This window comes from Planococcus alkaliphilus (assembly GCF_057031095.1).
The window spans coordinates 228,152-341,241 of sequence record NZ_CM168060.1 but is presented as its reverse complement, the minus strand read 5'-3'; the positions used below and the strand labels follow the sequence as shown (position 1 = coordinate 341,241).

Here is a 113,090-nt window from a genome sequence, read left to right as displayed (position 1 = left end):
CATAGTCAGTTCGTTTACGGCAAACTGGTAGAAACTCGCGGACCTTATTTCCGCTATTATATGAGTGAATATTATTAGAATGGTCTTATTATAGCACGCTAAACCGCTATTTCAAGCCACAGGAAAATAAAAGAGAATTCGAATAATTCGGCAGACTGGATCTTTTACAGCCGCTTACGGCGCCTCAAGGATCTGCCTAAACGTATAAATGCTTTTCAAGTTCAGCACGGATTTCTTCCGGAATTTTCTCGGATTTCTGCTCAGCAAGATTGTAGTTTACATAGGTTACGCTGTTTTTTGCGCAAACTTGACCGTCCTGATAAAGCTCTTCATACAGCTCTAAACTGGAGTTGCCGATTTTCTTCACCCAGACACGCACTTCCACATCCGTACCAAAATAAATCTGTTTAACGAATTCCAAGGTCGTTTTGACAATCACCATTTTCCATTTCGCAAAATCGTGGTCCGGTGTAAACAGGCTGAATAATGGATTTCTGGCTGCTTCGAACCAGACAGGCAGGGTCGTATTGTTGATATGGCCGACGCCGTCCGTCTCCGAAACTCTTGGCGATAATGTGGTTTGATACATAAACTCCAACTCCCTTTCGCAGCTACTAACTAAATCCCATCTTATCACCTTCCCGCTCTTTCTCCATATAAAAACCGAAAGGGAGATGAGTCCCTTCCGGTTTCCGATTATTCTTCGATGTTGATGTACAGTTTGCCGGCAGCCGCTTTTCTCGTTTCGTTTTTAAAGCTGTCGACCACTTTCGCTTCAATCATCGCGCCGTTGGCCGTGGTGCCATAAGGAACGGTCCAATAGCCCACATAATGCCCATCGCCTTGCTCCATCATCGGCAGTTCCGTTGCATTTGACACGTTGGTCAATGGCATATGGATGCTGAAGCTCGCTTTTAAGCCTGGGGCGGAATCGAATTCGATTTTCACGCTTCTGCCAGTCGTCAAGTGAACGTCTTCTGAGGGCGTCAAGTTCTCAATGGCAGGGGCCGTAAATTGAGCCGTAATCGTCACCGTCTCTGAGACCTCATTTCCAGCCGCATCGACCGCTTTGACTTCAATGACATTTTTGCCGTTATCCAGCAAAATGCGTTTGGAGAATGTGCCATCGCCAATGGATGCCGCTTGTCCGTTGACGGTTACCGATTCCAAGTGTTCATCGGCAATCGTCCCTTCCACAGTCACCGTTTCACGGTTTGTTTTTTCACCGTCTACCGGATTCGTAATGGCAAGATCCGGTGCTTCGGTATCCAGCACAACCGTCACGGAAGAAGATTTGCCCGTTTCTTGTCCATTTAATGTGGAGACAGCGACCAGTTCGTTGCTGCCTTCTTCCAGTTCAATCGGCAATTCGAATGTCCCGTCAGCGGCAGTTTCTACAGTCCCAGCCTCTTCTCCATTGTTTTCTAATTCAATGACTGTTGTCGGCGATGCTTTCCCTTCGACCGTCGCGTTCGCTTCATTTGTAACCTGCCCATCTTTAGGGGACGTGATGACCGGTGCATTCACTTCATAGCTGACGCGTGCCCGGATCATATAATTCCCTTCTTCTGCTGGAACCGGTGACCAAGCTCCAGAGACATGCTGATAACTTCTCTTCGCATTTTCACCAGTTTCATCTGTCGCAAGTCCAGGAGAGTTCGGGTTTGCAACTGTCTGGCGGTAAACCATGTAGAAGTCGCCTTCAACCACGATATTGTATTCCGCCAAGTCAACAACTGTCCACTCCCCGTTGCGCAAGGCTTCTCCATCAATCGGGCCTGCCAGCATTTTGCCTGGTGTGCCCTCTGCACCCGAAGCATCCCATACTTCTACAGCAAATTCTGTACCGCCTGGGCTTGGCCATTCCGTATCCCAGAAGCGGAATACGCCGTCCGTGACAATACCGGATTCCTTGCCTTCAGGAAGCGACATTTTCACAGCCCATGCGTTTCCTGCTGCGTTATACGCACGTGCGTTTTCTGCGCTGCCATCATCGTAGCCGATTTCTCCGCCTGGATACGTATAGATTGGCTCAAGTGCCAAGCTGACTTCCACTGCCTCAGCACCGATTGTTACAGGAATTTCTTTGCTGTAATAGCCTCTTGCCACCACTTTCAACGTATATTCACCTTCATAAGCGCTCAATGAATAACTGCCATCTTCCGCAGTTTCAACAGGGGAGATATTGGCGTCTTCCACCAGAAGAACCGTCGCCCCTTCGATTCCTTCACCTGTCGCTTCATCGGTGATTGTCCCGCTTACTGTATTTTGCGAAACTTCTTCCAGCGTAAAGTTTGCTTGCGTTGTTGCATCCGCTTCAATCGTTACTGCTTTCTCTTCCGATTGATAACCGTATGCTTCCGCTTTTACGGTGTAATCACCTGGTGTATGCGTTAAGGTATATGTTCCATCCGCAGGATTCGAGTAAACCGAGCGTCCCGATTCCAATACTCTCACTTGTGCACCAAGCGGCAATAAAGTCGGATTGGCCGGAACTTCTACCGTCGGCATTTCTTCTTTAGCCGGAATGGTTGGATGGATCTTCGCTGGATCAATCGGGTTCTTCACCGATTCTTTATCCTTATCTTTCACAAGCCCCAATCCGATTCCTCTATTCACTGCACCTTTTGCATTTGCTTTGCCATTTCCTTTATTCGCTGAATTCCCTTTTGCATTTTTTCCTTTCGAAACTTTTCCAGTTTCTGAAACATCAGCTAATGCCACGTCATCGATATACCAGCCGTCTTTGACGACACTGCCATCTGAATAGGCATTGAATGCCAAATAAATGCGCTGTCCGCTATAGTCGCCCAAATCGATTTCTGCATCCGTCCACTCGCCGGTCTCACCTTGGAATGTCTGCAATTGCGTCCATTCCTGCTGATCGACAGAGACGAATACATGGCCATAATCCCATGCCGTTCCTGAAGACGATTGTTCGAAACTGTGCCAATGCTTAAATTGCAAGTATGCTTGCCCTTCCGGCAGATCGACCGGCGGCAATACAAGTGTTGCGTTCATATTGGAATCGTAAGCACCGTCCAAGTTCGTTGCATAAACTTTCTCGCCGGATGCTGCATTTCCAGGACCTGAAGTCGGAACTCCCCGCTCCCAGCTATTCATTTCACCAAATGAAGTCCAGCCTGCTGCCGCGCCCTCAAAATCTTCAAAATACCCAATCGTGATTCCTGGTTTTACTTCAACCGTGTATTCTTCAGAAGAAACTTCGTTATTGCCAAAATCGTTGATGGTCCATTTGTAAACGAACGATTCGCCTGAAACCGCTGCTCCTGGAACCACTGCTTTAAACACACCGGATTTGAAATCTCCGGATGTGCGGGCGGCATCAAGTTGTTGCCAGTCCCCATTTTCATCCAAGTAATTCAATTTCACAGAAGAAATGCTGATATTGTCTTGTACCGAAACCGTTAATGGCAATTCCATTCCTTCATAAGTTTCTGCCGGAGCTGCGTGCTCGAAAGTTGGAGCTTCAACATCATCGCCTTGCTTCGAAACTTGGCCTTCCAATTTGCCGATGCCGTCCAAGATGGAGCTGACTGCTTCATAGGCATCGACCAACCCGTAGCCGTAACCGTGGTTCGGCGATTCAGGATAGGTGCTGTCCGTAAGTGGTGTCGCAGTATCGAGAAGAATCTGCTCCATTTCATCCACTGTCAGACCCGCGTCAACTTGGCGAAGTAACGCAGCCGTCGCTGCCACTGCTGGTCCTGCCATTGATGTGCCGTTCCAACCGCCTTCATAACCGCTGCCTGGAACAGAAGAACGAATATTAACGCCCGGCGCAGAAACATCCGGTTTGATTTCGTCATATGGAGATGGCCCTCTTAATGAAAAATCAGCTACTTTATTGTTAATATCTGTTGCGCCTGTCGCAAATGATTCCGGGTAATTGGCTGGAGCTGCAACAGATGCTGGGCCGCCGGGGTTAAACAATGTCGTATTTCCTGCAGAGAATTCCGGGAAGATTTCAGCTGCGCGCCAGTTGATGACGACATCGCGGTACCATTCATCCAAGCCAGGCCCGCCACCCCATGAGTTATTCACAACATCCGGTGCTAGATCTACACGGGTATTTCCTTCTGAATCGGTTGGAGCTAAAATCCATTCAGCTGCTTCCAGCAAGTCGGCATCTGTGCCTCCAGAAGCCGTAAATGCCCGGACCGCAATCCATTTAGCTCCCGGTGCGACACCAATTTGGTTGGAGCCATCTGGTTCGCTTCCGACCATCGTTCCAGTTACATGCGTTCCGTGCCCTTGATCGTCATAAGGGGCTGTTTGGCCAGCCGTTGCATCAAACCAGTTAAAGTCATGGTTGGCTTCGCCTGTTGCCGCATTGTATCCACGGTACTTTTCTTTTAATGCTGGATGGTCCCATTGCACGCCTGTATCAATGCTTGCAACGACCGTCCCGGCGCCGTCAATTCCAAGGTCCCAAGTTTCTGGAGCTTTCACACGCTCAACACTCCACTCAACATTTGCGACATTTGATTTAGGCGGTTCGGCATTCGGCGTTTTTGTTGTAAACAATTGGCGCGTTTCATTCGGCAATACTTTTTCGACTTCAGCAAAAGCCGCTACTTTTTCAGCTACTTCTTTGGTCGCTGTCACTGCCATGCCGTTGACTACATAATACGAATTGAGATTTTCCGCATTTCCTTTTGCCACTTCTTTTTCAAGATACTCTTTGACATTTTGCTGCTCTTCAAGAGCCGTCGCTTTCAACTCAGAAACTACTGCAGAGCGCTGGGCGAGCTTTGACTTGGCAGAAGACAAAGCGGCTTTTTCTGCACTTTTTTTAATCGAATCAGCCACTTCTTCTGTTTCTGCCTTTTCTTTAAATTTAATCAGAAACGTAACTTTTTCTTCGCCTTTGAAATTAGTCAAAAGCCTGCTGCTCAACTTTTCTTTGGCAATTATGTTGGAGTCATTTACCGATCGGTGCAATTTGCTTGCCGTTTCCGCGCTTGCAGCACCCGGTGCCACAAGTGAAAACGCCATAAGTAAGGAAGCTGCTAAACTAAAAGCTTTGATAGGACCTTTTTTCTTACTCAATATTGTTCCTCCCTCCAAATTTACAACATCTTTTTCCTCTTACTTGCCTTTTAAGAAGACAATAAAATACACCTGTCCCCCTTCCCCAAATATTTTTGGTGCCCAGCGTCTTGGTGTCATTTCTTTTATCTAAGTTGTTGTTAACACTATACAAGAAAAAAATATGTAATATTATTGAATTTTTTGAATTGATAAACTATACCTAATTTCTTAAAGTATGCCTAAAGAACTAAAATATTGATTTAAAAATATAGAAATTAGTCTTATTCCTCTAGAATAGAGGATTCAAGGCAATTATTGATTTTATTTCCAGACCCCTTTCTAATCCCCTAATTCTCTAAAATGAACCGATGCACCCACTTGAAAATTATTCCAGACTGTCACTTTTTAAGAATCGCAAATAACTGACATGAATCTCGATTTTCATAAGTACATTCTACCTATTTTAATCTGTTTGTCATTTTTGTAATTCTATTGTAAAGAAATAGCTCTATAATTTCATTTCCTTAAAATTTGCAGTTTCTTATTTTCTTTTCTTCGTTATAACCAGCCGTGCTTTTCTCCGGACTTATTTTAAGTGTTTGGGTCTCCTCTTCTATCGTTATCATGACTATGAGTTTTAGTACCTATTCGACCAGAAAGGGCTTATTGATTATAAAAGCGGTAGATTCAAAATTTACTGTTTGCTTTCGCTCTTTGAAAACTTTATATTTAGAGAGGCGAAATATTAAAAAGACGAAATGAGTGGACGGCTATGAAGGCTTGGATCGACAATTGGAAGTTGAATTTCTCCTCCTATAACCGCAATATCAAATTCTTTATGCTGGCAAATGTTCTAATCCAAATCGGGTTAGGCGTTTTTATGGTGATGTATAACCTCTATATCAAAGAACTCGGCATGCCCGAAACCGTCAATGGCAAAGTGATTTCCATGACCGCTACAGCCTCAGCTCTCATGCTGATTCCGGCTGGCTTCTTGAGCGACCGGTTCGGAAGGAAATGGATCATCATTGCCGGGGCCGTTTTTGGAGCCATGACCCTTTTTTACCGCAGCTTTACAATTACAGAAACGCCCCTTGTCACAGCGGCTTTCCTCACTGGGCTTTTCATGGCCTTTGTGCAAGTTTCAGGCGTCCCTTTTCTAGCGGAGAATTCCAAACCTTCGGAGCGTGTACAGATGTTCAGCATCTATTTTGCTTTGATGACTGTAGCAAATGTCGTCGGCAGTCTGCTTGGCGGCGTAATTTCAGATGTATTTCAAACCATCCTGGATATGGAAGCGGTATATGCTATCCGCTGGTCATTGCTTGCAGGGGCTTTCATTTACAGCTGCGGCTTGATTCCTTTGCTTTCTTTAAAAAGCCGGTCCACTGAAATTGAAGAAAAAGTTAGCCATGACCCGCTTGTACCTGCAAACGACATCAACCTTAAAAAGAATTTGATTGTCATTTTTCATTTTTCGTTTGCCAGCCTATTGATCGGACTCGGCTCGGGGCTTGTCGTCCCCTACTTGAACCTCTACTTTTCCAATCGATTTGATGCTTCGAATACGTATATCGGCCTTATTTTATCGTTAGGCTCTGCGATGACGGCTGTAGCGATGTTGATCGGCCCTATGCTCGTCCGGAAAGTCGGCAAAGTGAAAGCTTTGATCATCTTCCAAGTACTGTCCATCCCGTTTCTGATTTTGACCGCTTATACGACTTCGCTGTTTCTTGCTGCCATCGGTTTTCTTTTGAGGCAAGCCTTGATGAATGCCGGCAACCCGATTCAAAGCGCGATTGCCATGGAGGTCGTCCATGATAAATACAAAGGTTTGGCGAACTCGCTAAACCAAGTGGTTTTCAATGTCGGCTGGGCCACCATGGGCCCACTTACTGCCGGACTTGTTGTCGCTTTCGGCTCCTACTGGGGCTACGCTTATGCGTTCACCATCACTGCAGGACTTTATGTCGTCTCATCCATCTACTATTACTTTATCTTTGGAAAACGAAAACTTGCAGACGAATAAAAAAGGAGTCGCCCCAAAAAGTATTTGGGGCGACTCCTTTTACTTTATTTTTTCTTTTTTGAAGTGAGCCGTCCGAGCAAGAATGCACCAGCTGCAAGCCCAATTGCCGTATTCGTCCGCTTATTGAATACTTGTTTTGCAACTAGATTCAAATTCTGCGGGCGTTCAGCCAGTCTGCGCATGAAATAGCCGTACCAGTCATCGCCAAAAGGCACATACGTACAGAAATTATAGCCTTTATTCGCCAAATCCAATTGCATGTCTTTCCGGAAGCCATAAAGCATCTGGAATTCGAATTTCTCCAACGGAATGCCGTTTTCTTCTACAAACTGGATGACGTGGTTGATAATATGGTGATCGTGCGTCGCGATCGAAGTGAACTTGCCATGCAATAGATGGTATTCGATCAAAGCGATGAAATTCGCATCGATTTCTTCGCGCGTCTGGTAAGCATATTCTTCCGGTTCTTTATAAGCGCCTTTAACAATTCTCAGACGAAGATCTTTCCGTTCTTTTATGTCATCTTCTGCTCTATAGAAATAAGATTGGATAACGGTTCCCACGTTATCGTATTCTTTTAATAATTCATCGATTAAGTCGTAGGAAGGCTGGACATGTCCATAATCTTCCATGTCGATATTAATATGCATATCGTATTTGCTTGCCGCATCCACGATTTCCTTCAAATTCTCGTAGCAGAAATCATAGTCGATATCTAAACCGATCTGAGTAGGCTTTAAAGAAATATGTGCGTCTACCCCGTTCGCATGAATGCTTTCAATGACTTCCAAAATACTGTTCTTCGCTTTTAATGCTTCTTCTTTTTCAAAAACGAATTCTCCAAGATTATCAACTGTACAGCTGATTCCTTGAGCATTCAATTCACGGATACTTGCGATTGTCTCTTCAATATTTGTCCCGGCTACCACTGTTTGAGCGCCTAATTTAAGGCCGTATTTCTTTGCAGCAGCTGTCAAAAATTGATTTTGCGACAATCCGATAAACACATCTTTTAACATTTTCTTCCCTCCTGATACAATTCACCAAAAGCCTGTTTATCCAAATGGAAAATGGCTTTTCCTCTCAGATACAAGCATTTATATTGTAATCCTTTTTTTCTGAACCCGCACCATTATTTTAACTGGAATTAAAGATGATTGCTAAAAATCTCAAAATTCTACGAGCTTACTTTTCAAAAAAACTCCCCGAAGCCGAAAGCTTCCGAGGAGTTTGAATCAGTTATTGATATATTTTTCGAAAACGTCGCCAAAATCCTTGATATGGTACTGATTTCGCACAGAAGTCATCCACGTGAATCCAAAGTCTGTCAGTTTAGAGTATTGGACATCCATTGCCACGTCATTTGGACGAGAATTTTGAAGCACCGTCACCGCTTTGTTCAAACTTTCGTTTGCCATCGCCGTAACGATTTCATTTTCATGCGTAATTTCAGCAATGCGCAATAGGGATTTATACAAATCTTTCAAACGCTCGATTTGATCTTTTTGAACATCGATGCTGTAAGCGATCTGCCCTAATTTAAATTTAATTTCAATATCCAAATCGATTTTTCCGGCTGTTTCCATTACCACATCCGAAATGGAGTTTTGTGAATACGGGAATCTTTTCAACGTACGTTTTGAAGACATTGCACTTTCGCCATCCACGTGAATAAGCGCTAAGTTAGTAAAGCAATATTCGTCCGCTTTCGTCTTGATCAAGAAATAGATTTTTTCCTGGTCTTCGTGCATGACATAATCGTCTGCATCCGTTTTATCGTAGTCTTGTGGGTCAATGATTTTGCCGATATCAGATAAACCTAGAGCTTCTGAAGCCATTTTTTTGAACATTCGCCAGTTCCCCTTTTCAAGATGAATATCGTTCCCCTTTATTCTATCAAATAAGATCCGTTGCTACACCAAAATTTTGTCAGTTAAAAAAGCAGGTAGCCAATCTTTAGCAGACTGGCTACCTCTCTCCATTATTTATTTAAATTCCAGACTGAATAGTTCAGTCCCAAAGCAAAGGCTACCCAAGCAATATATGGAATCATGAGAGATCCGGCCAGTTTATCCACGCCGAAAAATTCGTAAGTGGTCAATGTCAGAACGCCAAGTAAAGCTGTCATTTCGATTAAAGCCGTGCCGCGCATTCCCCATTTAAAAAACAGGAACGACCAGAGGAAATTGAGCCCTAATTGAAGATCATAAGGAGCCAAAGTGTTTTTGCGTTCTTCTTGATTGTCCGATTTTTCATCCACGCGATACTTCGCTAGCCCCATAGCTGCATACAATGTGGTCCAAACTGTCGGAAATACCCATGGCGGCGGTGAAAATGATGGTTTCTTCAAGCGTTTGTACTTCTCCTGCGTATTGCGATTGGCAATAGCTCCGATTATCGATCCGCCAACTACCGGAACCAGCACGTTAAACGCTAGTTTTTTGCCGTTGAATTGACCGTCCGCTTTTAAAACTTCCATTATTTCTCCTCCTTTTGAATTCTTTCTTCCCTACTCTTTCCTTTAAGAAAAGTTCATAAACAAAAAAACCATCCCCATATCCGCTTATACAGCAGATACGAAGATGATTTTGATTAATTTGAAGCAGCCAATTTCGCCAATTTATGGTTTCTTACACTTAAAACCGCCCAAAGCAGAAGATTGAAAGCCAGAACGAAACCACCAAGAATGGATACGCTTAAAATGAACGTTTCGCTTCCGTAAGCTGATGACATCGATTCCCGGAAACCGAGAAGCGCATAGCTCATTGGAACGAAATCATGCACTTTTTGGAAAAACGAATTGGTTAATTCGATTGGGAATGTACCGCCGCTTGCTCCAAGCTGAAGAACAAGAATAATCATGGCGACAAAACGCCCCGGATTTCCAAGCGCAATGCTCAAGAACATGATTAAGAACATGTAAGCCAATGAGGTAATAATTGAAATGGCGATAAATTCGCCTACATGATCCACTTGCAAATGGAAGCCGAAAATCATGATGGCATCCACAATCAAGGCTGCGGCAGTTGCTTGGACAAAACCAAGCAAAAATTTACTGAGCCACCAAGCAGCTCCGGAAGTGGGCTGGCTTGGACGTCCGTTGATCGGAAAGACTAAGTTGAAAGACAAAGCACCTACATAGAGTCCTAATGACAAAATATACGGGGCCATTGCGTGGCCGTAGTTAGGCACTTCACTTATTTTGCTCTCGGTAGCTGATGCCGGTGCCGCAATCATTTCGTAGTTGGCATCCGACAAATCAGTGCCGTTGATTTCTTGTGCTCCTTCCGCCAAACGATCAGCAAGTTCCGTTGAACCTGTTTCCAGCTTGGCAGCTCCGTCGCCCAATTCTCCTGCACCGCTTTCCAATGCTTGCGCTCCGTCGCCAATGTCCCCTGCTCCGCCGGCCAGTTCATTGACCCCATTAATGAGTGTCGGCACGCCGTTGTTCAGCGAAGAAATTCCAGAGGCTAAATCATCTGCTCCCGATTGAAGAGCAGCCGAATTTCCTGCAAGTTCATCGGCCCCTTGTTTTAGTTCGTTTGTTCCATCTGCCACTTTAGCGACGCCTTCCGTATAGGCAGCCGTTCCTTGCTGAAGCTGCGCTGAACCTTCTTTTAATGCTCCTGCACCTTCCACCAATCCGTTAGACCCGGCAGATAATGCGGAAACCCCTTGATTCAACGATTCGCTGCCTTTGGCCAAACTATCCACTGCTCCCGCCAGCTGCGGTAAACTGCTCGCCGCTTCATTGACTCCTGAAAGCAATTGTCCGCTTCCTGCGGCAGCTTCATTGATGCCTGTTGTGAGCGATCCGGCTCCTGGGATCAATTTGCCATTTAGCGCTTGTTGAATGGTTTCATATCCGCCTAAAGCTTCGCTTGCAGCCGGGTTCACTTGAGCGATGGCACCAGACAAGCCAGCTGCTTGTTCCGGCAATGATCCAAGCGACTGGAACGCCGGTAAAATACTATTGTTCAAATCTGAATTGATCGCTGCCAAGTTTCCAGCTAATTTTTCGATAGACGCTTGCTGATTGGCTGACTGCGTTGCAGCACTTTGTTCGATGGCAGCAATCAATTCACTTTGCTGCTCCGGCGCCAATGCATTATAGGTGGATGTGTTTTTCACTGCTTCTGCTGCATTCGATGAGGATATCTGCAATTCATCCAATGCCTGCTTCGCTGCCGACAAGTTGGCTTGCAGCGAAGCTGCCCCATTGGCATCTCCTGCAGAAGCAACCGCTGCTAATTTCGCTGCATTTTCCCGGATGCTCGCAAGCCCTTGTTGAAGGCTATTGACTTGGTCTTGGCTCGGCAATCCTTGTTGAAGGGCTTTAAGACCTTCTTCTAAAGAAGAACTTCCCGCTGCCAATTCATCAAGGCCATCATTCAACGCTCGCTGCCCATTTGCTAATTGCTGGATTCCTGAATCCGGCCCTGCCAGTTCAGCCGTTTTAGTTTGCAGTTCTTGAAGCCCTGCATTTAGTTGGCCGCTGCCGTTTTCAGCATCTGCCAATCCACTATTCAATTGCTGTGCACCCGGAAGCAAGGTTCCAAGGCCGTCTGCTAAGGCCGCCGACCCTTCGACAAGTTCTGCCCCGCCTGCTGTAAGCTGGGAAGTCCCGTCAGCTAAACCGGCGATGCCGCTTTGCAATTGGCCGACTCCATCGGTATACGCAAATACTCCAGTTCGAAGCTGGCCGGCACCTTCATCCAATTGCGCAGCTCCCGCTGCAAACTGGCCAGCACCCACTTCCAATTTTTCAGCGCCTTGCTTGAAGGTTAACGTACCCGTTGCCAGTTCCCCTAGTTTTTCACTGAGCGTTGCATTTCCTTTATGGATTTCTGCAGCGCCGTCCGTAAGTTGCACTGCCCCATCTGCTGCTTCGTCCATGCCATCTCCAATGGTCCGGATCTGGTCAAAGACAGCTTTTACATATTCTTTCGTGACACTTTCTGAAATTTGTTCCCGAATATCCGCTGTCGCTTGCTTGCTAACCGCTTCAATGAAAAATCCGCGTCCGGGGTTGGTCTCGTATTGAAGGTTCATGGTTTTCGGCTGAACGCCCATCACTGTGGAAGCATTAAATGAAAAATCTTCCGGGATCGTCAAAACCATGAAGTATTTTCCTTCCTCCATCCCTTTTTCCGCTTCTTTCGCATCGGTAAAATGCCATTCCAGATCCTCATTTTCTTTTAAATTGTCGACGAGTTCATCTCCGACTGCCAGCTGTGTTCCTTCGTATTCTGCCGGCTGATCCTGATTGACCACAGCTACCGGCAAACGGTCTGTTTTGCCGTAAGGATCCCATGAAGCCCCAAGGAAAAATCCTCCATATATGATGGGGATGAACATCAAGACAAACATCGTGCCGATCAATAATGGTTTAGAAAGAAGTTTCTTCCACTCCATTTTCACTGTATTCACTTGTCATCACCTGATTCCCATGGCAGTACATCACTGAGAGATTCTCTATTCCAGTTTAAAGTCGGTAAATTTTCCACTCCAAATCCTTCTTTCAATAAATCTCCTGCTGACACTTTCGAAAAATACTCGATCAGCAGATTGTCGCCTTGTGCAAATACATTTCGCAAAATATTTTGGCCGCGTTCCGCATATTTCCCGTCATGAAATGCCAGCCCGATCAAGCCGGTGTCCGGGTACATCCGGATCGGGCCTTCCATTGCTTCAATGACATCCAGCATACTGATGTCGTCAACTGACTTAGCGAGGGAAACGCCGCCGTTGTTCCCTGAAACGGATATGGCAATTCCTTGCACAACCAGCTTTCTCGTGATTTTTTTCATATATGAAGGCGATACGCCCAATCGTTTGCTGATTTCATCCGAAGCTAATGGCGCGTTACTTTCTTGTGTGGCGAGCAGCACGATGATGCAAATCGCCTGTTCCACTTTTTTGGTTAGCTGCATGATTCCACTCCTCTACTTCTACTTCTATTATCCATTATGGATATATTATGTCTATAAATTAGTAAACCACTTTTTCATTCGGATTGCAAGGCCTAGATTCTCCCTTTAGCCAATAAAAAAATGACCCTTGCTTCAATGGCAGTCGAAGCAAGGGGCATCTCTAATTTCAGCGGTTAAAATATTTTTTTAAATAGCCGATCACTTCAAGCCGGCAGCTTTCCGTCAGCGGCGAAGCCTTTGGATGGACAAGCTCCCCGTACAACAGCTCATCCAAAAAACGCACTTCATTTTGGAACCTTTGTTGAAGATTCCTGTCGAAAACCGTTAATTGAATATAAATCGAATTCCCTTGTTCTACATAATCAATGAGTGAAATTTCATGTTTCATCCTTAAAACAACCCAACAGCTTTTCCGTCTGCCCCGACATCCATTTTCAATGCTGCAGGTTGTTTAGGCAATCCAGGCATCGTCATAATGTCGCCAGTCAAACAAACCAAGAAGCCTGCCCCAAGTTTCGGGATGATTTCCCGGATCGTGACAGTGAATCCTTCAGGACGGCCAAGCAATTTCGGCTGGTCTGATAAGGAATACTGTGTTTTCGCCATACAGATCGGCAACTCGTCCCAACCGTATTTTTTAAATTCGGCCAGTTGTTTTTGAGCTTGGTCCGTCAATTGAATTGCTGCACCGCCGTAGACTTTTTGCACAATGGTTTGAAGCTTTTCTTCCACAGAGTCGGTTTCATCATATAATGGAGTAAAGTTTGTCGGGCGGTCCAATTCCTGTTTGACCAACTTTGCCAGCTCTAAACCGCCTGCTCCGCCTTGCTCCCATACATTCGTTAAAGCCACTTGAACGCCTGCAGCCGCTGTCCATCCCATAATCTCGCTAATTTCAGCATCGCTGTCTGTAACAAAGCGGTTTAACGCCACAACCGGTTCAATACCGAATTGACGGATCGTATCTACATGCTTTGCCAAATTGACCATGCCGCGTCTTACCGCTTCCGGATTTTCTTCACCCAGTGAACCTTTGGCAATTCCGCCATGCATCTTCAACGCCCGAACGGTCGCCACAATCACTACGGCATCCGGATGGAATCCGCCTTTGCGCGATTTGATGTGCATGAATTTTTCTGCGCCGAGATCCGCACCAAAGCCGGCTTCCGTCACCACAATATCGGCAAGCTGCCTTGCTGTATTTGTCGCCATTAAAGAATTGCAGCCATGGGCGATGTTTGCAAACGGGCCGCCATGGATAATTGCGGGCGTCCCTTCGATTGTCTGTACGAGGTTCGGTTTAAAAGCTTCTTTTAAAAGCAGCGCAAGGGCACCTTCAACTTCAAGGTCCCGTACGGTGATCGGTTCTTTTCCGTAAGTGTAGCCGATGACCATTCGGGCAAGGCGCTCTTTCAAGTCTTCAATAGAAGTGGCCAAACATAAGACTGCCATGATTTCAGAAGCTACCGTAATATCAAACCCGTCTTGGCGCGGTACTCCTTGTGCAGGTCCGCCAAGTCCGATCGTCACTTGACGGAGCGCCCGGTCATTCATATCGAGAGCCCGTTTCCATGTGATTCTCCTTGGGTCGATTTGCAGCTCATTGCCTTGGTGCAGGTGATTATCAATAAAAGCAGCAAGCGCATTATTAGCAGAAGTGATGGCGTGAATGTCTCCTGTGAAATGCAGGTTGATATCTTCCATCGGTAAGACTTGGGCAAACCCGCCTCCTGTGGCACCGCCTTTTACGCCCATGACCGGGCCAAGAGATGGTTCACGAAGAGCCACAACGACCGATTCCTTCAATTGGCTGAATGCATCTGCAAGCCCTACAGTAACTGTAGACTTGCCCTCTCCTGCAGGTGTCGGACTGATTGCCGTCACCAATACCACTTTTCCGAGTCTTGCAGCTTTCGGCAACGCTTGGACGTCTATTTTCGCTTTGTATTTTCCGTATAGCTCAAGCGCATCAGCTGGAATGCCGGCTCTCTCTGCGAGTTCCTGTATGGGCAAAATCTTGGCATTTGAAGCAATGGACAAATCCGTATTCGTCATTCATTTCCCCACTTTCAATTTTTCTTTTATTATAACCCGCCCTCTGCAGAAAAGAAAAAGCCGCCTCTTAGAAAAACGAGACGGCTGCCCATAATTGGCGAGTTCAGTTAAAACTTGAAAAAGCCGCTTAAAATCAATTCCGGAAAATCCCCTTCAATCACGGCATCTAAACCGTTCTCTTCTAAATGTTCATAGAGTTCCCCGTCTTCAGCAATGCGAATCGCACCGGATTCCGAATAACCTTCTTCATGGAATTTGATAATGTATTTTTTTAAGCCATTCTTTTCGATAACGTAAATGGTGAACGGTTCGTATTTCTTTACATTGCGCAAATTTTGATGGGCGACTACGGAAGCCGCGTCCATTTTTTCTAAATGGTTATAGAGGAACCCTTCCGAACGCTCTTTTTCAGCAGAGATATAATTCATCTTTGAATGATGGCGGTTGATAAATCGCTCGGAAAGATTTTGATGAAAAGAAATCGTCTCCCACTCCACTAAATGCCGATACTTCTCGATAAAACGCTCAGACAGTTTTTGGCTGCGGGTAATGCTGTTCCAATCGACCTTCTCCGGATGGCGGTCAATCAATGACATGGGCAAATCCTGAAACAGCGAGAGCGCTTTCCATGATAAATGGTCTTGGTGCTTTTCGATAAAAGCCGGAGACAAGCCTTTGCCATTATTGACATTCCTCTTCATCGAAATAAGCGCCCAATAATGTTTTTCGCTAAACTCTTCTCCTTCTCTCTCCAAGGTCTTCAATTGGCGATTCGATAAGCCTTCTTGCTCCGCTTGCCACTTGCCTGCTTCGCTGAACTCTTCGATGAACTGCTCAGAAAGTTCCTGTGTTGCCGCAACTTCCTGCCAGTACAAGCGATGGCTGAACTCCCGGATAAAAGCTTCCGAAAGCACTTGCTTAGCCGATACCAAATACCAGTTGACTTGTCCGCTGTTGGCACGGATAAATTCTTCAGACAACGCCTCTTCTTCACAAATGCGGTTCCAGGAAATGGCTCGTTTATCTTGATAAGCTTTCGCTTCCATCAACTCTGTTATGGAGTTAAACATCTTTTCCACTCACTTTCTCAATCTGTTTATGTATATATTTTATCACGCAGACAGAAGCCCTTTAAACAAAAAACCCGCAGACCGGGAAGTCCGGGATGCGGGGAGAGTTTCAATCAACCATCATTTTTCCTTATCATCCGAATCTGCAGTGTTTCTGCGTTCTTCCGGAAAATCCATGTCATCGCGAGATTCTTGAGCCTGCTCTCTGAATTCCTGCTCCAATTGCTTGTTTTGCAACTCATCTTTATTCTTATCTCTAGCCATGCAATCCCTCCCTAAATTTATGTTATACCCCTTATTCCCTGATAAGAAATTGATAAACGGATAATCATCAAAATAAAAGAATCGAAGTTTAAGCCCTATTTTCATCTCTAACGACAAAGCCCTATCCCCTAGTAGACCAGGAAGATAGGGCTTTTTTTTATTTTTTCTTCACAATCGCAACGGTGCAGCGCGAAACACAAATAAGCCGGTCTTGCTCATCGACAATTTTAATATCCCACACCATGGTCGTCCGCCCCTTGTGAAGCGGTGTACCAATTGCTGTTACAAGACCATCTTGCTTGCCTCTAATATGATTGGCATTGATCTCCAAACCGACCGCATACTCAGTTTCCTGGTCGATCAGGTTCCAAGTGCCGACACTTGCTACTGATTCGGCAAGCACGACAGAAGCGCCTCCATGCAGCTGGCCAAAAGGCTGATGGGTAGCTGCGTGGACCGGCATTGTGGCCACTACCCGATTCTCCTCCATTTCGGTAAATTCGATGCCGAGCACTCCTGCAATGGTCTGTTCTACTGGCTTCATCTTCATCTACTACAACTTCCCTTCTCTTCAATCAAACTCATTTCCTAGAAACGCAAAAGCTTGCATGCTGTCGCTAGGAATTGGAACCGCTCTCTATTTTTTGTTCGCGCAAAAGGAATTTTTGAATTTTCCCGCTGGCATTCCGCGGCAGTTCGTCCACAAAACGATAATGTCTCGGACGCTTAAAGCGTGCCAAGTTTTCATTTTTTATACAGAATTCTTCTAACGCTTCCGCTGTCAAAGAAGGGTCTTTTGAAACGATGAACGCTAGCACCGATTCTCCCCATTTTTCATCCGGCATGCCAAGAACCGCTACATCCATCACCGCTTCGTGTTCATGGAGGACATCTTCAACTTCCCGCGGATAGATATTTTCACCGCCGCTGATAATCATATCATCGACACGGTCAGCCACATACAAATAGCCGTCTTCATCCATGAATCCAAGATCGCTTGAGTGATACCAGCCTTTATACAGCGCTTTTTCTGTTGCATCCGGCCGGTTAAAATACCCGACCATCATGGAAGGGCCTTTAACGATGATTTCTCCAACTTCGCCAGGCTTTAAAATGTCATCGGGTTCTGATGGGCCGTTTTCATTGGGCTGGACAATCCGGATTTCATGGTTGTAGGCAGCCCGCCCGGCAGAACCGGCTTTCGTCAGCTGCTCATCTTCTGCAAGAAAGGTAATGGCAGGCCCCATTTCAGTTTGGCCATAAGCTTGGATCAAATCGATGCCGAGCACTTCTTTTACTTGTTTGACAAGGACCGGCGCCATCGGAGCTGCGCCGTATAATCCGCATCTCAATGTGTCGACTTTAGAAGCTGCCCCTTCCAATTGCGCCATCATGCTCCACATGGTCGGCACCGCAAACATCACGGTGATGCCTTCTTTTTTAATGATATCCAATGCAACGGCTGGATGGAATTGATGCATGATGATGCTGGATGTACCTGACTGGACACGCGGAATGATGTTGCAATGCAATTCCGCACAATGGAACATCGGCGCAGCGACCAAACCGATGTCTTTCGGTGTATATTTCAATAATGCGATGCACACCAAGCTCTGTTCGGCCATGTCGCGGTGGCGGTGGATCACGCCTTTTGGCCGTCCCGTCGTACCGCTCGTATACATAATGGCGTAAGTGTCCGTTTCCTCAACTTCCACAACCGGTTTTTCCACTGGAGAAGCCTGAGTGACTTCGTTATAATTCTTCGCATAATCAGGCGTTTCCGCATCGATGAACCAGAAGCCGATATTCGGGAAATCCGCTTGGATGGCAGCTACCGGTTCTTTTAAGGCTTCTTCGAATAAAACAATCTTAGGGCTGGCGTCAGTTAAAATGTAAGCAAGTTCCTCAGACTTCAAACGGAAATTAATCGGATTGAATATCGCACCAATTTTCGCGCAAGCAAACATGGCAGTCGGCAGTTCAATATTATTAAAAAGATAGGTTGAAACACGGTCGCCTTTTTCGACACCCGCTGCTGTTAAGGCATGGGCTAAGCGGTTTACTTCTTCATCCCACTGAAAGTACGTCCATCGATAGCCTCTTCGCAAATCCACAATCGCTTCTTTGTCCGGTAATTTACTCACTGTCTGATCAAAAATTCTGCCGAGCGTTGCGTACATTTCCCCAACCCCTTCGCCTTTTTATGAACAGCTATTCATTTTGTTTCTACCTATAATGATGTCAGATTTATGGAAACAACGCAATAACTTTTCAGAAAATTTAAGCGATTTGTCTTAACTTTTTAAGAATCGGTATAATGGGTAAAGATAAAACAGATTGGAGGCTATAAAAATGAATCCCTTAGAAATTCAATACAACGGCATCGTTTTGCTTTATGGGTATCTTCAGCGTTTATTCGTCTACGGAAAAGTGAAAAGCATGCTCGGGACTGTACCTGAAACGCTTGAAATCGATAGCCTGCCATCATTGCTGGATAAAGCCAGCGAGATTTTCCAACACTTCGACACAAAAAACGGCTTGTCCAAAGAACAGCAGCAAGAATTGCTGGCCATTCTTGCGACCGTAAAAAAGTTGGTCCCACATACTGTAGAGAAATTAGAAAGTCCTGAGCTCACCGACCAATTGGCAACTGCAGGAGCAGCTTTGTATGCGGAAGAATACATCAATAACGGGATTATTCATCTCGGCATGCTGTTCAATCCGACAATCGCCGATCGTTTTCGCCAGCACATCCCGCATTTCCAAAACCGGGTGAACGGCATCAATAGCTTTGTCGATAAGGCGGCGAACGAGAAAAGCCTAAGCACCGATGAACTGGCTCAATTGGACACCTGGTATGCCGATGTTATGAAGAATGCTGCGAACATCCCCGCTGATTTCCAAAGCATCTATAAATACATCAACACGAAAGTGTAATAAAAGAAAAAGGAGTGATCCCAAGCTAATTCGGGGCCACTCCTTTTCTTCATTTAAAAAACTCGGGCAGCTGGCTTGATTTCATTGGAAACTCAGCTGGACGTTTTTCAACGAACGACTGGATGCCTTCGTTGGCATCTGCATTTTGCCCTGCCCAGTGCAGAAATTTCGATTCAATTAAATGGGAAGCTTCCGGATGGTCTTGCCCCAGCATCTTCCATAATAGCTGCCGTGTAAAACTATTCGAAGTGGCCGCTGTGTTCTCGACAATCTCGCGTGCAATTTCATAAGCTTTTGCAAGCGGCTCATCCGACTCATATTGAACCAGTCCGCTGCTGACGGCTTCGCCCGTTGGAATGTACCTGCCAGTCAACGTCCATTCCAACGCTTTCCCGATGCCGACAAGCCGCGTCAAGAACCAACCTGAGCTTGCTTCCGGGCCAATCCCGCGCCGTCCGAACACAAAACCAATTTTCGCATCTTTTTTCACAATCCGGATATCCATCGGCAAAGTCATCGTCAGCCCGATGCCGACAGCTGGTCCGTTGATGGCAGCGATGATCGGCTTGTTCACTTCATAGACCTGCAAGCTCACCTGTCCGCCCAGATCCCGGTAATCTTCAGCAGACTGCTCGGATGAAAACGTAGAGCCTCCTTCGGATAAATCCATGCCTGCACAAAATGCCCGGCCGCTTCCGGTCACCACAATGACACGGACTGCGTCATCACTGTTTACATTTTTATAAAAATCCAGAAGCTCTTCATTCATTTTTTCCGTATATGCGTTCATTTGATCCGGACGGTTTAACGTGAGTGTTAAAATGCCTTCCTTCAGTTCCGTTTTAATCGTTTCGTACAAGTTTAGCCACTCCTTCCTCATACTCGGCAATCAAGGTTTCAACAATCTCTTTAGTCGTCTCCCGTTTCGTAATGGTAGTTACGCCGTGGCCAGCAGACCAGATATCACGCCACGCTTTTGCATTGACTAAATGCGACAGATCAATCTCCTCTTTCGGCTTCAAGGTTTTCGGATCGATTCCTTGTTTGATCAAGCTCGGGATGAGTACATTCACAGGCACCCCGCTAAACGAATCGGTATACAGGATATCTTCAATCGAAGAGTCAATGACCATCTGCTTGTAATCTTCCGGGGCATTGCTTTCTTCGGCTGCTAAAAAGCGGGTGCCCATGTACGCATAGTCAGCCCCCATCATTTTAGCAGCCGCGACATCCGCTCCGGTCGAAAGAGATCCGGATAAGAGAATGGTCCCTTTATAAAAGGCTTTTACTGCAGCAATGAAAGCAAAAGGATTTAACGTTCCCCCGTGGCCGCCAGCCCCTGCACTCACTAGAACCAAGCCATCGACTCCGCTTGCTGCCGCTTTTTTCGCATGCCGGACATTCGCTACATCCGAATAGATTAGTCCCCCATAAGCGTGGACGATTTCAATCACATCAGATGGCGAACCGAGCGACGTAATGACGATGGGCGGCTCATAGCGCCGGATCATTTCCAAATCTTCCTCATAGCGTTTATTCGAACCCCTATGGCAGATGAAATTGACAGCCCATGGCTTATCACCGAGTGCAGTCTTTACTTCTTCCAGCCAAGCGGCGCATTGCTCAATCGGCCGGGCATTCAATAAAGGAAATGACCCGATGACACCTGCATTGCTGGATTCGATGACCATTTTAGGCGTAGAGACGAGAAACATCGGAGAGACGATAACGGGCAATTTAAGCACGTTCAATCACCACCGCAATCCCTTGACCGCCACCAATGCATAGGCTCGCGACCGCATATTTCCCTCCGCGGCGCTTCAGTTCATAGGCTGCTGAGAGCAAGACCCGGGTGCCGCTAGCTCCTACCGGGTGCCCAAGTGCAATAGCACCGCCGTGGACGTTCACTTTAGCACGGTCGAGCTCTAATTCTTTTTCTACAGCTAGATACTGCGCAGCGAATGCTTCGTTCACTTCAATGAGGTCAATATCTTCCAACGATAAATTTGCACGTGATAAGGCTTGTTTAATCGCTGGCACCGGTCCGATTCCCATAACCGTCGGATCGACACCTGCAACTCCCCAAGAAACGATACGGGCAATCGGCTTTAAGCCATGCTTGTCGACGGCCGCTTGGCCCGCTACTACGACTGAAGCCGCGCCGTCATTGATGCCGGATGCATTTCCGGCTGTCACCGTTCCATCTTTTTTAAATGAAGGGCGCAGTGTCGAGAGTTTTTCGACGTTGGCGTCCGGTTTAATATGTTCATCTTTATCAATGAGTGCGGTGCCTTTTCTTGTTTTTACTTCAACACCGATAATCTCTTCGCCAAATACGCCATTCGTGGAGGCTTCTGCGGCTTTCCGGTTCGACTCTACGGCATACGCATCTTGCTCTTCGCGTGAAATCGAATACTGTTCGGCCAGTTTCTCTGCTGTCATTCCCATGCCATTGCCGGTATATTGATCGGTCAACGTGGCGGTCAACATATCTTCGAATTGCATATTGCCCATCTTAGATCCATTAAAACGCTGCTTGAAATTCGAGTAAGGCGACATCGACATATTTTCTGCACCGCCCGCTAGCACTAGATCCGCTTCCCCAAGCAAAATATGCTGCGCCGCTGAAACAACAGCCTGCGCCCCCGAACCACAAAGGCGGTTTAATGTAAGAGCCGGCACTTCTTTCGGCACTCCTGCTTTCAACCCAATATGTCTTGCTAAATAGGCCGCGTTCAAACTGGAATGAATGACGTTTCCATAAATGACATGGTCGATATCTTCCGCTTTGACGTTCGAACGTTTTAACGCTTCAATCGCAGTTGCTGTTCCAAGTTCCGTTGCTTCCACATTGGCAAAAGATCCGCCAAATGCTGTAAATGCCGTTCTCGCTCCATCCACTAAATACACATTCTCCATTTCATTATTCCCCTTTCGAATTTCCTGTTTTTACAAAATGATTTTGTTCCTGTTCCATCCGATTCTTCCATAAAATCTGCCTCTAACTGCACTTTTTCTTTCTCTAATTAGGCAACTCACTAGCGGTTCATTTCTTCTTTTGAACAAACAGGTTTTTCCTTATTAAAAAAGGCTCTTTGTAAGGGCTTTCATTTTAATGCAATTAATCGGGGCTTCAACACTATAAACCAACTCTATTGTCAGAAAATTCTTACCTTAAAATAAATCTTATCTTCTTTCATTTTGAAATGCAATGAAATTTTATCTTTTCGTTTAATTTTCAAACGATTGTTCAAATAAATATATGGATTCGTTCACTGAGTTTTTTGTAATTGAGAAACTACGGAGATTTTTTCAATTCCGTTCAATTGAAATAGTATTAATTCCTTTTTATTTATAATCATTATTATTAAGGTTTGATTTTAATTTAAAAAATGTTATTATTGGTTTTGTAGTGTTTTACATAATAATGAGAATGAGGTGTTCGAAACATGAGTACAGATAAAAGAACTCTAACGACTAGCTGGGGAGCTCCAGTTGGCGACAACCAGAACTCACAGACAGCTGGCCAACGCGGACCAGTATTGCTTCAAGATGTTCATCTTCTTGAAAAATTAGCGCATTTTAACCGGGAACGTGTACCTGAGCGTGTAGTTCATGCTAAAGGCGCTGGCGCTCACGGATACTTTGAAGTAACTCAAGATGTTACAAAATATACGAAAGCTGCTTTCCTTTCTGAAGTCGGCAAACGTACAGATATGTTCGCACGTTTCTCTACAGTAGCTGGAGAACTTGGATCTGCTGATACCGTTCGCGACCCACGCGGCTTCGCTTTGAAATTCTATACAGAAGAAGGAAACTACGATCTAGTCGGAAACAACACGCCGATCTTCTTTATCCAAGATGCGATCAAATTCCCTGACTTCATCCATACACAAAAACGCGATCCACGCACACACTTGAAAAACCCTAACGCTGTGTGGGACTTCTGGTCGTTATCTCCAGAATCGTTGCACCAAGTAACTTACTTGATGGGTGACCGCGGGATCCCTGCAACACTTCGCCATATGCACGGTTTCGGAAGCCATACATTCAAATGGACAAACGCTGAAGGCGTATCCCACTGGGTGAAATACCACTTCCTGACTGAACAAGGCATCAAAAACATCACACAAGAAGTAGCAGATAAAATTGCCGGTGAAAACCCAGACTTCCACACAGAAGATCTGTTCAACGCAATCGAAGAAGGCGACTTCCCGGCTTGGAAAATGTACGTTCAAATCATGCCATTGGAAGATGCGAACACGTACCGCTTCGACCCATTCGATGTAACGAAAACTTGGTCCCATAAAGACTACCCGTTAATCGAAGTTGGACGCATGGTGCTTAACCGCAACCCGGAAAACTATTTTGCTGAAGTTGAGCAAGCAACATTCTCACCTGGCACATTGGTTCCTGGTATCGACGTATCACCGGACAAAATGCTGCAAGGCCGTTTGTTCGCATACCACGATGCACACCGTTACCGCGTAGGCGCTAACCATCAAATGCTTCCGATCAATGCTGCGAAAAACCAAGTAAACAACTACCAGCGCGACGGCCAAATGAACTTTGGCAACAACGGCGGCGGTTCAGTTTATTACGAGCCAAACAGCTACGGCGGTCCAACTGAAACAGCAGCTGCGAAACCAGCTCCGCTTGAAGTTAACGGCATGACTGATTCCGTTCCTTACTTCCAGGAAGACCATTACACACAGCCGGGCGACTTATACCGCTTGCAAACTCCGGAAGAGCAAGAACGCCTTGTGGCTACTTTCGTTGGCGGCTTGAGCGCAGTCGACAAAGAAGATATCAAACTTCGCCAAATCGGCCACTTGTACAAAGCGGATCCTGAATTTGGAACACGTGTTGCAGAAGGTCTTGGACTTCCAGTTCCAGGTCTTACTGAAACAAACTAAAACCTATTTTACGGCCATCCTTTTTAAAGGGTGGCTACTTTTTTGGACTTTTTGCAACTTGCTCGTATTTCTCAGAGAGTCGCTCGTATCCGTTCGAAAGTCGCTCGTAAATCAAAAAGCAGGAAAGCTGCCTGATCGGCTGCTCTCCTGCTTTCCTTATTTTTCCCCTAGTATACTTTCTGCAATTTCTTCGGCTAAATCTTTGCCATTCTGAATGCATGCGCCAATGCCGACACCGTAAAAAGAAGCACCAGCAAGCTTTACATTCGGCACAAGTTTTGCCATTTTATCTTCTAAAGCAGAGACAGCTGTTTTATGCTGCATCGTGTAATTCGGCATTAAGTTCTTCCAGCCAGTCACTTCGACTGACACAGGCTTTGCATCAATCCCTAAACTTTTTTGAATATCCGACAAAGCCACTTCAGTCAATTCTGTTTCTGTTAAGTCCTTCAACTGGGCATAGGAAGGGTTCGAACTTTTATAAAACAGGCGAACAAGTAAATTGCCTTTTCGTGAAGTATGCGCCCATTTCCGGCTCGTCCATGTGCAAGCATTGCACAGAAGATCACTTTTCTGGGAGACGATAAATCCGGTGCCGTCCGCCGGAAGATCCGCATCAGGCAAATCAAATCCAAGATAAATACTAACGAGTGAAGAAGTTAGAAGTTGATCAAACTCCTCGTCTAATTCCGGAAGGTTCAACATTGTTTGGGCTGCCCGGTGAGGCGTTGCAAGCACAACATAATCAGCGTTTATCGTTTCGCCATTGCTGGTTTTGATTTCATAGCCGGCTTGTGTTTTTTCCACTTTTTCCGTCTGAACACCTTTCACGATTGCTGCATCTTCAAGCGTTTCCTCTAAACGGTCGGTCAATGCAGACATCCCTTCGTCAAACGAGATGAATTTCTTATTCGCCGTGCCTTTAAAATGGGCAGCATTCGCTTCGAATCCTTTGATGATGCTGCCATATTTATTCTTGTAATCGACTAGATACGGCAAAGTTGTCGCCAATGTCAGTTCGTACAGATTCCCGGAGTAAACGCCCGATAAAACCGGTGCGATTTGATTTTCGACCAATTCTTTTCCAAGAAAAGCTTCCAAAAATTCACCGATTGAACTGTCTTTCGTAAAAGTTTCATTGACCGTTTCAAAATCTTTGAGGGCTTCTTGCTTCCCTTCTTCTGAAACGAGCGTAGAACTGAATAACGCTTCTTTGTTCATCGGAATCCCAAAGACAGAATCTGCTGGAATGGCATGTAATCTATTATTCGCATACAAATAAGAAATGCCGGTTCCATTATAGACAACGTGTTCTTGCAGGCCCAAGTCTTCAATAAGCGGCATGACGCTTGCATGGCGTGCTACGATTGAATCCGCTCCAGTTTCCATGATGAATTCCTCATCCTTGGCCGTTTTGATTTTACCGCCAAGCAACTCATCTTTTTCAATCAATACAAGATTCAAATCCAGGTTTTGCTGCTGTTTTACCTTTTGCAAATAATGCATAGCGGAGAGCCCGGTAATGCCTCCACCGATGATTGCAGCCGTTTTCATGGTTCATCCACTCCTTGTGACTCCATTTTATCAATAAATATCCTTTTCGGCAGAAGAGAGTTTGACAGTTTTACTACGCTTTGATTTTCTTTTTAGATTGCGTTTCATCAAAAGTTTTGGTTTGATAAAGAAAGAAACTTTACCACATGAAGAGGAGAATGAAGATGATGAATGCTATTGACCAGAATATCATAGAACGGCGCACCATTAAAAAATTCAAATCCGATCCAATCGATATAGAGGAAATCATCGAGCTGCTCAACGTAGCCAAATGGGCTCCAAACCATACAGTGAACGAACCGTGGCGCTTCCAGCTTTACGCTGGCGAAGGCAAAGAAAAATTCGTTCAAGCTTTCATCGATGCTATGCCAAAAGAAGATGGGGTCACACCGCAAAAAGTTTTGAATAAAGCGAAGTACTTTCGCGAAATCCCGTTGCATCTGGTAGTGATCATGCCGGAAGATCCTCGCCAAAGACGCTGGGATGAAGATTACGGCGCTATTTCTTCCTTATTGCAAAACTTCCAATTAGCGGCCTGGGCGCGCGGCATTGGAATGATTTGGCGCTCAAATGACTGGATTTACAATCCGATTTTCCGCCATTCCATTGGTGTTCAGCCAGGAGAGAAAATCGTCGCTACGATGATGATCGGCTATCCGCAGCATGTTCCTGAAAAACGCGAACGCACTGATATCCGTGAAAAACTAACCATTATTTCCGAATAAAAAACTCGTCTCTTCGGCCGGAATCCGGCGTCTGAGACGAGTTTTTTATTTTACTCCCAAGTTTTGTTGAAATACTCGCGACTGTCCTTTGAATACTTCCAACTTTCATGGAAATACTCCCGACTTTACCTGAAATACTCCCAACTCTCCCCAAAGTCGGAATTTCTTCTTTTATTCCAAACTGGTCATCGCTCCGACTGCTCCTGAAAACTCACCGTTTTCCAAAAATAACGGTGTAGAGCCGCGAAGAATCGTATAGCTTTTTACCACTTCTTTTAATAAGGGGTTGTGGATGAATGAAGACCCAATATAGATGACTAACGAACTGTCACATTGACGGGCCGCTTGCACACTGACCGTACTGACGGTCTCGCCGACAAGCCCGATCACTGTAGCCAATAATTCTTCTTTCGTCAATTCATCCGAGACGGAAAAAAGATCGTTTCCGAAGTTGCTGGCTGTCAATTCACCGGAAATCGGCGGTTCTTTTCCTTCATATATATGTTTTACTTTTAAATCGATCCGCTCACGGGAACCGTTGCTTGCAAGTCTGACGATTTCTTCGTAGTCAGTGACCCCTGTCAATAAATGGCTCAAGCCGAGTAAAGTGCCGCCGCCAACTCCCGTGCCCCCTAGACGTTCTTGAGTATCATTTTGAATGCAATGAATGGAAGTCCCTGTCCCTACATTTGTGACAAGATACGTCGTTTCACTGCGCCCCATTCTGCGCAACAGAAATTGGACACCACGATGAGTGGCTTCGAATTCAACAATTTCCTTTGCTTCTTTCGTCAAAAGTGAACGCAGCACGCCTGATTTCCCGCCAGTCAGGCAAATTTCACAATCGCCTAGCCCGTTCACCCAAGCTGCCACTCCTTCTATATCTGCTATCGGGGATTTCTTGAATTGAAGTTGACCATTCTCGGTGTACACGATTTTAATCAGCGTACCTCCCGCATCTATTCCGATAATCATTTCGCACCTGCTCTTTCTGAATACCAGCTCTCATTAATTGCATACGATGAAATTCTACCATAATCTTTTAAGATTTGGTGCAGTTTTCCACCAGAGGAAAGTCATGCGCAATAACAACCAGCAGGGAAAGAAGGATAACTTCTCCCCTTCCACCATTTTTCTCCGCAAAAAAGCCGCCTTCTCATAGAAAGAGAGGGCGGCTCGCCTAACGAACTTCTTATCTTATAACTGTCTGAATCCGCCTGTATTGGCACGGACTTTAACTTCAGCATATTTCTTGATATCGCTTTCCTTCGAAAGCAATGTTCCCACCAGTCCGCCGATAAAGCCGAGCGGGATAGAAACGATGGCCGGGTTAGTCAGCGGGAAAATCGGCGTTCCTGTGATGATCGCTGCACCAGCTTCCGGATTCATCACGCTTGGACTGATTGAAACTAGAACTAACGCTGAGATCAAACCGGTCAAAATAGCAGAAATGGCTCCTGTCGTGTTGAATTTCTTCCAGAAAATCGTGTAGATGATAACCGGTAAGTTTGCACTCGCGGCGATACAGAACGCCAATGATACCAAGAACGCAACGTTCAAGTTTTGGGCGAAAATCGCCAAAAGGATGGAGAATACAGATACGCCGACAGAGGCATAGCGTGCAGCCAGCATCTGTTCTCTTTCGGAAGCCTTCCCTTTTTTGATGATTTGGCCATAAATATCATGGGCAAAAGCAGAAGCACCCGTTAGTACAAGACCTGCCACTACGGCTAAGATTGTCGCAAATGCCACCGCGGAAATGAAGGACATCAAGATGTCTCCACCAAGCGCCTGAGCAAGGAGCGGTGCTGCCATATTTCCGGCAGCATTGGTGCTGATAATCTTTTCGGAACCTACGAATGCAGCAGCCCCGAACCCAAGGAAAATTGTCATTACATAGAAGATGCCGACGATCCAAGTTGCCCACATTACCGAGCTTCTTGCCGTTTTCGCATCACGAACTGTAAAGAAACGCATTAAGATATGCGGCAATCCGGCTGTTCCAAGAACAAGTGCCAGCATAAGGGAAATCGTATCCAACGGAATCGTGTATTTCACACCTGGATTTAAGAATGCTTCACCATGTGGTGTAGCAGTTTTCACTTGGGCAAACATTTCCAGGATGCTGAAATCGAAGCGCTGCAGCACCAGGAAAGAAAGAATGACAGTACCAACCATCAAAAGAACAGCTTTAATGATTTGAACCCAGCTTGTCGCTGTCATACCGCCAAAAAGAACGTAAATGGTCATCATGACACCCACCAAAAGCACAGCCCATAAATAATCAATGCCGAAAAGCAATTGGATCAATGCCCCGGCCCCTACCAATTGGGCAATCATATAGAAGACGACGATTGTTATAGAGCTCAGTGCTGCCGCTCCTCGAACTTTTTTCGCATTAAAGCGGGCATTGATCATATCAGCTAATGTATACTTCCCTAAATTCCGGAGAGGTTCTGCGACAATGAACAGTACCACGAGATAAGCTACCAAATAGCCGATTGAGAATAGGAATCCATCAAATCCGAATAATGCGATGGAGCCCGCTATCCCTAAGAATGATGCTGCTGATAAATAATCCCCTGCAATGGCCATTCCGTTTTGCCAACCGGTCAACCCTCCGCCTGCCGTGTAAAAATCACTTGTCGAATTGGTCCGTTTTGCAGCGTAATATGTAATGACAAGGGTCATCGCAACGATGACTAAGAAAATAATAATTACTGTAGCATTCATCGATTTTCCTCCTTGTCATAATTAAACTCTTTCAATGTATCTTGAGCCATCTTATCAAACTTCTCTGCCCGCTTCATGTATACGGTTACAAGAATCCACGTCATAGCGAATAAGCTGAAAGCGAATACCCAAACCCAGGAAATATCACCAATAAAAGTAGCTTCGAGAATATTCGAGTACGAAATAATAAAATTAAATAATAGATAAAGTCCTAAAAAAAGGATGGTTGTTGGTACTAGAAAAGCTTTTTTTTTCTTCATTAACTCTTTGAATCCTGCTGAAGATTCTATTGCTAAAAAGTCCGGGACATGTCCTGCTGCTCTTGAATCAGAAACGGTATTGCCATCTTTTACTTTGCTGCTTCCCTTTGAACGAACAAGTTCTGCATTGGTTTCTGCAATCGGCTTTGACAACTATAACACCCCTTTTAAATTTTAATTTTTCTGAATATAAAAATAATTAAAACATCCATAAAGTCTCACGTCAATAAAAATCATACAAAATGTGGTAATAGTGGATAGGATTTTATGCAAAAAACCTCAGAAGCAGTCAGCTGACTCTTCTGAGGTTCTTATTCTTTGCAATTAATTATTCTGGATCAGTATTCTCCGTGGAGGAATTGAAAAGCTCTAATAACCGCTCGTATTTCTGCAGGATATCGAGGGCAAGCAAACCGTTTCCTTCCGCTGTTTTCGGGTAGCCAAGAGGCACTGTTCTTCTGACCAATTGAGCGTAGAGTTCCGCTTCCGTCAAATCCCGCTGGAATTCTTTTTCAGCAATATTCCTGATCAGCGCCAAGGCTCCAGACACGTGGGGCGTCGCCATTGAAGTTCCTGACAAGCTTGCATATTTGCCGCCTGGATAAGACGAATAGATGTTCATGCCCGGCGCCACCAAATCAATTTCGTTATTGGTGTTGCTAAACGGCGCAATTTTGCGGCTGAAATCTACCGCACCTATTTGAATGACTTCGCCATAAGCGCCTGGATAAGCGAATTCGTCTGTTTGAGGGCTGTCGTCCCCTTCATTTCCGGCAGCACAAACCACTGGAATCCCTGCATCAACTGCCCGTTTTACCGCTACATACAATTCAGGAATATCTTCCGGACCGCCGAGAGACATCGAAATCACACTTGTCTGTTCGCCGTTTGGCCCTCTCCAATCGATTGCATAGTGGATGCCGGCAATAATACCGGCATACTCTCCACTGCCGCTTCCATTCAACACTTTAATAATCAGCAAATCGGCGCCCGGTGCAACACCTGCAATGCCTCCGCCTTCCCGCAATGAAGCAGCGGCAGTTCCCGCTACATGTGTGCCGTGTCCATTATTGTCATCAAAATTTTCAGGATCTCCATCAAAATCGCTTGTAAAGTTTCTGCCAGCAATGATCCGCTCGATTAAATCCGGGTGATCTGCCTGGCAGCCTGTATCCAAAGTAGCAATGACATTTCCTTTCCCGTGTGCTGCCATTTCCCAAATAGCGGGCGCCTGTATCATCCGAACACCTTCAGGTATTTGCGGTGCCGCTGAAGTAATTTCTTCAATTCGGTATGGTATGAGATGAATTTTTTCCATCAATTTCTCCTCCTAATGAATTGAATTGATTAAAATAACTTTTTTTCCAAGATGATCTTAGCATCCTTATCAGCAGTTGCGTAAATCCCTACAATGTCAAAGCCATTTTTGATATTCAGCAAAAGCATGTTTCTCCATTTGTTTTTTGTCCGGGTCTCGATTATTTTATAGGAATTGGTTCGGGCGTAGTGATGCTGCCGGTCCATCAATTCAGAAGCAATGCCTTTTCCTCTCCATCTGCTATCCACTCCCCCAAGCCAACTATAGAAAGTCCCCTCCTTCAATTCATACCCCATCTTGTAGCCGAGTATCTCATTTTCCTGGAGAGCGATTTCTATCCGCAGCTTCTTTTTTTCCTTCATCTGCTCCTCCAAAAAGGCTGATTCACCGAAAATGGATTGATGCAAACGAAGAATTCCTTCCAATAAAACCGGGTCATTTAATTCACCATCTATGCTTTTGTAAATGACTGTCATCTTGTCCTCCTTTAACGATTTAATCGAATGGTTACTGCTCAGATTTAGTACGTATAATAGAACGAATGTTCTTAATTGTCAAACGAATAATATGTGGCTATAAAAGGAAATATTAGTTCATTTTTAAAATTTTCCTTTTAAATGTATATAATGGTACTAGGACAATCGAATCTATTATTGGAGTGTGAACTGTATGGAATCAATTTTAAATGTGGCCAAGCATTTGACTGAAAATGCGCAATCTTTATCTAACACAATCGTTGATGACATAGTGCCTACTTTCCCCCACTCTGTTTCCCAACAGGAAGTTGACCAAGCTAAAATCGTCTATACCGAGTTTCTGGAATTCCTTGGCGCTTCATTATTGAACGCAGAAGAACATGTACATACCGAATTAGTAAAATGGAGCAAAAAAAATGGCGAGCTTCAGGCAGCTCTTGGCCAGCCAATTTCAACGGTGATTGTCCGCTATCCATCAACCCGCTCTATTTTCATTGACCATTTAACAGCTGTGTCTATGGCTTATCGATTGCCAGCACTCGAAATGATAAATTTAATCAAACGGTTTAATTATTTATTGGATATCAGTTTGAATGAAGCCATCTTTGCATTCGAACGGTTGACTGAGGAGAAACTCACCGCCAACCGCCGCCAAATCAATGAACTTTCCGCTCCGATCGTATCCATTCAAGAAGGCATTGGCGTTCTTCCATTAATCGGTTTGATTGACCGGGAACGTGCTCAGTACCTGATGGAACATATCGTACCGAAAATTCCTTCTTTGAATATTGATACATTAATTGTCGATTTTTCTGGCATCCTCATGATCGACAACCAAGTGGCTGACCAGTTGCTCAAAATCTCAAGTATGCTGAAGCTGCTCGGTATCGCTATCGCTTCTACGGGCATCCGCCCCCAAATTGCACAGACGATGATCCATGAAGGCGTCAACCTTTCGACCATCCGAAGTTATGCAAATGTCAGACAAGCTCTAGAAGATATGAATAAATCAAAGACCGGAAAATAACAAAATGCGTCGAGAGAGGGTTCACTGGATTTTCCAACAGGTTGCCGTCAGAATGGTTGTAAGTTTCAAACCATAAAGGAGTTGGACAGAAATGGAGAAATGGCTTTTATACGGAGCTTATGGCTTTACAGGTGAATTGATTGCACGCGAAGCAGTTAAGCGAGGGCTGTCACCGATTTTGGCTGGCCGAAATGCGCAGAAACTTCAGCCGCTCGCAGATGAATTAGGCCTCGACATGCGTGCTTTTTCTTTGGATGCACATGCGGCGGACCATTTGGCCGATGTTTCGCTGGTCCTCCATTGTGCCGGCCCTTTCAGCAAAACTAGCCAACCCATGATGAAGGCCTGCCTTTCTGCAGGGGCGCATTATTTGGATATCACCGGTGAAATCGATGTCTTTGAACAAGCCCATGCCTTAAAAGAACAAGCGAAACAAAAAGGCATCATTATTTGTTCCGGTGTCGGTTTTGATATTATTCCAACTGACTGCACAGCTTTAAAATTAAAAGAATTAATGCCCGATGCCGTTTCGTTGTCTCTTGGCTTTGATTCGGACTCCGGAATTTCGAGAGGCACTTATAAAACGATGATTGAAGGATTGGGTTCCGGCAGTACGGTCCGACAAGACGGGGAGCTAATGCCTGTGCCTCTTGGAAGCCAGCGCCGCGTCATCGATTACGGGCGAGGGCCGCGTTCTTCCATGGGCATCCCTTGGGGAGACGTTTCAACCGCTTACTACACAACCGGTATTCAAAACATTTCTGCTTGGACGCCCGTCCCCCTCCCAGCAGCAGTCGGCGCTCGCTTTATCGGCGGCCTGCGCCCTGTTTTATCATCCGCCGCGGTTCAAAAGACATTGAATAATTGGGTGGATAAGCGCATATCCGGACCGGACGAGGAACTTCGCTCCAACTCTCCTGCTTTTATATGGGGAGAAGCTGAGAATGTAGCAGGCTTAAGAAAAGTCGCTCGCCTTCAGACAGCCAATGTATACGACTTAACGATTTACGGCGCATTGGAATGTGTCACTCGAGTGCTGGCTGAACGATTTACGGGAGGCAGCTACACGCCATCCATGCTATTCGGCTCAAGCCTTGTCGAAGAACTGCCAGGCTCAGGAAATTTCGAAGTCGATACCTTTTACCCTTAATTAATAGAAAAAAGGGTTGTCCCAAATTACTTTTGGGACAACCCTTTTTTCAATTTTTCAGTAATTGCATCCGTTGGTTGAACAAAGTCGGATAAGATAGGAATCCCAGCAAAACGCTTGTGACGGCTGCAGTCGTTAGCAATAGGAACATGATCAGCAATTGGAATTGCACGGCTTGAATCGGGTCCGCACCGGCAATGATTTGACCGCTCATCATACCAGGCAATTGCACAAGCCCGACGGTTTTCTGGCTCTCGATGGTCGGGATCATACTGGCTTTGATCGATTGGATCAATTGTCTGTGAATCGCTTGTTTCGGGGTGCCTCCGAGCGATAGGATCAGTTCCGTTTGATCTTGATGCGATTCCACTTCCGAAGTGAAGCGATTCAAGAATAGGATGGAAAGCACCATGGAGTTCCCGATCACCATCCCGCTGATGGAAATGATGTATTGGGCAGTTGGCGGCGTGATATGGAATCCTAAAAGAATGCTTTGGGTGAGGATTTCCACAAATACGAGCGTCACCGCTATTTTCCAGGTAATCCCTTTAATCGCAGCACCTTTCTTCTGTGCATTATGCGTGGCCGCTACAATCATTAATGTCACCATCAGGAAAATATAGAGCAAGCTCTCCGAATCAAAGACGAATTTCAGGATAAATCCGACTGCCAGCAATTGAACAATCGAACGGATCGTTGCAATAATTGTGTCTTTTTCTAATCCGAGATTCAAGGCCTTCGATAGGATCAAGGGAATGACAACGAAAATAAGGGTAATCGATAAGGTCAAATAAGTCATTTAACTTCCCCCTTCACGAAGACTTTGACTTTTTCATTGTGCGGGTCTTCCAATAATTCACTTTCTCCAGTTTCGACAACTTCCCCGTCCATCATAACCCAGGTAAAATCGCCGATCTCCAAGGCTTGCTGCAAATTATGGGTAATCCAAATGATTGCTGCTTTGTATTTCCGATTGATTTTTACGATTAATTCTTCGATCTCTTTCAGTGAAGTCCGGTCTAAAGATGAAGTGATTTCGTCCAACAATAAAATTTGGGGGCGATTCACCAAAGTCCTGGCAATCGACACCTTCTGCCGCTGCCCTCCTGATAAATCTTTGACGTTCCTCTTTAATAGTCCTTTTTCTAAACCGACATCTTCCAACAAGCTAAGGGCCCGGCTTTCCTCCAATTGTTCATTTTTCAATGTCAGCGGCAAGTTTAAATTGTCATAAACAGATCCATCAATCATCGGCGCACTTTGCAAAGCAATGCCGACTGTACGGCGAAGTTCCACCGGCTCATATTGCTGGATCGACACACCGTTAATATAGATTTCACCCGATTTTGGTGACAATAAGCCATTGCATAATTTAAGCAAGGTCGTTTTCCCTGCTCCAGACGGTCCCACCAATGTGGTGATTTTTCCGGCTGGAAAAGAACCAGTGATGTCTTTTAAGATGTTCAGGTCTCCAATGGAATAATCCACATGCTTAAAATGGATCGCCGGTTTATAGTCGATCGCCATAGTCTCACTCCTTTTCTCAAAAAATAAAACAGCACACAGTCAGCAGTGTGCTGTTTTAAAATCGCTTTACTCTTCTAACTTGCGTTCGGCGAATTCGTCATCCATCTTAAGGAAGTATTCTCCGCCTTCTTCAATATGTTTCATCCGGGTAATCATATCCCGAAATGTTTTTTCTTCTTCCATCTGCTCTTCAATGAACCAGTCAAGGAAAGAAAGAGTTGCATGTTCCTGCAATTCATCAGCCAGTGTAACGAGTGCGTAAATATTGCTCGTCACTTCTTTTTCCTGGACTAATGAACTTTCCAAAACATCCAGTGCACTTTCATAATGGTTTTTTGGTTCGCTCAAGGATTGCAGCATTGGCTTTTCATCCATCGTCACCAAATACTCGTAAAATTTCATCGCGTGATAATGCTCTTCTTTGGCCTGCACTAAATAGAAGTTAGCAAATCCATGATATCCTTTTTTCGAGAAATAAGCGGCCATGGCTGTATAGGAATGGGATGCCTGCAACTCGTTATTGAATTGATCATTTAATGCTAATACTAATTTTGACGGTAACATGTAATCATCCTCCTGTTTCTTATTTAGAATCATTCTAATGTAGATAATATAACACATCCTTTAAATCATTGCAAAATAAATGAGAATAGAATAATATAATTGAGAATAATAATCATTTAAATAAAGATATTAAACTTTCTAAACGATAATAATTATTATTTAAAAATATTATTAATATATTCTATTCGATTTCGAAGCTTTTAACTTACTTTTAGTAACCGATTGTTGTATGATAACGGTACAAGTTTGATTAAGCTATTCAAGAGGGGGAAGCAAAATGACTTCTACAAAATTAGAACCTGAAGTTTTTTCAGTATTAAAAGATAAGATAAAAATGGTTGAATCCGATGAAGGTGCGATTTATCTTGTAGGCCCGATCCGCCTGCCGGTTAACTTATATGATGAAACCGTCATTTTCCAATGGTATTGCTGGTTGAAACACGATGAAACAACAGATGATATCGAAAGCATCATCGAAAAACTTTCTTCGTCGAACCTGGCTGAATACCAGCAATCAAGTGTACTGGTATATGGAGATTTTGAAAACAGCGAAGACGCTTTGATTCGCATGCATTCGATTTGCCATACCGGAGACATCTTCGGCAGCAAACGCTGCGACTGCGGCTTCCAATTGAAACAATCCATGAAGCAAATCACAGAACACGGTTCTGGCGCTTTGTTCTATTTAGCAAACCACGAAGGACGCGGTATCGGACTTTTCAGCAAAGCGATGGCTTATGTCCTGCAGGAAAACGGCTACGACACGGTCGAAGCCAATGAAAGCTTGGGATTTGTCGATGATTCGCGGAACTACGAAGACGCGATTGCCGTCTTAAAAACCCTTCGGACAAAACCGGTCACTTTGCTGACCAATAACCCGAAAAAAATTCATGCGCTTGAAAATGCTGGGCTGCCGCTCGCTGGACGCACAGCACTTTGGGGCGATAAGTCGGAATACAATTCCAAATACCTGCAGACAAAAATCAATCGTTCCGGCCACTTACAAGACGAGGAGGGCCCTGTTCATGCCAAACCATGAGTTTTATATGGATTTAGCCTTGAATAATGCCCAGTCTATGAAAGGACAGACCTTCCCGAATCCCTTGGTAGGTTCGGTCATCGTCAATGAAAGCCGGATTGTCGGCGTAGGTGCCCATCTTAAAGCCGGGGAACCGCACGCAGAGATCCATGCACTGCGGATGGCGGGCGATGCTGCAAGAGGAGGAACCATTTATGTCACCTTGGAACCCTGTTCCCACCACGGCCGGACAGGTCCTTGCGCTGAAGCGATCATCAAAGCTGGATTGAAAAAAGCTGTGGTGGCCACATTAGACCCAAACCCTGTCGTTTCCGGAAATGGCGTGAAGATGCTGGAAGATGCCGGCATTGAAGTAATCGTTGGCATACGCGAGGAAGAATCCCGCAAAATGAATGAAGTTTTCAATAAATTCATTGTTAAACAGCGCCCTTTCGTTACGTTGAAAGCCGCTTCTACTTTAGATGGCAAAATTGCGACCCATGCCCTCGACAGCAAATGGATCACTTCCGAAGAAGCACGCTACGATGTACATAAATTGCGAAGCGAAAACCAAGCGATTCTTGTAGGAGTCGGAACTGTCATCGAAGATGATCCCGAATTGACTGCACGCATCCCTAATGGCCGCAACCCTTTGCGCATTGTCTTGGATTCCAGCCTGCGCATTCCGCTGGATGCGAAGCTCGTGACAGACTCTTTAGCAGAGACTTGGATTTTCACGGCAAAGCAAGTGGATGGAAACAAAAAAGCGGTATTGGAAGAACGCGGCATACGCATTTTCGAGACTAGCGGAGAAACCCGGGTCGACCTTCCGGATGTTTTGCGCACGCTCGGCGAGCAGTCGGTTTCTTCTTTATTCATCGAAGGCGGCGGAACAGTCAACGCGTCGTTCTTAGAAAATGGGTTTATTGACAAAGTAGTGCTCTACTTCGCTCCGAAATTGATCGGCGGCAAAAATGCCCCGACGTTTTTAGAAGGAACTGGTTTTGATTTGATGAAAGATGCCATCGACCTCGAAGAAGGCGAATTTACGAAAGTCGGCAAAGACTTTAAATTTACAGCTTATCCAGTTAGGAGATAAAAAAATGAAATTTGGATTCGATATTGATGATACCTTAATCGATTTGCGGGGCTATGCGTTCCAGCTTTATCAACAAAAGCTAGGGCGCGAAGTTGCCCGTGAATTGTTCGACCAGCTCAACCGAGTAGAAATTCATGAATTATTCGATTTGACGGACGAAGAAGGAAGCAATATGTGGAATAGTTCCCTCGCTGAACTATATTATGCGGAATGCCCCGTTTATCCAGGCGCCGTGGAAATTCTGCAGCAGCTCGATAAGGAAGGCCATGAAATTTTCTATATTACAGCTCGCGGCGCCGCACATGGTGAGGAAACGAAAAACTGGATGAAGAGCCAGGGCTTCCCTGTAAAAGACAGCCAGTTTTATTGCGGCATGAAAGACCATGAGAAGTTTGAAATCATCAAAAATCTCGAACTGGACTATTATTTTGATGACAAGCCTGCAGTGATCGACACTTTGTCCGGCGATTCTTTGAACGTCATTATCCGAGACCAATCGTACAATCGGCATGTCGAAGGAGTCCGCTTAACTGACTGGTCCGAGTTCCATCAACTTGTAAAAAGCAAAATCAACTAAAAAAGCTGGCCATCTTCCATGGCCAGCTTTTTTCTTTATCCATTAAACCAAGTCTTCTTCGCTCAGCCCACTCGAACCAAACGCATCTTCCAATAAATCAAAACGTGCTATTTGCATAACTTTACCCTCTTTCACTAAGAAAAATGAATAAAGGATGACTTCTCCGTTCTCATTTTCCCAAGAAGCTTTTTGTTCATAGATCATTTTGCTGCCTTTCAGGTAACGGGCGAGCGTCTCCAATTGAATTCCGGAGTTTTCCACCCATTGCGCAAGCATGTCTTGCCCTGCAGCTGTGCCTCTCGGACCGCTGATTTCGACATTTGTCGCTGATAGGCTTAGCACACCACCAATATCTTTGGCATTTACACAATCCGTCCATTGATCGGCAATTTCAATCACTGATTTCATCTGGCATGGCTCCCTTCATCAGGCAATTTTTCAAAAATCACTAAGGCAAGCGTCGCTGCCGGCCCGGCAATCAGCGATAATAGAAACCAATTCAATCCGCTCCTGTTCTTCCCTTGGGCAATCCCGGCATTGATCAACGCTAATGTCCCCCAACCTACGAAATAATCGCCTTCCACTCGCCCACCCCCTTTTTTCTAAATTTTAGCATAAAGCCCGCTTTCCATCAGCGGCAAATGCTGTTTTATTTAGGTTTTGGCAACAAAAAAAGAAGCCGCTTCGCCGCTGCTTCTCAGTAATTTTCATTTTTTATTTTCTTGAAAGTCCGGACAAACTTCATCGGATTTTCAAAGACTTTATAAGTGACCACTCCCCTATGCGTGTGCAGATAAAGGAGATTGGCTTCTTCCGAAAACGATTTATAGGAAATATCCCAGACATTGTCCAAGCTGAATTTTGTCGTGGAAGCGATGAGGTGGTCTTCAAAAAGATGGATGCTGTATTCCGATTGCGTAATCTTCATTTCACCGGCTTCAATGGACCGTTCGGTGTCGATATACGTAATGGTTGATAAAACATTCGATTGATCCATTTCGGCTCGCCTCCTAGCATTCTGTATGGAAAGTTTAACCCATAAAGCCAGGTATACGCAAAAGATTCGTTTAAAAAAGCAGACAAGCCAGTAGCTGTCCGCTTTGAAAAATTACTTATTCTTCATTCGCTGTCAAAATACTCATTGGTCAAATCCCCATTGACGCCGATGGCTGCAGCACTTCCTTCGCCTGCGGCAATTACGAGTTGGGAAGGGACGATAAGCGACGCATCTCCAGCAGCATAGACATTCCAGACATTTGTGCGCCCATAGCCGTCCGTTAAAATACCGCCGTATTCATTTTGGTTGCAGCCTAATTCTTTCGCGAAACTTGTCGGATGGCTCCAGAGCGGTGTGACAAACCCTCCTGTACGGTCAATCAAGGTTCCGTCTTCAAGTCTGACGCTGCGTAATTGTCCATTTTCGCCTTCCAGGCCATCGATAATTTCTTCCCTGACTTTAATGCCTTTGGCAATCAGCTTTTCCTTTTCTTCCAAATCAAGCCGGCCTTCCCCATTGGTAAAGACGACCAAATCTTTGCTCCAGGTATATACTTTTTTCGCCAATTCAAAAACACTCTTATCTGCAATAACTGCGAGCGGCTGGTCCTTCAATTCCCATCCATCGCAATACGGGCAGCTGAAAAGGCTCGTTCCATAGAATTTCTCTATGTCCGGAATATTCGGAAGCTGTTCTTTCAACCCGGTAGCCAGGATAATCTTGATGCTATGGAAAGTCTCGCCTTGCTCCGTCGTCAATTCATAATGGGTTTCCGTCACACGCTTTATTTCTTTCACACGGCTGTTTTTCAATTTTACCGAATCGTATTTGGCAATATCTTGGCGCCCCAGTTTCTTAAATTCTTCAGGGCAGATGCCATCGCGTGTAATAAACCCGTGTGATTCGCGAGTGACTAAATTCCGGCCGTGGTCGTCATCGAACAATAGGGTGTTTCTGCGGGATCTTCCAAGAACCAAAGCGGCGTTCAATCCAGCTGGTCCGCCTCCAATAATTGCGCAATCGTATATCATGCCATCCATCCTTTATAAATCAGTTTAATCATAGAGTTTCCCGCTTAACTAGCAGGATAAACGGAGGAAAAGCCCTGTTTTTCGAATTTCAGCCAATGTAAAAGCCGCCTCCTGATTGGAAGCGGCAATTTTTCACACTTGTTTAGCCAATAAACCCGTCAAAACTTCAATGAAGAATTCATTTTCTTCTTTAGTTCCGACCGAAACGCGGATATACTCCGGCAAGCCCCACGTTTTTCCGTAGCGTACAATAACACCTTTAGCCATCAATTCCTTATAAAGCGATTCTCCGTTTGGCCCTACATTCACCAAAATAAAGTTCGCCATACTTGATGTATACGCCAAACCTAATTCATCAAAAGCTTTGTAAAGCTGCTCACGCCCTGCTTTATTGGCCGTTTGAGAAGCTTCAACATGTTCCTTGTCTGAAATGGCTGCCGTAGCTGCTATTTGGGCAAGCGTGTTGACGTTGAATGGCTCTTTCACTTTTAGAATGGATTGCACAATCGATTCCGGTGCAATGCCGAATCCGACCCGTACCCCTGCAATGCCATAGATTTTCGAAAATGTCTGAAGTGCGACAACAGGATACCCCGCATTGATATACTCGATGCCGTCCGTATAATCTGCTGCCTCAGCGAAATGGCTGTATGCAGCATCGATGACGACCAGTACATCTTTGACAGCATTCAGCAATTTTTCGATGTCCGCTTTTTGCATGTACGTGCCTGTCGGGTTATTTGGCGAACAAATATAGATGATTTTCGTTTTTTCTGTTACCGCGGCGATCAACGCGTCCACATCGTATTCGAAACCGGCAGCAAATGGCACCGGTACGACATCTGCTCCCATAATATGTGCGCCGAAATCGTATTCACTGAATGAAGGCGATGGCACAATAATTTCATCCCCTTGTTCAAGGAACGCTTCCGAAATTAACGTGATCAATTCGTCCGCGCCATTCGTCGTAATGACTTGGGAAGGAGTGACTTCATAGCGGTCCGCAATGGCTTGCTTCAAAACGGTCGCGTCCGCATCCGGATAGCGGTTCAATTCAGCTAACCCCGTTTGGATGGCTTCTACAGCTTTCGGAGAAGGACCGAGCGGATTTTCATTTGAAGCTAATTTTATGACGCGATCCAATCCTGATTCTTTTTGGACTTCCCAGATCGGTTTCCCTGGAGAATAAGGCTGAATCGTTTCTAAAGTTTTGCGTGCTTTAATTGTAATGGGGTTTGTCATATTGATTCCTCCAACAGTAGTATGTATTTTTATTTTAATGTATTTATAATCATACCATTTAAGACATACAATTCAACGCTGCTTGGCTATTCGATTCTTCTTAATCCGAAGAAATCAGCCGTTTAATCGGCGGTTTTTGGCGATTCACCAAATAGATGCTTAAAACAATCAATAGTAAGCCGATGACTAAAGTTGCGGTTACCGGTTCATGCATAAAGACAGTCCCGGTCAAAACCGCAATCAACGGGACTAAAAAAGTGAACGCCGCCACTTTGCTTGCTTCTCCATTATTCATCAAATGAAAATAAATAACGAAGGCGACCGGGATGCCGAATGTGGAACCGAATCCAAGGCCAAAAAGGTAAGTGGCATTCCATGTAATCTCCGTCCAGTTTTCTGTGAAGCTTCCAGCCGTGATTAAAATGATTCCGCCGATGATGAATTGCAAAGCGACCATCCACATCGAATCAATGCGTAAACTGACTTTTTTTACATAAATGACACCTAATGCCCAACTAAGCGCAGCAAGCAGACCTAAGACAATTCCAGTCACCGATAAAGTTCCAGATAAACTATCTGCACTGATAACCAAAATGCCAAGGAAACCTAAAAACAGTCCGGTTATTTTAAAAACCGTCATTTTCTCGCCCAGCCAGAGCCAGGCAAAGATGCCAATTAACACCGGTTGAAAATAGACAAGGACCGAAAACAATCCACCTGGCAAATAATTGAGGCCAGCTGTTTGCAGCCCGTAGAAAAGAACAGCATTCAATAAAGCCGAAATACTGTAGGCCGGCCAATTTTCCCGCCACTTGATGCGCTTCCAAACCGGCAGCAGGACCAGTGCCAACAACAGTCCGCCAATCAGCGAACGGGCCCCCGCAAAAAGGATCGGCGGCGTAAAATCGAGAGCTGCCTTATAAATGGACCAGCTGATTCCCCAGATAAAAACCAGCAGAACGAGAAGCCCAGTTGCCCGATTCAAATATTTTGCCATCATACAGCCCCCGATAGTAAGATTGTCTATAATAGTTTATTGTACAGAATAATGGCATTATTGACACGAGGCAAGGGTACTATTTGTGTCCAGCGTACAAATGTGCTTTACTGTAACGAGACAAACATAGAGGAGATTTTCAGATGATCAAAAAGATGAAATTTGCATTAGCCCCTTTTCTTTTATTGTTAACTTTAGGAGCTTGCTCAGATAATGAAGAGGCACAGCCAAAAGAGGACGAAACTGCAAAATCAGCGGAAGAGACAACGGAAGAACAGCCAACAGAACTGGATTTGCCCGCTGAAGAAGACGTTGTAGTCGTTGTGAATGAAGAAGAGATTTTAGGAAATGTCTATAATAGTGTGGCACGCCAGTTGGAAAGCACTTTAGCAGCAGACGGCAAAAAAGCGTCAGAACCGGAAAATGCAGAATTGGTGAAAGAACAGGCGATCACTGTAATCGTCGGCAACAAACTGATTTTGCAGGATGCGGAAGAAAAAGGCTATAAAGCGGAAGATGCCGCTGTTGAAGAGCGGCTTGAATCATTGAAAGGCCAATTCGAAGATGAAAAAGCGATGAACGAAGCTTTGGAAAGAACCGGATTCACTTTGGATGATATGGAAGGCCAGCTTCGTGACCAAATCGTCTACGAACAATATGTAGCCGAAGAAGTAAAAGCAAAAGAAGTGACTGACGAAGAAGTGAAAGAAGCATACGATGGCTTTGCTTCGTCATCTGAACAAGAAGCTCCAGCTTACGAAGAGATGGAGCCGACCATCCGCCAATCGCTGGAACAGCAAAACACACAGCAAGCTGTCTATGACCGCATTGAAGAATTGAAAGCAGCAGCTAAAATTGACGTGAAGATTTAATTCAAAAATCCCCAGCTAGCATTTATCTGCTAGCTGGGGATTTTCATTTTTATAGTTTTCCTTGGCAGTAAGCAAGAACTTCCGCTTCTTCGTCTTCTTCAAGAGCGAATTCCAACACATTCCGGCTCAATTTGTCTATAAAATTGTAAAAGGCAACGCGTGTTTCTTCCCCTTCTACTGCAAGAATGACGCGAAGTTCCAAACCGCCTTCTGTATATAACTCGTCGTCTTCATCGACTTCCACATCAAGCAAGAACTCATAGCGTTCGCCTGCAATAATGCCTGTCGGGTCTTTTAGCTGAGAAATGCTGTAATTCGTAATTTCCATGTCATAACACCTCCGTCCCTTTATTCTAGCCTTTATACAGGCATTTGGGTAGCCTTTCGTGCATCTGTTTAAATCGAACGGCAACGGGAATACAGATAAAACCGAAACAAATAAAGGAGTGGAATAGTAGATGAAAGTATTAGTAATTGGTGCAAATGGACAAGTTGGACGAAATATCGTAAAAGAACTTTCAGCATCCGAACACGAAGCTGTGGCAATGGTGCGCAAAGAAGATCAAGTGGATCACCTGAAAGAATTGGGTGCACAAAAAGTGGTTCTTGCTGATTTGGAAAAAGATTTCAGTGATGCTTTCAGCGAAGTGGACGCAGTCATTTTCGCTGCAGGATCTGGTGGTTCGACCGGTCCGGACAAAACTTTGACGATCGACTTATGGGGCTCCGCAAAAGCAGCTAAATACGCAGAAGAAAATGGCGTGAAACGTTTTGTTCAGTTGAGTTCGATGGGTACGAACGATCCGGATGCAGGCGGCGAAGAAATGAAGCCATACCTTGTTGCTAAACGAGCAGCAGATGAAATCCTAAAATCGACGAATCTGGATTATACTATCGTCCGCCCTGGTGCTTTATCGGATGAAGATAAAACCGGCAGTATCGAAGTGTCGAGTTCCGGCTTTACTTCCATGGAAGGCCGTTCCATTCCGCGCGCTGATGTAGCGAGTGTTCTGGTGACCGTATTAGACCGTCCAAACACGTACCATAAAACTTTTGAAGTGCTGCAAGGCGGCAATTCGACGGCTTCTGAATTGGATTCCTTGTAATCGTCTGCCTTCGTGCGTGAATTAAGGGCGGATAGATTTCCGCTCCTATTTATGGTACGATAAGCCATACGATAATAGAGGACGTGATAATTATGATTAATATTCAACCCCCAAAAGCGGATGTGACAATTACACAGCGCAAACAAGAAGCAACTGGAGACGAAGCCATCATAAAGCCATTGTACGGTTTTATTGATTTGCATGAAATCCCGCGCGATAAAGGCGGCATTATTCAGTTCTTCAACCATAGCGGCGAATTGCTGTTTGTCGGCAAAGCCCGCAAACTTCGCCAGCGTGTGAAAAAGCATTTCGAAGACAATGTATCGCCTTTGAAAAATCACCGCGATGAAGTCCACCGCATCACTGTTTCCATCGTGGAAGATCCGATGGAACGCGAGATTTACGAAACGTATTTGATCAATGCGCTTCAAGCAAAATACAACGTTGATAAAGTCTTCTACAAAGACTGATTCGAAAAAGCCCGCAGAATAAATTCATTCTGCGGGCTTTTCTTTTTCCGTATTTACGCGACGATTATACATTTTTAAAAATAAATTTCACAGGATTCATAAATGAATTTATATGCACCCTGAAAAATTTCCATGCGTTACGCGCTTCTTTTGTTATTCCCTAAAGCCGCTTTTCAAAATAATGGTGGCTATGGCCAGGTGGATGATTTTCAAGCACGCCAAATTCAACGAATCCCTGTTTTTTGTAAAAGCCCGGTGCCTGAAAACTAAATGTATCTACAACCATTAAATGGCAGCCTGCCTGGCGCGCGTATTGTTCCATCTGTCCCATCAATTGTTCCGCAATTCCCCGTCCTCGCGCATTTTCATCAACCCATAGAAAATCGATATGCATATGGCGCCAAAAGCCGGTACCAGTAATTCCCCCAATGATTTCATCGCTTTCATCGCGTGCGATGAAGCTCACTTCGTCTAACGGCGATTTGACTTCGTCCGGCACATTGGCCATATTGTGTTCAATGACTTTGCTGCGTATAAAATCACGGTCTTCTTTTATTTCCTGCTGCACAATCTTCATCCCGTATCTCCTCCCACTTATTTTTATGCACTTTCCTCCTTATTTTCGCATCCAGCTTCATTGCTTGCACGCTTTTTCAGGTTTTAACCACATTTGATAAAGGGAATAGTAAACTACTAACTACGTTTTTTGGAGGAACTTTTATGTCATCTTACGCAAAAGAAATTCCGTCGGCTTGGTGCAGAAGTGAATACGACCCGTTGCGTTTTGTCTTGCTTTGCCCGCCCAACTATATGGAAATAAAAGAAGTCATCAATGATGTCCAAAAGCGATATCAAGAAGAAAATATTGATGTAGCGATTGCGATGGATCAGCATCGAAAATTTGTCGAAGCTTTAAAAGCTCAAGGAGTGGAAACCGTATTGCTCGATCCTTCCGAGGAATACCCAGAACAAGTCTTCACCCGCGATATCGGCTTTACAGTGGGTGATACGGTGTTTATCGGCGAAATGGCTTCTTCCATCCGCCAAGGAGAAGAATGCGTCTTGCAAGATTGGCTTAACGCTGAACAGATTCGTTCGAAAACCCTCGGCAGCAACCGGGTAGAAGGCGGCGACGTCATCATCGACGGCGATACACTCTACATCGGCATCAGCAGCCGGACTTCAAAAAATGCAGTTCGCGAATTGCAAGAGAAGCTTCCGAATTTCAACGTCATTCCGATTTCTTTTAATGATAAATACCTGCATCTGGACTGCGTATTCAACATCCTTTCCCCGACCGAAGCCTTGATTTTTGAGGAAGCATTGGATCCAGAAACTGTAGAAATGTTAGCAAAACGCTATACGCTCCTTCCGGTCAATGCCAAAGAACAATTTGCGCTTGGTACGAATGTATTATCCATCGGCAACAGACGCGTATTCAGCCAACCGCAAAACGAAGACGTTAATCGACAGCTAAAAGCCCATGGCTTTGAAGTCATTGAAATCGATTTTTCTGAAATCATCAAATCCGGCGGCGCTTTCCGCTGCTGTACAATGCCGATTACAAGAAAATAAAATTTTACAATCGTTTGATCAAAAAAGGAAATCCCCAGTAAAACCGGGGATTTCCTTTTTCATTTTAAAGCCGCCTGCTTTTCGGCAGCCGTTAAAAACCCTTCTATTAATTGATTTCCTTCAGGCGTCCCGATCGATTCCGGATGGAACTGAAAGCCGAAGACCGGATAATCCCGATGCTTTACTGCCATGATGGTGCCGTCATCTTCTGCCACTGCCTGGATTTCAAAACAATCCGGCAACGAACTTTCTTCAATCGCAAGCGAATGATAGCGCATGACCGGCAAAGGCGTAGAGAGTCCGGCAAAGGCACCTTGCTGTTTGTGGCTGACCATGGAGACTTTGCCATGCCGAATCTCTGGTGCTTGAACGACCTTTCCGCCAAATGCAGTGCCGATCAATTGGTGTCCTAAGCAAATTCCAAGCACTGGAATGGATTGATAGACAGCTTCAATCAACTGCAGGGATTCCGGCAACTCTTCCGGATGCCCCGGACCGGGAGATAAAATGATGGCTTCCGGCTGGAGCGCAACAATTTCATCTATCGTCATCACACCGTAGCGGACCACTTTAATTTCTTTTCCCAGTTCTGCTGCCGCCTGATAAATGTTATAAGTGAATGAATCATAATGATCGATCAATAAAATCATCCGAACACCTCCGTCAGTGAACGTGCTTTATGCAGCGTCTCTTCGTACTCGGCTTGCGGATCCGAATCATAGACGATGCCGGCACCTGCTTGTACATGGACAAACTGATCCTTGACGACAAATGTCCGGATGGCAAGCGCCACATCCAAATTGCCATTAAAGCCGATATAGCCGATAGCCCCTCCGTATACACCGCGCCGCTCTTCTTCGTACTGCTGGATCAATTGCATGGCGCGCACTTTCGGAGCTCCGGAAACCGTCCCAGCAGGCAGGCAAGACACCAAAGCATCTAGAGGGTGCATCGCTGTATTCAAGTTGCCGGTCACTTCTGAAACGAGATGCATCACGTGCTGGTATTTTTCAATCGCCATGTATTTTGGAATCTTCACTGAACCGATTGCAGCTACCCGGCCGACATCATTGCGGCTAAGATCGACCAGCATCTGATGTTCCGCGCGCTCCTTTTCATCATTTGCCAGTTCTTCAGCAAGCATCTGGTCTTCCTCTTCTGTCCGCCCGCGCTTTCTTGTGCCAGCAATTGGATTGGTCACCATATGGCCGCCGCGGATGGTCAACAAGCTTTCAGGAGAAGCCCCCACTACCGCATAGTCCTCAAAGTCGATATAGAATTGATACGGCGACGGATTTTGCTTGCGCAATTTGCGGTATAAATTGAACGCATTGCCTTGATAAGCAGCAGACAATCTTTGCGATAAGACCAGTTGAAAAACATCGCCTTTACGAATATGCTCTTTCGCTTGCGCCACTTGCGCACGGAATGCAGCTGCATCCGTTTTCGATGCAAAATCCAAAGGGTCTTGGCTTTCCCTTTCCTCTCCTTTTTCAGGTGCGCGCAATTGCTGTTCCACTTCACCAAGCTTGTCTTCGAACGAAATAATGGTGACATCATTTTTCACGTGGTCAAAAACGATGATCGTTTCGTATAAATGCAGATGGATATCCGGCATCGCCAAACTGTTTTCCTTGGCTGCCTCAATTGGCTCATACGCTTGAATGGCATCGTAGCCGATATAGCCGAGAGCTCCTCCTGTAAAGGGGATGCCTTCCAATTCCGCATCGTGAACTGGAAGAAGGGACTTTAATAGTTCAAGCGGCTTCCCTGTATGGTGAATGACTTTTCCCGTTCTAAAATCCTGCTCTTCCAGTTTTTCTCCGTGCCCGATAAATGTTTTGGAAGGGTCTGCTCCGATAAACGAATAGCGGCCCGTAAGGCTTGTTTTCAACGAACTTTCAAGCAGGCATTTCCTTGGCCCCTTCAACCGGTTGAACACCATGATCGGTGTCAAGGAATCGCCATCAATTTTCCTAGCTTTCATCTCTGCTCATCTCCTCTAAGTTAAAGACAGCGCGTTTAAACCATAAAAAAACCCCTACAGGAAATAAATTCCCTGCAGAGGACGGTTCAACCGCGGTGCCACCTCATGTTAAAGCTGATCCAGCTTTCACTTGATCCCCTGTAACGCGGGGCAACGGATTCCTCTACTCCGATTTCAAGGAATCACTCATAAGTCCATTCACGCCCGTTCCACACCAGTTTCCACCTGCCACTGGCTCTCTTTGAGTGGAGATCACGCGCTACTCTTCTTATTCATCGATTTGCTCTGCTATTCTCAGCTCAACTGTACTTTGGCGATGCCGCTCCCGGCACCTTCTGCCATCATCCGTACAAAAGGTTGCTCCTATCTTATTCAATTCCTACTTCGATGTCAACCATCCACTGCTCTTTCTATCGGATAATTCTGTATTAATCAATAAATTTACGGTATAACTAGTATTAAGCACGATAACCTATAACAAGGGAGGCTATACAAATGAAGAAGAAATCTTTCTCTTTATTGGCAGGAATGTTGACTTTACTGTTGATTTTAACCGGCTGTGCAGGTGAGAGCGGCGGGAGTGACAGCAGCGGAGAAGGTTCCGGCGATAAGACGACCATCAGTTTCATGCATTGGCGCAATGAAGACAAAGCTGTATTCGACGAGATTATTGCCGAGTTTGAAAAGGCGAACCCCGACATTGCTGTTGAAATGAACATTTATCCTTCCGACCAGTACCAAGCTACTGCGCAGCGCATGCTGCAAGAAGGTTCTACAGGCGATGTATTCACTTCTTTCCCAGGAGCCCAATTTGAATCCTTGCAAAAAGCAGGTATTTTTGCCGATTTGACAGAAGAAGAGTTTGTTTCGAAATTTGATGAAAATTTAATTTCCGTCGGACAGAAAGACGGCAAACAAATGGCGCTTCCTTACCAGCTCGTATTTAATATTCCAGTCTATAACAAAGGCATGTTTGAAGAATTAGGATTAGAGGTACCAAAGAGTTGGACTGAGTTTCAAGAAATGGCCGATACACTTCTTGAAAATGGCATCACGCCGATCGCTTTCCCAGGTGCAGACATTGGCCCTAACCAATTCATGAACAGCATGATGATGAATAACGCCTTAGATGAAGACGTCTTTGCAAAATTGCAAAGCGGAGAAGAGTCTTTGACAAACGAATGGTGGGTCAAGACTTTGGAAGACTTCCAATTGCTTGAGCAAAAAGGCTATATCCAAGAGAATGCATTAGGAACGAATGCTGATTCCGCTATGGCAATGGTAGCAAATGAGGAAGCTGCCATGATCGCGACAGGTTCTTATCATATGGCTTCGATCATGGGCTTGAATCCGGATTTGCAATTGGATCTGCTTGCCCCGATTACAGTTGAAGAAAGCGAAGCCGTGTATGAAGGCATCAATACCGCTACTTTCATGCTCGCGGTCAACAGCAAGTCTGAAAAACAGGAACAAGCGAAAAAATTCATTAATTTCCTCAGCGAGCCTGAAATCGCTTCAAAATATGCGAATGGTACGGGCCAGCATTTGACAGTTACGGACGTGAATTACGAATCAGAGGAATTGAAAAATACTGCTTACTGGATTGACGAAAAGAAAACACGGTTCCAGCCGCGCTTCTTAATCACTAACGCACAAATCGAAGATGCAGTGTTGAGTTCAATTGAAAACGTACTCGGCGGTGAAGATCCAATGGCAGCGGCAGAAGCTGCCCAGAAAATCGTAGACGAAAACAGGGAATGATGTCATGAAAACCTCGAAAACCATTTATTTATTTTTTATCCCAGGATTGATCCTTTATAGCATTTTCTTTTTATATCCGACTGTTAGCGCGCTCTTCTACTCGTTCACAGATTGGGATGGCTTCAGTGAGGCGTTTCAATTTGTCGGGTTCAATAATTTTGAGAGGGCGCTTACCGGAGATTCAATTTTCTGGAAAACTGTCGGCAACAACTTGAAATTCATGTTGGTTGTTGTTATTTTGCAAACGATTGTAGCCCTCGCTTTTGCGATGATTGTTCTGAAAAACACGAAGACTACAGTGTTTCTTCGCGCATTGTACTTTTTCCCGACAATCTTGTCATCGGTTTCGGTAGCATTTATCTGGTCATTCATTTATGACCCTTCCCTTGGGATCTTAAATCAGCTGCTTGAACTGGCGGGACTTGATTTCCTTGCGCAAAACTGGCTCGGCAATGCGAATATCGCCATCTACTCACTCGCCATCACCCAGATTTGGTTTCACGCGGGACAGATGCTCATCGTTTTTGTCGCTGGCCTGCAAGCGATCCCGCAGGAAATGTACGAAGTGGCAAAAATCGAAGGCGCCAGCAAATGGCAGACTTTCCGAAGCGTCACGTGGCCATTGCTTGCTCCTTCTGCTACGATTGTCGTCGCTTATACGACCATCCAATCGTTTAAAGCATTTGACCTGGTCTTTGCCATGACTGGCGGCGGACCGAATAATTCGACTGAAATCATTGCAACTTATATTTACGAAGTCGCTTTCAGAAGCTATCAATTCGGTTACGCGAGTTCAATTTCTGTGATCTTTATGATTATTATCGCCTTTATCACGTTCCTGCAATTTAAAGCATTGCGATCGGATCGGGTTTCTTACTGAAGAAAGGAGGACGACAGATTGTTTTTTAAAAGGTTTTCCCTATTCGTTTATGCTTTGCTAATCCTGGTACCGTTAATCATCGTTTTGCTGACTTCCGTTAAAACGCTTCAGGAAACTTTCGCAAACCCGCTCGGCTTTCCTGAAGGCGGCATCAAATTCGATAATTACGTCGCCATTTTCCAAGAACAGACCATGGCCGGTTATTTCATGAACAGTACCGTCGTCACTTTGTTCTCGGTTTCCTTGACCTTATTGTTTGCTGCTATGATCGCATTCGGCATTACACGGCTCAATAACTGGCTAGGCAATATTCTTTTTGCCCTGTTTACGCTCGGCATGATGGTGCCGGCCCAAGTGATCATGGTGCCGCTTTACTCGCTCGTTCTGAATATCGGGCTTACCAATAGTTTAGTTGGACTGATTTTAGTCAACATCTCTTCTACCTTGCCGATCGCTGTTTTCATCCTGACCGGATTCATGAAAACTTTGCCAAAAGAATTGTTCGAAGCTTCAACAATCGACGGCGCGGGCAATTGGAAGATGTTCACGAAAGTTGCCATTCCCTTGTCCTTGCCTTCTCTCTCGGCAACCGCTATTTTTCTTTTCGTGATGCATTGGAATGACTTGCTTTATCCGTTGCTGTTCATCACGGACAACGCTTATAAAACTTTGCCGCTTGCTTTATTGGAGTTCAGAGGGCAATATGCCACTAACTATCCGATGCTGTTCACCGGTGTCGTCATTGCATCCGCGCCAATGGTCGTTGCCTACGTTTTCTTGCAGCGCTATTTCGTCGCCGGCATGACAGCGGGCGCGGTAAAAGGATAAATATATCGAAGAGAGGCCGGTACCCGTTTTGGGCACCGGCCTTTTTCATTACCAAAGCTGCGGTTTTGCGACCATGAGCCAAAGCATCACGAGCAAGAGGAAAATGTAGATCCAGACAGAACGGTTCAATTTCTCGATCACGTTTTTACGGTCAGCGCCAGGCGATTCGAATTTTTTTAAAGTCGGCTTGAAAGCCCGCGCAAGGAAAAACACAGAAGCGAACATGATGGCTAAGGTCATGACAATCCATGAAGTGGACCATGGCCAATAGCCAAGCCAAATCATCAGCACACCCGAAGCTACCAATACGTGCCCTGCATGTTTCACGAGCCGGATCGCTGACCTGAAAGTTTGAATTTGCGCTTCCAGCACGTTTTCCGCCACCCCTTCCATTCGTTTCAGCAAAGGGATCAGTACAAAAAACGGCCCGATGGATAAAATAGCGCTCATGATATGCGCGAATAAAATCAATGTATATAGCATAAACGTTTCAACGTCCTTTTTTTCGTTCTTTCTTTATTATAGGCTAGTGGAAAAATTAAAAAAAGGAGCGGCCGCAGATTCTCTGCGCCTCTCCTTTTCCATCTGACTTGCATTTAATTAGTTGGCGAAATAATGTTTGCCGATTTTCGTAACGACGTCGCGAGTGAAAATCCACGTATCCGTTACACCTGCAGGGTTGTAGTAATATGTCGCCCCGCCTGTCGGATCGGCTCCTTGCATCGCGTCTCTCACAGCCCGGTAAGCGGAAGAATTCGGGTTCAGCCAATACTGGCCGTCATTTACAGCCGTAAAGGCGTTGCGCTGGAAAATGACATTGTATGTACTGTTTGGGAAATGGGCTGAATCGATGCGGTTTAAAATAACTGCTGCGACGGCTACTTGCCCTTTATAGCTTTCGCCCCGTGCTTCTCCATGCACCGTACGCGCCATCATTTTAACTTGATCGATTTTGTTTTGCGTCAAAGGACCTGTATAGCCCGTTGAAGGAATATTGAAATCGCGCTGGAAACGACTCACCGCTTTTTCAGTTATCGGGCCGTAATAGCCTGTGGGATCTACATGGAAATAATCGAGCTTCTTCAATAATGTCTGCAATTCGGTTACTTGCTGCCCCGTAGAGCCTAATTGCAGATCTCCAGAATGGGCTTCTGCTTCTGTTTGAGAAAAACTTAGAAAGAATACAGTAAACAAGACAAAAGTGAATGTTTTAATGATTTTCATGCTTTCTCTCCCTTCTATTCCGGAACCATGGAGTGTTCCTTATCCCAGTATAGAGTTCTAGCAGAGTGAATCATATCCATCAGACCTACTTTCTTTATTGGAAAGAAAAGTGCAAAAGTCGCGTCCGTTTGATTTTTATTGAAGAAAGAAAGGTTTTTTCGATAAACTTTATGAATTTATGCTCATGTCCTTAAAGGATAAAAGATTCAAAAACGAGCAATCTAATCCTGCCGGCACTTTCTATTTTCCATAGCGGCATAAAAGAAAAAAGGACTTTCACAAGCCCTTTTGAATGGTTATTTCCGAACCAGATGCAGCTGTGCGAATTGTCCGGATTGCTTGACCGACTTCAGCTCGTATTCGATTTCCTTATCAAGTTTTTGGAACAGCGGGATGCCGTTGCCAATTAAGGTGGGTGCGATCGAAATGATGAATTCGTCCATCAAATCTTCCTGCAGAAAAGCTTCAATTAATAAGCTGCCTCCGATTACCCAAATGTTTTTTCCTTGGCGTTTTCGAAGCCGTTCGACAAAACTCGGAATGTCTTCGTTAGTAAAAATAGCATGTTCACTGTTTTCAGTTGATCTGCTCGAAAACACATAGCATTCTTTGTCTTCATATGGGAACTTTCCTTTTTCCATTTCCATCACCCACTCATAGGTGCGCCTACCCATTACGACCGTATCAATCGTTTCCATGAATTCAGCATAGCCGGCGTCTCCATCCATCTCGACTTTGAAAAGCCAGTCCAGCGAATCGTCTTCGGTCGCTATATAGCCATCCAAGCTTTCCGCTATATAACAGACAACCTTTCTTTGCTCGCCCATTTTTTCACCTCTTCCAGATTTGATCATTTGCTGCGTTTCATTCACTATATCACGATGCTGCCTGTCTGGAAGTTAACTAAGCATAAAAAAATAGCGCCAGGGATTTTCATCCCAGCGCTTCATGGCTATTAAGAATCTTCAAGTTCTTTCATTCGTTTATGCGTTTGAGGGAAGCCATTCGCTTGCCATTCCGAACGATAAGCTGAATCCAATTTCGTCAATCCGATTTCCGCTTCGTCATAAGGAGCGTTCACGCTTTCTTCACGGTCGACTTCTACGCTATTTCGCATATCGTTGTCTTCGAAGACCCAGACTTTCTTTTTCTTGTTTTTGTTGTATGCAGTGAGCAATAGAATCCCGCTGGCTACTGCCATTCCTGTGTAGACAAATGTTTTATTAGCCATTGCCATTCCTCCAAAAACCGTATTTGCTTATAAAGCTATGTTCCCTTTTCCTTGAAAAGTTAATCATTTCAGTTTGGCGGCAAACCGGATTAGCTTAGACGGCTTCCCATTTCTTTGATACAGTTTAAGTATCTTGAAATGACGGAGGGGTGCAAATGCAAAAAATTGTCATTGTTTCCGATACGCATATTCCGAACCGCTCAAAAAAACTGCCTCAGAAGTTGGTTGATGAATGCCAAACTGCCGATTTCATCATCCATGCAGGCGATTGGCAAACCTTAGACGTGTACTATGAATTAGCGGCTTATGCCGAAACAGATGGCGTCACCGGAAATGTCGATCCCTGGGAGATTCTGCATCGCTTCGGCAAGAAAAAAATTCTCACATTCGGCGATTTAAGAATCGGTGTCGTGCACGGAGACGGCATCCGAAAAACAACCGAACAGCGTGCCTTTGAGGCTTTTGAAGGAGAGAATGTCGACATAATTGTTTTCGGCCACTCCCACACGCCGATCAGACGCGAAGTGGAAGGCGTGACCTTATTCAATCCCGGTTCCCCTACTGACAAACGGCGCGAATCTCAATACTCATTCGGCCTCCTTGAAATTGGCGACAGCTGGGAACTCAAACATCTATTTTTTGATAAAGAAGAAGGATAAAAAACGGACCGCCGCTACCCGCGACGGTCCGTTTTTTCTTTGCATTCTTTTATCAGTACAAATCCGAGCTGCTTCAAAGCCGTTTCCAGATTCGCTTCAATCAGGATGCCTTTTAAACTTTCCGCGAAATGCGGAACTTTTAAGGCCATATATGGTTGGATTCCCGTCAATACTGGAGCAATGCCAATCAGCTTTAACATGCTGACAAGCTTCAGCAAGTATTCCCCGACCACCGAATTGATTTGCGAAACCCCTGAAACGTCGATGACCAAATAATCGAGATTTTGGTCGCTGCATTTAACTAATACATCATTTAAGATAAACTGCGCACGTTTAGCTGTAATATCACCGATAATCGGTAAAATCGACACGCCTTTCGTAACAGGAACAAGAGGCGATGAAAGAAATTGAATCTGTTCATTCGCTTTTTCAAGTTCGAGGACATAAGTCAGGAGCGAGGACATCATTTCGAAGAGCCGCTGATTTTCTTCCGTGAATTCAAAAGACTCGGTATCAAGGCCACAGATGGTGCCGTACACTTCCCCATTTTCATAATAAACAGGAATCCCCACAAATGATCCGCGCCCAAAACGCGAAGCAATTTCGAGCTCATTCGAAAGAGGATCTGCAGAAATGTCTTCAATGATCAGCGCATCTTTCCCGTGATTGATGCTTAAACTGCAAAAGGTTTGATTCAGAGGAGATGAATGGCCTTCTTCGACCAATGTTTCTTTTGCATTGACCGCTCGAACGATTTCATTTCTTCGGCCGTCGTTTTTGGCAATGAATAAGGTATTGATATTCATTTGCATACTCAACAACGCTAAGATATGGTCTGCCGCTTCTTCGAAATTCCGAAAACTTCTAGATGCTTGGGTTTCATTTAAAGACATTCTTCGCCCTCCTTGCGCTTCTTCTGTTGTAAAATCACTGCCAATACTCTTTCTTTAACATACTATTTGTTCAAGGGCTTTGCAAATGTACGAGCCGGCTTCGTCTTGCTGCCTAGTAATGTTCTGGAAATTCGGGATTCGGGTATAGTTTACCAAACCCACTTGAAGGAGGCAGACGAATGAATAAGGCAAATACGCACCTGGAAATCGATTTATTGAAGCAAACCGATACAAGCATTTACTTTGAATGGACGGAAACAGGCGATACCTGTGTCGTCAAAAGAGACGCCAACGTAATTTACAAAGGAACAGACCATAGCTTCACAGATGAAAACCTGGAACCGGGTGAAATGTATACGTATACGTTTGACCGCTTAGACAGCTCAGGCAAGAAAGCTGAGCGAATTAAAATGCAGACCAGCACAGAAAACCATTCAGAAGACATTGTCAATCTCCTCCAGCAGCGGGCCTTTACCACCATTGTCACCCCTTCAAAAATCGCACTTGCCTGGGGAGGCATTGAAGGCGTGGATGCATACGAAATTTACCGCGACGGCGAATTGATAGACACGATCAAAAAAAGACAATATACGGATCGCGATATTGAGAAAGACCAGGCCTACACCTATTGGATCCGTGCAAAGCGTCCGCTCGAAAGATCCGAAACCGATTTCAGCGAAGAGAAATCATTCCTGGCCAATATCTTCGGGTTTATCAACATCAAATCTTCTCAAGATAAAGCAGCGATGGAAGAATTTTGGGTAACGAAGAAACTGGCATCAATCGATCAGCTTTTAGGGGACTCGCCAAAAACCGATGTTTCTGACCAAAATCGCAAATGGGATTTCCGCTACACGACTTTCCTTCCCGATGATCTTCTGCAGAACCCTAACTTGCTATCGCCCAACCGCTATTTTGGCGGAGACGGCCGAGAATTTGATGCGGAAGCAAAAGATTACCGGACCCAAGTGAATTTTACGCTTGAACTGCGAGATGAAGAATCCCGCATTGAATTCAAAAAAGATGTAGGCGTCAGCATTGCCTATGACTGGCGGAAAAAATTCCGGAAAGCAGACGTCGCTTCCTCTAATGAAGTACAAGTGGAGAAAGTGAAAGAAGACGATCGGAATGTCAATATCTCCTTAACGCATAGCGTCGGCAACCCTTTAACGACGTCGCCGAACATCGACTATGACGTATCGGCAACGTTTTATCGCAACGGCCAATACGACATCGTCGGCCTGCACGACCAAGCACCTAACCACGAAGTCTACTTGAAAAACGATAAAATGGACGACTGGTTCCAAATCCACGAAGCCGAAAGCAAAGGCCTCGCCTGGATGTCCAGATCCATCGCCAGCCAGTATTGGAGAATATCGAATTTTGAGTGAGAAAAGCGGAAAGAGCCGGGTAGCTTCGACAGGCTTAAGGCAGAACGCGAGGAGGCTGTTGCCGCCGCAGCGGGCTGACTTAAGACCCGAGAAGCTGGCTCTTGCAGCTGGACAAAGAAAAGCGGAAAGATCCACCCTTTCCACAAAATAAAAAGCTGGATGCGTTTAGCATCCAGCTTGTTTTATTTGTCCAAAAAGCGTTTACGGATATGAGGCGGCGGCAGCATACAGCTGTTGAGCTTCCCAAAAACCTTATAGCGGTTTTTAGCAAACACATCGTAAGCGCCGTCACGCACTGCGCGAGGAAACGGCTTTAGATAGTATGCTAATTTCCACAAACCCGTTAAATGGTGGGAAATCATTAAGGCCCCTTCCGATTTAACGTAAGCCTCTCCGTCTTTGATCAGCACTAAGCTGTCTACATCGTCCGGCACCCCATATTTTTGGCGCAGCTCCATTCCGACGTCGCTTTGAAGTGACGCAAACTGGTAATAGCCGGCCGGGTCGTGCTGTATGATAAATTGAACGCTCGAGTCACAGAAATTACAATCTCCGTCAAATAACACTACGGCATGATCCATCTAAATCCCTCCTTTGCAAAAACATATTAATACTTAAATAACCTCTTTTTGCTTCGCTCAAACACGGCTCATTCGGAAAGCGTGCCTTGGTGAAAGAAGAGTTTCCAGCCAGAAGCCCGCTTTTTCCACACGGAACTGCGCAAGGATTTTTTTCCGCTGGTTTTATTCCAGATCTGATAAGTGGTCAATACCGCTTCTTCGCCGAGTTGATGCAGAAGAAAATCGGAAATTTCCATCTCGTCAGGAGTAAGTGCATGATTGCCGTCGTAATCTGCCCTTCTCCAAATTCTTCCCGAACTGCCGATTTCGTAGAATTCATCATCCAGCACATCTCCCAGTTTCTCTCTAGAAACGCGGACGTCCGGATGGATATGGCTGCACTCCAGCTCATAAATCTCCTGTTCCAACTCCTTCATGCCGTTTCCCCCTCCTGTATTTCTTTTTACTCTAGGGAATAAATGCAGGAGCGTCAATATATTCTCAACGTAAAAAGCCTCTGCAAGAAGCAGAGGCCAATCTTTATTTTTCGTCTTCGTAAAATTCTTTCATGTCTTCATCTTTTCCAGGCTGGTCCTGCGGTCCATCTGAAGAACCGTAGTCTTCTACGTCTTCAAAGGAATCCGTGTAGTCGCGCAGGCGGCCGTCTTCTTTCTCGACCGGCTGGCCAGTAGCGCCTTGGAGCACATCCTCTTCTGGTGGACGCGTGGTTAAATCCGGGTTTTGGTCGGCATGGTCGATGCATGTCAAAGCTGTCGGCAATGCTTCGAGCCGTTCATACGGAATGTCTTTTCCACAAACGGTGCATTTTCCATAAGTGCCTTCTTCGATTGCCGCTAACGCCGCGTTGACATCATCCAATTCGTCTTCTTTGAATTGATTAAGCGCCATGCCGCGTTCCTGGTCGAACAAGTCGGTGGCATTATCTGCCGGATGGTTATCGTAATTTGACAGCTCTGTCGTGTCAAATTCTTCTGTATGTTCAACACGATCTTCTAAAGAACTCTTTTGTTCGATCAATTGTTCTTTTAATCCTTTTAATTGTTGATCCGTCATCTTGGTTCCTCCTCAAAAGCTTGCTTGTTTTGTATATTTCCTTTTTAGGAGAAATCAAACCTGCAAGAATTCCGGAATTCCGGGCACCTCTATTTATTCGTCAAAACGCTTTAACAAACTTAGGAGATATGCATCGAGACGGTGCCTTATCAATTCATCCGTTAAACCGGTCATTCCAAACATAGCCCAACCCGGATAAACGGTTGGCAGGCCTTCCGAAACGTCTACCAATGCCGCCAAATCCCAATAAGGATTATAAGTGAAACTTTCTCCTGCCGCTTGCTCGTAAGCCGCTAAAAATTCGTCGGCTGCAGAAATTCCATACAGCAAAGCGAGATTGACGCGGCAATGCCCGATATCTACTCCAGCTGGTCCCCGGCAAGCGTTAACCCAATCCACAACCCCGCTTACCCGGCCATCTTTCCATAGTATATTCGTGGGATGGTAGTCCCGGTGAATGAAACAAAATTCTGCAGCCGGCCGAATGCCGCCGACAATATAGAATGCGCGCAACCATTCGTCTGCGTATCCCGACCAGACAGGCCGCTCCATTTTCAATGCATCGTTATAAGCGAAATATTCCCATTCAAACGCTTCCGCTTTATGGCGGTGAATTTCCGACAATGCGAACGCCATCTCTTTCAACCACTGTTTTTCATCGGCCGGCTGCAGCACGACTTCTCCACTAATTTTGGTCATTAGCACGGCCGGCAGTCCACAAAATTCACCCGTTTCATCAAAAGCCACGATTTCTGGAACTGCCAAGCGGGTCTTTTTGGCTTCCTTTAAACTAGCCGCCTCGTGTTTTGCCAGATCCGGCTCCATCATGAGCCATTCCTTTAGCGTGAATAAGCGCAAGACGAATGATTCGAGCTGGCCCTCACGTACGGCAGTGAACTCAAACAGATGCGAAGAAGTTCCGCCTTTCAGTGGGACCATCTCATTTAGTTCACTTTTGCTGCTGAGCGACTTTTGAAGCCAGGCCTGTATTTTGGGTGTCACTTCGTATTGGTTATCCATTATCGGTTGTCTCCCTTCCATGCGAACCCATTCAGCGTTTATTCAAAACAGCAGAGGGTATATTTTAAGCTATAGCCTTACTTCAGATAAAGCAAAAATTTCGAGGAGTTGAAAGCAATGAAAGTGAAAACGCCAATCCCCCGTGCAAAGGAATTAGATAGCACCTTATCCTTAATCAATGAAGGATTTAACTTTATGCCGAGCCGGCGCCAAGAACTGGGATCCGATATTTTTGAAACCCGTCTCATGGGCCAAAAAGCTGTGTGCATTTCCGGCGAAGAAGCCGCTTCCCTCTTTTATGATAATCAATACTTTAAACGAAAAGGCGCGATGCCGAAACCTCTGAAGAAAACTTTGCTTGGCGAAGGCGGTATTCACGGCCGAGACGGTGAAGAGCATCACCATTTGAAGCGCATGTTCCTTTCGATGATGACGCCTGAACGACTTGAAGATATTAAACGGATGGCCATTGAAGAACTCGATGCGAAAGCGAGCCAGTGGGAAACAATGGACCAAGTTGTGCTGCTGGATGAAGTCCAAGAAATTCTAACGCGCGCCATCTGCCATTGGGCTGGCCTTCCTTTAAAAGAAAGTGAAGTGAAGCAGCGCACCGAAGAATTGGTATCGATGGTCGATTCCTTCAATGGATCGATTGCGCGGTTTAAACGCGCAGCAGCTGCCCGGCAAAGCCAGGAAGCCTGGCTGAAAGACATTATTCAGGATATCCGCTCAGGTGTCTTTAACCCGCCGCCGTATACCGCTGCCTATATCGTTGCCAACCATCGCGGAACAGACGGGAAATTATTAGACCTCCACACCGCTGCGGTCGACTTGAATAATTCATATCGCCCAATGCTCGCGACTTCATTCCTTATTGTGTTCGGTGCACTTGCCATTCATGAGTATCCGGAAACAAAAACGAAATTGCAGGAAGACCAGAACAATTACAGCCATATGTTTGCACAGGAAGTCCGCCGCTATTACCCTTTCACTCCAGCAATGGCAGCAAAAGTGAAAAAGGATTTTGTCTGGCATGGCTATCATTTCAAAGAAAACATGATGGTCGTCCTCGATATTTTCGGCACGAACCGCCATCCCGACAGCTGGCATAGAGCCGATGAATTTATTCCGGAACGCTTTGAAAATTGGAAAGGCAGCCCGTTCTCATTTGTCCAACAAGGCGGCGGCGATCATTACGCGGGGCATCGCTGTGCCGGTGAATGGATGACGGTTATGGTCATGCAGGCGTTCTTTAAATACTTCACGGAGAATATCAGCTACAGCGTGCCGGAGCAGGATTTAGCATACGACATGACACGCATGCCAACCATGCCGAAGAGCCGGTTTATCATCAGCAACGTCCGCAAGACAAAAGAGTCACCTGCCAATATTCTTTTCCGTGAACATGGACTGAGCATTGTCAGAGCTTCCTACACCCATTGACACCGATGGGAAAGTCTTTTACTATGAATGAGTTAGACTAATTTTATAACCCGGCAACGGGAGAGGTTCATAGCATTTCACCCTCTATAAAAAACTATGGATTGACGAAACTCAGCCGAATCCACATGCGATTCGGCTTTTCTTTTTCCGTTTTTTATAGGCCTCTCTCAAGCTGGCTACTTGAGGGAGGCCTTTTTTCATGGCAGGAAGAAACGAAGACACATTAGATCACTTATCATTGCTCGGCAATCAGAACACCAAATACAAATTCGAGTACGACCCGGACATTTTGGAACCGATTGATAATCTCCACACACGGGATTATTTCGTGAAATTCAATTGCCCGGAATTCACTTCGCTTTGTCCGCAAACGGGACAGCCGGATTTCGCGACGATGTACATCAGCTTCATCCCGGATAAAAAATTGGTGGAAAGCAAATCCTTGAAATTGTATTTATTCAGCTTCCGCAACCACGGAGATTTCCACGAAGATGTCGTCAATATCATCATGAACGATCTGATCAAATTAATGAAACCCCGCTATATTGAAGTATGGGGGAAATTCACACCGCGCGGCGGCCTTTCCATCGACCCTTATACGAATTACGGCAAACCTGGAACAAAATACGAAGAAATGGCATCGTACCGGATGATGAATCACGACATGTATCCTGAAACGATTACCAATCGCTAAGGGGGCCGTCTAGATGTTGCTTTACTTAAACGGCGCTTTTGTCGGCTTGTTGATTCTCTCGAATATTTTGGCGGTAAAACTTTTCAGCATCGGCGAGTGGCTCGTTCTGCCAGCTGCGGTCATCGTGTATGTGTTCACTTTTCCGATTACCGATACCATTGCTGAGGTGTACGGAAAAGAAGCGGCGCGAAAAACGGTATTTGCCGGTTTCATCACACAATTATGCGCCCTGGCATTTATCTATTTTGCCATCCAGTTGCCTTCGGCTCCGTTTTTCGGTGATCAGGCTTCTTTTGAAACCATTTTTTCAGCGGGCTTCCGTGTCACGCTAGCGAGCCTCGTTTCCTATTTCATCAGCCAAAACCTGGACGTTACCATTTTCCACAAATTAAAAGACCGCCACGGCGAGTCGAAATTGTGGCTGCGCAATAATGCTTCGACGATGGTCAGCCAGTTGGTCGATACGACGATTTTTATCGTTATCGCTTTTTACGGAACGATGCCGCTTTCTGCATTGATCGCCATGATTTTCACGCAATACGCTTTCAAATGGTGCGCTGCGGCTCTCGACACACCGCTTGTCTATTTGCTGGTGAAAATATGCCGGCGCGAACGCATAACAGCTGAACACAGCTATTCATAAGCATGAAAAAAGCCGGAAGCAAAGGATGCTTCCGGCTTTTTTCGGTTTATTGATTTCTCATGCCTGCTGCAGATTTTGTCGGTTTTGCTGCACTAGCCAAGACAAGTTCCGCTACAATCGGCAAATGGTCAGAAGCCGAAGTTTCAATAACCGATGCCTGTTTTGGCGGCAACAGTGAATCCGTCAAAATGTAGTCAATGCGGGTTATCGGTTTTAACATCACGCCATCACTTCCATCTTGATGGGGTGCTGGATATGTAAAGGATTTCCCTTCTTCTACATCCGCGAACGCATCATTCAACCAATTTGTTAACCGTTTGATCTGCGGTTGTTCCGGATTTGCATTAAAGTCTCCGGTCAACACTTTTGGAAAATGGCTTTTGTCCATAATAGCCAAAATTTCATCTACATTTAGTTGAAGCTGTTCTTCTTTCAAGGATAAATGCGTGTTATAAAAACTAAGGTAGGTGCCTTTCACTTCTATCACCGCTTCTAAAATACCGCGTTGTTCACTTGGCGTAAACGGGGACTCCACTTCAGTCAATAAATGATTTTCTACATACTTGATAGGATACTTGCTGAACACAGCGTTTCCGTATTGTCTTCGAGGCCTTTCTGCTTCAATGGGTTCCAAATTTAGATTTGCTCCAAAAGCCGCATACATGCCGAGCCTTTCGCTCAACCATTCTACCTGATCAATAAACGAACTGCGTTCATCAAAATAACGGTCAAGTTCCTGCAAGCCGATCACTTCTGTCCCTGACTGTTCAATGATATAGGCGATTCTCTCCAAATCCACTTTATTGTCCATTCCCATCCCGTGAGCGATATTGAATGACATAACCTTAAGTGGAATAGTGGACACCGTCCTATTTTCTTCCATGAAAACTCTCCTCCTGAATAGTAACGCATGGCCTTGGCTAAGTGACTAAGATGGGTTTAGTTTAGCAAATTTTTGATCGAAATGCTGTAAATAAAATGTGAATTTTTGTTAAGACTTTGTAAACCATTTAAGCCAAAATAGTAGAAAAATAGAAGAAGAGTTGTTCTCACGAAAATCGAATTTTCTCTTCATTCTAAACTCGGAGGCGAATACTCCCGACTTCCGAATAAATACTCCCAACTATTTGAAAAATTCCTGGATCGCTTTAAAAGTTAAACAAAAAAACGGCCAGTGCCTGTTCTTCAACAAGCACTGAAACCGTTCCTTAATTAGTCATCCCTGTGTAAACAAAAATAGCATCGCGCAAAAATTTGGCTGCTCCCGGACGAGCTTTGTCGTAATAAGCCGCAAAACGTTCATCGTCGACATACATTTGTGCAAGTCCGGCATGAGCTTCTTTGCTATAGGTCGACCATGTAAAAGACAGCCATTGTTTATGAAGGTCCGCTGTTTTTTGTCCAAGAACACCAGCCGGATCACCGGTTTCAATAGCCAACGCCAAAGTATCGAGCACTTCCTGCTCCAGACGCTTAAACTCTGCGTATTTCTCTTCGCTCATGTTCAGCATCTTCGCATTCGATTGGTCGACTGTTTCATCGCCGTACTTCGCGCGTATTTCCTCGCCGTATTGCTTTTCATTGTCTTCAATCAGCTGCTGTTTAAAGCCTTTAAATTTCTCAGTGTCTGCCATTTCACTCTTCCTTTCCACTGCAGAAATGGTGTTTTCCACATTAGTGATCAAAACATCCAATTGCCTGCGTTTTTCAAGGAGCTGCTGCCGATGTCTTCTTAAAGCTGACGGGCCGTCAAACGACGGATCATTGACGATATTCTTGATGCTTTCCAGATCGACGCCAAGTTCCCGGTAAAAGAGGATTTGCTGCAGCTTATCCACTTCTGCTTGCCCGTAAATCCGGTAACCTGATGAATTCTTCCTTGCCGGTTCAAGGAGCCCAATTTCATCGTAATACCGCAACGTCCGCGTGCTGACCCCTGCCAGCCTGCCCAATTTCTGGACCGTATATTCCATCCGCTCACCTCCTCAAAACCACTCTACACCTTGACGCAGCGTTAAGGTCAAGCCCGAAAAGCGCAAGCGCCCATCTAGTCCCGACAGGCTTAAGGCAGAACACGAAGGAAATCCCGATTTCCGCAGTGGGCTGACTTAAGACCCCGAGGGACTGGGCGCTGGAGTCTAGACACCGAAAAGCGTAAGCGCCCATGCAGCCTTATTAACCTCTAATCAAGTCAATTGCTGTTCCGCAAATTCACTGTAAAGGCCGTGCATCCGGCTAAGTTCTTCGTGGGTTCCGATGCCCGTCACTTGGCCTTTTTCAATAAAGACAATTTGGTCCGCATCCACAATGGTCGATAAGCGATGGGCAATGACCAAGGTAGTGCGCCCTTCCATCAACCGGCTCAATGCTTGCTGGACGATGCCTTCCGATTGGCTATCCAGGCTCGCGGTCGCCTCGTCCATCATCAATATTTTCGGATCTCTTAAGAACGCCCGGGCAATGGCAATTCGCTGGCGCTGGCCGCCCGATAATTTCACGCCGCGCTCTCCGACTTGCGTATCCAGTCCCTCTGGAAATTCTTGAATGAATTCTTTTGCGTAGGCCATTTCTGCAACATTCCATAATACCTCATCTGAAATAGCTCCAGTATCCGGAAGTCCATAAATCAAATTCTCCCGGATTGTTCCGCCCATCATCGCGCTTTCCTGGGAAACATAGCCGATTTGGCTGCGCCAAGCCAGCATTGATAATTCGTTTATCGGAGTCTCACCTATCGTGATGGTTCCGTCTTCCGGTTCATAAAATCGTTCAATCAATCCAAAGACCGTCGTTTTGCCTCCACCGCTTGGACCGGCAAAAGCAATCATTTCACCCGGCTTCGCTTCAAAGGAAAGATTTTTTAATACTGGCTCGCCTTCTTCATAGGAAAAGCTGACGTTCGAAATCCGCAAGGTTTTATTCGCGATATCGATTTGCAGACCTTCTTGCCCTTCTTCAAGCGGCAGATCCAGGATTTCAATAATCCGCTCCGTTGCCCCTTTTGCTTTTTGAAGTTCTGTAAAAAATAAAGCAAAGCCGGTCATCGGCATAATGATTTGGAACAAATACAAGAGGAACGCCACAAGAGAGCCCGTCGACATCGTCCCTTCTGCTACGCGGATTCCGCCGTACCCGATAATCATCACGATCACGGCCATCACCACGGTATACATTAGCGGCGCAATCAAGGCATAAATTCTCGCTTCTTTTAACCCGATTTGAAACAAGGTCTGGATGCCTGATTGGCCTCTTTTTTCTTCAATCATTTCAGCGGTCGAAGATTTCATCAAACGGATTTCGCTCAATGTCTGTTGGACATGGCCTGTGAAAGTCGCCGTTTCATCCTGCAGACTTCTGGAGATTTTCGCCATCCGTCGTCCAAGCGGAATCATGATGGCAATCGTAAGCGGTACTGAAATCAGCATAATCAAGGTCATTTTCCAATCAAGCAGCAGCAAAATGGTGACTGCTCCGATGATGGAGATGATGCCCGTAATAAACTGCGGAAAGTGGTCGGTAATCAGATTACGGACAATTCCCGTATCATTGACTACCCGGCTGACCGTCTCCCCGCTTGCTTGCTGATCGAAATAAGGGACGCGCAGCCGGATCAAATGCACCCACATCCGGTCACGCAATTCCGCTACGATTTTCTGCCCCACCATGCTCAATAGATAAATGGATATTCCGTTAATGACGGCCTGCAAAATGAAAGCGGCAACGAGTGCTCCGACAAGCCAGGGGCTGATGGTTTCCACCGAAAAGCCGTCGACCAAATCCCGCGTCAATAACGGCACCGCAAGACCTACTATTGTCGTTACAACGCTCGTTGCAAGACCAAAGATAAGCGCCCATTTTGGAATCTTCAACGAAAGGATCAATGAAATAAAGGGTTTGAGACCGTTCGTTTCTTGTTGTTTCTTCATAGATAAAAGCTCCATTTCCTTTGAGCAAACTTCTGTTTTATTCGCTCAGCTAAATTTTGCATAAATGCACGTGTCAGTCAGGTTTTTGCCATCCACTGATAATTCATCATTATGCAAAACACCTTCCAATACAAATCCTAACTTTTCAGGAATGGCCCGGCTCTTGTAATTTTCCGCATCGCATCTGATTTCCAAGCGCTTACAACCAAAGCCGTTCAACGCAAGATCCGTCAATGCCGAAATGGCTTCTGACATATAGCCGAAGCCACTCGCTTCCGTATTGATCCAATAGCCGATTTCCATTTTCGGAATATCCCATTCTATGCTATGAAATCCGGTGCTTCCAATAAATTCACCGGTTTCTTTGCTGAAGATTACGTAACGAAGATTTTCTTTTTTCATAAACAAGAGATGCGCTTCTAAAATATTGATTTCGGTTTCTTCAGCTGTCGGCGTTGTTTGGGCAAACGGAAGCCACGGCTTCAACTCATTAATGGATGCCCGAATCGCGGAATTGATAACAGCCCCGTCTCCCGGTTTCGGCATCCGCAGCACCAAACGCTCTGTTTCGATTTTCGTTGGAATTTCAGGAATTGCTATAGCCATTACTCCATCACCCTTTTCGATTGATTAACTAGCAGTAATTTTCCGGTCGCGCGGCAAACCAAGACCGACTAAGCCGATGATCGGCAAGAACGACACCACGACCATTGTTTCGTAAACGCCGATGGAATCCATCAAGATTCCAATGACCACGCCCCCAATGGCCCCCATTCCAAAAGCCAAGCCGACCGTTAGCCCGGACATTGTTCCAATTTTGCTCGGGACGAGCTCCTGCGCATAAACGACCGTCACGGAAAAGCTCAGCATGATGAAAAACCCAATCAATGCGAGCAACATCAGCACCGCGAATAGCGGAACATACGGAAGTGCAAGGGCTAGCGGAATCGGCACCAAAAGCGACAGCACAATAACGTTTTTTCTGCCAATCCGGTCTGCGAGCGGCCCGCCGAAAAATGTTCCGGCTGCACCAACCGCCAAGAACAGGAAAATGTAGAGCTGCCCTGTCTGAATGGTCAATCCGTAAGCTTCCATCAAATGAAAAATGTAAAAGCTCGTCATGTTCGTGACGTAGAATGAGCGTGCAAAAATAATGATAAGCAACAACGACAACGCGGCACCAACTTGTCTTTTCGTCAGCTCCGGCAATGAAGAAAGGAGCACTTTCTTCCCTTTTTGCAGCTTTTGCTGCGCCAGCTCTTCTTTATACCAGACCGAAATCCTCGATAGGATGAAAATCCCAAGGGCAGCTACGAATAAAAATAGCGCGGCCCCTCTTTGCCCGAGCGGGACGAGGATAAAGGCACTGATCAACGGAGCGAGTGCCTGTCCAGAATTTCCGCCGACCTGGAAGATCGATTGGGACAATCCGCGCTTTGTTCCCGCTGCCATATACGACACCCGCGATCCTTCCGGATGAAATACGGCTGAACCGAAGCCGAGAAAGACGACCGATAAGAGAATCATCCAATATTCCGGCGCAAAGGCGAGCCCCGCCATTCCGAGAAACGAACTGGTCATGCCGAACGGCAGCGCAAACGGCATCGGTTTCTTGTCACTTATAAATCCAATTACCGGCTGCAGAAGGGACGCGACAATATTCAATGCGAATGCGATCAATCCCAGTTGCGTGAAAGTCAGCCCTAAATCCTTCTCGAGTATCGGAAACATCGCGGGAATAACTGCCTGCAATGAATCATTCAGCAAATGGCAGGCGCCAATTGCAAACATGACCGGATAAACCGGATTTCCAGCCATGGACGAACTTATTGATTTTGCCATCAACCCGCCTCCAATTATGTATGTGCATGCTAGCCCGTTCTTACGGGTCAGAAGAATTCGAAAACAAAGTCTTCTTTGTGCCTTTATTATAATCTAGTTGTGGACCAATCGACAGATTCCGGCGCAAAAAAATCCGGCTGCGGAATTTATTCCGCAGCCGGATGATTAAGCCAAACTATTTTTTGTTGAATGATTTTGCTTCCAATTTTCAAGCCGTTTGTCCAAAACAATATTGCCGAACGGGATAAACGCAGCAGCGAATGCACCGATTGAAAAACGGAACGGCCATCTGGCAATGAACGTCATATAAGCGATAAAGAGAATGTATAACGTAAATAGCGCACCGTGGATCGGCCCAACAAAGCTGACCGCTTCCGGCAAATCAACAAAATATTTCAATGGCATGGCAATGAAAAGAAGGATCAATAAGGAACCTCCTTCGATCAAGCCCATGATCCGAAAGTTTTTCAGTGAATTTTTCATCGTTCTCCCCCTTGTTTCTCTGCTTACCATTATAGGGAGAGTAGGCTTCTTGGCACAAGAGCCAGCCTCTTGATTTAGAAAATGTTCCATGAACCTCTTCAAGATTTCGCCATAGTTTCAGGCCTATTTCAACTTAATAAACAAGACCTTTAGATAGTCGCCTTCTTTAAACTCTTTTTGGACGCGGAAATCTGCAGGCAAAGTGAATTCTTCTACAATGCTGTATTTCTTTCCTTCTTCTTTAAAAGCCTTATCGATAAAGCCTTTAAATTTTTTCATGCCAAATGAAGCGCTATTGGTAGAAGCAACGATGATTCCGTTCTTTTCTGTGATGGCAATGGCTTCACGCATCAAGTTGGTGTAATCTTTTGACGTGCTGAACGTGTACTTTTTCGAACGGGCAAAACTCGGTGGATCCAAGATGACCACATCAAATTTTAATTCTTTGCGCTTTGCGTATTTAAAATAATTGAAAACGTCCATGACGAGGATGTCTTGTTGTTCGTAGTCAATTCCATTCACACTGAACTGCTCGATGGTTTTGCTCGAGCTGCGTTTTGCCAAATCTACGCTCGTGGTTTTTGCCGCACCGCCTAATGCGGCAGCCACCGAAAAAGCACCGGTGTATGAGAAAGTATTTAAGACGGTTTTTCCTTTTGCATAGGTGTCCCGGATTGTTCGGCGCACATCACGCTGGTCCAAGAAAATACCGGTCATTGCACCGTCATTTAAGTAAACGGCATAATTCATGCCATTTTCTTTAACAATCAATGGGAACTCGCCGCGTTCTCCGGCTACAAAATCATCGTCTTCAATGTACTGGCCTTTCGTGTCAAAACGTTTCTTTTCGTAGATCCCCTTGAATTCCACTACGTTCTGAAGCGCCGCAATGATGTCTTCTTTAAACGTGTAAATTCCTTCACTGTACCAGCTCAATAAGTAATAGCCGCCGTAATAATCGATTGTTAACCCTCCGAAGCCGTCACCTTCTCCGTTCACTACGCGAAAAGCTGTAGTTGCCGGATCATCGAAATAGGGCTGCCTTCTGTTAATAGATTTAGCCAACTTGCGTTCCATGAAAGCCTGGTCGATGCTTTCTTCTTCATTGCGCGTCCAGATCCATCCAAGCCCCTTATTTTGCTTGCCGTAATAGCCGCGGGCTAAAAAGCGCCCTTGCGAATCTGTCAACCTGAGAAGTGCTCCTTCTTCTTTTAACATTTGTGTATCGGCTAAAGCCTCTTTTTCGATCAACGGATAGCCTGCCGCATAGCTCGCTTTGAATTTATCATTCACTTTTACCGTAATTTCCTGTTTCATCATTTCTCATCCTATCTGTCAAAGCCCATTTGTTTTATAATAAGTGTAATACAAAGCATGGCGCATTCATACCTTCGCATACGAAACGCTTCTGCCGGATTCAGATTCATTCATCTTTCCTGAAGGAGGAATTTGCATGAAGAAAGTATTCTACACCTATAATATTCTCTTGACCACCGGCGAGTGGCTGAGAAGCATCCGCATTGAAGGGTCGCTAGAAGACAATTTCCCAGGTGTTGCCGTCAGTTTTATCCAAGTGGAAAACGAACAAGGAAAATCCATCGTGCTTAATATGTATCACATTGTAAAAGCCGAGTTGATCCATGTAGAAGAATTCTAAAAGCAGAAAAGCGCGATGCTACAGAGCATCGCGCTTTCCCGCTTTTTGGATCCAATCCCAGGCTTCGTGCATTTCTTCCATTTTAAAATGTTTGATATCGATATCCGACAGCAACTCTTCCAGTTTCACTTTTAAGTTGCTCCAGTTCTTTTCACTGATAACCGCAAGTTTTTCAAAGTGATTCCAGCGATTGAGATCCATCTTCATGCCTTCTATAATGCCTCGAATCGTGGCATCGTCTAAATCATCGATCACCGCATAAATATTAAACTTTCCTTTTTCCGAAAATTTCTCTTGGATAATTTTATCTAGTTTCAATGCGTCTTCTAAACGGGCTTTCCCGTCAAATTCCACTGCTACCGTATTCGTATCTTGGCTCGGTGTAAATGTCAGCAAGGCTTCCACACTCCTCTTCTTATTGCTAGTTATTCCATCTATTCCCTTCACCATAAAAATAAAACAGCAAATCATTCCAAAAGCAGCAAGCAAGTAATATATTGCATAATGCATATATCCATTTTCTACAAACTAGTGTATAATTATACTTAATTCATGCATCAGAAAGGGAGAGTACTTTATGCCGATTCCAGTAAACCACGCAAAACCTGTTCGGGTCACTGCGAAAGAAAGCGCATATCTTCAACTACAGCAGTGGATCATCGATGGTACTTTGCAGCCTGAAGAAAAATTGACAGACACTGAACTTGCAACTGCCTTAAATTTAAGCAGAACGCCGATACGGGAAGCCCTTCAACTTTTGGAAACACAAGGCTTCGTTGAAATGTTCCCAGGAAAAGCGACACGCGTTACCAAAGTCGACAAGGAAGATATTAAAGAATTATTGCCGCCGCTTGCAGCATTACAGGCTTTAGCGGCTGAACTCGCCATTCCGAATTTAGACGATGAGCTGATCGAACTATTGGAAGAGACGAACCACCGTTTCGCAAAAGCCATCAAATCCGGAGACCATTCCTCATCGCTTCGAATTGACGAAGAGTTTCATCAATATATGGTGGATGCAGCAAATAATACGTATATCACGACCATACTTAATCGCTTGCAAGCCCATGTTAGAAGACAGTTTTTCCATCATTCATTGATATTGACGATGCATTCACATGATGAACACGTGCAGATCATTGACGCATTGAAAAAGAAAGACGGCGAAAAGGCCGCTCAACTCATGAAATCGAATTGGATCCGTACCACAGACGAATTGACCCATTGATTCTCAAAGAAAAAAGCTGCAACAGAAGCAGATTCGCTTCTGTGGCAGCTTTTTCTATTTTTATTTATTGTAAGCTTCGTTCTGTACACCTTGGACATTGACGCCTTTTTTGCTGCGGGCAATGATTCCCGTAACTGCAATGACGATGAGCGCCGGCAGCAGCCAGCCCAGTCCATCCGCATAAAGCGGCAACGAGGAAGCATAGAAATCGATGATAGCTTGCAGCCAGCCCGGATTCGCTATTTCAAGTGAACTCGTCAACGTCTTGAAGCCGTCAATGATAGCGATGAAAAACGTCACCGTAATCGCTGATACATAGACAAGACGGTCATGTTTGAACAAAGGCGACAAGAATGCCAATATGATCAGGACTATCGCAAGTGGGTACAAGAACATCAATACCGGAATCGAATACGTGATGATATTCGCAAGTCCCGCATTGGTTACAATCAATGAGAAGACCGAGAAAATGACGACATAGGTTTTATAGCTGATTTTCGGCGTCAATTTATGGAAGTATTCCGCATTCGCTACTGTCAACCCGATCGCCGTTGTCAAACATGCCAGCGTAATGATGATGGCCAGTAAAGACGCACCGAATGTCCCGAAATAATGGGCAGAAGCGCCGCTTAGTACAGGGCCGCCTGTATCCATAAGGCCTAACGTGTTGGTGCTCGTTGCACCTAAATAGGCAATTCCCGTATAGACGATAGCTAGAAGAGCGGAAGCGACTGCACCACTTTTCAGAGTTGCTTTTAAAATGCCTTTTGGCGAATTCACGCCAAGCTTGCGCACAGTGGCAATAACAATAATCCCGAATACTAAGGATGCCAAAGCGTCCATTGTGTTATAGCCTTCCGTAAAGCCTTTCAAAAAAGCGCCGCTTGCATAAGCTTCTTGAGGAGCTTCAGGTGAACCCATCGGACGCACAATAGACATGATCAAAAGAGCTGCAAGTGTGATCAAAATACCAGGAGATAAGTATTTCCCGATGTTATCGACCATTTTCGATGGATTCAATGAAAGCCAAAGCGAAATGCCGAAAAAGATGACCGAAAAGACGATCAAGCCGATTGCCATATTGCCTTCTCCGATAAATGGTGCAATCCCTACTTCATACGAAACGGCTCCGGTTCTCGGCAAAGCGAAGAACGGTCCGATGGTCAGATACAATAATGCCGTGAAAACGAGCCCGAAAACAGGATGTACGCGGCTTGAAAGATCCTGCAAGTCGCTGCTTTTCGAATAACCGATTGCCAAAATCCCAAGAAGCGGCAAACCCACTCCTGTAATCAAGAACCCTGCAATGGCAATCCATACTTCTGATCCTGCATATTGGCCAAGCTGTGCTGGAAAGATTAGATTTCCTGCTCCAAAAAATAAAGCAAACAACATCATACCTACGATTGAATATTGGCCAAATGATAATTTACGGTCCATCCTTTTTCCTCCTTGATGACTGAAACGTCGGCCTAAAAGGCTGTATTTCAACATTTAATGATTTCAAAATAATACTTCGCGACTCCAAATACCGTATGCAATATATCGCTTAAAACAATAATACAATATTTAAGCCAAAATGCAAGGAATTTTATGAAGATTTTTTAAAAAATCTGTCAATTTAATATTTTCAGGTATTAAAGACTATTTTCTTAAAATAATGTCGGGTCAAAATAAAAACGGCTTCGCCAATTGCGAAGCCGTTTCGCTAACTTTCAGTAGCGAAGGGCCGCTACCGATTTGCTGATTGTGAGTTGTTCGATGTCATATCCTTTGCTTTTCAAATAATGCTCCATGCCTCTTTTGGCAATATCAATATTATTCTTAGGCCCAATAGTTATGTGGCTGAGGGGGAGCTGGCTGTTAAAATCCAGGGCAATGTATGGAATAATGACGCTATTTTGTGCTCTGAAACGCACTGCCGGCTGCAATTCACCGCTTTTATCCATCAAAGCGATTCGGTATTCTTCCTCACTTTTAAAAGCAGGATATTTGAAAAAAATCGCGAAGCTAGAAATGATTGTAAAAAAATGCTCCGGCAGAGCCGCCTTAACTTTCTGGATATCGTGGTTCTTCGCCACTTTGAAAGTCCCTATCAGAAAATTCATCAACAGCAATTCCTGTTCCTTGCGGCCATACTCCACAAATCCATGAATTGCCCGGCGCCCTTCCTGCAAGCCCGTCAACTTCCCCAAAAGATCTTCTGCATAAACCCCCAGGTTATAGCCTTCGCCTTTTGCGTAGTTATACCAAAGAGCTAAAGAGTCCTGCGTATGGGACATGGAAAAAATGTAGACTTCAAATCCGCTTTCTTCTATTTGCTCCAAGAAATGTTCCATCGCCGCTTCCAATTCATCCACAAACAACTTCCATAATTCGGCTTCCTTCTGCCTCTGCATTTTGGCGATGACCGTTTTCAAGACATTCGCGAAATAAATCAATTCACTTGAATCATTAAGAAAGTTTCCTTTGCTCATCCACAAATTATCGGTTTCCATCATGCCCATCAAACTTTGGAGACTCGTGTAATGGTAGAGAGTCTGACCCGATTCATAAGTTTTCCGGAACTGCTTGTCGAGTTCGTTCTGGAATTGCCATTCCAGTTCATCCTCCAATTTCAGCTGTGCGGCAATGACACCGCCCCTTTCCATGAACTTGATGGTCCCACTATTCCCGATTCCAATTGCTTGAAACGGCATTATGCAGATTAACTGAAATCATGAACTTGTAGGTCCGGCACTGTAAACTTCTTCGAACGGCTGAACGATCACAAAGCCCTCTCCTTTAAATTCCATTTGAATCGATTCTCCGCTTCCCCGGCCGATAAGAGTGCGGAAGCTGACATCCGTCCGAAATTCAGGCGTCAAATTCCCTGACCAGGCGACAGTGGCATTCGGATCCGTAATGACCGGCTCACCCGGACGGACAAGAAGCGTCAACGGTTCGTAATGGGAAGTAATTGCCACCCGACCTTTCCCGCTTAACTGGACATTAAATAATCCGCCAGCCATCATGCCTGCGACTTTTCTCATGAGCTTGATCTCCCAATCGATGCTCGGTTCAAAAGCCAAAAGGTCATTGCCGTTGACAGTGATGGATTCGTTGTTTAATTCGAAAATGGTTATTTTCTTTCCTTGATCTGCAAGGTAGAGGCGGCCTTGCCCCGTCGCTTTCATCAACGAAGTGCCTTCGCCGGTCAATGCCTTTTTGAACATCTTGCTGACGCCATGCTCCAGCATGCGCTCCCGCTCGAATTTGATCTGGCCGGTATAGGAAATCATGGAGCCGGCTTTGGCCCATACCGTATCGGTCAAATTCACTTCCAAAATCCGCTCTGTCTCCAGCTCAAAATAATCATTTTCCTGTTCATCTTGCTGGGTCTTGCGAATAAATTCCTCAATCGTGTAGTTCTCCATCATCATTTCCCCCTTCAATTCACTTGTCTCCATTTACGGATTGGCGGCTTTTAAGTTTCAAATTATGTTCTGAAGAGCTTGCCAACCGAAAGACAGACCGAATCCGATGAGGACGATTCCGGCAGCGATAGAAAAGATTTTCATGAACCTTCGGCCAACAAATTCCTTGCCGAAACGGACTGAAGACGCAATGATCAAATCCCAGATTGCGATGCCGACGAAAATGGCGCTGCTGTAGAAAAGAACGGCTCCTCCACTGTGATTTTGAAGCGTTGAGGACAAAACGGATCCGTATATGCCCACCCAGAAGAGAATGTTTAAGGGATTTGAAATCGCAATGGCGAAACCGGAGAAAAAACAGGACAGATACGAATCCTTCTGCTGTTTCTTTCCTTGATCCAAGCGGAGCGGCTGGTATGCTGCACGAATGCTGTCGGCCCCTAAATAGACCAGGACGATAAAGCCGATGCCCCACATGATGGTTTGTGCAGCAGCCGTCGTCAAAAAAGCAGCTATGCCAAAATAAATCAAAAGCATCAGCAGAATATCTGCTGCCATTCCGCCAACCCCTACAAACCAGGCAGATAGAAACCCTCCACGCATCCCTCTTTTCACGATTTCAATCGTAATTGCCCCGACCGGAATCGAAAGTGAGAATCCGAGAACTATAATTCCAGCAAATCTTTAGCCATCATCGAACCTCCATCGCTCTCTTGGCATTTTGTTCCCCTTTAACCCTTGCCGCCAAAACTAAACATCGCCGCGCCTCAAAGTGGCTGAAATTTCTTTCTTAAGCCGCAGCTTCTCGCTTTTCATTCGAAATGATGTAGAATTATTTACTATGAAGCTTAACCGCTCCATTTCGCAATTTAATTGGAAGGCGCGATCGCTTATGAAATTTCTTGTTATTTTTATTCAATTTCTCGTCTTGTACGGGTTTTATCTGGCCGGCGAATGGATGAGCGAATTTTTAAATTTGCCGCTGCCTGGCAGCGTTATCGGCTTCTTGCTGTTGTTCGCCGCTTTGGCTTTGAAAATTTATCCGCTTCGCTGGATTGAATCAGGGGCCCAGTTCCTGCTCATGTTCTTGTCTCTGTATTTCATTCCCGCCACGGTCGGCGTCATGAACTACGGAGATGTCTTTACAGGAAAAGGCATTTGGCTCATTGCGATTGGCGTATTCAGTACGCTTTTGACCATGGCCGTCTCCGGCTATCTTAGCCAGCGGACCGCACAGTCCCCTCGCGAAAGAGAGGTGGAGTGACGATGGCTATTTTTCTTTTGTCTATGCTGTTTGCGGGTTTGACCATTATTCTTTACCTCGTGTTAAACAGTTTGTACGTCAAATACCGGTGGACGGTCCTGACGCCGGTGTTAACGACGACGGTGGCATTAATCGCCATTTTGCTTGTTTTCGACATCCCTTATGACCGCTACATGCTCGGCGGCCAGTGGATCGGCTCACTGCTTGGGCCCGCGGTTGTCGCTTTGGCGGTTCCGCTATACAAGCAGCGCGATTTGCTGTTACAAAGTCTACTGCCGATTGTCATCGGCGTTTCAGGCGGTACAGTCGTCGGCATGTTCAGCGGCATGCTGCTTGCCCGGGCTTTTCATTTTTCCGAAGAAGTGGTGCTGACCATCTTGCCAAAATCCATCACGACTCCTGTCGCCATGCAGTTGGCTGAAGGCTTTGGCGGCATTCCTTCGCTTGCAGCCGTGTTCGTTATGGTGGCCGGATTCACCGGCATCTTAGCCGGTCCTTGGCTGTTGAAAGTGCTGCGCATCGATTCGCCAATCGGGCGCGGCATCGGCCTCGGCTCCTCAGCGCACGGCCTTGGCACATCCAAAGCATTTGAATATGGACCAGACGAAGCTTCCATGAGCTCTGTTGCAATGACATTAAGCGCAGTGATTGGCTCGTTTCTCGGCCCCGCTATCGTTTGGCTGTTCTTTTAGCGAAGAACAGCTTTTTGTTTTGGCGAAATTGCGCGCGTTTATTTCGAAATGCGCGTGTTCAGCTCTAAATACGCGCGTTGGTTTGAAAATGCGCGCGTTCAGAAAGATTTGCGCGCGTTCACAAAGATCCAACGTAAAAACTGACGGAAAATGAATGATTTCATTTTCCGTCAGCTGGCTTACAATCCGATATCTCTTTTGTTGTAGCCGATAACGCCGGCAATCGCCAATAGGACTGCAATTCCCGTCAGCATAGCGGCTGTTCCGAAATCCATCGATTCGATCGGCCATCCGGGGATGTGGCCGAATGGTGAGATTTTCATCACCCATTCCGGAAATTGAAACAGGCTGCCCATGTAAACCACCACAAAGGAAAACGCCAAATAAAGCCAGACAAAACCGGTCAACGATTTGAACCACCCCATTAACAAGGCCGACAAGCCAATCATTGCCCAAATAGCAGGCAAATAGACGATGGCTGCATAATAGAAAGTGGAAAGCGGCAGTGTCTCGTCCATCAACGAATTGCCGACGATCCCCATTCCGAGACCCGCCATGGAAGTCATCACAATGCTGATAAGAAAAGCGAGCACCAAATAACTCCCCATCAAACGGGTTCTCGATACCGCTCTTCCGAGGATATGTTCGATACGGCCATTTTTTTCTTCACTCTTTAATTTCAAAAAGGCCAGGAGAGACGGAATGGCAGCGATAATCGCGAGCACGGACATCAAAATCGGCAAAAATTGTTCCACTAGAGTAAAGCCTTCCTGGACGATCAGTAGCTCCTGCATCAAATCCACATCGGCGAAAAAGGCTTCTAAGTCTCCAAGCACCGAACCGTAAGAGGCTCCGAGCACGAACATGCCGATCGCCCAAGCGATGATGCCGGTGCGCTGCATACGGAACGCCAAACCGAAAGGGCTCAACATTGCAGGGGATGCGTGGGTCCGGCCCGTTCTTGCCGTAAAGAATCCTGAACCCAAATCACGGATCGAATTCAAGTAAAGGGCGAGCCCTGAAATTGCCAAAGCCACACCAATGGTCAATAAAACCGGCCACCAGTAGTTATTGACATAGACTTCCGAGCGGACTGCCCAGCCAAGCGGCGAGAACCAGGACAAGACTTCGTTGCCGACATCTCCAATCCCTCGGATCAAATACGCGAGCACCAATACAGCTACTGACCAGCCAAGCGTTCCCCGCGAACTTTGAGACAACTGGGCAAATACGGCCGTAATAGCGGCGAACACAAAACCTGTTGAGCCTAAAGCTGCCCCGTATAAAAGAGAGCCTTCCAAATCCATGCCTTCAATTCCGAGCGCATACAAACCGAAACCGATAATTAAAGTGAGCAGGACATTGACTGCCAGCATGACCCATAAAGTCGACTGCAATCCGGACAACCGGCCAACCGGAAGCGAACGGATCATTTCTGTTCGCCCGTCTTCTTCCTCTGCACGGGTATTCCGCGTCACCAGCAACACGCTCATCAATCCGACAACGACGGCGGTCATCAAGAGCATTTGATGCGCCATCATGGCTCCGTTCGTGTAGTTCGCCAGACCGAATCCTGGTCCTACCATCGCGGTCATCGCCGGGTTCTTCATCGTTTCCGCGAGCGCTTGCCGTTCTTCCGCATTTTGATACAAATCGGTAAAAGCGGCGGCGGTGGCCAGTGTCATCAGCGCAAAGCCTAGGAGCCAAGCTGCAATCCGGATGCGATCGCGCCGCACGATTAACCGAATCAGCTCATCGGTTCCGTCAAAAAGGTGATTAGCCACGGTGTCCCGCCTCCTCCGCTTTCCGGTCCACTTCGAGGCTTTCTTCGTAATGGCGCATGAACAATTCTTCCAAAGTTGGCGGAGCGCTTTCCATCCGGACGATGCCAAATTCGCTGACATAGCGGATCACACGGTCCAATTCTTCCGCATCCACTTGGAAAGAAAGGGCATCCCCTTGTTCCTTTATACCTCGAACCCCTTTGACTTCATGCAATAAAGGCATCGGCCGCTGCGTTTCGACAAGCATGACCGTCCCTGTCAAATGCCGGAGATCCTGCAAGCTGCCGGTCTCGATAATTTTCCCTTGCCGGATGATCGCCACTTTATCGCATAACTTCTCCACTTCCGATAAGATGTGGCTCGACAATAAAATGCTTTTCCCTTGTGCTTTCGCTTCCATGACACATTCTTGGAAGATGCGCTCCATCAACGGATCCAAGCCTGAAGTCGGTTCATCCAGAATATACAAATCTGCGTTTGACGAAAAAGCGGCAACCAGTGCGACTTTCTGCCGGTTCCCTTTCGAATAGGTCCGGCATTTTTTGGTCGGATCCAAATCGAATCGACGGATCAATTCGTCTCTTCTGCCCTTATCACCGTTTCCATTCAGCTTCATGAACAGGTCGATTACTTCACCGCCCGTCAAATTCGGCCATAAATTCACATCCCCCGGTACATAAGCCACTCTTTTATGGATGTTCACCGATTCTTTCCAAGCATCCATCCCGAAGATTTCCGCTTTGCCGGAACTCGCTTTCAAAATCCCCAACAGCACCCGGATCGCCGTTGATTTACCAGCGCCGTTCGGACCGATAAAGCCGTACACTTCGCCTTCGGCCACTTCAATATCCACGCCATCTAACGCCGCGAAATCACCGAATTTTTTTGTCAGTCCGCTAGTCTTTAATACGCTCATCACTTTCACCCCTTACTTATAAAAGCTGCGTTTTAAAATATCCAGGTATTCATAAAACTCCTCCCAATACGGATCAAAATCGATCGCTGCCATCTTCTGCCCTTCCAGCTTTCGCAGCAGTTCATTTTGATAGCCCTCAATAGCCCAGCGGATTAAATTGAAGGTCTTTTCAACATCCATCTCTTGCTTGAACAATGATTTGTCAATTCCTTCATAAAGCAGTGCATAGCCCAAGCGCTGTAATTCTTTGAATTGCTTTTGCAGATCTTCCGGCAGCTCCAGCTCCTTTTCGAGCATCACCATCCCGATAAAATTGAATACATGCCTATTTTCCGTCTGCGCTTTCAACTTCACTTTCGACGCCTGTTTAAACCGTTCGATAAAATCCCTTTCTGACAGGTCCACCAAATTGAAATATTCTTTTACAACGAGATCAAAACTATAACTCACCAAATGATGAAACAATTCTTTCTTGCTATTAAAATAATAAAACAACATGCCTTTTCCGATTCCAGCCTTCTTGACAATGCGATTAGTGGAAGCTGTATCGTATCCATATTCTGCAAACTCTTCTAATGCCGCTTCTAGGATAGCTTGCTGTTTTAATGCATCTAAACTATTGAATTTCTCCACATTTCGTTCCTCGCCCTCTTTAGACCATCTTGGTCGACTCCAGAATACACCTTTCGACCAAGGTGGTCAACAAAATAAAAAGAATTTTTAAACAGGTTTGATTTGCGCAATTAAATGATATGTTTTGAATAGCGTATTTATAAAAGAAAGGGAGATTGAAATGAAGAGGTTATTCACGAACAAAGGGTTGGCATTGATAGCGGGAACGCTTTCCTTGTCATTATTGGCTGCTTGCGGCAACGAAGAAGAAACGGTTAAAGAAGAAGCGACAGCATGGGATGAAATTCAAGAAGAAGGTACGTTGAATGTGGCGACATCCGGCACCTTATTCCCCACTTCTTACCGCGAAGAAGGTACAGATAAATTGACCGGCTTCGAGGTGGAAGTTGTACGGGAACTGGGGGAACGCTTGGAACTTGAAATTGAATTCACCGAACTCGGGTTTGACGAAATGCTGACTTCCGTACAGACCGGGCAAGTGGATCTTGCTTCTAACGACATTGAGATTACGGAAGACCGTGAAGAGAAATTTACTTTCTCAACACCTTTTAAATATTCATACGGGACAGCCATTGTCCGTAAAGACGATTTGTCAGGCATCGAAACTTTGGAAGATTTAAAAGGCAAGAAAGCAGCCGGCGCCTCTACTTCCGTCTATATGGATACAGCACGTGAATACGGCGCGGAAGAAGTTGTCTACGACAACGCTACGAACGAAGTCTACCTTCGCGACGTGGCAATCGGCCGCACGGACGTCATTTTGAACGATTATTACCTGCAGACTTTGGCGATCGCAGCTTTCCCGGAACTGGAAATTACGATTCATCCGAACTTGAAATACAGCCCTTCTGATGTCGGCGTGGTAATGAACAAAGATCATCAGGAACTGGCTGAAAACATCAATGGCGCTATTGAAGAAATGCTGGAAGACGGCACAATCGCGGAAATTTCCGCTGAATTCTTCAACGGAGCAGATGTTACCCAGAAAGTTGAAATCGAGGAATAAAAGCAAAGAGGAACCGCGGGCAGCGGTTCCTCTTTTCCGTTTTTTATTGAATTGTCTAAGCTCGACTTAGCTTACTCCATTAAGAACTCCGACGTTCCATCAAATTGATCCCAATGCCCATGCAGACAACGCCGAACAGCAAGAGAATCGACAACGGTTCACTCAGTTCTTGCCAGGTGCGGTCATAGATGGCGACGCCTTTCAGTGCATCCAATCCGTAAGTGATCGGCAGGATTTTGGAAATCGTTAATAAGATGTTGTTGCTGACCAATTCAATCGGCCAAAACGCGCCGCCGATCATGGCCATGCCTGTTGCGATAATCGGAACGATCGCTTGAAGCTGCTGCGGCCGGCTGACAAGGCTCATCACCAGCATGCTGAGTGCGACGATAGCGAACGTATAGCAAGCGATGATCAGCAAGATGGCACCGAAACGGTCACCCACATCAAATCCGAACGCATACTTGAATAAAATGAAAATCAAGGAAATCTGCACATACCCAATGGTAAAGCTATACGCCAGATGGCCAAGATAGATCTCCCATTTCCCGACCGGCGATAAGATTAAACGATTCCAGGTGCCCATCTTTTTTTCTTCTACAATTTTCATCAAACTGAACATGATGGTATAAACCGAGAAGAACAGCGTCATCCCAAACAGCAGCTGCAATTGGTTGTCGTACTGGAATTCCGCTTTGCCGTCCAAAGTGGAAGTCGTTATTTGGAGTGCGGGTTCTTCCAAACCAGCTGCCACTTCTGTCCGGATATCGCCTCCGGCTGTTTGCTGTTCGATTTGCTGAAATCGTATTTCCTCGCGGTATTTCCGATCCAAAAATGCTTCCAGGACAAAGCGTCCCATATCGTCTGCCGCCAGCACAATCCGGTAATCGTCATCCATGAGGCGCAAAGCAAACGGGGCATCCCCTGCGGAAACCGCTTCACGCACCTCATTTTCATTCATCAATTCAAACTTAAATTCTTCCGATTTATTTAACGAAACCACCCATTCTTCGGCTTCTGCTACAGGAAATGATTCATCAGCATAAGCAAGAATAGCCGGCCTTTCCGCTGGATTATTGCCGGCCAGTGCTGCTACAAAGACAATGGTCATGACCAAGAAGGACAAGACCATGATAGGGGCCCGGCGAAATCTTTGCCATTGCAATAGAAATACTGATTTCATGCTTACGCCTCCCCTTTTCTTGGAAATAACAGAAAGCTTAAAACGAGCAGGATGACCGTTGCCAATAGAACCCGGCTAAGCGGTTCCCAAAGCAGGCCAATATCCAAGTTTTGCACCCATAACAGAAAAGCATTCAAAGAAGCACCATTTGGCGTCCAGCTGCCCAATTGCCGGATGAAAACAGGCAAGCCTTCAGTTGGTGTAAAGCTTCCTCCTAAAAAGGCGAAAATCGTGACAATGCCGCCTGAAAATACCGTAGCGATGGTGTCATTATTGAACCGCATCAGTAAAGCCGTTAGAAATGCCGCAATCGCTCCCACACATAGCGCTAAACAGAAAGCGATCAACAGCATGCCTGGCCAGAACGACAGATCCGTCAAATCGAAGGCTTGAAAAATCAACGATGAAAAGAAAAACAAAATACAGAACTGGAAAAAAGTGACCAATGTTGCAGAAATGGCTTTTCCTCCAAGATAAGCGAAGGGATGGCGGTCTGACAGCAAAATTCGGTTAAAGACGAATTGCTGTTTTTCCACAAAAGCAATGCCGGCGATGGAACCGCCCACAAAAAGCGCAAACATAACCGCCATGCCAATCGTATAGTATTGGAAAGAACTGATTGGCGCGACAGCAGAGACGCTTTCCACCCCTCCGATTTCGGATGGGGTTTCACTAGCTGCACGCTCTCCGTTTGCTGCTTGCGCAATCGCACTTTCAAAATTCAGCGACCAGACAAATTCGTCCAAAATATTCTGGAACACTCCAGACTGTGTTTCTGCATAATCGGAAACCATCAAATGAAGTTCACTCCCGTTGCCTGCACCCAACATCATTTTTTGCAAAGCATCGAACGTGAAGTTTTCAGGGAGTGTGAGAATGGCTACGATCTCCTCATCTTCGAGTGCACGTTTGGCGGCGGCTGCATCCATTTCCCTCGCCGTCACTAAACTGCTCAAACTCTCATCTTTCAACACTTCCTGCAGCAGAGCTGAAGGGCTCATTTCTTCTGCCGCCGCCGTCATGCCGTTTTGCGCTTCAGCTGGCAGTTCCGAATTCCCTAATGCCTCTTTAAAGCGGCTGAGCCCTTGCTGCTCGTCGTCTTCCTGGACAAGCGCGACTTCCATCGACAGGACTTCCGAATTCCCACTAAGAAGCCCGCTTAATGCAAAGCCCAGAATCGCAATCAAAATGAACGGCATTGCCAAGAGAATGATCAGCTCAGTCCGGTCGCGAAATAAAACAAGCAGGTCTTTTTTCAAAAATGTAAACATGGGACCGCCTCCTCAATCTCTCAGTTTCCGGCCAGTCAAATGCAAAAACACATCTTCGAGGCTCGGGGTCTGGACGTTGACGTTGATGATTTGTGATTGATGGTGCTCAGAAGCCTGAAATACTTCGCCTAATATCCGGCTCCCTTTCGGAATAATGAGCTTAATGCCTTTTTCAGTCTCCGCTGCCTGTTTGATTGTGTTAATCTTTTGCAGCTCTTTGAAAAAATCGGGATAGGGCCGATCCAATTCAATCCATATCGTTTCTTCACTTGAAAGGATGCTTTTCAGCTCTTCTTTTGTCCCGCTCGCAATGATTTTTCCGTGGTCCATGATATAAACCCGATCGCACAACCGCTCCACTTCTTCCATGTAATGGCTCGTATAGAGGACGGTCAACCCCTTTTCCTGATTGAGTTCCCGCACCATTTCTAAAATGTGGCTCCGGGATTGCGGATCGATTCCAACAGTCGGTTCGTCCATGATAATCACTTCCGGTTCATGCATCATCGCCGCAGCAATATTCACCCGGCGCTTCATCCCGCCGGAATAGGTTTTAACAATTTCTTTTTGCCGCTCAACCAAGCCGACCAAATTCAAAGAACGTTGGATCGCATCTTCCAGGGCCTTTCCCGAAAGGCCGTAGATCCGCCCAAAGAACTTTAAATTTTCATACGCCGTCAATTCCCCGTAAAGAGCGATTTCCTGCGGCACCACCCCTAGCACCCGCCTCATCTCACTTGGATTCTTAATCACGCTTTTCCCGTTAAGCCGCACATCTCCAGACGTCGGTTTCAATAAAGTTGAAATCATGGAAATCGTCGTGGATTTTCCTGCGCCGTTCGGCCCGAGCAAGCCGACCGATTCCCCTTTGTCTAAATACAAACTGGCCCCTTCCACGGCGGTCTTGCCTTTGAATACCTTTTTCAGTTCTTCGGTTTCGAGCAAAATCTCCCTCTCCTTTCAATCTTGTGAACCCAGTGTATATAAAAAAAGACAGTGCGCCCACTGTCTTGCGTCATTACTTTTAGAAAATGCCATGACTTCCGTCATTTTTTGTTAAACAAGGCCATGGCGGATGGCGTAAATCGCAATCTGGGTGCGGTCGCGAAGCTCCAATTTGTCCAAAATCATACTGATATGGTTTTTAACCGTCCCAATGGATAAAGCCAGTTCATCGGAAATTTCCCGGTTGCTTCGCCCTTCACCGATTCGGCAAATGATATCGAGTTCCCTCGGCGTCAGCGACTCGAGCACCTTTTCTTGAACAGGCTGTTTCATCAATTTCGGCATAATATTGGCAGCCACTTGGCCTTCCAGCACCAGACCGCCTTCTAAACAGCTTCGGATGGACCGGATCAACTCTGACGTATCGGCATCTTTTAACATATAACCACAAGCGCCGCTCTTCAGCGCCTCGAGCGCATATTCATCATCATTGAAAGTCGTTAAAATCAACACTTTGCATTTTGGCCAGCGCGAGAGGATAATGCGCGTCGCTTCAAGCCCATCCATCTCAGGCATCCGGATATCCATGATGATCAGATCAAACGCTTGGGTTTCACATAGCGCGACTGCCTGTTTTCCATTCACCGCTTCTCCAGTCACTTCAATGCCGGGGTCGGTTTCAATCATCATTTTCAACCCTTGCCGCACCATCGCCTGGTCCTCTGCTAGTAATATTCGGATCATTCCAATCCACTCTCCTCATCCGTTAATGGCAACGAACCGCTAACGACAAACAACCCGTTTTCCGGCCCTGCCCTGAATTCACCACCGATTTGCTCGATTCTCTCCCGCATGGAAGACAAACCGAACCCTTCATGAAATGAAATCGTACTCGCTATTTTATTGGTGATTACGAAACGAAACACTTTTCCTGCAGGCGCTTCGAAGACAATATCCGCTTCCCGTGCGCCGCTATGCCGCATGATATTCGTCAATGCTTCTTGCACTGCCCGGTAAACAATCACCATCTGGTCATTGCTGAGAGGCGCAGATAAAGCGCCATGCTTAACCGCAAATTGGATGCGAAGAAAGTTTTCAGCTTCCAGTTTGCGGATCAAACTGATGATTGCCGTTACGCCTCCCGGTTCATCGTGTTTCAAGGTTTTCACGGCGCTGCGTGTTTCTTCTAAGCTTTCTTTCGCTAAGCTCTTTAATTCTTCCAGCTGTCTTGCCGTTTCGCCTTCCGCTTGCAGCCGCGAGACTTCCAATTGCATCAAGAGCGCGGTCAGCTTATGGCCGACCGAGTCGTGGATATCGCGTGCAATTTGCGTGCGTTCTTCCTGCCTCGCTGCCTGTTCATTCGTCAAGAGCCGGCGCTTCATTTTCCGGTATTCACTCAACAGCGCTTCATTTCGTTCCTTCAGCCCTTCTTCTACTACATGGCTCTTCTTAAAGAACACTAGAGCCGCACATGCCATTAAACTGTAAAGGCCGATAAACAAAGGTGCTAGCCCTGAATTCCCGGCTAAACTATGCAGCAAAGCGCCTGCCACCAATATCAAAGCGATGGCTATAGCCAATTTTGCAGAAAGACGGTAGACCGCTTTCCCGGCAATTATAGTAAATACCAATAGCGGATATGGATTCAAGGCCCCTTCTTGCTGCGGCCAGAAAATGAGGATCGCCAATAACGCCATCAATGCCAAATTCATAAATGCGAGCAATGGCTTTTTCCTTACTAAAGGCGCTAAGAAGAAAAAACCGAAAAACAATGCACTTCCAAGGATGCGAAGCGGCAACTCACTCATATCAACCGGTAACTGGACAATTCCCATCGTCCAGGAAATCCCTAACACCATTAACCAAAACCAATAGGACCGCATGTAGCATTTCGCCTCCAGCGCGTTAAATTTTTTGCCGTTTTTAAATTTCATGCCTCCGAAAATCTCTAATCTACATACGAGAGCCGCCAAGCTTCCGTTTCAAGATTCCTTCGATTCTTACAATAAATATTCTTTAAATTCCAGCGCATCCTTTCACGTTCCTCTATTAAGTCTTATACTGGATAAAATAATTAAAATAATCTGATTAAGAGGTGGCAATATGGATTTTTCTTTTTCTCCACTTAGCGACCGAGCGATTGTCATTGAAGTCGGAAACGAAATTAATGAATCTGCACAAAAAGCCGTACGCACCATTTCGGCATTGCTTGAAGCTTCTCCTCCTTCCTGGCTTATTGAAACCATTCCAGCTTTTACAACGGTCACTGTTTTTTATGACCCGATAAAGGCTTTATATGGAACAGTTAAATCAGAACTTGAAGAGTTGCTCAGCCAAACTGGAGAAGAACTGGCTGTAACCCCGAGAACTGTTGAAATTCCGGTTTGCTATGGCGGTGAGTTCGGTCCTGACTTGGAATTTGTGGCCGAGCACAACGGCCTCACCCAGCAGCAAGTCATCGATTTCCATACAGGCGGAGAGTATTCCGTCTACATGATCGGCTTTGCCCCGGGCTTTCCTTTTATCGGCGGCATGTCTGAGAAAATTGCGGCGCCGAGGCGGGATTCTCCGAGGCTTCGGATTCCAGAACGCACCGTCGGCATCGCCGGCATGCAAACCGGAATCTACCCGATCGAAACTCCCGGCGGCTGGCAATTGATCGGTCGTACGCCGATGCGCCTTTTTCGCCCGGAAGAGGAAATTCCAAGTTTATTGCGCGCTGGCGATAAAATCGTTTTTACGCAAATTACAGAACAGGAATACGCTTCTTGGAAGGAGGATCGCCATGCTGAAAATCATTAAAGGCGGGCTTCAAACCACTGTCCAAGATCTTGGCCGTTCCGGTTTTCAGAAATACGGCGTCATCGCGAGCGGTGCGATGGACCCTTTTGCCCATCGGATAGCGAATCTTCTTGTCGGCAATGCGGAACAAGAAGCCACACTCGAAATTGCTTTAGTAGGTCCGGCCATCGAATTTCAAGAACAAACTTTCATCGCCATATGCGGCGCTGACCTTTCGCCCGAAATCGACGGCAACCCGGTAAAACTATGGCGCACTCTTTCAGTAAATAAAGGAAGCGTCCTGAAATTCGGCGCTCCCCGCTCTGGCTGCCGCACTTACTTGGCCATCGCTGGGGGAATTTCCCTAACCTCCGTCATGAACAGCAAATCGACTTATTTGCGGGCAGGAATCGGTGGGTTTAAAGGGCGTGCCTTAGCCGCTGGCGATGAGCTGCAAATTGGAAAGCTAAGAGACGAGACAGCAGATGCGCTAGCCAAGGCTGCCTATCAAGAAGTGGAATGGCAAGTTCCTGCCTATCGCTACTCAACTGTGCCCGTTGTCCGTTTGATGCGCGGCCGCCAATTTCATTTATTCGACGACATGAGCCAGAAGCAGCTTTTTACCGAAGCTTTTTCCATCTCGACCGATTCGGACCGTATGGGCTACCGCTTGGAAGGTCCGCGCTTGTCATTGAGTGAACCAAAGGAATTGATTTCGGAGGCTGTCGCTTTCGGATCCATCCAAGTACCGGCTGATGGCAATCCGATTATCCTGCTTGCAGACCGGCAGACGACAGGCGGCTATCCCAAAATCGGACAGATTGCGTCCGTCGACTTGCCGCTCGCCACTCAATTAAAGCCTGGTGACCGGATTCGCTTCAAAGAAATCACGCTCGAAGAAGCACAAAATCTTTTTCTTGAACAAGAACAGCAGATCCGCCAATTAAAGCTTGGCATCCAATTGAAAAGGGAGGAATGAACATGAGCTATAAAGTGGATTTAAACTGTGATATGGGAGAAAGCTTTGGCGCTTATCAAATGGGGAATGATGCGGAAATTTTAAATTTCGTGACTTCTGCCAACATAGCCTGCGGCTTTCATGCCGGTGATCCGGCAACGATGCGGAAAACGGTAAGGATGGCATTGGATAAGAACGTCGGCATCGGCGCCCACCCCGGATTGCAAGACCTTGTCGGTTTCGGCCGCCGAAGTATGGCGATTTCGCCGCAAGAAGCATACGACTTGACCGTTTATCAAATCGGCGCCTTGTCCGGATTTGTCCAAGCGGAAGGCGGACGCTTGCAGCATGTGAAAGCACATGGCGCCTTGTACAATATGGCGGCTAAAAATGCGGCGCTTTCTGAAGCGATTGCAGAAGCCATCTATAAGATTGACCCTGAGCTGATCTTATTCGGCTTATCCGGCAGCGAATTGGTGAAAGCCGGTGAAAAAATCGGCTTGCGGACAGCGAGCGAAGTCTTTTCAGACCGCACTTACCAACTCGATGGCAGCTTGACGCCGCGTAAAGAAGCGAATGCGCTGATTACCGATACAGACTCGGCACTAGAACAAGTGATCCGCATGGTCAAAGAGAACAAGGTAAGGACACTGCAAAATCAAGAAGTCGAATTAAAGGCAGAAACCATTTGCATTCACGGTGACGGCGTGGCGGCGTTGGAATTTGCTGAGAGCTTGTCGAAGTCGCTGAGCCATGCAGGGATCAACATTCAAAAAGTGGAGGAGTTCATTTAAAGGAGGAGGGATTGGATGAAAACATCAAACCGCAGTATTCTGCTGGGGGCCGCTTTTCTCATGGCCACTTCTGCCATCGGCCCTGGCTTTTTAACACAGACTACCGTTTTTACAGAGCAATTGCTGGCCTCATTCGGTTTTGTTATTTTAATTTCCATCATCATCGATATCGGGGCACAGACGAATATTTGGCGGATCATTGCGGTTTCCGGCAAACGCGCACAAGATATTGCCAATGATGTGCTTCCGGGGCTTGGCTATTTCCTCGCCTTATTAGTGGTAATGGGCGGCCTGGCATTTAATATCGGAAACGTCGGCGGTGCAGGGCTGGGGATGAATGTGCTTTTCGGCATCGATCCGAAAACAGGGGCTATCTTGAGCGGCTTGCTCGCCGTAGGCATTTTCGTTGTGAAAGAAGCGGGCCAGGCGATGGACCGCTTTGCTCAAATCCTCGGTTTTATGATGATTGCACTGACGCTTTACGTCATGTTCACTGCCCAGCCTCCTATTGGAGAAGCAGTGACCAAAACCTTTATTCCCGACAATATCGACATTTTTGCAATCGTCACACTGGTCGGCGGGACGGTCGGCGGCTATATCACTTTTGCCGGCGGTCACCGCTTGATCGATGCCGGATTGACTGGCAGAGCGGCTGTTCCGGAAGTGACCCGCAGTTCCATCTATGCCATCGGGATTGCTTCCATTATGCGCATCATTTTATTCTTAGCTGTACTTGGAGTCGTCTCCCAAGGGCTTTCCCTGAATCCTGACAATCCCCCGGCTTCTGTATTCCAGTTGGCAGCCGGAAACGTCGGCTATAAGATTTTCGGAGTCGTGATGTGGGCAGCTGCTGTCACTTCAGTTGTCGGTGCCGCTTATACATCTGTTTCTTTTATCCGGACGTTCAGCCCTGTTTTGGAAAAATACAATCGGTTCCTGGTCATTTCCTTCATCGTTATTTCGACTTCCGTTTTCGTCTTCATTGGCCAGCCGGTTTTGATTCTCGTGCTTGTCGGCTCATTGAATGGGTTGATTTTGCCGATTGCACTCGGCGTAATGCTGATTGCTGCCCATAAAGCGAAAATTGTCGGAGACTATAAACATCCGCTTTGGATGACCATTTTCGGCATCATCATCGTTATTGCCATGGCATGGATGGGAATCTACACCTTGTCGAACGGCATCCCTCAATTATTCAAATAAGCATAAAAGGCGCCCAGATGGAAATCCATCTGGGCGCCCTTTTTCACTTCCCCATCTTTTCATTGCCGTGCTTGAAATTCCCTGTCGCCTTTGCCAAAATCAACTGCACGTCTTTATCGGTTTCAGCTTGCTGAATCTTCCCGATCAATTTCTCCGCTTCTTTTCCTTTAGCAATTTTTATTTGCTTGCCTTCGTAAGAAATGAAAACGGTTTGATTTTTACTGATGCTATAAGTGAATGGATTTTCCCCTAAGCGGTTCCGCTTATCACTATTCATCGCACACCTCTTTCATCGAAAGCTTATTTCCCAGGAAATGAATTTCAGCGTCCTTAAAGTACTCGTAATATCCCTTCCACCACTTCTCTTAAATAATCCGTGCTGTGCGGCACCAGGTTATCCATGCGGATGGTGGTTACAAACGGGTTCTTTTCGCCACCTTCTGCCACTTCAAATCCTTTTGCTTCAACTTCCGTTCTTTCTCCAAGGCATAGCTGTGCAAACGCGGTGAATTCAACAGCGGCCATGCCTGCCACTTCTTCTTTTTGCAACTCTAACAATGCGTGAGGGTTTTCTGTTGTACGATAAAGAAAGTTGTGGCACCGTTCATTGTCCAGGAAACCACCTAAGTGAATTTGGTCTTTAATGATGCCTAAAGGGATGAGCTCTTCAAATGCGACCGTCTGCCCCAATTCCTCTTCAACTTCTCGGATTCCATCTTCCACCGTTTCTTCGGCCGTCAAATGGCCTGCTGCTGTAATATCAAAAAGATTGGGGAAATCCTTTTTCAATGGGCTCCGAAGCTGAAGGTGAATAAAATCTTTTCCTTCTTTCCGGCTAACCATCCAGCAATGGAACGTTTCATGCCAATAGCCCCTTTGATGCACTTCTTCGCGGCTTGCTACGCCAGTCGCGTTGCCGTCTTCATCGAACACGCGCAGCTTTTCTGTTTCCATGTCTTTTGCCTCCCCAATCAAAAAGCCTGCCCAAAAATGCAGGCAAGCTTTTGAATTTTCAAGTGGCGCCAACCACTTCCGCTGTTTCCAGCGGTTCTGCTTCCGGCTTCTGCACACGCGGATCCTGCAGCCAGCAAGCGGCTGTGTGGTTGTCTTCTCCCACTACGGTATCACGCGGCGTAAAGCTGTGGCACACTTTCATTGTATGAGGGCAACGTGCTGCAAATGCACAGCCTTCTCCAAGCGTTGCCAAGTTCGGCGGAGATCCGCCGATCGGAAGTAATGGTTTTGAACGGTCTTCGTTCATTTTCGGCATCGATTGCATCAAGCCTAATGTATACGGATGCTGCGGATTGTAGAAAATCTCATCCAGCGTCCCTTGTTCGACGATTTTTCCGCCGTACATGACCGCTACCCGGTCCGCCATATTCGCTACGACGCCCAAGTCGTGCGTAATCAAAATAATCGCGGTTTCGGTTTTTTGCTGAAGATCTTTCATCAAGTCCAGAATCTGTGCTTGAATCGTTACATCAAGCGCCGTCGTCGGTTCATCCGCAATCAGCACTTTCGGATTGCAGGCGAGCGCCAAAGCGATCACGACCCGCTGACGCATCCCGCCTGAAAATTGGTGAGGAAAGCTGTCCAACCGCATTTCCGCTTTCGGGATACCCACCAGTTTCAGCATTTCCAATGCCCGCTCCCGCGCTTGCTGCTTCGTCATTTTTTGATGGCGCTGAAGGCCTTCCATGATTTGCTTTCCGACTTTCATCGTCGGGTTCAATGAGGTCATTGGATCCTGGAACACCATCGATATTTCCGATCCGCGGATATCGGTAATTTGTTTGCTTGAAAGCTCCAACAGGCTTTTGCCGTCATAGACAATATCGCCTTTTGAAATTTCGGTCGTGCTTTTCGGCAATAGCTGCATAATGGACTTGGCCGTCACCGATTTCCCAGAACCGGACTCTCCGACAATCGCCAAAGTCTCGCCTTTATTCAACTCGAAATTGACGCCTCGCACTGCCGTAATTTTCCCGGTTTGGGTCTTGAATGAAACATGCAGATCTTCCACTTTTAAGATAGTCTTCTTCATTTTCTGGACCCTCCCCTATTTTTTCATCTTCGGATCGAGCGCATCACGCAGCCCGTCTGCAAGCAAGTTGAAGCAAATCATGATGGCACTGATGACGAGTGCCGGATAAATCAGTTTATACGGGAAATACCGCATCGATTTATAGCCATCTTCAATCAATACACCGAGCGATGCCTGTGGTGCCTGCAGACCCAAACCGATAAAGCTCAGGAACGCTTCAAAGAAAATCGCTGTCGGAATGGTGAACATGACGGTGACGATGACAGGACCCATAATATTCGGCATTAAATGTTTCCAGATCAAGCGCTTGTTCGAAGCCCCTAATGTGCGGGAGGCTAAGATGAATTCCTGTCCTTTCAGCTGAAGGATCTGCCCCCGGACAACCCGGGCCATGCCGACCCAGCCGGTGACAATCATCGCCAGGATAATTGATGTAATCCCAGGCTGAAGGACGAGAATGAAGAGGATGATAACGATCAAGTTCGGTATCCCCATGAGTATTTCAATGATCCGCTGCATGACATTATCGACCCGGCCTCCGTAGAACGAGGAGATGCCGCCGTAAATAACGCCGATGGCCAAATCGAGGAATGCGGCAACTAACGCGATGAATAGAGAGATTTGCGTCCCTTTCCACACACGCGTCCATAAATCACGGCCGAATTCATCGGTGCCAAACCAGTAATTTGTAGCGACTTCGCGCTCGGCATAGACATCGGTGCCTTGGGCGTTCAAACCGTCAAAGCCGAGCCATTCGAGGCCCGTGACTTTAGGCGGCATATTTGAATGCGCCAAATTCTGTCCACGGTACGTAAATTCGTTCATGCTTGGACCGATCAACGCCATAATAATCAATACAATAAGCAGTACGAGAGAAATCATAGCGCCTTTATTTTTAGCCAAGCGCTGAAATGCTTCTTTCCAAAACGAAACAGAAGGCGTCGAAATCTCTTCGCTCTTCTTTTGGTCTAAAGGCGCTTTGACGAATAAATCGTCCGGAATATTGTCTAGGCTGTAATCGTTCTGCGTATGCATAGTTGGAAGTTTTGCATCGAATTCTTTCATGTCGCTTCCCCCTTATAGTTGATGCGGGGATCTAAGAAGCCGTAAATGATATCGACGACAAACACGACGAAAATAAATAACGCACTATAGAAGATCGTGATTCCCATGATGACGCTGTAATCCAGTACCAGGATGGATAAGGTGAATTGTTCTCCGAGCCCTGGAACCGAGAAGATTTTCTCGATAACGAGTGTCCCTGTCATAATCGAAACCGCTAGCGGCCCGAGCATGGTGACAACCGGAATCAGCGCATTGCGGATGACGTGCTTTACAATGACCTGATTTTCCCGCATCCCTTTTGCGCGGGCCGTTATGACGTAATCCTGGCCGAGCACTTCGAGCATTTCACTGCGGATAAACCGGGCGACCGTCGCAGTGACTGTCACCGATAAAGCGATAGAAGGCAGCAAAGTGCTGGAATAGCCCTCCCAGAGTGCAACCGGCAGCCATTCAAGCTTTACACCGATATAATATTGCAACAACGCCGCAAAAACGAAAGAAGGGATCGACATGCCGATGACCGCAAGCGCCACTGAACCATAATCAAAAATCGAATTATGCTTCAAAGCTGAAATGATGCCAAGAATAAGCCCTAGAATGGCACCAATGACCAATGCCTGCAAACCGATAAAAGCGGATGGCCCGATGCGGGTGCTGATCATGCTTGTAACGGTTCTGCCTTCATGCTGGAATGAATAGCCCAAGTCGCCTTGCACCAAATTTCCAAGGTAGTGAAAATACTGGATAGCTACTGGCTGATCCAATCCATATTTTGCATTTAATACAGCCAATTGCTCAGCGCCTAATTTCTCCGGGTTCGTAAACGGCGTCCCTGGCAGAAGCTGCATGAGGAAGAACGTGGCTGTCACGATGATAAACAGCGTAATCAGCATATATCCAATCCGCTTAACTAAATATCCCTTCATGGAAACACCTCTATTCTATGAGTTGAGTAATCTTCTGGATGAAAAAATACGAGGGGACCGGATTTCCGGCCACACCCTCGTATCTAAAGCTGCCTAACTGTAGATTATTCTTCGATTGATGCCCACTTATACGTATGTGAAGCACCAGTAGGGTGTACAATTAAACCTTTGATTTTTTCTCTCATTAAGATTGAAGTTCCATCTTGGTAAAGCGGCACGATCGCTGCATCTTCTTCCAAAAGGATTTTCTCGATGTTCAACAGCATTTCAAAGCGTTTAGATAGATCGGTTTCCACGCGTGCCTGGTTTACCAATTCATCCAATTTCGGGTTATGGTAATCCATGCGGTTAGCGGATCCGCCTTCTACCCACATATCAAGGTAAGTCATCGGGTCACTGTAGTCAGGGCCCCATGAAGACAAGGACAAATCATATTCAATCGCTTTTTCAATTTCAAGGCGTTGAGCGAAAGGAACCGCTTTGATTTCCAATTTGAAGCCTGGAAGATTATCTTCTAATTGTGCTTGAAGGTATTCTGCCACTTTTTTATGGTCGTCAGAATCAGAGATGTTGATCGAAACAGTCAAGTCCGAAACGCCTGCTTCTTTCAATCCAGTTTCCCATAGTTTTTGAGCGTCTTCTGCAGATCCTGTGTTGAAATCACCGTTCAAATCACGGTAATCTTCTCCTTCTGGAGATTGGAAGAAGCCTTTAGGAACGACCCCGTTTAATGCAGTCGAGCCGTCTTTCAAGATAACGTCAGTCAAGCTTTCTTTGTCGATCGCCATATTGATTGCCTGGCGGATGTTTTTATTGCCAAGAACCGGATGTGTATGGTTGAAGCGAAGGAAAATCATGCTTGGTTCAAGGATTGTGTCAAAGTTCGGATCTTCTTTGTACTGATCCACTGATTCTGAGCTAAGTTCGATGCGGTCAACTTTGTTTGTTTCATATAAGTTAACGCCTGTTGTTGGATCTTTTACTACGAAAGCGTTGATCTTATCCAATTTAACTGCTTCTGCATCCCAGTAGTCTTCGTTCTTTTCATAGTTCCAGCCTTGCTCATGCGTCCAATCCGTTAGAGTGAACGGGCCGTTGAACAGGATGTTTTCGGCTTCCAATGCGTACTGGTCGCCTTGTTCTTCAACGAATTTCTGGTTTTGCGGCAAGAATGTCGGGAATGTCAGCAACGATTGCAATAATGGGTTGGCGCTTTCAAGCGTCACTTCCAAAGTTTGCTCATCGATTGCTTTAACCCCTAACTCGTCTGCATCCGCTTCGCCGTTCATGATCGCTTCTGCATTTTTAATGCTTGCCGTAACGAACATGAAGTTGTACGGGCTTGCATCTTTCATCACGCGTTTCCATGCATATTCAAAGTCTTGCGCTGTCACAGGATCCCCATTGCTCCATTTTGACTCACGCAATGTGAATGTGTGGACGGTTTGGTCTTCATTTTCTGTATGTTCCGTTACTAAAGCTTCAATTGGCTGGTGATTTTCATCTTGGCGGTAAAGCCCTTCATTGACGTTGTTCAATACGGTAAATGCAACGCCGTCATGCGCTTTTGTAGAATCTAGAGTAGGAATGTCCGCTGTTGCCGAGATATTCAAGACCTGGCTTGCTTCACCTTCTCCTCCATCTGCGTTGGAGCCTTCTGAATTGCCGCTGTCAGAAGAACTAAAATTACAGCCAGACAGAATCAACACAAAAGCCATCAACAATAATAATGCTTGTGCTCTAATCTTTCTCTCCATTTCCCCTACCCCCTAATTTTTCTAATAATTCTTTTTAATCATAATTGTTATTCTACTATTACGCAATAAGATATTTTAATTTTCAAAAATAAAGGAACCGTGTTAATCTTTAATTATCCACTGAAAGGACCATGCCCCATGACCAATAAACTCATCATTCTGCTGGGATCTCTTCTCGCATCTTTCGCTGTATCCTTTTTATTAAATGGACCATGGAATTTGGCCAAATGGCTGGACGCTGTTTTTTTAATCGGCCTGCTTTTAATTATGGCTGCTTCCGTGATGGTCTTGATCGAAGCCGAATTTTTCAATGCGTTCATCAAAAGTTTTAAAAACTTTTTCTCCCGGGTTAACCATAAGGAAAAATACATACGCGAAAGCGAAAGGCGCACAAGCGACGCTGTGGCTTACCAAAAAAACTTCCCGATCCGGAAAGATCTGCTTTTTATCGGCATTGAGCTAAGCCTTTGCAGCTTAATCCTGTCGTCTGCGCTTTATTATTTTTTCTCCTAACCATAAAAACCTTCAGCCATTTATGGGCTGAAGGTTTTCATTTTCCTGCTTATAAAACGTTACGCGGTTGCGTCCGCTTTTTTTGGATTGGTAAAGAGCGTTATCGGCTTCTTTGATAAGCTGATCCAGAGACGCTGAGCCGTCTGAATAGCTTGTGCCGACCGAAACAGAAACGATGCCGCCCGGCTGATGCTCTTCTCCGTCAAACCGGTACTCTTCAATTGCTTTACGCACTTTGTCGGCTTTTGCAAAAATTTGTTCCAGATCGGTTTCTTCTGTAAAACAAAGGATGAATTCTTCGCCGCCATACCTGGCGACTACATCGTGGTCTTCTGTGCTGTCGATCAGCAATTGGCCGATCGTCCTCAGCACTTGATCCCCTTTTTGATGTCCATGGGTATCGTTGTAGACTTTAAAAAAGTCCACGTCGACCATGGCGATCGAAAGCGGCAGTTTTTGATCGACCAATCCGCCGACCTTGTTTTTAAAGAACCGGATATTTGGCAGATGCGTCATTGGATCCTGGTTTGAATAAAATTCAAGCTCTTTCCGCAAGATTAAGTTCCGGTTTTCCCCGTTTAAAATAAGAGCCATCGCTAATATGGCAATACTGGCAAAAAAGAACATCGCTCCGACAATAAACAGCGTTGCTGGCGTCGTAAGCAGCATCCAAATCGTTTTGATTAATTCAAATATCACAAACCCGACTAACATCCGCCTAATATTTACAATCGTATACAAATGGTTAAAGGAAATTTTTTCGCGGAACAAGCTTCCGACAATAATAGGCAAAATCAACGATTGCAAAATTCCTTCGACCACAGTCGGTCCGCCAAGCGATGCCCGGAAAATTCCAGGAACAATGGCCGATAGCATACCGAACGGCCATCCAGCGATATAAGAAATAAAGAATATCGGCACTTCCCGAAGATCAAGGCGCATCCCTTCATGGATAAAAGGATTGTGCATCACTGAAAACGCTAAAAAACTGAAAAATGCCGAAGAGATCCAAAAGAATTGAGTGGAACTCTTCCATTCGACCAATAGAGCTTCCTTTAATTTCAAGGCTAAATACATCAAAGCGATGATTAACGCCATATTTTCCAGGAAAAAAAACAATAAAGCATTCATTGCGCCAACTCCCAATTCACTTCACTAACCGATTGAACTATTACCTAAGTGTATCAAAAAATAGTCCAAAGTCCATTTTAATATACGATTATTGGGACTTTTAAACTTTGTCTGCATATAAATGGAAGGAGGTGTCGGCAGGCATTATTTTTCTAATATAAAGCTCCGTTTCTTTGGAACTATCAGGGACAAAAAATTCAGTCGCCCAATGTTCTGCAGTGAAAACAGTTGTACCATTTGAAGACAGGAAAATCGAAAACCACTTAAATCTTCCCTTGCTGTCCAAATATTCTTCTGTTAACAGCTGGTTTAGTGCAGGGCTCATTTCTCCTGAAAATACGGTATAAAGTCCTTCCTCTTGCTTTTGCAAGTGGCTCTCTAACCCTTCCATTGCCTCAAACTCTTCATTCCAGCAATGAATCTCAATCTGATTGGCCGTTTTCAAGAAACGATCCGTCAGCAATAGCCAATATCCGTAATCTTCATTTTCCGGCACCCGCATGTTAAATTCATCGTCCATAAAAACAGTTAATTCAAAATGAAAGTTTTCTTTCATTTCATCGCTTCCCTTCTAAATAGCCACGCACGAAAGCGGCTCAATACATTGTCTTCACCATTTTAAAATTGATCAATGCCACTCCTTTTCGCACGACTGTTTGCTGCCGCATCATTCCGTAGCCATGCTTTTCAAAGAAAGGCTTGGCAGTCAAGCTGGCATCTACAGTGATTTCGGAGAGAGCCAATTTCTCGGCTTCTTTTTCGATCGCATTTAAAAGAGCGGCAGCAATCCCTTGCCGCTGATGGTCTTTATGGACATAAAGCCGGTTCAAATAGCCATCTTTTTGCAAGTCGCTAAAACCTACAATCTTTCCTGCTTGTTCCGCGACAAACGAGACATTCCTGCTAAGCGAATTCCGCCATTTTTCGATCCGTTCTTCTTTTTCATCTATTGGTGCCCATGCATTTAGCTGCTCCTCATTGTACTGAGCAGCATTGACGGTGTGGACCGTTTCGTAGAACAGGTCGACGAGCGCCTCCAGGTCTTCCGGGCGGTAAGGACGAACTAATAAATTTATCTTATCAATAAGGTCCGGAATTTCTGACAAGCTTTCGATAGACAACCCTGATGGCCCAGGTTCCCAAAAGGGATCTCTTTTCCATATCCCCAGAATTCCGGCGGTTTTCGCTGCTTGGATATCGTTTTTTGGATGATCGCCGATGTAAACCGCTTCTTCAGCAAGGACGCCTAGTTTTTCCAAAGCTTTTTGAAAGATAGCAGAATCCGGTTTTTTCAATCCTTCCCATTCCGAAATTAACAGCACATCAAAATAGGAGGCTATGTTAAGCGCTTGAATATTATCTAATTGAAATTGCCCTCTACCATTGGTAATTATACCCAGACGAAAGGCGTTTCTTTTTAACGCTTCAAGCATTGCTATGAGATGCGGGAAGGGTTGACAATGAATTGCAAAATTCTCCAGGTAATCCTTCAGTAATTCTTCCGGCGATATTCCTTGAATCGCGTATTCTTTCGCTAATTGAGCATATACTTGGTCTTTCCAAACGTATCCCTTAGCGTCCAGTTCAATAAAACGGTCACAAAATTGCTTTCGGGGAATATGTTTCAAGACCTCGTTCAACCGGTCATATTGTGACTCAATGAATGCGCTTAATGAGGTATCCCTATCCAGCAAGGTTCCATCTAAATCAAAAATAACTGCTTTAATCACTCGATTTCCACCTTTAGCGTGATTTGTTTTACAGCGACAAGCTCCGTCCCTTCAAAACTCAAACAGTAGATATCCGGCATTTGAAGTTTTCGCCAGAAATCCACATGATAGCCAGCATCGAAATAATTCATAATCAGCACCATCAGATTGCCGTGCATGCCAATTGCCACGCGCTTTCCTTCGTAACGCTTCAAGACTTCCGTTAATTGCGCCACCCCGCGCTTTTGGGCATCACGGTTGGATTCCCCTCCCGGAAAAGCGAATTGCTCATCTTCCCAAACCCGCCCAATCGCCGATTCAAAGTCGAGTAATGGTTCATTGCTCAATAAACGCTCTTTAAAATCCTCATAGCGTTCAATTTCTTGATCTAACTCATCCGCCAAGCCCTCGACGGTTTGGATTGTACGTTTATACGGACTGGAGAGCACATGGTCGATTTTTTCTTCATTTAATGCTTCCGCCACTTTCTGTGCGTCCTGAAATCCTTTTTCCGATAAAGGCCGATTCCGTTCATCCCTTGAATAAACAGAATGTGCATGCCTCACTAAATATAAATGCGTCTGCAATTTATCCACTCTTTCCGCTATTCATTTCTTTATAAATTTCGAGTGCTTCTTTTAAAAAACTCCGATCAAATCCGCTCTTTTCATGCAGCCGCTCCACCCACTCATCCAGTGTTGAGAGCGGCGTATCTTCAATGAGCCCTTGGGAAGTGCTTAGACGACTTTGCCAGTCCTCAAATTCCCAGTGGGCAATCTCATTTTTATAGGGCATACGCGTTTCAAAAAGCACTTTCGGATAGATATGGTTCTGCGAAAACTCCGCCGCTTCCCAGAAAGCGTCTTCGCTTACCGGTTTCAATGCATATTTCTGATTGGATATTTTTCCATTCGGGCGGTAGTAGAGAATCTCCACTTCGGATTTCCCGGGCAATACTTCCACTTCAGCAGCCGGAAAAAAGCCGGCTAGCTTACCGCTTTGAAACGATTTACTGCTCTCCTCGATCAGTATCGGTTGCAGCCATTGGTCGCCCAAATCGCATAAATACCGATAGCCTTCCTTATCCTCAGCAGCAATGGCCGCATGTGCTTCCATTGTACCCAAATGGCTGCCAATCGGATATGCCCTTATGCCAGCTTTTTTAAATTCTTCCAACAACCAAAGCGCCAAATCAAAACAATTCCCCGTAATCCCGTATCTTTCGCGATGAGCTTTCATTAATTCAATAGAACGCTGCTTTTTGGCCCCAGCTTTCTCGTAATACCAAGCTTTCGTCAATGTTTCCATTGGAAATCCATCAAATTCCCTCCAGACTTTCACGATTTCTTCAGGTGCATTCATTTTCTCCACCTCTTTCGAAACTATCGATACATATGTGTTTCGGTTCAAAACGCGGTGATTCCTTTAAAAAAGGACAAACAAAAAGCCCAGCAATCGCTGGGCTTCCATTTGTCATTCCATTTCATCGCTTGCGGGTTTCTCAACCAATTGCTGCAGGTTTTGGAACATCTGGTCCCAACCTTCTTCGGATTGGTCGCTGAATTCCATGCTGGCTCGCTTAATGTCGTCATCTGTCCAGCCTTCTTCATGCGGTACAACTATTTCTTGGATAAATGCCATTTCCACGCTGCTTTCTACTGAAGAAATCCAAACGGTAATGCGGTCTTCCAAGCTATTGAATTGCGGCATTTCAAAAGTGAACACCAGCTTATGCGGCGGGCTTACTTCGATGTAATTGCCGATTGCCCGGTAATCGGTGCCGCCTCGCCGGTCGATGATTTCCCAACTGCCGCCTTGAACAGGTTGGTTAACGGCCTTTTGATTGGTCGCTTCAGTAGTGAATAGCCATTTTTTCATGAGTTCCGGTTTGGTCCAAGCAGCAAACACTTTTTCTTCCGTGGTTTGAAATCTTCGCGCCATGGTTAAAGTTACGGTTGACGTTGCCATCAGATCCACCCTTTCAGCGTTCGTTAATGGAGTGCCAAGCAATTGCAGTGCCAGCTTTAATGCCATATTAGCTCAAGCTTTTATTTCAGGCAACATAATCTTCGTTTGGAATATCCTTCGCATCTTGATCGCCGTAGTAACGGCCTTTTGTCAGGACAGCCAGGACCACCGTCATGATGGCAGCGAGAATTGCCGAGAAGAATGCGGCTGTGCTTTGCAGAAACGTCCCCATAAAGCCGAGCGCTGCAATCGTGCCGAGGATGCTCGGCACCAGAAGCGAAATGACGCCGACCGGATTCCATTTATACAATTTTTCCTGGCGCGCTTCGTAGTAGCGCGGCCCGATTTTCAAGAGGCGCTTGACGATTAAAGCATCTGCCACTAAAACGGCAGCCCATGTCATCAAGGCAACTCCTTGGAAAGTCATTGCCGTTCCAAGATGATCGACGATTCCGCCAAGCATCAGGATAATGGCGATGACCCCTGCCACGATGATCCAGAAACGTCTTCCTGGTGTAAAGCGGAACATGTTTTCAAAGAAACTCGATAACGACAGCGAACTGCTGTAGATATTCGTGATGTTAATGCGCACTTGCGTCAGCATCGTAAATAGCACGCCGCCAAGTCCGAGAAGCAAGACAATGTAAACGCCCGGGTTTGATTCGCCTAAGGTAACGCCGAACCAGATCCCTAAACCGCCCATTACACCGAAACAGAAAATCTGCGGAATAAAACCGATGGCGATTGAACCGATTTTGATGTCTTTCGGTTTTAAAAAGCGCGCGTAATCAGATGCGATCAATGCAGTAAGCCCCATGATGCCATGCTGCATGCCGATGCAAAGCAAAAGGGCCGTTCCGCCGACTTGCACACCTTCTGGCATATACGTCCAGAAATTGCCTTCATATACGGAAGTTGTATTGAAAGCCATGTAAATGGCAGCGATTAGGAATGCGCCGAAAATCGGCAGCGACCATTTTTGGAGTTTGTCCAATTGTTTAATGCCAAACCAGTTGAGCGGAATGACGATTGCGCCAAAAAATACGATTAAAAGCCACATGGGGATGGCGGGGAAGTAGGCATGGACTGCTGAAACAAGGATCATTCCTTCAAAAGCGCAGTACATGATAAAGTTCGAAGCATAGATTAATGAGGTGAGGGAAGCTCCGATGTAACCGAATCCTCCGCGGGAAAGTAAGTTAACGTTCATACCTGATTTTGCGGATAGATACACAATGATTGAACCTAAAATACCGGCTACAACGATTGCATATCCTGCTGAGATGAGGGCATTGACGGCTCCAAACTGCAGGGCCATGACAGATCCCATCTGAAAATAAAAAATAGCGGTAGCGATGCCGAATGTGATATTCGTTATGCTCAGCCAACCCATTTTCCTTTCTTCGCGCGGCACGCGGTCAAAGGAATAGTCATCTGTCGCTTCTTTTTTCGGAACCATTCTCTTTTGTTCTTCTTTCTTTTTCGTCCATTCTTGATCTGCAGTAATCTCAGATCTCATGCGATCAACTTCCTTTCCATACTTAGAATATTCTTTTGTCTAGGAACAGCAGAGTTTCCGGGCAGAAATGCCGCCACTCAAACAAAAAAAACAGGTGGATTTTCCCGGCAGCATCTTGTGCTCGAACGGGTAAAACCACTTGTTTTTTGATTATAACATATTTTTGCGCATTTTAGTGACAAAGCAGAAAACGCCTTCACCTTAACTAGCTAAGATTCGCTTTTCTTTTGAAAAAAATTCAATCTCTGCATTTCTTTTTTATTATATAAGAATACTAAAAGGCGCATTATTCTTCGATTAAGTCGCCTTTTCGCTGACGGATCTGGTAATAGTTCAATTGCTTGAATAATTCGGATGACGTGCCTTGGTCGACCGTAAATGCGACACCGTGCTCATTCATGACCATTTTCTTGGTTTTGCGGACAATCGATCCATCCAAAAGGAAAGGACGCCCTAAAATACGGAAGCTGCATTCAACCTTTTCATCCATTGGAAATTCCTCAGGAGAGTAAAACACAAGGCCGCCAGCACTAACATTTTCGATTTCAATCGGCAATGCCTCTTCCCAGCCTTCGCGTCTAATTTCCCCATCAATCAACCCATCAAAATCCACACGAAAAAATTCACGTCGATTCTTGCTCATTTTTGCTCCCCCATTACTTGTAGAAATCTTTGCTTACATATAGAGATTCACTAACAGGCCCTTCATTTCTCCGACCAGGCGAAGCACTTCGATGCCTTCTTTTTCATTATCCAGCACTTCATCATTGATCGCGAGCAGCTTTTCATCGATCACTTCCACCAGTTGATGTGATTTCATGCCGCCATTCGGATGGAAACTTTGTTTCTCTGATAGTTCCAAGCCGTAGCTCAATGATTCACTGACAAATTGCTTCACTGAATTCTTATAATCGATCAGATTTTCAATGGTGCGCTGTTTCGCTAAACGCTGGCCTTGGAAATCAATGCGATCCATTAACTGGTTGAGTGAATCCAATTGCAGTTTTGACTGGGAATTCCGCATAATATTGGCGAAGGAATCTGTAGACTTCCCTTCGACAGTTCCTTTACGCATCAATTCACTTGGAAATTTTGCTTGACCTTCGATCCGCAAAAGAACCCCTCATTTCATTTTTGATAACTTTTCTTTTTCTTTAGCATATTGACGATCAATTCCACTTCGCCATGCTCCATCTTCAGCACTTTTGCTATTTGCTTTGGCGCAAACCCTTGCTTATGCAATTTCGAAATTTTCTCTTGATCCGATTCAACCTCGTCAAAAAGATGGCTTTCCTCTTGTTGTTCAGGCATTTCCAGTTGCACTGGGGCCTCTATTTTCCCCGCAACTAGCTGCTTTTCCAGTAGACGGATTCTTTTTTCGAACTTGTCTTCTCTTACTTTAATATAATCAGCAAGTTTTTGATAGAGTTCTTCGTTCTCTTTTTCTATTTTTTCTACAAATTCTTCCATCCCTTGGTGAATAAGGGCTGTATCTTCACTCAATTCCTCGCGTTTTTGCTTATTTTGCACCAATACTACAATCGCACGGATGTTCAGCAATAATACAAGGACTATCAATTCAATTAATAACCATTCCATCGGGATCACCTTGACCTTCTAAGCTATTTCTAATAATGATCGTGTACAGCAAGCGTTGCTGCACGCAAACGCAAAATCGCTTTTGAATGCAATTGTGACACGCGGGAAACGCTGACGCTCAATACTTCGGCAATTTCCGTCAGTTTCAGCTCTTCAAAATAACAAAGCGAAACGACTAATTTTTCTTTTTCCGGAAGCCGATCAATGGCCTGTGCCAACGATTCTTTAATCGCTTGATCCGTTAAATGCTTTTCAGGGGAAGCGGCCCCGCTGTCTTCAAGCGTATTGTATTTGCCGGATGGATCGTTTTCATTGTAATCAGGCTCATCGATTGAAACCATTGATGACAAGGCAGCTTCTGCTACGGTTTTGTTGAGCTCGGCTTTTGTAATGCCGAGATAAGCACTGACGTCTTCATCTGTAACGGACGCATTATTTTGCTGTTCGAGTTCGATATACGCTTTCTCGATCTTTTTGACTTTGTCGCGAATCGACCGGGGGAGCCAGTCGCGCGTCCGGAGTCCATCAATTACGGCTCCTTTGATCCGCCAAGTTGCATAAGTCTCAAACTTCAAATCGCGCTCGATATTGAATTTATCAAATGCATCCAGCAATCCTTCGTATGCAAGGCTGCGTATATCGTCTTTATCTACGGTTTTCGGCAAACTGAACGCAAAGCGCTGTATGATGTAATCGACCAGCGGAAGATAGCGTTCGACTAAGTAGTTCCCGGCTTCCGGATCCTTATGCTGCTGCCAATCTTCCCAGTAACTGCGTTCGTCTTTTGATAATCTTGTATTCAATATGAGTGTCACCACCATCTATGTGATCATGTTTTGTTTTTGTTAGTTTTTGTAGTCGATATTCCGCAAAACAGCTCGCTTGCCGGGGGCTCGCGCTGAGCTAACGAAAACCTGTGCTCCTGCGCAAACTCGTCGCAAAGCCTTGCCCTCGCAAAACCTCGGTCAAGTCTTGGCTGAACGCCCGAGTGGATCTCAGCACTTCGCTTGGTCCCCAAGGCGTCTTCGCTGTTTTGCTCCATATCTATAGAAAGTTCTCCAGCGCCGGCGCGGTTCCGGACTGGGCGGAGCAATAAGACGAGTGGTCTTCTCGGCTTATTGTGGGAGCCAAGGAGCGCTTTAGCGCCTCCTTTGCGACGAGCTTTGCGCAGGAGCATAATCTTTTGTGCACTTGTCCATAGCGACGAAGCGGTGTATTAATGCTACATCTTTAATTCAACTTATCTAAAAAAGATTTTATTTAAAAAGCATTTTAAGTAAAAAGCCTTTGAGTCCGAGTTTATAAGGAACGGGAAGTTCTAGATAATCGCAGGTTAATGCTTGCATCGCCTTCGATGCTTGGCCGTTCGGATAGGCGAGGGTGAAAGGAACCTGTTTTTTTACTGCACTCGGCACTTGCGCATCACTTGGGATGTAGCCCAAGGTACCGATTTGCTTGTTCAGGAATTGCTCTGTGACTTTTTTGAAGTTTTCGGCTGTTTGTTTGCCTTCTTTATCGCTCGTGCATTGGTTGATGACTAATTTGATATGGACGTTCTCGTCTTTTGCATGGACCATTTTCACAACGGAATAAGCATCTGTAATAGAAGTCGGCTCTGGGGTTGTCACCAAAATAACGTCGTCAGCTGCTAAGATGAAACGCAGATTCTCGTAAGAAAGCCCGGCACCTGTGTCGAGGATGATGTAATCGACATGGCCTTGGATCTGACTGAGCTCATCAAAGAATTTCGTCATTTTGGCTTCATCCAATCGGAACAGTTCATCGAATCCGGTTCCGCCGGAGATGAATTGGAGGCCATTCGGCCCTTCTTCAATGATGTCCCAGATGGACAGGTCCTTTTCAATCATCGTCGCAATGGATTCTTGCGGCGACCGGCCGAGCAGGACATCGATATTCGCGAACCCAAGATCCACATCGAAAATCAGCACTTTCTTATTTTGCTGGACGAGGCTAAGCGCGAAATTTAAAGCGAAATTGGATTTCCCCACTCCGCCTTTGCCGCTTGTGACGGCGATGACCCGCGTTGGACGCTTGTCTTTTTTGGCTTTTTTTTGCGTAACTTTTTCTCTTAGTAATTTTGCTTGATCAATCATTTTCATCTTCCCCTAATACGAAGTCTGCGATTAATTCAGGAGTAACTGTGAAGATATCATCTGGAACACTTTGTCCGTTGGCAATGTAGCGTATCGGGATCGAATAATGATGGATCAAGTTCAAGATCGCACCGGAAGAACTCGTTTCATCCATTTTGGTCAATAACAGCTCATCCATGACAATCGTCTGGAAGTTATCGACGATTTTTTTCATATCTTCGTATTTGGAAGTCAGGCTCAACACCAAATTGATCTGGACTTTGTTTTTGTCGCTCAGCAAAGCTTCCAGCTCTTCGATGTATTGTTTCTGCTGATAGTTTCTTCCAGCCGTATCCATTAGCACAATATCGCAGTCGCTCAGCACTTCCATCGCATGGGTCAACTCAGAAGCGGATTCAACGACTTCGATCGGGATGTTCAAAATGCCGGCGTAAGTTTTCAGTTGCTCAACCGCGGCAATGCGGTAGGTATCCGACGTAATCAGGCCGACTTTCTTGTCTTCCCGCAGCATGAAGTCAGCCGCAATTTTCGCAATCGTCGTCGTTTTCCCCACCCCGGTCGGTCCAATAAAACAAATGATTTCCGGATTTTTATCAACCGGTGCCGCTTGATGGAAACCGATCATTTCGATGATTTCTGTCCGGGCGAATTCGCGTATCTCTGATTCAGGCATTTTCGGATTCTGTTCCAGTGCCGTTATCAACTTCGCATAAAGCTCAGACTGGATTTCTTTTGAAATGCCCTGCTCCATCAATCGCTTATTCAACCCTTTCAAAGCTGCCGGCAACCGGTCTTCTTCCATTACCTGCAGCATGAATTGTTTGATGCCTTTGATTTCGCTCATCAATTCTTCCGTCATCGGATCATTCTTTTGTATGGCTTCTCGCTGCTGGAAAGGAATGACCGTCGCTTGCTGGGTTTTTGCTGTTTTTACTGGTTGTTTTTGCTTCGGCTTCGCTTCCGCTTTCACTTTTGCTTTTTCCGGCGCCTTTGTTTCCACTGCTGCAATGACTTCCAGCTTTTCCGTTTTGAAAAAGCCAAGAAACCCGCCTGTTTTCACTTTTTTCGTATTCAAGATCAAGGCATCTGTGCCAAGGTCCTTTTTTATCATCGGAATCGCTTCCGTTACGTTGTTGACGATGTATGTTTTCAATCTCATAGCCCACTAACCGCCCCACTTGAAATATTCACTGCTCCAACACTTTGGATTTCAATGTCCGGCTCCAGTTCGTTATAAGAGAGAACAGGAAGGTCCGGCGCAAACCGCTCGATAAATTGACGCATATACATGCGGGTTGCAGGCGACGTCAGCAGAATCGGCTGGACGCCGGTTTGCTGCAGCTGGCCTGCTTGTTCAGAAATGTTCTGGAAAATCACTTGCGACGTTTCCGGATCAATCGATAGATAATTCCCTTGGTCTGAACGGTGCACCGATTCTGCAAATTTCTTCTCCAAGCTCGCGCCTGCTGTAATGACTTGCAGCGGCTGCCCTGGCGTTGCGTATTGCAATGTAATCTGGCGCGATAAAGCTTGGCGCACATATTCCGTTAAGACATCCGGATCTTTTGAGTAAGTTGCATAATCTGCTAAGGTTTCTAAAATCATCAGCATATTGCGGATGGATACTTTCTCTTTCAAGAGCTTCATGAGCACTTTTTGCACTTCACCAAGCGCCATCAAGTTCGGGATCAATTCTTCGACAACGGCCGGCGAATTTTCGCGGACGTTCTCGATCAAGGCTTTTACTTCCTGGCGCCCAACCAATTCATGTGCATGGCGCTTGATGACTTCTGTCAGATGGGTCGATACAACAGAAGGCGGGTCGACGATTGCATAACCGGACATTTCCGCTTCTTCTTTCATTTCTTCATTGACCCAAAGTGCTGGCATGCCGAATGCCGGTTCCACTGTTTCGATGCCGATGATGCTGTCATCGTCCACTCCAGGGCTCATTGCCAAGTAATGGTCCAGCATGATTTGTCCGGAAGCGACGCGGTTGCCTTTGATTTTAATGACGTATTCGTTCGGCTGAAGCTGGATATTATCGCGGATACGGATGACCGGCACCACGATGCCAAGCTCCATCGCACATTGGCGGCGGATCATGATAACCCGGTCAAGCAAATCGCCGCCCTGGTTTTTATCAGCAATCGGAATCAAGCCGTAGCCGAATTCAAATTCGATAGCGTCAACATGCAAGAGATCGATGACGCTTTCCGGCTTCTTCAATTCTTCCGCTTCCTGGCCGCCAATGTTCGCTTCTTTCTCGACTTTTTCTTCTTTTTTCAGATTGCTCTGCATCCGGAACGCACCAAAGGCAACGACCGCTGCGACCGGCAAGATCAGCATCGGGCTGATCGGTGTGAAGATAGCAAGCAAAGTCAAAGTTCCAGCTACAATATAAAGCAATTTCGGATACGCGAATAATTGCTTAGTGATATCGGATCCCAAGTTTCCTTCAGAAACCGCACGGGTTACGACGATGCCGGCAGCTGTTGAAATCAACAATGCCGGAATTTGGCTGACAAGCCCGTCTCCGATGGAAAGGAGCGTAAAGAGGTTTGCTGCCTCGCCAAATGGCAGGCCGTGAACCACAACCCCGATCGCCAAACCGCCTACGATATTAATAACGGTAATGATAATACCGGCAATGGCGTCCCCTTTAACGAATTTACTGGCACCGTCCATGGCACCATAGAAATCCGCTTCCTGGCTGACTTTCTCACGGCGCTTTTTCGCTTCCTGGTCGGAAATCATTCCAGCTCCAAGATCGGCATCAATGCTCATCTGCTTACCTGGCATCGAATCGAGCGTGAAACGGGCTGCCACTTCAGCAACACGTTCCGAACCTTTCGTGATGACCAAAAACTGAATGATGACAAGGATCAAGAAGACCAAAATCCCGATAATGGCGCTGCCGCCGACTACGAACGAACCGAATGTCTCAATAACTTCACCGCCTGTTTGGTTGGTTAAAATCGAGCGCGTTGTTGAGACGTTCAAGCCGAGGCGGAATAAGGTAGTTAACAAAAGCAAGGTCGGGAAAATCGAGAATTCCAACGCTTCTTTTGTGTTCATCGCTACTAAAATAATGGTTAATGCGATACTGATATTAATCATGATCAATACATCTAACAGGAGAGTCGGAAGAGGGATTACCATCATGACAACAATCATAATGACTGAAACCAATATGGCATAATCTTTAATTTTCACGCGTTCTCCTCCTCACTCTTTATAATTGGATTGATTGTTTTCGCTATTGTCACGGATACTCCGCAAAACAACTACGCTTTCCTGCGGGCTTGCGCCGAACTAACTTTGGCTAAACGCCAAAGTGGATTTCGGCACTTCGCTATCCCGCGGGAGTCTCCGTTGTTTTGCTCCGAATCCCGTTTAGAAAAAATATATTATTTGATATTTATAAGTTCTTAAGCGCTGAAGCGACTATAAAAGTTAATTTCATTTAACTCAACTAATCTTTCCTTTTAACCGGTATATATATGCTAAAACTTCTGCGACCGCGAGGAACAAGTCTTCCGGGACAGGGTCCCCTACATCCACTTGTGCGTATAATGCGCGGGCGAGCGGTTTGTTTTCCATAATCACAACGCCAAATTCTTTCGCTTTTTCTTTGAGTTTCAGTGCCAGATGGTCTTTCCCCATGGCAATGACAGTCGGCGCGGCCATTGTTTCCGCGTCGTATTTGATGGCGATGGCGTAATGCGTCGGGTTGACGATCAGCACATCAGCTGATGGAAGGTCCTGGATCATGCGGTTCATACTCATCGAACGCTGCTTTTCTTTGATTTTCTGTTTGATCAAAGGATCCCCTTCGGATTTCTTGTATTCATCTTTGATGTCCTGTTTCGACATCTTGATGCCTTTTTCAAATTCGTATTTTTGGTACATATAGTCAAATACAGCTAATATCAATAAAATAATGGCGGCCACAAGCGCCATTTTCAGCGTTAATCCGCCGATGAAGCTCAGCGAGTAGCTAAGGCTTTTCTGCGACAATAAAAACAGTTCATCTTTTTCTCCCCAAAGGACACTGAATGCGGCGTAGCCGATAATCGCAATCTTCGCGAGCGATTTTGCCAGTTCGACAAGCGCACGGACCGCAAAGATTTTCTTCGCGCCTTGTATGGGGTTTAACCGGCTCAATTGGGCTTTTAATGGTTCAGTTGTAAACATGGCACCCACTTGGACGAAGTTTCCGAGGATGCCGAAGATAATAGCAACTCCCATAATCGGCGCCATCAACAGCATGGCATCGAAGGTCATTTGTTCAAACAAGGTCCGGACGTTTTTCGGTGTCCATTCCCAGCCGATATACTGGGTGAAGCTCACGCGGTAGATAGCCAAGATTTGATCCAGCATCCAGCCGCCAAGAAAGCTTAGCAGCATGATGCCGCCGATCATGATCATGGCTGCGGGCAATTCCTGGCTTTTGGCAACCTGCCCTTTCCGCTTGGATTCCTGCCGTTTCTGAGGCGTCGCTTTTTCTGTTTTTTCGCCTGAGAAAAACTGCAGGTCCAAGGTCAATCTCCGTGCCATCTATGCTCCCCCTATTAAGCGGGTCAACTCCGCCATGCTTTCCATGATCTGTCCGAATAACATTTGCAGCAAATAAAAGAAAAAGGGCATTGAAAACATCAATAATACAAAGCCCACTAAGATTTTCACCGGGAAACCGACAGCAAAAATGTTTAATTGCGGAACGGTTTTCGCTAAAATCCCGAGTGCCACATCCACTAAAAACAAAGATCCGACAATCGGCAAAGAAATTTGCAGCGCAACCATAAACATTTCAACGAAAAGATCCGATATAAACTTTGCAAGGTCTTCAAACTTGATGTCAAAAGACAACGATTCGACCGGAATCGTCTGCAGGCTCTGCATGACGCCGTCGAGCATCAAGTGATGGCCATTGACCGTCAATAGGAACAACAAGGCAAGAATGTATTTAAAACGTCCGATAATCGGCACTTGCGATCCTGTCTGCGGATCCATGACACTCGCCATCGCGAAACCCATTTGAAAATCGATGAACGCGCCGGCAATCTGGACGGTATACAGGACGAGTGCAGCGGTAAAACCGAGTGCAATGCCGACGCCGAATTCCTTGATGACCATCATGATGTAATAGCCGTCCAGCGCAAGCGTCTCTTCTACCGGCAATGCGGACAGCGCCAGCAAGGAAAGAAAAGCGGCAAGCCCCAGTTTGAACTGCGTCGGTACACCGCGCTGTGAAAACAGCGGCGCGATGATAAAGAAGCTGCTGATGCGGACTAAGATTAAAAGGAAATACGGCAATGCTTGAAGAATTTCTTCCATATGCGTCCCCTACCCGATCATTTGCGGAAGCTGCTGGAATAGATCTCTTGTGAAATCCAGCAGCAGCGTCAGCATCCACGGTCCGAAGATGATGATCGACAAGAACACGGCCAAGATTTTCGGAATGAAGGCTAAAGTCTGTTCCTGGATTTGCGTCATCGCCTGAAAAATACTGACCAGTAAGCCGACGCCAAGCGCGATCAAGAGCATCGGTGCAGAAATGATCAGAATCATATAAATCGATTGTTCCGCGAGTTTAATTACTACATCTGGTGTCATCGTGTTCTTCCCTTCGCTAGAAGCTGACCAGCAAGGATTCGATGATCAAATACCAGCCGTCAACTAAGACAAATAATAAGATTTTAAATGGCAACGAAATCATTACCGGCGGAAGCATCATCATCCCCATCGCCATTAACGTACTGGCCACGACCATATCGATGATCAAGAACGGGATGAAAATAACGAATCCGATTTGGAACGCCGTCTTCAATTCACTGATGGCAAACGCCGGAATCAAGGAAGTCAGCGGAATTTCTGCGATGCTGTCCGGTT

The 113,090-nt window shown here is 45.7% G+C and carries 119 protein-coding genes, 2 riboswitches and 1 other annotated feature (2 of these 122 running past the window's edge); of the genes, 31 read left to right on the top strand and 88 right to left on the bottom strand.

Annotated features, from left to right (window positions below; genetic code table 11):
• Positions 1–84: riboswitch (purine riboswitch) on the bottom strand; it reaches 18 nt to the left of the window's first position.
• Between the two features lie 112 nt (positions 85–196).
• A complete protein-coding gene (locus tag AC2EXB_RS01840; protein ID WP_483603280.1) occupies positions 197–589 on the bottom strand; it encodes an acyl-CoA thioesterase in 393 nt (130 codons plus the stop codon).
• A 107-nt stretch (positions 590–696) separates the two neighbouring features.
• Entirely contained in the window at positions 697–5,076 is a 4,380-nt protein-coding gene (locus AC2EXB_RS01835) for a S8 family serine peptidase (protein WP_483604705.1), read from the bottom strand.
• Positions 5,077–5,827: 751 nt separating this feature from the next.
• Between AC2EXB_RS01835 and AC2EXB_RS01830 the strand changes: the two genes are divergently transcribed.
• The gene (locus AC2EXB_RS01830) at positions 5,828–7,084 is read left to right on the top strand and encodes an MFS transporter (RefSeq protein ID WP_483603278.1); all 1,257 of its coding nucleotides are present in this window, start codon (positions 5,828–5,830) and stop codon (positions 7,082–7,084) included.
• A gap of 44 nt (positions 7,085–7,128) precedes the next feature.
• Here the strand turns inward: AC2EXB_RS01830 and AC2EXB_RS01825 are convergent, their stop codons facing one another.
• The 11 genes from AC2EXB_RS01825 to AC2EXB_RS01775 all read right to left on the bottom strand — a co-directional run bounded on the left by AC2EXB_RS01825 (position 7,129) and on the right by AC2EXB_RS01775 (position 18,586).
• Complete coding sequence (locus AC2EXB_RS01825) at positions 7,129–8,103, bottom strand: proline dehydrogenase family protein (RefSeq protein WP_483603276.1); 975 nt, start codon at positions 8,101–8,103, stop codon at positions 7,129–7,131.
• A gap of 216 nt (positions 8,104–8,319) precedes the next feature.
• On the bottom strand, positions 8,320–8,934 hold the full coding sequence (locus AC2EXB_RS01820) for a PH domain-containing protein (RefSeq protein ID WP_235197981.1): 615 nt from the start codon (positions 8,932–8,934) through the stop codon (positions 8,320–8,322).
• 131 nt (positions 8,935–9,065) lie between these two features.
• Positions 9,066–9,563 carry a TspO/MBR family protein gene (locus AC2EXB_RS01815; protein WP_235197980.1) on the bottom strand — a complete coding sequence of 166 codons (498 nt, stop codon included), beginning with the start codon at positions 9,561–9,563 and terminating at the stop codon, positions 9,066–9,068.
• 113 nt (positions 9,564–9,676) lie between these two features.
• On the bottom strand, positions 9,677–12,514 hold the full coding sequence (locus AC2EXB_RS01810; protein WP_483603273.1) for a YhgE/Pip family protein: 2,838 nt from the start codon (positions 12,512–12,514) through the stop codon (positions 9,677–9,679).
• A complete protein-coding gene (locus tag AC2EXB_RS01805; RefSeq protein WP_483603271.1) occupies positions 12,511–13,017 on the bottom strand; it encodes an RrF2 family transcriptional regulator in 507 nt (168 codons plus the stop codon). Before AC2EXB_RS01805 ends, AC2EXB_RS01810 begins: the two co-directional genes overlap by 4 nt.
• Before the next feature lie 166 nt (positions 13,018–13,183).
• Entirely contained in the window at positions 13,184–13,405 is a 222-nt protein-coding gene (locus AC2EXB_RS01800; protein ID WP_483603269.1) for a hypothetical protein, read from the bottom strand.
• Positions 13,406–13,407: 2 nt separating this feature from the next.
• Positions 13,408–15,072 carry a formate--tetrahydrofolate ligase gene (locus AC2EXB_RS01795; protein WP_483603267.1) on the bottom strand — a complete coding sequence of 555 codons (1,665 nt, stop codon included), beginning with the start codon at positions 15,070–15,072 and terminating at the stop codon, positions 13,408–13,410.
• A 107-nt stretch (positions 15,073–15,179) separates the two neighbouring features.
• Entirely contained in the window at positions 15,180–16,142 is a 963-nt protein-coding gene (locus AC2EXB_RS01790; RefSeq protein WP_483603266.1) for a hypothetical protein, read from the bottom strand.
• A 120-nt stretch (positions 16,143–16,262) separates the two neighbouring features.
• Positions 16,263–16,406: a hypothetical protein gene (locus AC2EXB_RS01785; protein ID WP_251477834.1), complete on the bottom strand. Its 144-nt coding sequence runs from the start codon at positions 16,404–16,406 to the stop codon at positions 16,263–16,265.
• A gap of 157 nt (positions 16,407–16,563) precedes the next feature.
• A complete protein-coding gene (locus AC2EXB_RS01780; RefSeq protein ID WP_235197972.1) occupies positions 16,564–16,956 on the bottom strand; it encodes a hotdog fold thioesterase in 393 nt (130 codons plus the stop codon).
• Positions 16,957–17,023: 67 nt separating this feature from the next.
• Positions 17,024–18,586: a fatty acid--CoA ligase gene (locus AC2EXB_RS01775; RefSeq protein WP_483603265.1), complete on the bottom strand. Its 1,563-nt coding sequence runs from the start codon at positions 18,584–18,586 to the stop codon at positions 17,024–17,026.
• 172 nt (positions 18,587–18,758) lie between these two features.
• Here AC2EXB_RS01775 and AC2EXB_RS01770 point away from each other — a divergent pair, with 172 nt between their 5' ends.
• Positions 18,759–19,343: a hypothetical protein gene (locus AC2EXB_RS01770; protein ID WP_483603263.1), complete on the top strand. Its 585-nt coding sequence runs from the start codon at positions 18,759–18,761 to the stop codon at positions 19,341–19,343.
• 49 nt (positions 19,344–19,392) lie between these two features.
• Here AC2EXB_RS01770 and AC2EXB_RS01765 read toward each other — a convergent pair whose 3' ends face one another.
• Genes AC2EXB_RS01765 through AC2EXB_RS01755 form a run of 3 tightly spaced genes read right to left on the bottom strand, consistent with a single transcriptional unit; the run spans position 19,393 to position 22,262 of the window.
• Positions 19,393–20,202, bottom strand: a complete 810-nt coding sequence (locus AC2EXB_RS01765; RefSeq protein ID WP_483603261.1) for an enoyl-CoA hydratase-related protein — start codon at positions 20,200–20,202, stop codon at positions 19,393–19,395.
• Positions 20,186–21,088: an NAD(P)H-dependent flavin oxidoreductase gene (locus AC2EXB_RS01760; RefSeq protein WP_483603260.1), complete on the bottom strand. Its 903-nt coding sequence runs from the start codon at positions 21,086–21,088 to the stop codon at positions 20,186–20,188. Before AC2EXB_RS01760 ends, AC2EXB_RS01765 begins: the two co-directional genes overlap by 17 nt.
• On the bottom strand, positions 21,081–22,262 hold the full coding sequence (locus AC2EXB_RS01755) for an acetyl-CoA C-acetyltransferase (protein ID WP_483603258.1): 1,182 nt from the start codon (positions 22,260–22,262) through the stop codon (positions 21,081–21,083). Before AC2EXB_RS01755 ends, AC2EXB_RS01760 begins: the two co-directional genes overlap by 8 nt.
• Before the next feature lie 530 nt (positions 22,263–22,792).
• On the opposite strand from AC2EXB_RS01755, the gene katA reads away from it, so the two are divergent.
• A complete protein-coding gene (gene katA / locus AC2EXB_RS01750) occupies positions 22,793–24,259 on the top strand; it encodes a catalase KatA (RefSeq protein WP_235197968.1) in 1,467 nt (488 codons plus the stop codon).
• A gap of 156 nt (positions 24,260–24,415) precedes the next feature.
• Here katA and AC2EXB_RS01745 read toward each other — a convergent pair whose 3' ends face one another.
• Entirely contained in the window at positions 24,416–25,813 is a 1,398-nt protein-coding gene (locus tag AC2EXB_RS01745; protein ID WP_483603256.1) for a protoporphyrinogen oxidase, read from the bottom strand.
• A 167-nt stretch (positions 25,814–25,980) separates the two neighbouring features.
• Here AC2EXB_RS01745 and AC2EXB_RS01740 point away from each other — a divergent pair, with 167 nt between their 5' ends.
• On the top strand, positions 25,981–26,538 hold the full coding sequence (locus AC2EXB_RS01740; RefSeq protein ID WP_235199240.1) for a nitroreductase family protein: 558 nt from the start codon (positions 25,981–25,983) through the stop codon (positions 26,536–26,538).
• A gap of 171 nt (positions 26,539–26,709) precedes the next feature.
• Here AC2EXB_RS01740 and coaW read toward each other — a convergent pair whose 3' ends face one another.
• The 5 genes from coaW to AC2EXB_RS01715 all read right to left on the bottom strand — a co-directional run bounded on the left by coaW (position 26,710) and on the right by AC2EXB_RS01715 (position 31,325).
• Entirely contained in the window at positions 26,710–27,513 is an 804-nt protein-coding gene (coaW, locus tag AC2EXB_RS01735) for a type II pantothenate kinase (protein WP_483603254.1), read from the bottom strand.
• Between the two features lie 222 nt (positions 27,514–27,735).
• Positions 27,736–29,271 carry a solute symporter family protein gene (locus tag AC2EXB_RS01730; protein ID WP_235197965.1) on the bottom strand — a complete coding sequence of 512 codons (1,536 nt, stop codon included), beginning with the start codon at positions 29,269–29,271 and terminating at the stop codon, positions 27,736–27,738.
• Positions 29,268–29,684, bottom strand: coding sequence for a DUF485 domain-containing protein (locus AC2EXB_RS01725; RefSeq protein ID WP_483603252.1), 417 nt, complete (start codon positions 29,682–29,684; stop codon positions 29,268–29,270). The genes AC2EXB_RS01730 and AC2EXB_RS01725 overlap by 4 nt, the downstream gene beginning before the upstream one ends.
• 175 nt (positions 29,685–29,859) lie before the next feature.
• A complete protein-coding gene (locus AC2EXB_RS01720) occupies positions 29,860–30,849 on the bottom strand; it encodes a S8 family peptidase (protein WP_483603250.1) in 990 nt (329 codons plus the stop codon).
• A 29-nt stretch (positions 30,850–30,878) separates the two neighbouring features.
• Positions 30,879–31,325, bottom strand: coding sequence for a GNAT family N-acetyltransferase (locus AC2EXB_RS01715; protein WP_483603248.1), 447 nt, complete (start codon positions 31,323–31,325; stop codon positions 30,879–30,881).
• 193 nt (positions 31,326–31,518) lie between these two features.
• On the opposite strand from AC2EXB_RS01715, the gene AC2EXB_RS01710 reads away from it, so the two are divergent.
• Positions 31,519–32,352 (top strand): STAS domain-containing protein, encoded by an 834-nt coding sequence (locus AC2EXB_RS01710; RefSeq protein ID WP_483603246.1) that lies wholly within the window; start codon positions 31,519–31,521, stop codon positions 32,350–32,352.
• Positions 32,353–32,443: 91 nt separating this feature from the next.
• A complete protein-coding gene (locus tag AC2EXB_RS01705) occupies positions 32,444–33,502 on the top strand; it encodes a saccharopine dehydrogenase family protein (RefSeq protein ID WP_483603244.1) in 1,059 nt (352 codons plus the stop codon).
• A gap of 49 nt (positions 33,503–33,551) precedes the next feature.
• Here AC2EXB_RS01705 and AC2EXB_RS01700 read toward each other — a convergent pair whose 3' ends face one another.
• From AC2EXB_RS01700 to AC2EXB_RS01690, 3 genes are all read right to left on the bottom strand, one after another.
• Positions 33,552–34,301, bottom strand: a complete 750-nt coding sequence (locus AC2EXB_RS01700; RefSeq protein WP_483603242.1) for an ABC transporter permease — start codon at positions 34,299–34,301, stop codon at positions 33,552–33,554.
• Positions 34,298–35,029: an ABC transporter ATP-binding protein gene (locus tag AC2EXB_RS01695; RefSeq protein ID WP_483603240.1), complete on the bottom strand. Its 732-nt coding sequence runs from the start codon at positions 35,027–35,029 to the stop codon at positions 34,298–34,300. The genes AC2EXB_RS01700 and AC2EXB_RS01695 overlap by 4 nt, the downstream gene beginning before the upstream one ends.
• Positions 35,030–35,095: 66 nt before the next feature.
• A complete protein-coding gene (locus AC2EXB_RS01690) occupies positions 35,096–35,593 on the bottom strand; it encodes a ferritin (protein WP_235197955.1) in 498 nt (165 codons plus the stop codon).
• 277 nt (positions 35,594–35,870) lie between these two features.
• On the opposite strand from AC2EXB_RS01690, the gene AC2EXB_RS01685 reads away from it, so the two are divergent.
• The 3 genes from AC2EXB_RS01685 to AC2EXB_RS01675 are packed head-to-tail and all read left to right on the top strand — an operon-like array spanning position 35,871 to position 38,287.
• The gene (locus AC2EXB_RS01685) at positions 35,871–36,632 is read left to right on the top strand and encodes a GTP cyclohydrolase II (RefSeq protein WP_235197954.1); all 762 of its coding nucleotides are present in this window, start codon (positions 35,871–35,873) and stop codon (positions 36,630–36,632) included.
• Complete coding sequence (ribD, locus tag AC2EXB_RS01680) at positions 36,619–37,710, top strand: bifunctional diaminohydroxyphosphoribosylaminopyrimidine deaminase/5-amino-6-(5-phosphoribosylamino)uracil reductase RibD (RefSeq protein WP_483603237.1); 1,092 nt, start codon at positions 36,619–36,621, stop codon at positions 37,708–37,710. The genes AC2EXB_RS01685 and ribD overlap by 14 nt, the downstream gene beginning before the upstream one ends.
• A 4-nt stretch (positions 37,711–37,714) precedes the next feature.
• Positions 37,715–38,287, top strand: a complete 573-nt coding sequence (locus AC2EXB_RS01675; RefSeq protein ID WP_483603235.1) for a 5' nucleotidase, NT5C type — start codon at positions 37,715–37,717, stop codon at positions 38,285–38,287.
• 42 nt (positions 38,288–38,329) lie between these two features.
• On the opposite strand, the gene AC2EXB_RS01670 is transcribed toward AC2EXB_RS01675, so the two are convergent.
• The 6 genes from AC2EXB_RS01670 to AC2EXB_RS01645 all read right to left on the bottom strand — a co-directional run bounded on the left by AC2EXB_RS01670 (position 38,330) and on the right by AC2EXB_RS01645 (position 42,554).
• On the bottom strand, positions 38,330–38,695 hold the full coding sequence (locus tag AC2EXB_RS01670; protein ID WP_483603233.1) for a nuclear transport factor 2 family protein: 366 nt from the start codon (positions 38,693–38,695) through the stop codon (positions 38,330–38,332).
• Complete coding sequence (locus AC2EXB_RS01665; RefSeq protein WP_251477900.1) at positions 38,692–38,871, bottom strand: hypothetical protein; 180 nt, start codon at positions 38,869–38,871, stop codon at positions 38,692–38,694. Before AC2EXB_RS01665 ends, AC2EXB_RS01670 begins: the two co-directional genes overlap by 4 nt.
• Positions 38,872–38,984: 113 nt before the next feature.
• Entirely contained in the window at positions 38,985–39,284 is a 300-nt protein-coding gene (locus AC2EXB_RS01660) for a hypothetical protein (RefSeq protein ID WP_235197949.1), read from the bottom strand.
• 122 nt (positions 39,285–39,406) lie between these two features.
• Positions 39,407–40,315, bottom strand: coding sequence for an NAD(P)/FAD-dependent oxidoreductase (locus AC2EXB_RS01655; RefSeq protein WP_483603231.1), 909 nt, complete (start codon positions 40,313–40,315; stop codon positions 39,407–39,409).
• 132 nt (positions 40,316–40,447) lie between these two features.
• Positions 40,448–41,557, bottom strand: coding sequence for a histidinol-phosphate transaminase (hisC, locus tag AC2EXB_RS01650; protein ID WP_483603229.1), 1,110 nt, complete (start codon positions 41,555–41,557; stop codon positions 40,448–40,450).
• 100 nt (positions 41,558–41,657) lie between these two features.
• Complete coding sequence (locus AC2EXB_RS01645; RefSeq protein ID WP_483603227.1) at positions 41,658–42,554, bottom strand: DMT family transporter; 897 nt, start codon at positions 42,552–42,554, stop codon at positions 41,658–41,660.
• 143 nt (positions 42,555–42,697) lie between these two features.
• Between AC2EXB_RS01645 and AC2EXB_RS01640 the strand changes: the two genes are divergently transcribed.
• Positions 42,698–43,426 (top strand): SurA N-terminal domain-containing protein, encoded by a 729-nt coding sequence (locus AC2EXB_RS01640; protein WP_235197945.1) that lies wholly within the window; start codon positions 42,698–42,700, stop codon positions 43,424–43,426.
• 49 nt (positions 43,427–43,475) lie between these two features.
• Here the strand turns inward: AC2EXB_RS01640 and AC2EXB_RS01635 are convergent, their stop codons facing one another.
• Positions 43,476–43,754 (bottom strand): DUF6509 family protein, encoded by a 279-nt coding sequence (locus tag AC2EXB_RS01635; RefSeq protein WP_235197944.1) that lies wholly within the window; start codon positions 43,752–43,754, stop codon positions 43,476–43,478.
• A gap of 130 nt (positions 43,755–43,884) precedes the next feature.
• Here AC2EXB_RS01635 and AC2EXB_RS01630 point away from each other — a divergent pair, with 130 nt between their 5' ends.
• Both AC2EXB_RS01630 and AC2EXB_RS01625 read left to right on the top strand, forming a co-directional pair.
• The gene (locus AC2EXB_RS01630; RefSeq protein WP_483603225.1) at positions 43,885–44,532 is read left to right on the top strand and encodes an SDR family oxidoreductase; all 648 of its coding nucleotides are present in this window, start codon (positions 43,885–43,887) and stop codon (positions 44,530–44,532) included.
• A gap of 92 nt (positions 44,533–44,624) precedes the next feature.
• A complete protein-coding gene (locus AC2EXB_RS01625) occupies positions 44,625–45,002 on the top strand; it encodes a nucleotide excision repair endonuclease (RefSeq protein WP_483603223.1) in 378 nt (125 codons plus the stop codon).
• Positions 45,003–45,162: 160 nt separating this feature from the next.
• Here the strand turns inward: AC2EXB_RS01625 and AC2EXB_RS01620 are convergent, their stop codons facing one another.
• Complete coding sequence (locus AC2EXB_RS01620; RefSeq protein WP_483603221.1) at positions 45,163–45,579, bottom strand: GNAT family N-acetyltransferase; 417 nt, start codon at positions 45,577–45,579, stop codon at positions 45,163–45,165.
• A gap of 143 nt (positions 45,580–45,722) precedes the next feature.
• Between AC2EXB_RS01620 and AC2EXB_RS01615 the strand changes: the two genes are divergently transcribed.
• On the top strand, positions 45,723–46,577 hold the full coding sequence (locus AC2EXB_RS01615; protein WP_483603219.1) for a dimethylarginine dimethylaminohydrolase family protein: 855 nt from the start codon (positions 45,723–45,725) through the stop codon (positions 46,575–46,577).
• A 59-nt stretch (positions 46,578–46,636) separates the two neighbouring features.
• Here the strand turns inward: AC2EXB_RS01615 and AC2EXB_RS01610 are convergent, their stop codons facing one another.
• Together AC2EXB_RS01610 and trpE are read right to left on the bottom strand one after the other, a co-directional pair.
• A complete protein-coding gene (locus AC2EXB_RS01610; protein WP_483603217.1) occupies positions 46,637–47,227 on the bottom strand; it encodes an anthranilate synthase component II in 591 nt (196 codons plus the stop codon).
• Positions 47,224–48,564 carry an anthranilate synthase component I gene (gene trpE, locus AC2EXB_RS01605; protein WP_483603215.1) on the bottom strand — a complete coding sequence of 447 codons (1,341 nt, stop codon included), beginning with the start codon at positions 48,562–48,564 and terminating at the stop codon, positions 47,224–47,226. The genes AC2EXB_RS01610 and trpE overlap by 4 nt, the downstream gene beginning before the upstream one ends.
• A gap of 74 nt (positions 48,565–48,638) precedes the next feature.
• Positions 48,639–48,849 (bottom strand) — a binding site (T-box leader).
• 210 nt (positions 48,850–49,059) lie between these two features.
• Here trpE and AC2EXB_RS01600 point away from each other — a divergent pair.
• The 3 genes from AC2EXB_RS01600 to AC2EXB_RS01590 are packed head-to-tail and all read left to right on the top strand — an operon-like array spanning position 49,060 to position 52,033.
• Positions 49,060–50,325 carry an ABC transporter substrate-binding protein gene (locus AC2EXB_RS01600; RefSeq protein ID WP_483603213.1) on the top strand — a complete coding sequence of 422 codons (1,266 nt, stop codon included), beginning with the start codon at positions 49,060–49,062 and terminating at the stop codon, positions 50,323–50,325.
• Between the two features lie 4 nt (positions 50,326–50,329).
• Positions 50,330–51,205, top strand: a complete 876-nt coding sequence (locus AC2EXB_RS01595) for a carbohydrate ABC transporter permease (RefSeq protein ID WP_483603211.1) — start codon at positions 50,330–50,332, stop codon at positions 51,203–51,205.
• A gap of 18 nt (positions 51,206–51,223) precedes the next feature.
• The gene (locus AC2EXB_RS01590; RefSeq protein ID WP_483603209.1) at positions 51,224–52,033 is read left to right on the top strand and encodes a carbohydrate ABC transporter permease; all 810 of its coding nucleotides are present in this window, start codon (positions 51,224–51,226) and stop codon (positions 52,031–52,033) included.
• A 48-nt stretch (positions 52,034–52,081) separates the two neighbouring features.
• Here the strand turns inward: AC2EXB_RS01590 and AC2EXB_RS01585 are convergent, their stop codons facing one another.
• The 4 genes from AC2EXB_RS01585 to AC2EXB_RS01570 form a co-directional block, all read right to left on the bottom strand.
• Entirely contained in the window at positions 52,082–52,516 is a 435-nt protein-coding gene (locus AC2EXB_RS01585) for a hypothetical protein (RefSeq protein WP_483603207.1), read from the bottom strand.
• A gap of 117 nt (positions 52,517–52,633) precedes the next feature.
• Entirely contained in the window at positions 52,634–53,257 is a 624-nt protein-coding gene (locus AC2EXB_RS01580) for a cell wall hydrolase (RefSeq protein WP_251477943.1), read from the bottom strand.
• A gap of 296 nt (positions 53,258–53,553) precedes the next feature.
• Positions 53,554–54,084, bottom strand: a complete 531-nt coding sequence (locus AC2EXB_RS01575) for a dihydrofolate reductase family protein (protein WP_483603205.1) — start codon at positions 54,082–54,084, stop codon at positions 53,554–53,556.
• Positions 54,085–54,212: 128 nt separating this feature from the next.
• A complete protein-coding gene (locus tag AC2EXB_RS01570; RefSeq protein ID WP_483603203.1) occupies positions 54,213–54,488 on the bottom strand; it encodes a hypothetical protein in 276 nt (91 codons plus the stop codon).
• A 155-nt stretch (positions 54,489–54,643) separates the two neighbouring features.
• Between AC2EXB_RS01570 and AC2EXB_RS01565 the strand changes: the two genes are divergently transcribed.
• Positions 54,644–55,147, top strand: a complete 504-nt coding sequence (locus AC2EXB_RS01565) for a metallophosphoesterase family protein (protein WP_483603201.1) — start codon at positions 54,644–54,646, stop codon at positions 55,145–55,147.
• Positions 55,148–55,161: 14 nt separating this feature from the next.
• On the opposite strand, the gene AC2EXB_RS01560 is transcribed toward AC2EXB_RS01565, so the two are convergent.
• The gene (locus AC2EXB_RS01560) at positions 55,162–56,040 is read right to left on the bottom strand and encodes an STAS domain-containing protein (protein ID WP_483603199.1); all 879 of its coding nucleotides are present in this window, start codon (positions 56,038–56,040) and stop codon (positions 55,162–55,164) included.
• Positions 56,041–56,219: 179 nt separating this feature from the next.
• Here AC2EXB_RS01560 and AC2EXB_RS01555 point away from each other — a divergent pair, with 179 nt between their 5' ends.
• Positions 56,220–57,431 carry a DUF3238 domain-containing protein gene (locus AC2EXB_RS01555; protein ID WP_483603197.1) on the top strand — a complete coding sequence of 404 codons (1,212 nt, stop codon included), beginning with the start codon at positions 56,220–56,222 and terminating at the stop codon, positions 57,429–57,431.
• 182 nt (positions 57,432–57,613) lie between these two features.
• On the opposite strand, the gene AC2EXB_RS01550 is transcribed toward AC2EXB_RS01555, so the two are convergent.
• The 4 genes from AC2EXB_RS01550 to AC2EXB_RS01535 form a co-directional block, all read right to left on the bottom strand.
• Complete coding sequence (locus tag AC2EXB_RS01550) at positions 57,614–58,012, bottom strand: thiol-disulfide oxidoreductase DCC family protein (RefSeq protein ID WP_235197932.1); 399 nt, start codon at positions 58,010–58,012, stop codon at positions 57,614–57,616.
• A gap of 68 nt (positions 58,013–58,080) precedes the next feature.
• Positions 58,081–58,428 (bottom strand): nuclear transport factor 2 family protein, encoded by a 348-nt coding sequence (locus tag AC2EXB_RS01545; RefSeq protein ID WP_483603195.1) that lies wholly within the window; start codon positions 58,426–58,428, stop codon positions 58,081–58,083.
• A gap of 103 nt (positions 58,429–58,531) precedes the next feature.
• On the bottom strand, positions 58,532–59,065 hold the full coding sequence (locus AC2EXB_RS01540; protein WP_251477961.1) for a TraR/DksA C4-type zinc finger protein: 534 nt from the start codon (positions 59,063–59,065) through the stop codon (positions 58,532–58,534).
• Positions 59,066–59,158: 93 nt separating this feature from the next.
• Complete coding sequence (locus AC2EXB_RS01535; protein WP_483603193.1) at positions 59,159–60,085, bottom strand: phosphotransferase family protein; 927 nt, start codon at positions 60,083–60,085, stop codon at positions 59,159–59,161.
• 117 nt (positions 60,086–60,202) lie between these two features.
• Between AC2EXB_RS01535 and AC2EXB_RS01530 the strand changes: the two genes are divergently transcribed.
• The 3 genes from AC2EXB_RS01530 to AC2EXB_RS01520 all read left to right on the top strand — a co-directional run bounded on the left by AC2EXB_RS01530 (position 60,203) and on the right by AC2EXB_RS01520 (position 62,865).
• Positions 60,203–61,528 (top strand): cytochrome P450, encoded by a 1,326-nt coding sequence (locus tag AC2EXB_RS01530; RefSeq protein WP_483603191.1) that lies wholly within the window; start codon positions 60,203–60,205, stop codon positions 61,526–61,528.
• A gap of 56 nt (positions 61,529–61,584) precedes the next feature.
• Positions 61,585–61,632: riboswitch (PreQ1 riboswitch) on the top strand.
• 95 nt (positions 61,633–61,727) lie between these two features.
• Positions 61,728–62,222: a preQ(1) synthase gene (queF, locus tag AC2EXB_RS01525; RefSeq protein ID WP_483603189.1), complete on the top strand. Its 495-nt coding sequence runs from the start codon at positions 61,728–61,730 to the stop codon at positions 62,220–62,222.
• Between the two features lie 13 nt (positions 62,223–62,235).
• Entirely contained in the window at positions 62,236–62,865 is a 630-nt protein-coding gene (locus AC2EXB_RS01520) for a queuosine precursor transporter (protein ID WP_483603187.1), read from the top strand.
• A gap of 46 nt (positions 62,866–62,911) precedes the next feature.
• Here AC2EXB_RS01520 and AC2EXB_RS01515 read toward each other — a convergent pair whose 3' ends face one another.
• From AC2EXB_RS01515 to AC2EXB_RS01485, 7 genes are all read right to left on the bottom strand, one after another.
• A complete protein-coding gene (locus AC2EXB_RS01515) occupies positions 62,912–63,748 on the bottom strand; it encodes an endonuclease/exonuclease/phosphatase family protein (protein ID WP_235197925.1) in 837 nt (278 codons plus the stop codon).
• Positions 63,749–64,073: 325 nt separating this feature from the next.
• Positions 64,074–64,838, bottom strand: a complete 765-nt coding sequence (locus AC2EXB_RS01510; protein ID WP_483603185.1) for a MerR family transcriptional regulator — start codon at positions 64,836–64,838, stop codon at positions 64,074–64,076.
• Between the two features lie 213 nt (positions 64,839–65,051).
• Positions 65,052–66,791, bottom strand: coding sequence for an ABC transporter ATP-binding protein (locus tag AC2EXB_RS01505; protein WP_483603183.1), 1,740 nt, complete (start codon positions 66,789–66,791; stop codon positions 65,052–65,054).
• 45 nt (positions 66,792–66,836) lie between these two features.
• Complete coding sequence (locus AC2EXB_RS01500) at positions 66,837–67,397, bottom strand: GNAT family N-acetyltransferase (protein WP_251477977.1); 561 nt, start codon at positions 67,395–67,397, stop codon at positions 66,837–66,839.
• A 24-nt stretch (positions 67,398–67,421) separates the two neighbouring features.
• Positions 67,422–68,633, bottom strand: a complete 1,212-nt coding sequence (locus AC2EXB_RS01495) for an MFS transporter (RefSeq protein WP_483603181.1) — start codon at positions 68,631–68,633, stop codon at positions 67,422–67,424.
• A 165-nt stretch (positions 68,634–68,798) separates the two neighbouring features.
• Positions 68,799–69,116, bottom strand: coding sequence for a DUF3817 domain-containing protein (locus AC2EXB_RS01490; protein WP_251477983.1), 318 nt, complete (start codon positions 69,114–69,116; stop codon positions 68,799–68,801).
• Positions 69,117–69,239: 123 nt separating this feature from the next.
• Complete coding sequence (locus AC2EXB_RS01485; RefSeq protein ID WP_483603179.1) at positions 69,240–70,433, bottom strand: class I SAM-dependent rRNA methyltransferase; 1,194 nt, start codon at positions 70,431–70,433, stop codon at positions 69,240–69,242.
• Between the two features lie 136 nt (positions 70,434–70,569).
• Here AC2EXB_RS01485 and AC2EXB_RS01480 point away from each other — a divergent pair, with 136 nt between their 5' ends.
• Positions 70,570–70,773: a hypothetical protein gene (locus tag AC2EXB_RS01480; protein WP_483603177.1), complete on the top strand. Its 204-nt coding sequence runs from the start codon at positions 70,570–70,572 to the stop codon at positions 70,771–70,773.
• A gap of 18 nt (positions 70,774–70,791) precedes the next feature.
• On the opposite strand, the gene AC2EXB_RS01475 is transcribed toward AC2EXB_RS01480, so the two are convergent.
• Entirely contained in the window at positions 70,792–71,169 is a 378-nt protein-coding gene (locus tag AC2EXB_RS01475) for a SpoIIAA family protein (protein WP_483603175.1), read from the bottom strand.
• A 181-nt stretch (positions 71,170–71,350) separates the two neighbouring features.
• Here AC2EXB_RS01475 and AC2EXB_RS01470 point away from each other — a divergent pair, with 181 nt between their 5' ends.
• Complete coding sequence (locus AC2EXB_RS01470; protein WP_235197918.1) at positions 71,351–72,001, top strand: GntR family transcriptional regulator; 651 nt, start codon at positions 71,351–71,353, stop codon at positions 71,999–72,001.
• Between the two features lie 60 nt (positions 72,002–72,061).
• On the opposite strand, the gene brnQ is transcribed toward AC2EXB_RS01470, so the two are convergent.
• The 4 genes from brnQ to AC2EXB_RS01450 form a co-directional block, all read right to left on the bottom strand.
• Positions 72,062–73,441 carry a branched-chain amino acid transport system II carrier protein gene (gene brnQ, locus AC2EXB_RS01465; protein WP_483603173.1) on the bottom strand — a complete coding sequence of 460 codons (1,380 nt, stop codon included), beginning with the start codon at positions 73,439–73,441 and terminating at the stop codon, positions 72,062–72,064.
• Between the two features lie 275 nt (positions 73,442–73,716).
• Positions 73,717–74,700 carry a DUF2971 domain-containing protein gene (locus AC2EXB_RS01460; protein WP_483603171.1) on the bottom strand — a complete coding sequence of 328 codons (984 nt, stop codon included), beginning with the start codon at positions 74,698–74,700 and terminating at the stop codon, positions 73,717–73,719.
• Between the two features lie 18 nt (positions 74,701–74,718).
• The gene (locus tag AC2EXB_RS01455) at positions 74,719–75,417 is read right to left on the bottom strand and encodes an AIM24 family protein (RefSeq protein WP_483603169.1); all 699 of its coding nucleotides are present in this window, start codon (positions 75,415–75,417) and stop codon (positions 74,719–74,721) included.
• Positions 75,418–75,474: 57 nt separating this feature from the next.
• Positions 75,475–76,062, bottom strand: a complete 588-nt coding sequence (locus AC2EXB_RS01450; RefSeq protein WP_483604704.1) for a LysE family translocator — start codon at positions 76,060–76,062, stop codon at positions 75,475–75,477.
• Positions 76,063–76,309: 247 nt separating this feature from the next.
• On the opposite strand from AC2EXB_RS01450, the gene AC2EXB_RS01445 reads away from it, so the two are divergent.
• Positions 76,310–76,681 carry a CidA/LrgA family protein gene (locus AC2EXB_RS01445; protein ID WP_483603167.1) on the top strand — a complete coding sequence of 124 codons (372 nt, stop codon included), beginning with the start codon at positions 76,310–76,312 and terminating at the stop codon, positions 76,679–76,681.
• A 2-nt stretch (positions 76,682–76,683) separates the two neighbouring features.
• Positions 76,684–77,373, top strand: a complete 690-nt coding sequence (locus tag AC2EXB_RS01440) for an LrgB family protein (RefSeq protein ID WP_246809580.1) — start codon at positions 76,684–76,686, stop codon at positions 77,371–77,373.
• Positions 77,374–77,552: 179 nt separating this feature from the next.
• On the opposite strand, the gene AC2EXB_RS01435 is transcribed toward AC2EXB_RS01440, so the two are convergent.
• Genes AC2EXB_RS01435 through AC2EXB_RS01425 form a run of 3 tightly spaced genes read right to left on the bottom strand, consistent with a single transcriptional unit; the run spans position 77,553 to position 80,706 of the window.
• Positions 77,553–79,157, bottom strand: coding sequence for an ABC transporter permease (locus AC2EXB_RS01435; protein ID WP_483603165.1), 1,605 nt, complete (start codon positions 79,155–79,157; stop codon positions 77,553–77,555).
• Complete coding sequence (locus tag AC2EXB_RS01430; protein ID WP_483603163.1) at positions 79,150–80,073, bottom strand: ABC transporter ATP-binding protein; 924 nt, start codon at positions 80,071–80,073, stop codon at positions 79,150–79,152. Before AC2EXB_RS01430 ends, AC2EXB_RS01435 begins: the two co-directional genes overlap by 8 nt.
• Positions 80,074–80,085: 12 nt before the next feature.
• On the bottom strand, positions 80,086–80,706 hold the full coding sequence (locus AC2EXB_RS01425; protein WP_483603161.1) for a TetR/AcrR family transcriptional regulator: 621 nt from the start codon (positions 80,704–80,706) through the stop codon (positions 80,086–80,088).
• Positions 80,707–80,866: 160 nt separating this feature from the next.
• On the opposite strand from AC2EXB_RS01425, the gene AC2EXB_RS01420 reads away from it, so the two are divergent.
• Positions 80,867–81,712: a transporter substrate-binding domain-containing protein gene (locus AC2EXB_RS01420; protein ID WP_251478022.1), complete on the top strand. Its 846-nt coding sequence runs from the start codon at positions 80,867–80,869 to the stop codon at positions 81,710–81,712.
• 79 nt (positions 81,713–81,791) lie between these two features.
• Here the strand turns inward: AC2EXB_RS01420 and AC2EXB_RS01415 are convergent, their stop codons facing one another.
• The 5 genes from AC2EXB_RS01415 to AC2EXB_RS01395 form a co-directional block, all read right to left on the bottom strand.
• Entirely contained in the window at positions 81,792–82,895 is a 1,104-nt protein-coding gene (locus tag AC2EXB_RS01415; protein ID WP_483603159.1) for an ABC transporter permease, read from the bottom strand.
• A gap of 2 nt (positions 82,896–82,897) precedes the next feature.
• On the bottom strand, positions 82,898–84,166 hold the full coding sequence (locus tag AC2EXB_RS01410; RefSeq protein ID WP_483603157.1) for an ABC transporter permease: 1,269 nt from the start codon (positions 84,164–84,166) through the stop codon (positions 82,898–82,900).
• Positions 84,167–84,178: 12 nt separating this feature from the next.
• On the bottom strand, positions 84,179–85,111 hold the full coding sequence (locus AC2EXB_RS01405; RefSeq protein ID WP_483603155.1) for an ABC transporter ATP-binding protein: 933 nt from the start codon (positions 85,109–85,111) through the stop codon (positions 84,179–84,181).
• Between the two features lie 111 nt (positions 85,112–85,222).
• Positions 85,223–85,855, bottom strand: coding sequence for a response regulator transcription factor (locus AC2EXB_RS01400; RefSeq protein ID WP_483603153.1), 633 nt, complete (start codon positions 85,853–85,855; stop codon positions 85,223–85,225).
• On the bottom strand, positions 85,852–86,994 hold the full coding sequence (locus AC2EXB_RS01395; RefSeq protein WP_483603151.1) for a sensor histidine kinase: 1,143 nt from the start codon (positions 86,992–86,994) through the stop codon (positions 85,852–85,854). Before AC2EXB_RS01395 ends, AC2EXB_RS01400 begins: the two co-directional genes overlap by 4 nt.
• A 220-nt stretch (positions 86,995–87,214) precedes the next feature.
• Between AC2EXB_RS01395 and pxpB the strand changes: the two genes are divergently transcribed.
• From pxpB to AC2EXB_RS01375, 4 genes are read left to right on the top strand one after another with little or no spacing between them, the layout of a single operon-like run.
• Entirely contained in the window at positions 87,215–87,913 is a 699-nt protein-coding gene (gene pxpB / locus AC2EXB_RS01390; protein ID WP_483603149.1) for a 5-oxoprolinase subunit PxpB, read from the top strand.
• A complete protein-coding gene (locus AC2EXB_RS01385; RefSeq protein ID WP_483603147.1) occupies positions 87,897–88,871 on the top strand; it encodes a 5-oxoprolinase subunit C family protein in 975 nt (324 codons plus the stop codon). The genes pxpB and AC2EXB_RS01385 overlap by 17 nt, the downstream gene beginning before the upstream one ends.
• Positions 88,872–88,873: 2 nt before the next feature.
• Entirely contained in the window at positions 88,874–89,644 is a 771-nt protein-coding gene (locus AC2EXB_RS01380) for a LamB/YcsF family protein (protein WP_483603145.1), read from the top strand.
• 15 nt (positions 89,645–89,659) lie between these two features.
• Positions 89,660–90,847, top strand: a complete 1,188-nt coding sequence (locus AC2EXB_RS01375) for an NRAMP family divalent metal transporter (RefSeq protein ID WP_483603143.1) — start codon at positions 89,660–89,662, stop codon at positions 90,845–90,847.
• Positions 90,848–90,890: 43 nt separating this feature from the next.
• Here AC2EXB_RS01375 and AC2EXB_RS01370 read toward each other — a convergent pair whose 3' ends face one another.
• The 6 genes from AC2EXB_RS01370 to AC2EXB_RS01345 all read right to left on the bottom strand — a co-directional run bounded on the left by AC2EXB_RS01370 (position 90,891) and on the right by AC2EXB_RS01345 (position 96,642).
• Positions 90,891–91,124, bottom strand: coding sequence for a hypothetical protein (locus AC2EXB_RS01370; RefSeq protein ID WP_483603141.1), 234 nt, complete (start codon positions 91,122–91,124; stop codon positions 90,891–90,893).
• A gap of 53 nt (positions 91,125–91,177) precedes the next feature.
• Positions 91,178–91,801: an NUDIX hydrolase gene (locus AC2EXB_RS01365; protein ID WP_483603139.1), complete on the bottom strand. Its 624-nt coding sequence runs from the start codon at positions 91,799–91,801 to the stop codon at positions 91,178–91,180.
• 58 nt (positions 91,802–91,859) lie between these two features.
• Positions 91,860–92,894: an ABC transporter ATP-binding protein gene (locus AC2EXB_RS01360; RefSeq protein ID WP_483603137.1), complete on the bottom strand. Its 1,035-nt coding sequence runs from the start codon at positions 92,892–92,894 to the stop codon at positions 91,860–91,862.
• A 15-nt stretch (positions 92,895–92,909) separates the two neighbouring features.
• Entirely contained in the window at positions 92,910–93,929 is a 1,020-nt protein-coding gene (gene opp3C / locus AC2EXB_RS01355; protein ID WP_483604703.1) for an oligopeptide ABC transporter permease, read from the bottom strand.
• 26 nt (positions 93,930–93,955) lie between these two features.
• On the bottom strand, positions 93,956–94,885 hold the full coding sequence (locus AC2EXB_RS01350; protein ID WP_235197895.1) for an ABC transporter permease: 930 nt from the start codon (positions 94,883–94,885) through the stop codon (positions 93,956–93,958).
• Between the two features lie 104 nt (positions 94,886–94,989).
• A complete protein-coding gene (locus AC2EXB_RS01345; protein WP_483603135.1) occupies positions 94,990–96,642 on the bottom strand; it encodes a peptide ABC transporter substrate-binding protein in 1,653 nt (550 codons plus the stop codon).
• A gap of 138 nt (positions 96,643–96,780) precedes the next feature.
• Here AC2EXB_RS01345 and AC2EXB_RS01340 point away from each other — a divergent pair, with 138 nt between their 5' ends.
• On the top strand, positions 96,781–97,155 hold the full coding sequence (locus tag AC2EXB_RS01340; protein ID WP_483603133.1) for a DUF3899 domain-containing protein: 375 nt from the start codon (positions 96,781–96,783) through the stop codon (positions 97,153–97,155).
• 12 nt (positions 97,156–97,167) lie between these two features.
• Here AC2EXB_RS01340 and AC2EXB_RS01335 read toward each other — a convergent pair whose 3' ends face one another.
• From AC2EXB_RS01335 to fliP, 18 genes are all read right to left on the bottom strand, one after another.
• A complete protein-coding gene (locus AC2EXB_RS01335) occupies positions 97,168–98,286 on the bottom strand; it encodes a GGDEF domain-containing protein (RefSeq protein WP_483603131.1) in 1,119 nt (372 codons plus the stop codon).
• Between the two features lie 100 nt (positions 98,287–98,386).
• Complete coding sequence (locus tag AC2EXB_RS01330) at positions 98,387–98,842, bottom strand: hypothetical protein (RefSeq protein WP_483603129.1); 456 nt, start codon at positions 98,840–98,842, stop codon at positions 98,387–98,389.
• Between the two features lie 40 nt (positions 98,843–98,882).
• On the bottom strand, positions 98,883–100,016 hold the full coding sequence (locus tag AC2EXB_RS01325; protein ID WP_483603127.1) for a GNAT family N-acetyltransferase: 1,134 nt from the start codon (positions 100,014–100,016) through the stop codon (positions 98,883–98,885).
• The gene (locus AC2EXB_RS01320; protein ID WP_483603125.1) at positions 100,013–100,582 is read right to left on the bottom strand and encodes a histidine phosphatase family protein; all 570 of its coding nucleotides are present in this window, start codon (positions 100,580–100,582) and stop codon (positions 100,013–100,015) included. Before AC2EXB_RS01320 ends, AC2EXB_RS01325 begins: the two co-directional genes overlap by 4 nt.
• Position 100,583: 1 nt before the next feature.
• Positions 100,584–101,357 carry a hypothetical protein gene (locus AC2EXB_RS01315; protein WP_483603123.1) on the bottom strand — a complete coding sequence of 258 codons (774 nt, stop codon included), beginning with the start codon at positions 101,355–101,357 and terminating at the stop codon, positions 100,584–100,586.
• Positions 101,358–101,468: 111 nt separating this feature from the next.
• The gene (locus AC2EXB_RS01310) at positions 101,469–102,029 is read right to left on the bottom strand and encodes an SRPBCC family protein (protein WP_483603121.1); all 561 of its coding nucleotides are present in this window, start codon (positions 102,027–102,029) and stop codon (positions 101,469–101,471) included.
• Positions 102,030–102,048: 19 nt separating this feature from the next.
• The gene (locus AC2EXB_RS01305; RefSeq protein WP_483604701.1) at positions 102,049–103,422 is read right to left on the bottom strand and encodes a purine-cytosine permease family protein; all 1,374 of its coding nucleotides are present in this window, start codon (positions 103,420–103,422) and stop codon (positions 102,049–102,051) included.
• A gap of 346 nt (positions 103,423–103,768) precedes the next feature.
• Complete coding sequence (locus AC2EXB_RS01300) at positions 103,769–104,125, bottom strand: PilZ domain-containing protein (RefSeq protein WP_235197889.1); 357 nt, start codon at positions 104,123–104,125, stop codon at positions 103,769–103,771.
• A 33-nt stretch (positions 104,126–104,158) separates the two neighbouring features.
• On the bottom strand, positions 104,159–104,596 hold the full coding sequence (locus AC2EXB_RS01295; protein ID WP_483603119.1) for a YaaR family protein: 438 nt from the start codon (positions 104,594–104,596) through the stop codon (positions 104,159–104,161).
• Positions 104,597–104,610: 14 nt separating this feature from the next.
• The gene (locus AC2EXB_RS01290) at positions 104,611–105,081 is read right to left on the bottom strand and encodes a DUF6115 domain-containing protein (RefSeq protein ID WP_483603117.1); all 471 of its coding nucleotides are present in this window, start codon (positions 105,079–105,081) and stop codon (positions 104,611–104,613) included.
• A gap of 29 nt (positions 105,082–105,110) precedes the next feature.
• Entirely contained in the window at positions 105,111–105,887 is a 777-nt protein-coding gene (locus AC2EXB_RS01285; RefSeq protein WP_483604699.1) for a FliA/WhiG family RNA polymerase sigma factor, read from the bottom strand.
• A 450-nt stretch (positions 105,888–106,337) separates the two neighbouring features.
• Positions 106,338–107,195, bottom strand: coding sequence for a MinD/ParA family protein (locus AC2EXB_RS01280; protein WP_483603116.1), 858 nt, complete (start codon positions 107,193–107,195; stop codon positions 106,338–106,340).
• Positions 107,188–108,354 carry a flagellar biosynthesis GTPase FlhF gene (gene flhF, locus AC2EXB_RS01275; protein ID WP_483603115.1) on the bottom strand — a complete coding sequence of 389 codons (1,167 nt, stop codon included), beginning with the start codon at positions 108,352–108,354 and terminating at the stop codon, positions 107,188–107,190. Before flhF ends, AC2EXB_RS01280 begins: the two co-directional genes overlap by 8 nt.
• Positions 108,351–110,411, bottom strand: coding sequence for a flagellar biosynthesis protein FlhA (gene flhA / locus AC2EXB_RS01270; RefSeq protein WP_483603113.1), 2,061 nt, complete (start codon positions 110,409–110,411; stop codon positions 108,351–108,353). The genes flhF and flhA overlap by 4 nt, the downstream gene beginning before the upstream one ends.
• A gap of 255 nt (positions 110,412–110,666) precedes the next feature.
• Complete coding sequence (gene flhB, locus AC2EXB_RS01265) at positions 110,667–111,755, bottom strand: flagellar biosynthesis protein FlhB (RefSeq protein ID WP_483603111.1); 1,089 nt, start codon at positions 111,753–111,755, stop codon at positions 110,667–110,669.
• The gene (gene fliR / locus AC2EXB_RS01260; protein ID WP_235197881.1) at positions 111,756–112,535 is read right to left on the bottom strand and encodes a flagellar biosynthetic protein FliR; all 780 of its coding nucleotides are present in this window, start codon (positions 112,533–112,535) and stop codon (positions 111,756–111,758) included. It abuts the gene before it with no gap.
• A gap of 9 nt (positions 112,536–112,544) precedes the next feature.
• A complete protein-coding gene (gene fliQ, locus AC2EXB_RS01255) occupies positions 112,545–112,814 on the bottom strand; it encodes a flagellar biosynthesis protein FliQ (protein WP_235197880.1) in 270 nt (89 codons plus the stop codon).
• A gap of 16 nt (positions 112,815–112,830) precedes the next feature.
• Positions 112,831–113,090 carry the 3' portion of a flagellar type III secretion system pore protein FliP gene (gene fliP, locus AC2EXB_RS01250; RefSeq protein WP_483603109.1) on the bottom strand. It continues 433 nt past the right edge of the window, so only the last 260 of its 693 coding nucleotides appear in the window; the start codon falls outside the window, past its right edge — the gene reads right to left on this strand; its stop codon occupies positions 112,831–112,833.

Excerpts from the sequence above, each read along its gene's own strand:
- AC2EXB_RS01840 (WP_483603280.1), bottom strand. The coding sequence starts at position 589 with ATGTATCAAACCACATTATCGCCAAGAGTTTCGGAGACGGACGGCGTC.
- AC2EXB_RS01830 (WP_483603278.1), top strand. The coding sequence starts at position 5,828 with ATGAAGGCTTGGATCGACAATTGGAAGTTGAATTTCTCCTCCTATAAC.
- AC2EXB_RS01825 (WP_483603276.1), bottom strand. The coding sequence starts at position 8,103 with ATGTTAAAAGATGTGTTTATCGGATTGTCGCAAAATCAATTTTTGACA.
- AC2EXB_RS01820 (WP_235197981.1), bottom strand. The coding sequence starts at position 8,934 with ATGTTCAAAAAAATGGCTTCAGAAGCTCTAGGTTTATCTGATATCGGC.
- AC2EXB_RS01815 (WP_235197980.1), bottom strand. The coding sequence starts at position 9,563 with ATGGAAGTTTTAAAAGCGGACGGTCAATTCAACGGCAAAAAACTAGCG.
- AC2EXB_RS01805 (WP_483603271.1), bottom strand. The coding sequence starts at position 13,017 with ATGCAGCTAACCAAAAAAGTGGAACAGGCGATTTGCATCATCGTGCTG.
- AC2EXB_RS01800 (WP_483603269.1), bottom strand. The coding sequence starts at position 13,405 with ATGAAACATGAAATTTCACTCATTGATTATGTAGAACAAGGGAATTCG.
- AC2EXB_RS01795 (WP_483603267.1), bottom strand. The coding sequence starts at position 15,072 with ATGACGAATACGGATTTGTCCATTGCTTCAAATGCCAAGATTTTGCCC.
- AC2EXB_RS01790 (WP_483603266.1), bottom strand. The coding sequence starts at position 16,142 with ATGTTTAACTCCATAACAGAGTTGATGGAAGCGAAAGCTTATCAAGAT.
- AC2EXB_RS01785 (WP_251477834.1), bottom strand. The coding sequence starts at position 16,406 with ATGGCTAGAGATAAGAATAAAGATGAGTTGCAAAACAAGCAATTGGAG.
- AC2EXB_RS01780 (WP_235197972.1), bottom strand. The coding sequence starts at position 16,956 with ATGAAGATGAAGCCAGTAGAACAGACCATTGCAGGAGTGCTCGGCATC.
- AC2EXB_RS01775 (WP_483603265.1), bottom strand. The coding sequence starts at position 18,586 with ATGTACGCAACGCTCGGCAGAATTTTTGATCAGACAGTGAGTAAATTA.
- AC2EXB_RS01770 (WP_483603263.1), top strand. The coding sequence starts at position 18,759 with ATGAATCCCTTAGAAATTCAATACAACGGCATCGTTTTGCTTTATGGG.
- AC2EXB_RS01755 (WP_483603258.1), bottom strand. The coding sequence starts at position 22,262 with ATGGAGAATGTGTATTTAGTGGATGGAGCGAGAACGGCATTTACAGCA.
- katA (WP_235197968.1), top strand. The coding sequence starts at position 22,793 with ATGAGTACAGATAAAAGAACTCTAACGACTAGCTGGGGAGCTCCAGTT.
- AC2EXB_RS01745 (WP_483603256.1), bottom strand. The coding sequence starts at position 25,813 with ATGAAAACGGCTGCAATCATCGGTGGAGGCATTACCGGGCTCTCCGCT.
- AC2EXB_RS01740 (WP_235199240.1), top strand. The coding sequence starts at position 25,981 with ATGAATGCTATTGACCAGAATATCATAGAACGGCGCACCATTAAAAAA.
- coaW (WP_483603254.1), bottom strand. The coding sequence starts at position 27,513 with ATGATTATCGGAATAGATGCGGGAGGTACGCTGATTAAAATCGTGTAC.
- AC2EXB_RS01730 (WP_235197965.1), bottom strand. The coding sequence starts at position 29,271 with ATGAATGCTACAGTAATTATTATTTTCTTAGTCATCGTTGCGATGACC.
- AC2EXB_RS01720 (WP_483603250.1), bottom strand. The coding sequence starts at position 30,849 with ATGGAAAAAATTCATCTCATACCATACCGAATTGAAGAAATTACTTCA.
- AC2EXB_RS01715 (WP_483603248.1), bottom strand. The coding sequence starts at position 31,325 with ATGACAGTCATTTACAAAAGCATAGATGGTGAATTAAATGACCCGGTT.
- AC2EXB_RS01710 (WP_483603246.1), top strand. The coding sequence starts at position 31,519 with ATGGAATCAATTTTAAATGTGGCCAAGCATTTGACTGAAAATGCGCAA.
- AC2EXB_RS01705 (WP_483603244.1), top strand. The coding sequence starts at position 32,444 with ATGGAGAAATGGCTTTTATACGGAGCTTATGGCTTTACAGGTGAATTG.
- AC2EXB_RS01700 (WP_483603242.1), bottom strand. The coding sequence starts at position 34,301 with ATGACTTATTTGACCTTATCGATTACCCTTATTTTCGTTGTCATTCCC.
- AC2EXB_RS01695 (WP_483603240.1), bottom strand. The coding sequence starts at position 35,029 with ATGGCGATCGACTATAAACCGGCGATCCATTTTAAGCATGTGGATTAT.
- AC2EXB_RS01690 (WP_235197955.1), bottom strand. The coding sequence starts at position 35,593 with ATGTTACCGTCAAAATTAGTATTAGCATTAAATGATCAATTCAATAAC.
- AC2EXB_RS01685 (WP_235197954.1), top strand. The coding sequence starts at position 35,871 with ATGACTTCTACAAAATTAGAACCTGAAGTTTTTTCAGTATTAAAAGAT.
- ribD (WP_483603237.1), top strand. The coding sequence starts at position 36,619 with ATGCCAAACCATGAGTTTTATATGGATTTAGCCTTGAATAATGCCCAG.
- AC2EXB_RS01675 (WP_483603235.1), top strand. The coding sequence starts at position 37,715 with ATGAAATTTGGATTCGATATTGATGATACCTTAATCGATTTGCGGGGC.
- AC2EXB_RS01670 (WP_483603233.1), bottom strand. The coding sequence starts at position 38,695 with ATGAAATCAGTGATTGAAATTGCCGATCAATGGACGGATTGTGTAAAT.
- AC2EXB_RS01660 (WP_235197949.1), bottom strand. The coding sequence starts at position 39,284 with ATGGATCAATCGAATGTTTTATCAACCATTACGTATATCGACACCGAA.
- AC2EXB_RS01655 (WP_483603231.1), bottom strand. The coding sequence starts at position 40,315 with ATGATATACGATTGCGCAATTATTGGAGGCGGACCAGCTGGATTGAAC.
- hisC (WP_483603229.1), bottom strand. The coding sequence starts at position 41,557 with ATGACAAACCCCATTACAATTAAAGCACGCAAAACTTTAGAAACGATT.
- AC2EXB_RS01645 (WP_483603227.1), bottom strand. The coding sequence starts at position 42,554 with ATGGCAAAATATTTGAATCGGGCAACTGGGCTTCTCGTTCTGCTGGTT.
- AC2EXB_RS01640 (WP_235197945.1), top strand. The coding sequence starts at position 42,698 with ATGATCAAAAAGATGAAATTTGCATTAGCCCCTTTTCTTTTATTGTTA.
- AC2EXB_RS01635 (WP_235197944.1), bottom strand. The coding sequence starts at position 43,754 with ATGGAAATTACGAATTACAGCATTTCTCAGCTAAAAGACCCGACAGGC.
- AC2EXB_RS01630 (WP_483603225.1), top strand. The coding sequence starts at position 43,885 with ATGAAAGTATTAGTAATTGGTGCAAATGGACAAGTTGGACGAAATATC.
- AC2EXB_RS01625 (WP_483603223.1), top strand. The coding sequence starts at position 44,625 with ATGATTAATATTCAACCCCCAAAAGCGGATGTGACAATTACACAGCGC.
- AC2EXB_RS01620 (WP_483603221.1), bottom strand. The coding sequence starts at position 45,579 with ATGAAGATTGTGCAGCAGGAAATAAAAGAAGACCGTGATTTTATACGC.
- AC2EXB_RS01615 (WP_483603219.1), top strand. The coding sequence starts at position 45,723 with ATGTCATCTTACGCAAAAGAAATTCCGTCGGCTTGGTGCAGAAGTGAA.
- AC2EXB_RS01610 (WP_483603217.1), bottom strand. The coding sequence starts at position 47,227 with ATGATTTTATTGATCGATCATTATGATTCATTCACTTATAACATTTAT.
- trpE (WP_483603215.1), bottom strand. The coding sequence starts at position 48,564 with ATGAAAGCTAGGAAAATTGATGGCGATTCCTTGACACCGATCATGGTG.
- AC2EXB_RS01600 (WP_483603213.1), top strand. The coding sequence starts at position 49,060 with ATGAAGAAGAAATCTTTCTCTTTATTGGCAGGAATGTTGACTTTACTG.
- AC2EXB_RS01595 (WP_483603211.1), top strand. The coding sequence starts at position 50,330 with ATGAAAACCTCGAAAACCATTTATTTATTTTTTATCCCAGGATTGATC.
- AC2EXB_RS01585 (WP_483603207.1), bottom strand. The coding sequence starts at position 52,516 with ATGCTATATACATTGATTTTATTCGCGCATATCATGAGCGCTATTTTA.
- AC2EXB_RS01580 (WP_251477943.1), bottom strand. The coding sequence starts at position 53,257 with ATGAAAATCATTAAAACATTCACTTTTGTCTTGTTTACTGTATTCTTT.
- AC2EXB_RS01575 (WP_483603205.1), bottom strand. The coding sequence starts at position 54,084 with ATGGGCGAGCAAAGAAAGGTTGTCTGTTATATAGCGGAAAGCTTGGAT.
- AC2EXB_RS01570 (WP_483603203.1), bottom strand. The coding sequence starts at position 54,488 with ATGGCTAATAAAACATTTGTCTACACAGGAATGGCAGTAGCCAGCGGG.
- AC2EXB_RS01565 (WP_483603201.1), top strand. The coding sequence starts at position 54,644 with ATGCAAAAAATTGTCATTGTTTCCGATACGCATATTCCGAACCGCTCA.
- AC2EXB_RS01560 (WP_483603199.1), bottom strand. The coding sequence starts at position 56,040 with ATGTCTTTAAATGAAACCCAAGCATCTAGAAGTTTTCGGAATTTCGAA.
- AC2EXB_RS01555 (WP_483603197.1), top strand. The coding sequence starts at position 56,220 with ATGAATAAGGCAAATACGCACCTGGAAATCGATTTATTGAAGCAAACC.
- AC2EXB_RS01550 (WP_235197932.1), bottom strand. The coding sequence starts at position 58,012 with ATGGATCATGCCGTAGTGTTATTTGACGGAGATTGTAATTTCTGTGAC.
- AC2EXB_RS01545 (WP_483603195.1), bottom strand. The coding sequence starts at position 58,428 with ATGAAGGAGTTGGAACAGGAGATTTATGAGCTGGAGTGCAGCCATATC.
- AC2EXB_RS01540 (WP_251477961.1), bottom strand. The coding sequence starts at position 59,065 with ATGACGGATCAACAATTAAAAGGATTAAAAGAACAATTGATCGAACAA.
- AC2EXB_RS01535 (WP_483603193.1), bottom strand. The coding sequence starts at position 60,085 with ATGGATAACCAATACGAAGTGACACCCAAAATACAGGCCTGGCTTCAA.
- AC2EXB_RS01530 (WP_483603191.1), top strand. The coding sequence starts at position 60,203 with ATGAAAGTGAAAACGCCAATCCCCCGTGCAAAGGAATTAGATAGCACC.
- queF (WP_483603189.1), top strand. The coding sequence starts at position 61,728 with ATGGCAGGAAGAAACGAAGACACATTAGATCACTTATCATTGCTCGGC.
- AC2EXB_RS01520 (WP_483603187.1), top strand. The coding sequence starts at position 62,236 with ATGTTGCTTTACTTAAACGGCGCTTTTGTCGGCTTGTTGATTCTCTCG.
- AC2EXB_RS01515 (WP_235197925.1), bottom strand. The coding sequence starts at position 63,748 with ATGGAAGAAAATAGGACGGTGTCCACTATTCCACTTAAGGTTATGTCA.
- AC2EXB_RS01510 (WP_483603185.1), bottom strand. The coding sequence starts at position 64,838 with ATGGAATATACGGTCCAGAAATTGGGCAGGCTGGCAGGGGTCAGCACG.
- AC2EXB_RS01505 (WP_483603183.1), bottom strand. The coding sequence starts at position 66,791 with ATGAAGAAACAACAAGAAACGAACGGTCTCAAACCCTTTATTTCATTG.
- AC2EXB_RS01500 (WP_251477977.1), bottom strand. The coding sequence starts at position 67,397 with ATGGCTATAGCAATTCCTGAAATTCCAACGAAAATCGAAACAGAGCGT.
- AC2EXB_RS01495 (WP_483603181.1), bottom strand. The coding sequence starts at position 68,633 with ATGGCAAAATCAATAAGTTCGTCCATGGCTGGAAATCCGGTTTATCCG.
- AC2EXB_RS01490 (WP_251477983.1), bottom strand. The coding sequence starts at position 69,116 with ATGAAAAATTCACTGAAAAACTTTCGGATCATGGGCTTGATCGAAGGA.
- AC2EXB_RS01485 (WP_483603179.1), bottom strand. The coding sequence starts at position 70,433 with ATGAAACAGGAAATTACGGTAAAAGTGAATGATAAATTCAAAGCGAGC.
- AC2EXB_RS01480 (WP_483603177.1), top strand. The coding sequence starts at position 70,570 with ATGAAGAAAGTATTCTACACCTATAATATTCTCTTGACCACCGGCGAG.
- AC2EXB_RS01470 (WP_235197918.1), top strand. The coding sequence starts at position 71,351 with ATGCCGATTCCAGTAAACCACGCAAAACCTGTTCGGGTCACTGCGAAA.
- brnQ (WP_483603173.1), bottom strand. The coding sequence starts at position 73,441 with ATGGACCGTAAATTATCATTTGGCCAATATTCAATCGTAGGTATGATG.
- AC2EXB_RS01460 (WP_483603171.1), bottom strand. The coding sequence starts at position 74,700 with ATGCCGTTTCAAGCAATTGGAATCGGGAATAGTGGGACCATCAAGTTC.
- AC2EXB_RS01455 (WP_483603169.1), bottom strand. The coding sequence starts at position 75,417 with ATGGAGAACTACACGATTGAGGAATTTATTCGCAAGACCCAGCAAGAT.
- AC2EXB_RS01445 (WP_483603167.1), top strand. The coding sequence starts at position 76,310 with ATGAAATTTCTTGTTATTTTTATTCAATTTCTCGTCTTGTACGGGTTT.
- AC2EXB_RS01440 (WP_246809580.1), top strand. The coding sequence starts at position 76,684 with ATGGCTATTTTTCTTTTGTCTATGCTGTTTGCGGGTTTGACCATTATT.
- AC2EXB_RS01430 (WP_483603163.1), bottom strand. The coding sequence starts at position 80,073 with ATGAGCGTATTAAAGACTAGCGGACTGACAAAAAAATTCGGTGATTTC.
- AC2EXB_RS01420 (WP_251478022.1), top strand. The coding sequence starts at position 80,867 with ATGAAGAGGTTATTCACGAACAAAGGGTTGGCATTGATAGCGGGAACG.
- AC2EXB_RS01415 (WP_483603159.1), bottom strand. The coding sequence starts at position 82,895 with ATGAAATCAGTATTTCTATTGCAATGGCAAAGATTTCGCCGGGCCCCT.
- AC2EXB_RS01410 (WP_483603157.1), bottom strand. The coding sequence starts at position 84,166 with ATGTTTACATTTTTGAAAAAAGACCTGCTTGTTTTATTTCGCGACCGG.
- AC2EXB_RS01400 (WP_483603153.1), bottom strand. The coding sequence starts at position 85,855 with ATGATCCGAATATTACTAGCAGAGGACCAGGCGATGGTGCGGCAAGGG.
- AC2EXB_RS01395 (WP_483603151.1), bottom strand. The coding sequence starts at position 86,994 with ATGCGGTCCTATTGGTTTTGGTTAATGGTGTTAGGGATTTCCTGGACG.
- pxpB (WP_483603149.1), top strand. The coding sequence starts at position 87,215 with ATGGATTTTTCTTTTTCTCCACTTAGCGACCGAGCGATTGTCATTGAA.
- AC2EXB_RS01385 (WP_483603147.1), top strand. The coding sequence starts at position 87,897 with ATGCTGAAAATCATTAAAGGCGGGCTTCAAACCACTGTCCAAGATCTT.
- AC2EXB_RS01380 (WP_483603145.1), top strand. The coding sequence starts at position 88,874 with ATGAGCTATAAAGTGGATTTAAACTGTGATATGGGAGAAAGCTTTGGC.
- AC2EXB_RS01375 (WP_483603143.1), top strand. The coding sequence starts at position 89,660 with ATGAAAACATCAAACCGCAGTATTCTGCTGGGGGCCGCTTTTCTCATG.
- AC2EXB_RS01370 (WP_483603141.1), bottom strand. The coding sequence starts at position 91,124 with ATGAATAGTGATAAGCGGAACCGCTTAGGGGAAAATCCATTCACTTAT.
- AC2EXB_RS01365 (WP_483603139.1), bottom strand. The coding sequence starts at position 91,801 with ATGGAAACAGAAAAGCTGCGCGTGTTCGATGAAGACGGCAACGCGACT.
- AC2EXB_RS01360 (WP_483603137.1), bottom strand. The coding sequence starts at position 92,894 with ATGAAGAAGACTATCTTAAAAGTGGAAGATCTGCATGTTTCATTCAAG.
- opp3C (WP_483604703.1), bottom strand. The coding sequence starts at position 93,929 with ATGCATACGCAGAACGATTACAGCCTAGACAATATTCCGGACGATTTA.
- AC2EXB_RS01350 (WP_235197895.1), bottom strand. The coding sequence starts at position 94,885 with ATGAAGGGATATTTAGTTAAGCGGATTGGATATATGCTGATTACGCTG.
- AC2EXB_RS01345 (WP_483603135.1), bottom strand. The coding sequence starts at position 96,642 with ATGGAGAGAAAGATTAGAGCACAAGCATTATTATTGTTGATGGCTTTT.
- AC2EXB_RS01340 (WP_483603133.1), top strand. The coding sequence starts at position 96,781 with ATGACCAATAAACTCATCATTCTGCTGGGATCTCTTCTCGCATCTTTC.
- AC2EXB_RS01335 (WP_483603131.1), bottom strand. The coding sequence starts at position 98,286 with ATGAATGCTTTATTGTTTTTTTTCCTGGAAAATATGGCGTTAATCATC.
- AC2EXB_RS01330 (WP_483603129.1), bottom strand. The coding sequence starts at position 98,842 with ATGAAAGAAAACTTTCATTTTGAATTAACTGTTTTTATGGACGATGAA.
- AC2EXB_RS01315 (WP_483603123.1), bottom strand. The coding sequence starts at position 101,357 with ATGAATGCACCTGAAGAAATCGTGAAAGTCTGGAGGGAATTTGATGGA.
- AC2EXB_RS01310 (WP_483603121.1), bottom strand. The coding sequence starts at position 102,029 with ATGGCATTAAAGCTGGCACTGCAATTGCTTGGCACTCCATTAACGAAC.
- AC2EXB_RS01305 (WP_483604701.1), bottom strand. The coding sequence starts at position 103,422 with ATGGTTCCGAAAAAAGAAGCGACAGATGACTATTCCTTTGACCGCGTG.
- AC2EXB_RS01300 (WP_235197889.1), bottom strand. The coding sequence starts at position 104,125 with ATGAGCAAGAATCGACGTGAATTTTTTCGTGTGGATTTTGATGGGTTG.
- AC2EXB_RS01290 (WP_483603117.1), bottom strand. The coding sequence starts at position 105,081 with ATGGAATGGTTATTAATTGAATTGATAGTCCTTGTATTATTGCTGAAC.
- AC2EXB_RS01280 (WP_483603116.1), bottom strand. The coding sequence starts at position 107,195 with ATGATTGATCAAGCAAAATTACTAAGAGAAAAAGTTACGCAAAAAAAA.
- flhF (WP_483603115.1), bottom strand. The coding sequence starts at position 108,354 with ATGAGATTGAAAACATACATCGTCAACAACGTAACGGAAGCGATTCCG.
- flhB (WP_483603111.1), bottom strand. The coding sequence starts at position 111,755 with ATGGCACGGAGATTGACCTTGGACCTGCAGTTTTTCTCAGGCGAAAAA.
- fliR (WP_235197881.1), bottom strand. The coding sequence starts at position 112,535 with ATGGAAGAAATTCTTCAAGCATTGCCGTATTTCCTTTTAATCTTAGTC.
- fliQ (WP_235197880.1), bottom strand. The coding sequence starts at position 112,814 with ATGACACCAGATGTAGTAATTAAACTCGCGGAACAATCGATTTATATG.